The following is a 113,002-nucleotide window of genomic DNA, read 5'->3' as shown; positions in this document are numbered from 1 at the left end:
ACGACAACAACTGCGAGAACGCCGCGAGTCCGGCCGAATTGCGCACCAAGCCGCGCAATCAGACCCTCGCCGGATGCCTCGCGGACATGAAGAGCTGGCACGACGCCCACCCCGGCCACCGGCCCATCCTGCTGAAGGTGGAGCTGAAGGACGGCTTCCAGGGGAGGAACGGCCGCGGGCCCGCCGACCTCGACGCCCTCCTGAAGAGCAAGCTCGGCGACGCCGTCTACCGCCCCGGCCAGCTCACCGGAGGCCACGCCACCCTCGACGAGGCCGTACGGAGTGACGGCTGGCCCCAGCGCAGCGCCCTCGCGGGCAAGTTCATCGTCGAGCTCATCCCCGGCACCGTCGAACAGGGCAACCCGGCCGACACCCTGTGGACCGACCGCGAGTACGCCACCCATCTGCGCGACCTCGCCGCGGCCGGGCGCCTCGGTGAGGCCGCCGCCTTCCCCGCCGTCCTCGGCGCCGAGGCGGGCGATCCGCGCGGGCGGTACACGGACGCGGCGATCCGGCCCTGGTTCGTGCTGTTCGACGGCGACGCGTCCGCCTACGCGGGCGGCACCATCGACACCAAGTGGTACGCCGACCGGCGCTATCTGGTCGTCATGTCCGACGCCCACAAGGTCGCACCGGCCATCGACTCCGTGAACCCGACCGAGGCCCAGGCCCAGGGCCGCGTGGCCCTGCTCGCGCGGGGCCACGCCAGCATCGTGTCGTCGGACTGGTACCCGCTGCCCGGTGTCCTCTCGACGGTGGTCCCGCGCGGCTAGCCCGAGCCGGACCCAGGGCTAGCGCTCGATCCGTATCCACACCGGTGCGTGGTCCGAGCCCGTCGCGTTCCTGCGCTCCGCCGGGTCCCCGTCCTCCACCGACGGCAGCGCTGTCGCCGTCGAACCCGGCACGCCCGTGCCCGCCGCCGTGACCAGGCTCAGGAGGCCGCGGCTCACCAGGACGTGGTCGATCAGCTCGCGGCGCCCCGCGTGGATACGGGAGTAGCGCTGCTCGGCCGGGATGCGCGGGGCCACGTTCCACAGCCGCTGCGCGTCGCCCTTGTCCGGCTTGTCGAAGCCGGGGGTGCCGATCTCGGAGCCGGGCGGACCGAGCAGGATCTGGGTCGTCGCCGCCGACACCTCGTCGTTCAGGTCGCCGAGCACCACGACATCGTGCTGACGGCCGTCGCCCTTCAGGAGACGGCCCGCCAGGGAGCGCACCAGCGTGGCCTCCGCCGAACGCCGGTACAGCGCGTACGCCCCGAAGCGGGCCCGCTCGCCCTCGTCCCGCGGCTGGAACCGGCCACCGCCGAACGACAGCAGCTTCGACTTCAGATGGCACACCACAGCGTCGAAGAAGAAGGCGCGCGTCGACACGGTCACCGCGAGCACCCCGCGCCCCGCCCGTGCCACCGGCTTGCCCGAGTCGCTGACCTGCACCGGGCCCAGCGGCCCCGGGAAGCGGTCCTCGTCGGCAGTGACGGCCACCGGCAGCTGGCTGAGGAAGCCGACGCGGGTGCCGCGCTCGTCCGCGTGCTCCGAGAGCGTGGTGTGCCAGGTGCCCTCCAGCATCCCGGCCAGGTCGGTGAGGGCCTCCGGGTCGCCGACCTCCTGCACACCGAGCACGCTCGGGTTCAGTGCCCTGATCGTCGCCGCGAGCGAGGCCAGCTTCGCCTCGTACGCGGCCTTGTCCTTGGGCCCGAACTTGCCGCCGGGCCGGTAGAGATTCTCCAGGTTCCAAGTGGCGACGAGCATGGCGGGCTCCAACTGTTCTCGCGTGGTGGGCGGGCTGACGGGGCTGACGTCAGCGTGCTCGCGAAACCGGCGACACGACAGGCCACGGGATGCGCACTCCCCGTACCTTGAAGAGATGACGCCGCCTCCCGCGCACGGCCCCGCCGATCTCGTCATCACGGGCTGCACGGCCCTCGTCCACGAGGCGAAGGGCCAGGTCGGATTCCTCGACGACGCGGCCGTCGTCGTGCGCGACGGCCGCATCGACGCCGTCACCACCACCCCCGAGGCCGCCGGAATCCAGGCCGCCGAGCACATCGACGCCCGCGGTCAGGTGGCCCTGCCCGGCCTGATCAACTGCCATACGCACACGCCGATGGTGGCCCTGCGCGGCATCGCGGAGGACCTGCCGGCGCACGAGTGGTTCAACGACTGGATCTGGCCGATCGAGTCCAACCTGACCGAGCGCGTCGTCGGGCTCGGCGCGAGGCTCGCGTGCGCGGAGATGATCCGGGGCGGCGTGACGACCTTCGCCGACCACTACTTCGCGATGGACACCGTCGCCGACGTCGTCGCCGAGAGCGGTCTTCGCGCCAACCTCGGCGCGGCCTTCTTCTCCTCGCAGGGGCCCGAGGGCCGCGCCGCGTCCCTGGAGTTCGCGCTGAGGCAGCGCGGCGCCGCCGGCGGCCGCATCACCACCTCGCTCGCGCCACACGCCCCGTACACCGTCGACGACGCGGACCTCGCCGCGACCGCCGAACTCGCCCGCGAGCACGGCCTCATGGTCCATCTGCACGCCTCCGAGAACCGCGCCCAGACCGACAACAGCCTGGAACGCCACGGCCGCACCCCCATCGAGATCCTGCACCGCACCGGCCTGCTCGACGTCGACGTCCTCATCGCGCACGGCACCGGCATCCTCGACCGCGACCTGCCCGTGCTGCGGCAGGGCACGGGACGCATCGCCGTGGCCACAGCGCCGCGCGGCTACCTCAAGTTCGGCTGGGACACCACGCCCGTACGCGCCCTGCGCGAGCTCGGCATCCCGGTCGGCCTGGCCACCGACGGGGCCGCGTCGAACAACACCCTGGACGTCTGGGAGTCCATGACGCTCACCGCACTCGTGCAGAAGTCCACCGAGCGCGACCCGTCCTGGCTGACCGCACGCCAGGCGCTCGACCACGCCACGCTGCAGAGCGCGCGAGCCGTCGGCCTGGGCGACGAGATCGGCAGCCTCGCGGCGGGCCGCCGCGCCGACATCGTCCTCGTCGGCCTCGACGGGCCGCACACCCAGCCCGTGCACGACCTCGCGGCCACGCTCGTGCACAGCGCCCGCTCGGCGGACGTCACCACGACGATCGTCGACGGGCGGATCCTGATGCGCGACCGGCGGCTCCTGACCCTCGATGTGCCGGAAATCGTCGCGGAGTTGGGGGCCGAACTGCCCGCCCTGATCGACCGCAGCCACGGGAAGCGCATCCAGGAGTACGAGGGCTGAGCAGGAGTACGAGGGCTGAGCGCGAGGGGAGCGGTTCGGCTGCCTAGGGTGTACGCATGTCACACCCTCCGCAGCCGGATCCCGCCGACGGCCTCATGGACGACCCCTACGCCACGTACGCGCGGCTGCGCGACACCGCTCCCGTGCACCGGGTCGCGGGGCCCGACGGCAACCCGGCCTGGCTGGTCACGCGCTTCGACGACGTACGCGCCGCGCTCGCCGACCCGCGGCTCTCGCTCGACAAGAGCCATGCGCTGCCCGGCAGTTACCGGGGCTTCGCGCTGCCGCCCGCCCTGGACGCGAACCTGCTCAACATGGACCCGCCGGACCACACCCGCATCCGGCGCCTGGTGGCCAAGGCCTTCACATCCCGCCGGGTGGAGAGCCTGCGCGCGCCGATCCGGCGCGTCGCCGACGAACTCCTTGACGCCGTCGAGTCGATGGGCCGCGCCGATCTCGTCGCCGCGTACGCCGCCCCGCTCCCGATCACCGTCGTCTGCGACCTCCTCGGGGTGCCGGCCGGAGACCGCCCGGACTTCCGGTCCTGGACCGACGCCCTGGTCGCGCCCGACCCCGCGCGACCGCAGGCCGCGAAGGAGGCCGTCGTCGCGATGCTCGGCTTCTTCACGCAACTCCTCGCTCAGAAGCGCAAGGCGCCCGCCGACGACCTGCTGTCCGACCTGATCGCCGTACGGGACGAGAGCGGCACAGGCCAGGGGGAGCAGGACCGGCTGAGCGAGGACGAGCTGATGTCGCTCGCCTTCCTGATCCTCTTCACCGGATACGAGAACACCGTCCAGCTCATCGGCAACGCGGTCCTCGCCCTCCTCCGCCATCCCGACCAGCTCGCGGCCCTGCGCGCGGACCCGTCTCACATCCCGGCAGCCGTGGAGGAGTTCTTCCGCTACGACGGGCCCGCCCTGCTCGCCATCCGCCGCTTCCCCCTCGAAGACGTCACCATCGGCGGCGTCGCCATCCAGGCGGGCGAGACCGTGCTGCTGTCCCCGTCGGCCGCCAACCGCGACCCGCGCCGCTACCCCGACGCCGACCGCCTGGACATCACGCGCGACGCCACGGGCCACCTCGCCCTCGGGCACGGCATCCACCACTGCGTCGCCGCGCCCCTCGCCCGCCTGGAGACGGCCACCGCGCTCGCCGCCCTCCTCGAACGCTTCCCCCGCCTCGCACTCGGGGTGCCGCCCGAAGAGCTGCGGTGGCGTCCCTCGGTCAGGGCGCGCGGGCTGCTCGCGCTTCCGGTGACGTTCTAGCTTCCCCGGCTTCCCTCAGGATTCTTCGAACTCAGGACTCCTCGAAGTTTCTTCGCCGCGACCGATGAGTTCCGGTGAGTCCGCAGGTCACCCCTCGGAGAAGTACGGATCCGAGGGGCGGGTCCGCAGGAGGGACTGAGGGACCATGGGACTTCCCGACATCGTCACGCGCGAGGAGTGGCTCACCGCGCGCCAGGAACTGCTCGCCAAGGAGAAGGCTCAGACGCGGGCGCGTGACGCGCTCAACGCCGAGCGGCGCCGGCTTCCGATGGTCGAGATCGGCAAGGAGTACCTCTTCGACGGTTCCGACGGCAAGGCGACGCTGTTCGACCTCTTCGACGGGGACGCCCAACTGATCGTCTACCACTTCATGTTCGCGCCGGAGTGGGACGCCGGCTGCCGCAGCTGCTCGGCCTTCCTCGACCAGATCGGCCACCTGGCCCATCTGCGGGCCCGCAGCACGAACTTCATCGCCGTCTCCCGGGCGCCCTTCACCAAGATCCTGCCCTTCAAGGCGCGGATGGGCTGGACGGTGCCGTGGTACTCCTCCTGCGGCAGCGACTTCAACCGCGACTTCGACGCCACCGTCGGCGAGGGCGACGAGTCCTTCGAGCAGCCGGGCCTCAGCTGCTTCCTGCGGGACGGCGACCGCGTCTTCCACACGTACTCGACGTACGACCGCGGCACCGACTGGGTCGCCTCCTATTCGAGCCTCCTCGACCTCACCGCCCTTGGCCGGCAGGAGGAGTGGGAGGAGCCGAAGGGGCGGGCGACAGGGCTCGGGGCGCCCGCGGGCAGCAGCCGGCTGAGGTATCACGACGAGTACGAGATGTGACGAACCGACACAACCAGGTGTCAGGTCCGTCACGTTGCGAGTCCTTTCCACCTCTCGGCGCGTTCTACTCCATGAGAGTCCGTCAGGACTGCCAACGGGGGAGCAGAAGGACGATGATGAACAGCCGAGTGGTACTTGAACGCTTTCCGGCCGGTGGGCCGCGAGGATCGTGGCCCGCGGAGGAGTTCGCGCGGGCCCGCCGCATGGAGGGACAGCAGGCGGAGGTCGTGATGGACCTCGCGTCCGACGCCTTCCTCGTGATCGTGCGCGAGCCCGACGCGAGCGCCGTGATCGAGGTGACCGAGGTGGCGGCCGCCGCCTGAGACATCAGTGCTCGGCGTGCCCGTTCGGTGAGGGGATCTTCGGCGTCTTCGGCGTCTTCGGCGTCTTCGGGATCTTCGCCGTGAACTGGTCGGCCTGCAGCGCGTACAGCTCCGCGTAGACCCCGCCGGTCCGCAGGAGTTCGTCCGGTGTGCCCGACTCCACCAGGCGCCCTCCCTCCAGGACATGGACCAGGTCCGCGTGGCGCACCGACGCCAGGCGATGGGTGATGAGGATGACGGTCTGGCCCGTCCCGGCAAGGGCCCTGATCTTCTCGAAGACCTCCAGCTCGGCCCGTGCGTCCAGTGCCGCCGTCGGCTCGTCCACGATGAGGATGCTGCCGCGCCGGTACGCGGCGCGTGCGATGCCGAGCCGCTGCCACTGACCGCCCGACAGCTCGTGCCCGCCGGTGAACGCGCGGGCCAGCAACGTGTCGAGCCCGCGCGGCAGATCGGCCACGACGTCCCCGGCGCCGGCCTCATCGACCGAGGCATCGAGGCGGTCGTCCGTGAGCGGCACGGACGACCGGCCGATCGCGATGTTCACACGCGCCGTGAACGGCCACCGCTTGAAGTCCTGCGCCACCATCGCGATGCGCGCCGCCAGTTGATGCCGGTCCGCGGTCGCCGCGTCGACGTCGTCCCACAGGATCCGGCCGCCCTTCGGCGCGTACAGACCGGCGAGCAGCTTCACCAGAGTGGTCTTGCCGGAGCCGTTCTCGCCCACCAGGGCGACGATCTTCCCGGTGGGCAGGGTGAGGGAGATGTCGCTGAGCGCGTCCTTGCCCGAGGCTCCCGGATAGCGGAAGGTGACGTTCTCGAACCGTATCTCCCGTGGATCCGGCGGCAGTTCGGCCCCGCCGGCCGGGATCGCGCGCTGCGCCGCCTCCACGAAGAGCCGCTCCAGGTCGCCGACGAACAGGGCGTCCTCGTGCAGGGAGTTGATCTCCAGGACGAGCGTGTCGAGGTTGGACGCGCCGGTGCGGATCGCGATGACGGCGGTGCCCGCGACGGACAGCGCCATCGCCCCCGCGAGCAGCAGCCCGCCGAGCGTCGCGTACGTCGCCGCGGTGGCGACGCCCGTCCAGGCCGCCGCGATCAGGCCCGTACGGGCGGCGAGCCGCGCCAGGCGCGCCTGCTCCTCCTCCGCCGCCTCCGACATCGACCGGAAGTGCCGCAGCAGGAAGGGCCCCACGCCGTGCACCCGGATCTCCGGGGCCGCCCGTGCCTCCGTGAGCAGGCTGCCGATGAGGCGTCCCGCGCGGGCGTGCTGCACCCACGCGTGGAAGGAGACATAGCGGCGCCGGGCGATCGTCAGGGCGCTCCACGCGCTCGGCAGGGTCATCGTGACCAGGAGCGGAAGCAGCACCGGGTGCAGGACGGTCAGCACGCTCGCCGCCGCGATCAGCGAGATCATCGCGTTCACCACGCGCGTGGCGATGCCGATCATGCGGCGCGCGGATGCGGCTCCGTACTGCGCCGTGTCGAGCAGCTTGTGGAACGCGTCGTCCTCGATGGCCGAGAGCTCCACCGACGCGGCCCTCTCCAAGTACTGCTCGGTGGCGACGCGCTCGACCTTCGGTTCGAGACGACCCGTCGCGTACGTCGACGCGGCGCGCAGCAGCGCGGCGACGAACAGCACGCACGCCATCGTCACCAGGGCGGGCGCCGCGCCGCGCAGCCGGTCGGCGATCGGGGCGTCGGTCATCAGGCGGCCGAGGATGCTGTTGACCGCGAGGAGGCTCACCGCCTGGGCGAGTCCGCGGCCCACCTCGGAGCCGATGACGATGCGCGCCGCCCGCCGGTCGGCCTGCCACGCGAGCCGGAAGCTGGCGGCGAGGAGTGCGGGAAGCCGCTTCAGCATGGACCGGAACCCCAGCTGGAGGAAGGCCTCCTCGTGCTGCGCCCAGCCGGTGTCGTAGCGCAGAGGTCCGCCGAAGAGCAGCGCCTCCGACTCCGAAGTCCCGCTCTGTTTCCGTGAGTTGATGTGCTCCTGGGAGTGGTTCTGTTTGTCGTTCGTCTGCTTCTCCTTCTCCGTTTGCGTACGTCCTGTGCGGGGTTGCAACCCCGGGCAACTGTTGCCGGTTCATCCAGGCCGCAGTGCCATACCCCATGCAGGCAACTCCGCAACCGCGCAGGCAAAGGAGTTCTTCCGTGACCGACACCGCACTCCTGGACGCGTACCGCACGATGCGTACGATCCGCGACTTCGAGGAGCGCCTCCACGAGGAGTTCGCGACCGGCGACATCCCCGGCTTCGTCCACCTGTACGCAGGTGAGGAGGCATCCGCCGCCGGGGTGTGCGCGCATCTCGACGACGACCGCGACGTCATCGCGTCCACGCACCGGGGCCACGGTCACTGCATCGCCAAGCACGTCGACGTGAAGTCGATGATGGCCGAGATCTACGGGCGCACGACCGGGGCGTGCCACGGCAAGGGCGGCTCCATGCACATCGCCGACCTCTCCAAGGGCATGCTCGGCGCCAACGGCATCGTCGGCGGCGGGCCGCCACTCATCTGCGGCGCCGCACTCGCCGCGAAGGTGCGCGGGGACGGCGGTGTCGGCGTGGCCTTCTTCGGTGACGGCGGCAGCAACCAGGGAACCACCCTCGAATCCCTGAACCTCGCGTCCGTCTGGCAGCTGCCCGCCGTCTTCGTCGCCGAGAACAACGGCTACGCGGAGGCCACATCGGCCGAGTGGTCCGTGGGCGGCGGCTCCATCGCGGCCCGCGCGGCGGCCTTCGGCATGCCCGGCGTCACCGTCGACGGCTTCGACTTCTTCGCGGTGCACGACGCGGCGGGCGAGGCGGTCGAGCGGGCACGCTCCGGTGGCGGCCCCACCCTCATCGAGGTCCAACTCACCCGCTACTACGGCCACTTCGAGGGCGACCAGCAGAAGTACCGGGCGGACGAGGTGCGCCACGCCCGCGCCGAACTCGACTGCATCACCCGCTTCCGGAAGCGGGTCTCCGGCGTACTCACGGAGGCCCAGCTCGACGCGATCGACACCGAGGTCGCCCAGTTGATCGACGAGGCCGTCTCGGAGGCGCGGGCTGCGCCCCTGCCCACCGGCGCGGATCTGGAGACCGACGTCTACATCTCGTACCTCTGAGGGGAGCGGGCCGTGACACGCAGCATCAGTTATCGCGAGGCGCTGGGCGAAGCACTGGCGCAGGAGATGGAGCGCGACCCCTCGGTCATCGTCATGGGCGAGGACAACGCGGGCGGTGCGGGAGCACCCGGCGAATCCGACGCCTGGGGCGGGGTGTTGGGCGTGACGAAGGGGCTGTATCCGCGCTTCCCCGGGCGGGTCCTCGACACCCCGATCTCGGAGTCGGCGTTCATCGGCGCGGCGATCGGCGCCGCGACGCGCGGCCTGCGGCCCGTCGCCGAGCTCATGTTCATCGACTTCATGGGCGTGTGCTTCGACCAGATCTTCAACCAGGCGGCGAAGTTCCGGTACATGTTCGGCGGCAAGGCCGTCACTCCCGTCGTCATCCGCACCATGTACGGGGCCGGCCTTCGGGCGGCTGCGCAGCACTCGCAGGCCATGTACCCGGCGTTCACGGCCGTGCCGGGCCTGAAGGTCGTCCTGCCCTCATCCCCGTACGACGCGAAAGGGCTGATGATCCAGGCGATCAGGGACGACGACCCGGTGATCTTCTGCGAGCACAAGGCGATGTACGACGTGGTGGGCGACGTCCCCGCCGAGAGCTACACGATCCCCTTCGGCGAGGCGGACATCGTGCGCGAGGGCGAGGACGTGACGATCGTGGCCCTCGGCCGCATGGTGCGCGTCGCCTCCGAAGCGGCCGACGACCTGGCAACGACCGGGATGAGCTGCGAGGTCATCGACCCCCGCACCACGAGCCCGCTGGACGCCGACACGATCATCGAGAGCGTCACGGCCACCGGACGCCTCGTCGTGGTCGACGAGGCCGGACCGCGCTGCGGGATGGCGGCAGACATCTCGGCGCTCGTGGCGCGCGAGGCGTTCGGGGCGCTGCGCGCACCGATCGAGACGGTGACCGCGCCGCACACACCAGTGCCGTTCAGCCCGACGCTCGAAGACCTCTATGTGCCGGACGCCGCGCGGGTCGCCGCCGCGGTCAAGGCAGTCGTCAACTGGAAGCCGTGAGGACGCCGAGGATGCCTTTCATCGAGCGGGTCACCATGCCCAAGTGGGGCCTGTCCATGAAGACCGGAAAGATCACCGAGTGGATCGCGCGGGAGGGCGACGAGGTCGAGGAGGGCGACGATCTGGCCGAGATCGACACCGACAAGATCGCGGGCACGCTGGAGGCGCCACGCGGCGGCGTCCTGCGGCGGATCGTGGCGGACGCGGGCGGTGAGGCACCCGTCGGCTGCGTCATCGCGGTCATCGCGGGCCATGACGTACCGGAGGACGAGATCGAGCGGGTGTCCGCCGAGGCACGCGAGCAACTGGCGCGCGGGGTACCGGCCGAGGACGAGGGCAGCCTGGTGAGCGGTGTCGCGGAGGTGGAGGGCAGGGCGGTGGCGTACGCGACGTCGGGCGGCGGCGCGGAGGAGATCGTGCTGGTCCACGGGTACGGCGGCGACAAGAACTCCTGGCTCTTCGTGCAGGAGCCGCTCGCGGCACGCCATACGGTGTACGCGCTCGACCTGCCGGGCCACGGGGAGTCCACCAAGGACGTGGGGGACGGCAGCCTGGCCTCGCTGGCCGCGGTCGTCACGGACTTCCTCGACGCGCTCGGCATCGAACGGGCGCATCTGGTGGGGCACTCGCTGGGCGGTGCGGTGGTCACGGCGGTGGCGGCGGGGGCACCGGGCCGGGTCCGCTCCCTGACGCTGATCGCGCCCGCCGGATACGGACCCGATGTGGACGCCTCCTACCTGCGCGGTTTCGCGGAGGCGGGGACGCGGCGCGAACTCCGCCCGCACCTGGGCAAGTTGTTCGCCGACGAGGGCCTCGTGACGCGGCAGCTGGTGGACGACCTCCTGAAGTACAAGCGCCTGGACGGCGTGGACGCGGCGCTCCGCACGATCCTGCCGACGCTCGTGGCTCCGGACGCCGGGACGCCGCTCGACGTGAGTTCCCTGCTGCCGGCGGGCGTGCGGACGGTCGCAGTGTGGGGCGGGGCGGATCAGGTGATCCCGGCGACCAACGCGGCGTCCCTGGAGGGGAGGGCCACCGTCCGCGTCATCGAGGGGGTGGGCCACATGGCGCAGATGGAGGCGCCGGGCGAGGTGGTCGCGGCGGTGGAGGCGGCGGTGGCGGGGTGAGCATCAGCCCGTCCGGCGTTTGAGGACAGAACCGCCGGAGGCTACGCCCGCACGGCCCGAGACCACGCAGGCGTGGCGCCGGTGGCCCTGCACCAAGCCAGGTACAGAGGAATCGGCGGCGTATAGGGGACCTCGCCCCCCGATGGGCTGTGGATCAGCGAGGGCGCGCGCCGAGCCCCCGGCACCACGGCCCCCGCGGCGTAATACGCGGGGGACGGCCACTCGAGCGCCACATCGGAGTCGGCCGGCACGATCCACCACCACCGCCCCGCATCCACGTCCTCGTACACACACCCCACCCGAGGCAGCCGCGCCATCAGCCGGGGCCCGAACCGCGCGGGCACCGAGACCGCGTCGCACCCCAGAGGCTGCGACATCCCGGCCGGGACGGCGAGCCGCGTCGGCGGCGGTGGGGAGGCAGCGGCGGTCCGCCTCCGTTCGAGGCGGACCAGCGTGTCCAGATCCAACCGCCGCCGCACCGTCACCGCGCTCACACGCCCCCTGTCCACGTCGTCCTCACGCCCGCACCCTCAGTCACGCACCCTCAGTCACGTCACGCCCGCAGTCACGTCATGCCCGCAGTTCCGCCCACACGGTGAGGCCGGCCCCGAGGCCCTCGTCCCGCACACCCCACGCGCTGCTCACCGCCCCGACGAGAAGCAATCCCCTCCCGTGCTCCTCATCGGCGTCGGGCCCTTCCTGTGCCGGGCGCGGGACACCCGATCCGTATCCGTCGTCACGCACAGCTATGCGCAGGGTCCCGGGCTTCGTACAGAGCTCGCAGACGATCCGGTGGCTCGCGGTGTGCACGATCGCGTTCGTGACCAGCTCGGACACCACGAGGGCCGCGGCGTCGCGGGCTTCCTCGCCTATGTCCCAGCCCAGGAGCTGGGCGTTCGCAAGCCGTCTGGCCTGTGAGGCGGAGCCCGGCCGTGGCACCAGCGCGAAGCTGACGCAGAGCTCGGAGCCGCCATCGGCCCACGCGTCGGCAGTAATGCCAACAGGGGCCTCGGCGGCAGCTGTGTGTAACGGCGCGGGCGGAGTCACGCCATCCACTATCGCCCCGCCGGGAACACCTTGGCAAGACCCACTCTGAAAAGTGCACAGTGGCGTGTTCCTTCGAGACGGCACATGGCACACTGCTCGCAACGGCTCCAGGTGCGGAGTGAATTGGCATGACATGGAGTACGTGGAGGTAGGACGTGAGCGAACCGCGGTCCGCGCCGACCGTCGGCCAGGTCGTCCTAGGCCGTCGCTTGCAGGACCTGCGTGAGCGCGCAGGCCTCAAGCGGGAGGAGGCCGCGCGGATTCTCCGCGTGGCCCCCGCCACGGTCCGCCGCATGGAGATGGCCGAGGTCGCGCTCAAGATCCCGTATCTCCAGCTCCTCCTGAAGTCCTACGGCGTCGCCGACGACGAGGCCGACGCCTTCGTGACGCTCGCCGAGGAGGCGAACAAGCCGGGCTGGTGGCAGCGGTTCCACGACATCCTGCCGGGCTGGTTCAGCATGTACGTCAGCCTGGAGGGGGCAGCCAGCCTCATCAGGTCCTACGAACCGCACTTCGTGCCAGGTCTGCTGCAGACCGAGGAGTACGCGCGAGGTGTGATGCGCTCGGGGGCGATCGGCCAGACCCGCCCCGAGGACATCGAGCGGTACGTGGCGCTGCGCATGGAGCGCCAGTCACTGCTCGACCGCGAGGACGCGCCACGGGTCTGGATCGTGATGGACGAGACCGCCCTGCGCAGGCCGGTGGGCGGCTCCGATGTGATGCGCGAGCAGATCGACAAGCTGCTCGAAGCCGTCGAACTTCCTCATGTGACGCTGCAGATCGCGCCGTTCGCGGCGGGTCCGCACCCGGGCACGTACGGACCGTTCGTGCTCTTCCGCTTCGCCATGGCGGAGTTGCCGGACATGGTCTACAGCGAGTACCTGACCGGCGCCGTCTATCTGGACGCGCGCACCGAGGTGGCGACCCACCTCGAGGTCATGGACCGCATGGCGGCGCAGGCCGCGACGGCACATCGCACAAAGGAGATCCTGCGGGATCTCCGCAAGGAGCTGTGAATGGATCGACACCGAGCCGGAACGCGACCCGGGTCCAAGCCCGGAGCCGGGTCCCGCCCCGAGTCCCGGGACGACTCCCGGATCTACAACGGCATGCCCGCCCGTGAGCTCGGCAGCGAGGGCTGGCACAAGCCGTGGAGCGGCGGCAACGGCGGCAACTGCCTGGAGGCCATGAAGCTGGCCGACGGCAGGGTGGCGGTCCGCCAGTCGGCAGATCCGGACGGCCCGGCCCTGATCTACACGCACGGCGAGATCGACGCGTTCATCCAGGGGGCGAAGGCGGGGGAGGCCGACTTCCTCCTGTCGTGAGCCTTCTCGGGCTCCTCGTGAGCCTGCCGTGAGCCGTCGCCCGCGTCCGGGGGCGGCTCACAGCCACGACCACATCCTGCGCGGGGCGCCCACCAGACGGCTGACCGCGACGACGGGCAGCGGCGGCTGCTGCGCTCAGACGCTCGGCACGCAGATCGAAGACGGTGGCGAAGCCGAGACGGACCAGGCTGCGGTACCCCTCGGGCGAGGGCGCGGCGCCCCGCCACACACGCCCCGTGTGCCTCGGCGAGCGCGGACAGTGCCGCTCCCGCCGCCGTGGCCGTGGCCGTGCGAGCGGAGGCCTCCGTTGGCGGGCTCACACGGCCATCGGCCGGTCGTACGGGCCGATCGGTGCCGTCAGTTGCGTCGCGCCGGTCAGCCACCGGTCCACCGCGGCGGCGGTCGCGCGGCCCTCAGCGATGGCCCATACGACCAGCGACTGGCCGCGTGCCGCGTCGCCGGTCACGAAGACCCCTGGCACGTTGGTCGCGAAGTCCGCGTCGCGGGCGAGGGTGCCGCGGTCCTCGACGTCCAGGCCGAGCTGGTCGATCAGGCCGCCCTCGGTCCGCTCGGGCCCGGTGAAGCCGAGCGCGAGCAGCACCAGATCGGCGGGTAGTTCACGGGTGGTGCCGGGGCGTGGGCGGCGGTCCGCGTCGACCTCGGTCAGGTGCAGGGCGCGTACCCGGCCCGCCGCGTCGCCCGTGAAGCGGAGAGTGGACGCGGCGAACAGCCGCGCGTCGGCGTCCGCCGCGGGGGCGGTGCGCAGCTCGCCCGCCTCTTCGTGCGCGACGGAGACGCGATAGACCTTCGGGTACGTCGGCCAGGGCTCGGCCAGTTCGTCGCGTACGTCACCGGGCCGCTCGTAGATGTCCAACTGCGTGACGGACGCGGTCCCTTCACGCACCGCCGTGCCCAGGCAGTCCGCACCGGTGTCCCCGCCGCCGACGATCACGACGTGCTTGGCGGCGGCGGAGAGAGGGGAGGTGTCGAAGTCCCCCTCGCATGCGCGGTTGGCGAGCGGGAGGTACTCCATGGCTTGATGGATTCCGCTCAACTCCCGCCCCGGTACGTCAAGTTCACGCCAGGCGGTGGCGCCGGTGGCGAGTACCACCGCGTCGTGCCTGTTCCGCAGCTCCGCGGCGCCGATGTCCCGCCCGATCGCGACGGACGTACGGAAGACCGTGCCCTCGTCCCGCATCTGCGCGAGCCGCCGCTCCACGTGGTGCTTCTCCATCTTGAACGCGGGGATTCCGTACCGCAGGAGCCCGCCCGCGCGGTCGTCGCGCTCGTACACGACGACGGTGTGCCCCGCGCGGGTCAGCTGCTGTGCGGCGGCGAGTCCGGCAGGCCCTGACCCGACGACGGCGACCGTCCTGCCGGAGTGCCGGTCCGGGGCGCGCGGCGGGTTGAGACCGTCCGCCCAGGAGCGGTCGGCGATGGCCGCCTCGACGTTCTTGATGGTCACCGCGGGCTGGTTGATCGCGAGAACGCAGCCCGCCTCACAGGGTGCGGGGCAGAGGCGGCCCGTGAACTCGGGGAAGTTGTTCGTGGCGTGCAGCCGGTCCGCCGCGGCACGCCAGTCGGCGCGCGACACGAGGTCGTTCCACTCCGGGATCAGATTGCCCAGCGGGCAGGCGTCGTGGCAGAAGGGGATGCCGCAGTCCATGCAGCGGTCGGCCTGCCGCTCGACGATGGGCAGCAGCGCGCCGGGGACGTACACCTCGTCCCAGTCCTTGACCCGCTCGCCGACGGGTCGGCGCGGCCATTCCTGGCGGGTGGTGGTGAGGAAGCCTCTGGGGTCGGCCATGGCCGTCTCCCTCGCGTGCCTTCTCGCGTGCGTTCTCGCGTGGTTTCGCAGGCTTTCGGCCACTGTACGACGGGTGGGCGGACGAGGCACGCTCGTGGGCCGGGGGGCTGGGCCAGGGCTGGATCAGGACTACGTCATGGCTACGTCAGGGCGAGGATGAAGGACGCCGAGGCGGCCAGTGAGGCTCCGACGCGGATGTGGTTCCACATGGTCCATTCGCGGACGTACGTGCGCCAGCGGTCCGCGTTCTCCGGTGCCTGCGCGTCGAGCTTGGCGAGGGCGTCGTTGCGGGGGACGTTCGCGGCGATGGTCACCCCGAACGAGCCGAACAGATACAGCGCGCTGCCAAGGAGCAGCTCTACGGTGCCGTCGTCGGGCCAGAGCACGAAGGTGACGACGGCGACGACCGCGCTGAGGCCGGCGGCGCCCATGAACACGGTCATGAACCCGGCGGTGACCGCCTTGACGTTGATCGACTGCATGGCTGCGATGCCTTGCGCGGGGGGCAGCGCGGCAAGGCCCTGCATCACGAACGTCGAGAACGCGACGAACGCTCCGGCGACCATGCCGCAGGCGAGTGTGGCAAGGACGACGAGCACGAAGTACGGTCCCTCGATCATGGCAACTCCCGCATTGGGTAAGGCAGCCGTCAGGTGAGCGAGCCGCTGTGATCCTCCATGGCGCGGCCCCACACCACAAGTGAATTGCCCTTGCCGGGTGGGGCGCCATGCGTGGGGCGCGCGGGGGCATACGCGGGCGTCTGGCGTGCTGTGTCCGTCTGGGGTGGGGTGTTCGCTGCCTGCCGTCGCTGGTTGCTCCTGTCCCGCCGCTTCGCGGCGGATCGTCCCCGCCCACTCACCCGATTGCGCTGCGGGGTAATCGGGTGGGTGGGCGGGAAAAATCCGCCGCGAAGCGGCGGGACAGGAGCAACGCAACGCAAGGCGAGCAAGCCGATTCCGCAGGCCGCAGGCCAGGCGGGGCCCGGGCGGTGAGGCTCAGACCGCCAGAACCTCCCCCCGGCCGGGGCCCTGCCAGGCCTGAAGCACCGCCTCCACCGCCGGGGCGATCCGGCGGCGCGCCTCGCCCCGGGGGACGCCGCTCATGAGGAGACGGTCGTACGGCGTCTCCGTGTGCCGGACGGCCGCCACCACCGCAGCCGTCACCGCGGAGGAGGACAGCGCCCGCCCCGCCGAGCTCCGGCCCACCCGCCCACTGCCCCGCACGGACGCGTGCGCGGCGATCGCCCGGGACCGCTCCTCGGGGCACCCCGGGAAGAGCCGCCGTATCTCGTCCGCGAAGGCCGCGGTGAAGCGGACGTCCTCCATGGCCCGGCGCACCGCGTCCCGCGCCCTGCGGCGCGCCCGCGCCTCCGCGTCCGCGAGGCACTGCTCCTCGGCCCGTGCCAGCGCCGCCTCCTCGACGAGGACGCCCTGTCGTTCGTACCGGCCCTGGCGCCGGTTGAGGCGGACGACCACTGCCGAGAGCCCGCTCCCCTCGCGGGCCCGACGCGTCAGCGCGGTGTCGCCGCGTGGCAGGAAGACGAGATGCCCCAGGTCGGCGCAGTCCAGGCAGCGCGGCTCGGCGTCCTCGACGACCAGGAGGGTGAGCGGTCCGCCGCGGCACTCCGCGCAGTGGCGGCGTTTGAGGGGCTGGATGGCGAGAAGTGCTTTCCGGGCGAGGGGACTTGGTGCCATGAGGAATTCATTCCCCCGGGCGGCGGGCGCGTACCGCCGCGCGGGAGGGGGAGGGGGGCAGGAGCGCCCGGCGATACGGCGGGTGGAGAACCCGGCACCGTGGCGGGAGGAGCCCGGCATCATGGGACGGGTGCGACTCGAAGCGATCACCTGGGACCGGCTCACGGACACCCTCGCCGACCGGCTGCTCGACCTGAAACCGGCCGACGCGAGCCTCTGGCCTCGCATCGCCTTCGACGGGGCCCCGGCGGGCAGGCCCGGCGAGCTGGCCCGGAGCGTGGCCGACGCGCTGCGGGTGCGCGGGCGTTCCGCGCTCGTCGTCGGCACGGAAGGCTTCCTGCGCCCCGCCTCGCTGCGCCTCGAGTACGGGCGCGAGGACGTGGAGTCGTACTACAGCGGCTGGTTCGACACCGGCGCGCTCTGGCGCGAGGTTTTCGGGCCGTTGGATCCGGGCGGCACGGGACGGGTGCTGCCCGACCTGTGGGACCCGCAAGCGGACCGCGCGACGCGCAGCCCGTACGTCCAACTACAGCCCGGAGCAATGCTATTGCTGCACGGACCGCTGCTGCTCGGCCACTGGTTCCCCTTCGATCTGACGGTCCACACGAGCCTCTCGCCGGGCGCCCTGCGGCGGCGTACGGCGGAGAGCGAGCGGTGGACCCTGCCCGCCTTCGAGCGGTACGAGGCGGAGACGGACCCCGGTGCGGTGGCGGACGTAGTCGTACGCGCGGACGACCCGCGGCACCCGGCGTGGAGCGGCTGACGGCCGAGGCGCCTCGCGCGACGAAGACCCGACGAAGACCCGAAGAGGATGGTGAAGCAATGCTGAACCAAACCCCTTTTATATGCACGTGCATGTAGTTAGAGTCTGGGGCATGGCAACGACAGCGCTCCACTTCAGCGAATCGGTCCGCACCCTCCTCGACGGCAAGAACTTCGCCAGCGTCGCGACCCTCGGCCCCGGCGGGGCACCGCAGAACTCGGTGGTGTGGATCAAACGGGACGGCGACACCGTGCTGTTCTCCTCCACGGCGCGTCGGCAGAAGGTCCGCAACCTCGAACGCGACCCGCGCATCAGCATCTCGGTCTTCGACCTGGCCAACCCGTACACGTCGACCGAGATCCGCGGTGTCGCCGAGATCCTCCCGGACCCGGAGAAGAGCCTTCCGCACGAGCTCTCGCACAAGTACCTGGGCATCGACCCGCCCGGCGAGAAGGACGAGGAGGTCCGGGTGATCATCAGGGTGGTCCCGGAGAAGATCGTCGGCTTCTCCGCCTGAGGGCCGGAAGCCGCCGGGCAGCGCCGGACGGCGCCCGAGGTCGAGGCCCTGTCCCGTCAGGGGCGCACGCCTTCGGAATGCGGACCTCCGGGGGCCCGGCGAGAATGAGGGGCGCCGGGACTAGCGGTGCCTCCGCGCCGCGCCGGCCGTCCGGCACCGGGAGGTACCTCATGACCACCGCCGGAGACATCATGCACCGCGGCGCCCAGTGGATCCCCGCACACGAGACCCTGGACCGCGCAGCACAACTGATGCGTCAGCTCGACGTGGGAGCGTTGCCCATCAGCGACGAGAACGAGCGGCTCTGCGGCATCCTCACAGACCGCGACATCGTGGTCGGCTGCGTGGCGATGGGGCACGACCCGTCCCGGGTGACCGCGGGCGACATGGCCAAGGGCACGCCGCGCTGGATCGACTCGGGCGCGGAGCTCGACGAGGTGCTCCAGGAGATGAAGGGGAGCCAGATCCGCAGGCTCCCGGTCATCGAGAACAAGCGCCTCGTCGGCATGATCAGCGAGGCCGACCTCGCCACGCACCTCGACGACAGCCAGCTCGCGAGCTGGGTCGAGAGTGTCTACGCGAAGAGCTGATCCTGGAGCCTAGAGCCAGCCGTTGCGCCGGAAGCCGCGGTAGAGGGCGAAACAGGTGGTGACGATCACGCCGACCACCAGTCCATAGCCGTACTTCCAGTGCAGTTCGGGCATGTGGTCGAAGTTCATCCCGTACAAACCGCAGACCATCGTCGGTACGGCGATCACTGCGGCCCAGGCGGTGATCTTCCGCATGTCCTCGTTCTGCGCGACCGTCACCTGGGCGAGATGGGCCTGGAGGATGGAGTTCAGGAGCTCGTCGAAGGCGGCGATCTGCTCCGTGACCCGCTTGAGGTGGTCGTCGACGTCCCGGAAATAGGCCTGTATCTCCGGGGCGATCACCCGCATGGGCTGGGTGGAGAGGGTCTGCAGGGGGCGGCCGAGCGGCACCACGGCCCGCTTCAGTTCGAGGAGTTCGCGCTTGAGCTGGTAGATCCGGCCGGGGTCGGCGCGCTCTCCCTCCTTGGAGAACACGTCCATCTCCACCTGGTCTATGTCGGCCTGCACCGCGTCCGTCACGACGAGATAGTCGTCCACGACGTGGTCGGCCAGTGCGTGCAGGACCGCCGCGGGGCCCTGCGCGAGCTGCTCGGGCGCCGATTCGAGCTCCTCGCGCAGCGGACCGAGCGAACCGTGGCGGCCGTGCCGCACGGTGATCACGAACTCCTTGCCGACGAAGACCATGAGCTCGCCGGTGTCCACGACCTCGCTGGTCGCGGTGAGTTCGGCATGCTCCACGTAGCAAACGGTCTTGAACACGGCGAACAGCGTCTCGTCGTACCGCTCCACCTTCGGCCGCTGGTGGGCGTGGACCGCGTCCTCCACGGCGAGCGGGTGCAGGTCGAAGAGCTCGGCGATGCCCGCGAACTCCTCCTCCGTGGGCTCATGCAACCCGAGCCAGACGAACCCGTCACCGCTCTTGCGGACGCGCTCGACCTCCTCGACGAGGTCGCGGCCGTCCTCCTGGCGCACGCCGTTCCGGTACGTCACGCACTTCACCACCGCCGAGCCCAGGGGGGAGCGGGCGGGGTGGCTCAGGTCGACGCGCTTGTGCTTGCGCACGAACCGGGCGACCCGCGCGACTTTCCGCAGGCCGCCTACCTTGCGGAGGTTCCCTACCTTTCGCAGGTTGCCTGCCATCGACATGCGTGGCTCCTCGTTCTGGTGACTTGACGTGCCAGTGTGCCAGTACGTCCCGACCGTGCGGCCGGAGCCTGGGGGAACGGAATACTCCGCTCCGAGCATTCGGAGCCGCCTCCCGAGAGCGAGCCGGACAATCGCGATAATCAACGCATGACGCTCATCGACGGCTATCTGACCGGCAATCGGAATCGGCACGCCGAGGGGGCGGGTGCGGGTCAGCGCTCCGAAGCCTTCTCCGCGCTCTTCGACCCCACGACCTTCCGGCACATCGAGCGGCTCGGCATCGGGCCGGGGTGGCGCTGCTGGGAGGTCGGTGCGGGCGGCACGTCCGTCGTCTCCTGGCTCGCGAAGCGCGTCGGCCCCACGGGGCGGGTCCTCGCGACCGACGCGGACATCTCCTGGCATACGTCGGCCGCTCGGACGCCGGTCGAGGTACGGATCCACGACGTGGGGTCGGAGGGGCCGCCCGGCGGGGGCTTCGACCTTGTCCACGCGCGGCTCGTCCTCGCCCGGGTGCCGGACCGGGAGCTGGCTCTGCGCTCGATGATCCGGGCCCTGCGGCCCGGAGGCCGTCTGCTGATCGAGGAGGCGGACCCGGCCCTTCAGCCGCTGGCGTGTCCGGACGAGCACGGGCCGGCGCAGCAGCTGGCGAACCGTCTTCGGCACGCGCTGCTCACCCAGCGCGGGGCCGACCTCGCGTACGGCCGCGGGCTGCCCCGCCTGCTTCGCGCGGCGGGACTGCGGCAGGTGGAGGCCGACGCGTACTTCCCTCTGACCTCGCCCGCCTGCGCGGCCCTGGAAACGGCCACGATCCAGCAGTCCCGTGCGGCTCTGACGTCCGCGGGCCTGGTCACGGACGCGGACATCGCCGACCACCTGTCGAACATCGCCTCCGAGCCAATGGACCTCGCAACGCCCCCTTTGATCTCAGCCTGGGGCCGCAAGGCCTAGCAACACACCCCCCCGCATCCGCCCCCAAACGAACAAGCTTTCCCACCCACCCACCCGATTACCCGGCAGCGACCATCGATCATCTGCAGTCGGCAGCGAGACGCGAGGGGACGTGCCGGTATGTCTGCCCGGAGCACGGCTCCCGAAGGCTCCGGCGCCGAAGCAACCCAACGGCCACCGGACGATAGCGAGGACGGACATACCGGCGCGGCCCCGCACCCACACACGGACGGCCCCGCACCGCACACGCACCCGCAGTCGGCAGCGAGACGCGAGGGAACGTATCCGCATGTCCCGCCCGGCGGCGGACCGCCGCGGCCCCGCACCCACACACGGACCGCCCCCGCAGCACGCCCCGCCCCACTCCGCCCCACCCCTAACCCGGCCTCCCTCCCACCCGTTCGACCGCCCTGGCCCCCGCCCGGCACCCCTCCGCCGAAGCCTCGCAGAGCCCCGCTCCGGACAGGCGTGACGCAAGGAACGCCCCCGTGAACGCGTCGCCCGCCCCCGTAGAGTCCCGCGCAGCGGCAGGCAGCGCGGGGACCTCGCCCCGTACCTCACCGTCATGCGCGACCAACGCCCCCGCAGCGCCCCGCTTGACCACCACCACCGGGAACCGCCGGCTCAACTTCGCGGCAGCCTCCGCCAAGCCACCCGCATCCCCCACCTCACCGTCCCCCCAAGGCGCCCCCGCCAGCAACCGCACCTCCCCCTCACTCGGCAACAACACATCCACCCCCTCCACCGCCGCCAAGAACCGCTCGACACCCAGCACCGCCAGGAAGCCCGCCGACGCCGGGTCCACACTCACCGGCACTCCACGCGCGCGTGCCGCCGCCAGTGCCTTCTCGGCCACCGCCCTGCTCTGCCTCGCGAAGAACAAGTACCCCGACAGGTGCAGCCACCCCACCCCGTCCAGAAGCGTCGGCGACCAGTCCGCGCCCGACAGACGCAGGGACGCTCCGCTGTCCGTCAGGAACGTCCGTTCGGCACCGGCCCCGGCACCCCCGTCGACCAGGCAGATCACGGTCCCCGTAGGCACCTCGGAGTCGACGACAAGTCGGGGTCGCACCCCCGCACGCGTGAGCGCCTCCTCGTGCCACGCCGCCGATTCCGCGCCGACCCGCCCCAGGAACCGCACATCGCGGCAGCCCCAAGAAGCCGCCCAGCACGCCACGTTGGCGCCCGCACCACCCGGAACCGTACGGATCGCCGCCGCCGTGTCCGTGCCCGAAGCGAGCGGCGCACCGTGCCGCGCGACTATGTCCGTGACGACGTCACCGACGACCAGCAGCGCCCCGCCCCGCCCCGACGTCACCGCCCCACCCAGGCCGCCGCGATCCGCCCCGCGAGCCGTACATTGCCCCGCACCGCCGCGAGATTGGCGCTCAGTGATGCGCCGTCGGTGCGCCGCACCAACTGGTCCAGGAGGAACGGCGTGACCGCCTGCCCGGTGATGCCACGCTCGGCGCACTCCTCCAACGCCTCGGCGAGCACGCGCGCGTGGAGCGCGGGATCGAGTTGCTCGGACTCCGGCACGGGGTTCGCCACGAGCAGCGCGGACTCCGGGCCGCCGACAGTGTCCTGGGCCCGCATCACCGCCGCGACCTCCGCAGGCGTACGCAGGGTCCAGTCCACCGGATGCCCGGAGTCGGTGAGGTAGAAGCCGGGGAAGCGATCCGTCCCGTACCCCGCCACCGCCACGCCCAGCGTCTCCAGGCGCTGCAGCGTCGCCGCCACGTCCAGGATCGACTTCACCCCCGCGCAGACCACCGTGATGCGCGTCCGGGCGAGAAGCCCCAGGTCGGCGGACTCGTCCTGGGTCACCGCCCACTCCCGGTGCACCCCACCGAGCCCGCCCGTGGCGAACACCCGTACGCCCGCCCGCGCGGCGAGCAGCGCCGTCGCGGACACCGTCGTCGCCCCGCTCGCGCCCGCCGCGACCGCGAGCGCCAGGTCGCGGTGGCCCAGCTTGCGGATGCCGTCCTCGTTCGCAACCCGTTCCAACTGCTGCTTGTCCAGGCCGATATGAGGGTGCCCGTCCAGGACGGCGACCGTCGCGGGGACAGCACCCTCCTCACGTACGACCTCTTCGAGTTCGCGCGCGACCTGGAGATTGCGGGGGCGCGGCAGCCCGTGCGCGATGATCGTGGACTCCAGGGCGACGACGGGCCGCCGGTTCGCCACAGCCGCCCGTACCTCGTCGGACACCACCAAATCGGACACCAAGTCGGACACCACCAACACGGGCCTGCCTCCTGCCGTCGGGTCTCCCCTCATCCCTGGCGGTCGGCGCGCCCCGTCAAACCCTTGCGGCTCCGGGGACGGAACAGCAGCCTGAGGGCATGACGGACAACACGACACGTCTCGACCACGTCGTCCTGTGGGTGCGCGACCCCGCGGCGGCAGTCGACTTCTACAAGAAAGTGCTGGGTCTCGAACCCCTGCGCGTCGCCGAGTTCTCGGAGGGCAAGGCCGCGTTCCCCTCCGTCCGGCTCAACGAAGAGACCATCTTCGACCTCGCCCCGCTCACGCTCGCCGAGCGCATGAGCGTCGTGCCCGGCGCCGACAAGAGCGCGGGCCACCCGGTCAACCACGTCTGTCTCGCCCTGGCGGAGACCGATTTCGAGGCGCTGCGTGCCCGTCTGGAGGAACACGGGACGCCTGTGTCGGACATCTCGCACAACGCCTTCGGTGCCCGTGGCATGGCCCGCCGCGGCTTCTACTTCCGCGACCCGGACGGGAACATCTTCGAAGCGCGGCACTACGGAGAGGACGGATAGTACGGAGAGGGCTAGTACGGAGAGGGCTGACCCGTTCCCGACCCGTCCGAAGGGCCCCGCTAAGGTGACCGGCCATGACCACGAATGATCAAGCCGTTGCGTCCTTTGCCGTGCACATTCCGGATGTCGACCTGGAGGCAGAGCCCCTCGACCCCGAGCAGATCGTCTCCGGCACCCCGGAGGTCACCGGCAAGGTCCTGTGGGAGTCGGCCGACGGCAAGCAGCTGCGCGGCATCTGGCAGATCACGCCCGGCGTGGTCACCGACACCGAGGCGAACGAGCTCTTCGTGGTCGTCAGTGGCCGCGCCACCATCGAGGTCGAGGGCGGCGACGTGATCGAGATCGGCCCCGGCGACGCGGCCGTCCTGCGCGAGGGCGACCGTACGACGTGGACCGTGCACGAGACGCTGCGCAAGGCGTACCACATCACGCTGCCCTGACCACCGGGCCCACGGACCGCCGGGCCCGAAGTCACGCCTTCTTGACCGCCCGGCGCAGCGCGAGCGCCGCCATCGGCAGCAGTACGCAGACGCCGATGAGGTTGAGCCAGCCGTAGCTCGCCTGCGCGACGATCAGGCCGGCCGCCGCGCCGCCGATGCCCGCCGCCGTGTTCATGGTCAGGTCCGAGAGGCCCTGCACGGCGGCCCGGGCGGGCTGCGGCACCGAGTCGGTGAGCAGCGCGGAGCCCGAGACCAGGCCCGCGGACCAGCCGAGCCCGAGGACGAAGAGACCGGCGGCGGTCTGGCCGTGGCTGGGGCCCGCCGTGCCGGCAAGGAGCGCGGCGCAGCACAGCAGCCCGACCGCGAGGCCGATCACGGAGAGCCGCCCGAACCGGTCGGAGAGCCAGCCCATCAGCGGCGAGAGCGCGTACATGCCCGCGATGTGGCCGCTGATGACCAGGCCGACCAGTTGCAGACTCGCCCCGTGGTGCCCCAGGTCGACCGGGGTCATGACCATGATCGAGACCATCACCGTGTGCGAAGCGGCCACCGTCACCAGAGCGAGCCTGGCCATCGGCGACGCGGCCACCGCGGCGACACCGGCCCGCAGCGAGCGGCTCTGCGCGGACTGGTTCTCCTGCGGGGCGAGCGCGCGGGCGGTGAGGAGCGGGTCGGGTCTCAGCAGCACCGCCACCACCAGGCCGGCGACGGCGAAGATCCCGGCGGCGAAGAGGAAGGGGCCCGCCGACTCGGGTATGGAGGTGCCGGAGAAGGCGCGGCTCGTGGGCGCGGCGATGTTCGGGCCGAGGACCGAGCCGATCGTGGTGGCCCAGATGACGAGGGAGATGGCGCGGCCGCGCCGGTCGGGCTCGGCGAGGTCGGCCGCCGCGAAGCGGGCCTGCAGATTGGCCGACGACCCCGCCCCGAAGCCGGCCATGCCGAGCAGCAGCAGGGGGAAGCTCTCGATGACGGCGGCGAGGACCACGAGCCCTGCTCCCAGCGCGCCGATCAGATACGCGAGGACGAGGCCTGGCCGCCGTCCCCGCGAGGTCATCAGGGCGGCGAGCGGCAGCGAGAGCAGAGCCGTGCCGGCGACGGACGCGGTGGGCGCGAGGCCGGACAGCGCCTCCGTCCCGCTCACCTCGGTCGCGAGCATCGGGGCCAGGGCGATGCCGATCGGTACCCCGAGCCCGCCCAGTATCTGACTGGAGACCAGCACCGCCGTAGTACGGCGGCGCAGCGCGGGCAGTGCTTCTGGCGCGGGTATGTCAGGAGCGTCGAGGGTCGAAGTCACTGACGCAGTGTGCCAGGACGTTCGTGCCCGGGAAACGCAGATTTCACAGCTCGCCGGGGGAGGGGTGTCAGAACAGCGGCTCCGGCAGCACCCCTTCCAGGGCGAGGAGCTGCCGCTTGGTCTCGACACCGCCGCCGAAACCGCCGATGCCGCCGTCGCTCTCGACCACCCGGTGGCAGGGCACCACGACCGGCAGCGGATTGGCACCCATCGCCATGCCGACCGCCTGAGCCGCGCCCGGCTGGCCGACTCGGCGGGCCAGGTCTCCGTACCCCACGACAGCGCCGTACGGAACGGTGGTCAGCTCGTGCAGGACCTGACGGTTGAACCCGGAGATCAGCGACCAGTCGAGCGGCAGCTCGAAGTCGTGCCGCTCGCCCGCGAAGTAGGCCGTGAGCTGGCGTATGGACTCGGCGAGGAGCGGGGATCCGGGCGCCTCGACCGGCTCGGCCCCCAACCGGGAGCCGAGCCGCTCGAGCGCCTTGTCGCGCACGGCATCCGTGGCGTGGAAGACGACGCTGACCAGACCCTCGTCGGTCGCGGCGAGCAGCAGTGGACCGATGTCGCTCGCGACGACGGCCCACACCACCTGCCGCGAGTCGTTCAGACCCGGCCGGTCCTGCTCGTGCTGCCCGTTGGCGTTCATGTGGACCACCGTACGACCGGGCACTGACAACGCCGCCCACAGGCAGAGCGGCGTCAGCCGGAGATGGCCTTGCGCACGACATCGGGCGTGTTCGTGATGATGCCGTCCACCCCGAAGCCCGCCACGCGCTGCGCGGCCGCCGCGTCGTTCACGGTCCAGGTGAAGATCTCCAGGTGCTTGCGGTGCGGCCCCTTGAGCGCGTGGATCGCGGCGACGTACTCACGGGAGATGGAACCGTGCGTCGAGTTGATCTGGTCGGAGAACTGCGCGTACTTGGGCAGATCCGCGACCGCGGGCGTGCCGAGGAAGCCGGTCTTGATGTCGGGCCGCAGCTTGTGGACCGTCTTCACGCTGTCCGCGCTGAAGCTCTGGATGACGAGCTTGCTCTTGACGTGGTGCTTGTCCAGCCAGCCCGTCTTGCGCAGGATGTCGAGGCCCTGCTTCTCGATGCCCGGGTACAGCTCGGGCTTCTTGAACTCGAAGACGAGCTTCTGGTGGTTGCGGGAGACCCGGTTCATGTACTGCTTCAGCGTCGGCACCCGCTGTCCCGCGTACTTGGGGCTGAACCAGCTGCCCGCGTCCAGCTTGGCGATCTCCGCCGCGGTGAAGTCCTTGACCTTCCACGGCGCGCGGTCGGGGAAGAGCTGCTCGACGTTCGTCGTCCGCTTCAGGGTGTCGTCGTGCATGATCACGAGCTCGCCGTCCTTGGTGCGCTGGACGTCGTTCTCGACCCAGCGGAACCCCATGTCAGCAGCCTTGTCGATGGCTGCGAAAGTGTTCTCGGGCGCGTAGGCGGAAGCGCCCCGGTGCGCGACGACGAGCGGTCTGTCGTGCGAGGCGGACGTCTGCGTGGACGTGCGCGTGGACGTCGGCGCCGACTTCTGGTCGGCGGCGTGAGCGGTGGCGGAGGGGAGAACTAGTGCACCGGCTCCAAGAAGAGCGGCGGTGGTGGCAGCGGCAACGCGTGCGTACAACGGTGACTCCTCGCGATGTGCGGGCACGGACCGGATGAGAGTGACAGTCCACGGCCAACGCGAGACAGGTGCAGGATGGCCACAGGCTGAACGGAGACAGCCGGGTTTCTTTCCCGGAGAATCGTTCGCAAGTTCCGGAGTGAGCTTTACTCTCTGCGTCAGCTCATGGCCTGTCAGTGGACGGTCGGCTGGGGCCACTTGGGGGCAATCCCGGGCATTTGGACACAACAGGCGGAAGGGCTACCGCGCATGCAGGGGACTGTCGACGGTTTCAGCTATGGACTTGTCACGCCGGTAGCGGCGTACCTCATGGCGTGTCTCGGCGGAGCGCTCGGCCTGCGCTGCACCACCAGGTCGCTCCTCGTCGCGCACTCCTGGCGGCCCGGCTGGCTCGCACTCGGGTCGGCGGCGATCGGGTCCGGCATATGGACCATGCACTTCATCGCGATGATGGGCTTCACCGTCGAGGAAGCCCCGATCCACTACGACAAGGCGCTGACCTTCGCGAGCCTCGCCGTCGCCATCGTCATGGTCGGCATCGGGATCTTCATCGTGGGATACCGCGGCGCTACGGGGACGGCGCTGTTCACCGGGGGAACGATCACCGGTCTGGGCGTCGCCTCGATGCACTATCTGGGAATGGCCGGTATGCGTCTGCGCGGGACGCTGGAGTACAACACCCTCACCGTCTCCGCGTCCGTCGTGATCGCCGTCGTCGCCGCCACCGCTGCCCTATGGGCGGCCGCACAGGTCAGGGGCTTCCTCTGGAGCCTGGGCGCGAGCCTCGTCATGGGGCTCGCCGTCAGCGGGATGCACTACACCGGGATGGCCGCCCTCAGGGTCCATCTGCACGGCTCGACCGGAACGCCGACCGGAGGAGAGTCGCCCGCCGAGCTGCTCGCGCCCATGATGATCGGCCCGCTCGCCTTCCTGCTCCTCGCGGGCGTGATCGTGATGTTCGACCCGCTGATGGTGATGGGCAAGGCCGACCTCCAGAGCGCCGCACAGAGGCAGCGCGCCCCTTACCCCGTGCCTCGCTCGGGCGACCGGCACGACCCGCGGGCCGGCCGCAGGCCCCCGCAGCGACCCGGCCCGAGGACCCCGCAGAGCTGGTGATCCGACCCCGTTGTCAGTGGGGGGTCGTACGGTGGGTTCCATGCGGCCCGTATCCAAGATCGAACGCACGGTGGCACCTTTCGAGGTCGTCAGTAACTACACGCCAAGCGGCGACCAGCCGGCGGCCATCGCCGACCTGGAGCGGCGCATCAATGCAGGTGAGAAGGACGTCGTCCTGCTCGGCGCGACCGGCACCGGCAAGTCGGCCACCACCGCGTGGATGATCGAGAAGCTCCAGCGCCCCACCCTCGTGATGGCGCCGAACAAGACGCTGGCCGCCCAGCTGGCCAACGAATTCCGAGAGCTCCTCCCGAACAACGCGGTGGAGTACTTCGTCTCGTACTACGACTACTACCAGCCCGAGGCGTACGTCCCGCAGTCGGACACGTACATCGAAAAGGACTCCTCGATCAACGAGGAAGTCGAGCGCCTGCGCCACTCCGCGACGAACTCGCTGCTCACCCGGCGTGACACGATCGTGGTCGCCTCCGTCTCCTGCATCTACGGCCTCGGCACCCCGCAGGAGTACGTCGACCGGATGGTGCCGCTCAAGGTCGGCGACGAGATCGACCGCGACCAGCTCCTGCGCCGCTTCGTCGAAATCCAGTACACACGGAACGACGTGGCCTTCGCCCGCGGCACCTTCCGGGTCCGCGGCGACACCATCGAGATCTTCCCGGTCTATGAAGAGCTGGCCGTCCGCATCGAGATGTTCGGCGACGAGATCGAGGCGCTCTCCACGCTGCACCCCCTCACCGGCGAGGTCATCAGCGACGACGACCACCTGTACGTCTTCCCGGCCTCGCACTACGTGGCAGGACCCGAGCGCCTGGAGAAGGCCGTCACCGGCATCGAGAAGGAGCTCGCCGAGCGCCTCACCGAGCTGGAGAAGCAGGGCAAGATGCTGGAGGCCCAGCGCCTTCGCATGCGCACGACGTACGACCTGGAGATGCTCCGCCAGATCGGCTCCTGCTCCGGCGTCGAGAACTACTCGATGCACTTCGACGACCGCGAGCCCGGCACCGCCCCGAACACCCTCCTCGACTACTTCCCCGAGGACTTCCTCCTCGTCATCGACGAGTCGCACGTCACGGTCCCGCAGATCGGCGCGATGTACGAGGGGGACGCCTCCCGCAAGCGCACCCTGGTGGACCACGGCTTCCGGCTGCCGTCCGCCCTGGACAACCGCCCGCTGAAGTGGGAGGAGTTCCTCGGCCGCATCGGCCAGACCGTCTACCTCTCGGCGACCCCGGGGAAGTACGAACTCTCGCGAGGCGACGGCTTCGTCGAGCAGATCATCCGCCCCACCGGCCTCATCGACCCCGAGGTCGTGGTCAAGCCCACCGAAGGGCAGATCGACGACCTGGTGCACGAGATCCGCACGCGCACCGAGAAGGACGAGCGCGTCCTGGTCACCACGCTCACCAAGAAGATGGCCGAGGACCTCACCGACTACTTCCTCGAGCTGGGCATCCAGGTCCGCTATCTGCACAGCGACGTCGACACCCTGCGCCGCGTCGAGCTCCTGCGCGAGCTGCGCGCCGGTGAGTACGACGTCCTGGTCGGCATCAACCTCCTGCGGGAAGGACTCGACCTGCCCGAGGTCTCCCTGGTGTCGATCCTCGACGCCGACAAGCAGGGCTTCCTGCGCTCCGGCACCTCCCTGATCCAGACCATCGGCCGCGCGGCGCGAAACGTCTCCGGTCAGGTCCATATGTACGCGGACAAGGTCACCCCCGCGATGGAGCAGGCCATCGACGAGACGAACCGCCGCCGCGAGAAGCAGATCGCGTACAACAAGGAGAAGGGGATCGACCCGCAGCCGCTGCGCAAGAAGATCAACGACATCGTGTCGGCGATCGCGCGCGAGGAGGTCGACACGGAGCAGCTGCTCGGCACGGACTACCGCAAGGCGAAGGAAGCCAAGGCTCCGGTGCCCGCGCTCGGCGGGAAGGCGGAGAAGGCGGGCAAGGCGGCCAAGGGCGCCAAGGGCAAGGCTGCCGAGAAGGTGCCCACCGACCGTCCCGCTGCCGAACTGGCCGAGCAGATCGAGGAGATGACCGCGCGGATGCGTGCGGCCGCCGCGGACCTCCAGTTCGAGATCGCCGCACGGCTGCGTGACGAGGTGTCAGAGATGAAGAAGGAGCTCAGGCAGATGCGGGAGGCGGGGCAGGCGTAGGCGTACTGCCTGGTGTGTTGCAACACCGACACAAAGTGCTGCCCGCAGTGCGGCACTGTCAGTGCCTCTGCATAGGGTGCTGGGCAACCGCACAGACCGGCGGTTGCCCAAGCAGTTCGAGAGGGGACAGCGCGTGACGGTCAACATGACCAAGGGTCAGGCCATCAACCTGCAGAAGGACGACGGGGGCGCCCTGTCCGCCGTGCGCATGGGGCTCGGCTGGCAAGCGGCCCCGAGGCGGGGTCTGTTCGGCACGCGCACGCGTGAGGTCGACCTGGACGCGTCGGCGGTCCTGTTCGCCGACAAGCAGCCGGTGGACGTCGTGTTCTTCCGCCACCTCGTCAGTGACGACGGTTCCGTGCGCCACACCGGTGACAACCTCGTCGGCGGTGTCGGCCAGGGCGGGGACGACGAGGCGATCCTCGTCGACCTGCAGCGGATCCCGGTCCACATCGACCAGATCGTCTTCACGGTGAACTCCTTCACGGGCCAGACGTTCCAGGAAGTGCAGAACGCGTTCTGCAGGCTTGTCGACGAGACCAACGGCCAGGAGCTCGCCCGGTACACACTCGACGGCGGCGGCCAGTACACCGCGCAGATCATGGCGAAGGTCCACCGCGCGGGCACGGGCTGGCAGATGACGGCCATCGGCAATCCCGCCAACGGCCGCACGTTCCAGGACCTGATGCCGTCGATCCTGCCGCACCTGTAAGCACGCGGCACGACGGGCGACACCACACGCGGCACGGCGCGCGGCACCCATGAGTGACACGCGGCACCCATAAGTACAGAGGGCACGAGGGGGACGAAGGCGATGACGGCCGAGCTGGTCCGGGGGCAGAACCACCCGCTTCCCGGGACCCGTCTGGAGATCCGGGTCTCGGTCGGCAAGCCGATCGTTGCGGGGGTCACGCTCAGCGACGACCAGGGCAAGGTCCGCGGCACGGACTGGGTGGCCCATCCCGGGTCGCCCACGCTGCCGGGTCTCGAAGTGCCCCGGCAGGCGGCTGCCGACCACCGCCTCGCGGTGGACCTCGGCGCCGTGCCGGAAGCGGTCCACCGGGTCAACGTCCTCCTCGCGCTGCCCGTCGGCGTCGGGGGACCGGTCAGCTTCGGTTCCCTCGCCGCCCCCTTCGTCGCCGTCACCGCGCTCGACGGCTCCGAGGTCGCCAGCTACACCATCACCGACCTGGACGCCGAGTCCGCCGTCGTCGCCCTGGAGCTCTACCGCAGGCAGGACGCCTGGAAGGTGCGCGCGGTCGGCCAGGGGTACGCGGGCGGCCTCGCCGACATGCTCACCGACCAGGGCCTGCCGCAGGCGCACGACCTCGCGGGCTCGATCAACGAAGCGGTGGCCCAGGGCCTGGCCCGCTCGGTGGCCGTGCCACCGCCCCGCCCCTCGGACGAGGCCCGCGTGCGGACGACGGGACAGACCGCGGCCCCCGGCCAGGGAGCACCGGGCCCGGACAGCACCGCCGCCCCCCAGCCCGCCCCGGCGACGCACCAGCCGGGAGACGCGAGCCCCGGCACGGGCGGCCCCGTCAACTACACCCACCCCAGCCGCCAGACCAGCGCGCCGCCGCCGCCCCCGCCGGCCGCGGCCCCGGCAGAACCGGGCAGGACCGCCCAGCCCGTGGCAGGCGACGCCACCGGCTGGTCCATGGAGGAGCGCCTCTACAACCAGGTGTGGGGCATGTTCGAGGACCTGGCCCGCACGGCAGCCGCGTACCGAAGCGCCGTCGACTTCGCCGAGTCGCGCATGGACCAGGAGCTCGACAAGGTCCTCTCCGACCCGCGCAGCCGCATCGGCAACACCGGGGACGTCGCGCGTGAGGCCGCCCGCGCCAAGCACGGCCTCCTCGTCGACCAGGCAAGGGCCGCCCTCGACCGCGACCTGGGCCAGCTCGCCGCCGAGTCCGAGGTCGTCGAGCCCGCCCTGCCCCTGGCGTACGCCGGCTGGGACAGCCCGGTCTGGCACGCCTACCGCGCCCCGATGGAGATCCCCATGGCGCTGCGCCTGGGCGATCTCCATCTTCCCGAGCGCCCCGACCTGCACATCCCGATGCTGGTCAGGCTGCCCCTGGAGCGCGGTCTGTGGATCGACAGCGGCCGCTCGTCGGGCACGGACTCCGTGGTCGACACGGACCAGCTGCGCCGCCTCGCCATGGACAGCGCGGTCGCACACGCCGCACGGCTGCTCGCGGTCTACCCCGTGGGCGAGTTCACGGTGCACGTCATCGACGCGGCGGGCTCCGCGGCCGGCGCGCTCACCCCGCTCACGGCGGCCGGAGTGCTCGCCGAGCCACCGGCCACCGGCGCGGCAGGAGTCTCCGCCGTACTCGCCAAGCTGACCCAGCGTGTGGACCTGGTGCAGATGGCGATCCGCGCGGGCGCCGCCGACGCGCTGCCGCCGGACCTGGACACCGCCGAGCAGCTCCTGATCGTCAACGACTTCCCGCACGGCTTCGACGACCGCGCCGTGACCCAGCTCCGCTACCTCGCGGACGAGGGCCCCGCGGTCGGTGTGCACCTGATGATGGTCGCCGACCGCGAGGACGCCGCCGAGTACGGCCCGTTGCTCGACCCGCTCTGGCGCGCGCTCCTGCGCCTGACCCCGGTGGCCGACGACCACCTCGCCGACCCCTGGGTCGGTCATGCGTGGACGTACGAGCCGCCGATGGCGCCGCCCGGCAGCCGGGTGCTTGAGCAGGTCCTGAACCAGGTCGCGCACGCCCGCCGCACGGGCGGCCGCTGACCCCTCCCGACCTGCACTTTTGGCTCTTGTTTGCCATCCCCTTTACTAAGTCTTGGTGTTTCGCGTACTCTTCTTGCAGCGGAGGGGAGTACTCCCGAACGCGACGTGCCCGTCAATACGGACCGCCATCGGTCCCGGGGCGTCGGCCCGCGGGGCGGTGAGCCGCCTCGGGTGGAAGAGACCTCCGGCAGCGACGACGCTGATCAGTAGCCGTACGACGCCGGAGGCGCAGTGGACGTTTCAATGACCCTTTGGGTGCTGACCATTCTTGGTCTGGTTGCCCTGATCGCGGTCGACTTCTTCATCGGCCGCAAGCCGCACGACGTATCGATCAAGGAAGCCGGAATCTGGACGGTCGTCTGGATCGTGCTGGCCGCGCTCTTCGGAGTGGGTCTGCTGATCTGGGGCGGCGGCCAGGCGGGCGGCGAGTTCTTCGCGGGATTCATCACCGAGAAGTCACTCAGTGTCGACAACCTCTTCGTCTTCATCCTGATCATGGCGAAGTTCTCGGTGCCCAGTCATCTCCAGCAGCGAGTGCTGCTGTTCGGTGTGCTGATAGCGCTCGTCCTGCGAGCGATCTTCATCGCCGCCGGCGCAGCGGTCATCGCCAACTTCTCCTGGGTCTTCTACATCTTCGGCGCGTTCCTGATCTACACCGCCTGGAAGCTCATCCAGGAGGCACGCTCCGGCGATGACGAAGAGGAATGGGAGGAGAACCGCCTCCTGAAGGCCGCCGAGAAGAAGTTCGGCGTCGCCGACCAGTACCACGGCACCAAGCTCTTCATCCAGAAGAACGGCAAGAAGATCATGACGCCCCTCATGATCGTCATGCTCGCCATCGGTACCACCGACCTGCTCTTCGCGATGGACTCGATCCCCGCGATCTTCGGCCTCACCCAGGACCCGTACATCGTCTTCACGGCGAACGCCTTCGCCTTGATGGGTCTGCGCCAGCTGTACTTCCTCATCGGCGGACTGCTCAAGAAGCTGGTCCACCTCAGCTACGGCCTCTCGGTCATCCTGGGCTTCATCGGCGTCAAGCTGGTCCTGCACGCCCTGCACGAGAACGGCGTGCACGTCCCCGAGATCTCCATCCCGGTCTCGCTCGGCGTCATCTGCGGTGTCCTGGTCATCACGACGATCACCAGCCTCATCGCCTCCAAGAAGCAGGCGGAGAAGGACGCGGCCGAGGGCACGGCCGACGAGAAGGACAGCATCGAGGCCTGACGGCGTCGGATGTAGGAGTCACACCACTGGGAGTGGCCCGCGGCGGATCGCCGCGGGCCACTCCCAGTCGCGTGCCCGGTGAGCGCGAGGCAGCATCGAAGGCATGATCACTCGGCTCCGGGCACTCGTCACCCAGTGGACCGCGGCCGTGCCGGTCCTCGCCGTCGTCCTGCTCGCCTTCACCTGGGGACGCGATCTGCCGGGCGTGGGCGTGGTGGTGGTGACGCTCGTGCTCTCCGGTGCCGTACTCGCCGCCGTGCACCACGCCGAGGTGATCGCGCACCGGGTCGGTGAACCCTTCGGCTCGCTCGTCCTCGCGGTCGCCGTGACGATCATCGAGGTCGCGCTGATCGTCACACTCATGGCCGACGGCGGCGACAAGAGTTCCACGCTGGCCCGCGACACCGTGTTCGCCGCCGTGATGATCACCTGCAACGGCATCATCGGCCTGTGTCTGCTGGTGGGCGCCCTCCGCCACCGCGTCGTCGTCTTCCAGTCCGAGGGCACCGGCGCCGCCCTCGCGACCGTCGCCACGCTCGCCACCCTCAGCCTGGTCCTGCCGACCTTCACCACGACCAAGCAGGGCCCGGAGTTCTCCACGGCGCAGCTCGTCTTCGCCGCCCTCGCCTCGCTCGTCCTGTACGGCCTGTTCGTGACCACGCAGACCGTGCGCCACCGCGAGTACTTCCTGCCGATCACCCGCAAGGGCGAGGTGATCGACTCCGAGGACGCAGGCGGGCCCTCCAGCCGCACCGCCGTGATCAGCCTGGCCCTGCTCGCGCTCGCCCTGATCGGCGTGGTCGGCCTCGCCAAGGGGGTCTCGCCGACCATCGAGTCCGGTGTGGAGAGCGCCGGCATGCCGCACGCCGTGGTCGGCGTGATCATCGCGTTGCTCGTGCTGCTCCCGGAGACCATCGCGGCCGTGCGCGCCACCCGCCGCGACCGGGTGCAGACCAGCCTCAACCTCGCCCTCGGGTCCGCGATGGCCAGCATCGGCCTGACCATCCCGGCCGTCGCGGTCGCCTCCGTCTGGCTCTCCGGGCCGCTGGTGCTCGGACTCGGCCCGACCCACATGGTGCTGCTGGCGCTCACCGTGATCGTCGGCACGCTCACGGTGGTGCCTGGGCGCGCGACGCTGCTGCAAGGCGGCGTCCATCTGGTGCTGTTCGCGGCGTACTTGGAGCTCGCGGTCACGCCGTGACGAGTGCGGTGACGACGTACGTTCACGCCGTGGCGGGGGCGGGTTCCGGGACAGGGCGCGTCTCGGGCAGCAGGGCGAAGCAGCCGAGGCTCAGCAGGGCGACGGCCGTCAGATACGCCGCGACGCCCCAGGGCGTGCCCTCGCCGTGCGCCACCGCCGTCGCCACGATCGGGGTGAGCGCGCCCCCGAGGACCCCGCCCAGGTTGTAGCCCACCGCGGCGCCCGTGCAGCGCACCCGCGGCTCGTACAGCTCGGGCAGGTACGCGGCGATCACGGCGAACATCGTGATGAACGCGAGCATCGCCACCAGGAAGCCGAGGAACATCAGCAGTGGCTCGCCGGTCGCGAGCAGCGCGATCATCGGGAACATCCAGAGCGCGGTGAGCGCGCATCCCAGCAGACACAGGGGCTTCCGTCCGTACCGGTCACCGAGCATCGCGGCCACGGGCGTCAGCGCGCCCTTCACCACGACCGCCGCCATGATGCAGGCGAGCATGACCGTACGGCTCACGTCGAGCCGCTCCACCGCGTAGGCGAGGGACCATGTCGTCACGGCGTAGAACACGGCGTACCCGACGGCGAGCGCGCCCGCCGTGAGCAGTACGAGCCGCCAGTGGTCGCGCACCACTTCGGCGAGCGGCACGCGCGCGTGCTCCCGCAGTTCCAGGAAGCTCGGGCTCTCCGCGAGGGACGTACGCAGCGCGAGCCCGGCCGCCGCGAGCACGCCCGCGGCCCAGAACGGCACGCGCCATCCCCAGGAGGCGAACTGCGCATCGGTGAGGGTCGCCGAGAGCGCCAGCATGATCCCGTTGGCGAGCAGAAACCCGAGCGGCGGCCCCATCTGCGGAAAGCTCGACCACAGCCCCCGCCGCTCGGCCGGCGCGTGCTCGGCGGTCAGGAGCACCGCCCCGCCCCACTCCCCGCCGAGCCCGAGCCCTTGGAGGAACCGCAGCACAAGGAGCAGCACCGGAGCGGCGGTCCCGATCGAGTCGTACGTGGGCACACAGCCGACGGCGACCGTGGCGAGGCCCGTCAGGAGCAGCGAGCCGACGAGCACGGGCCGCCGCCCGCGCCGGTCACCGATGTGCCCGAAGAGGACGGACCCGAGGGGCCGCGCCACAAAGCCCACTCCGAATGTCGCGAAGGCGGCGAGAGTTCCCGCCAGCGGGGAGAAAGTGGGGAAGAACAGGGGGCCGAGGACGAGGGCCGCGGCCGTCCCGTAGATGAAGAAGTCGTAGAACTCGATGGCGGTCCCGGCGAGCGAGGCGGCCGCGAGCCGTGGCAGAGAGGGAGTCCTGGCAGGAGAGTGGATCTTGCGCATGCCGCGTCAACTACCCACTGTGACGGCCGGTTACGGGGGCGTGCGGAGGCGCGGAGAGATCCCTCAGTACGCTGACGGCATGACGCGCACTCTTGCCAACGCCCCGATCATGATCTTGAACGGCCCCAATCTGAACCTGCTCGGTCAGCGCCAGCCCGAGATCTACGGCTCCGACACCCTCGCCGACGTCGAGGCGCTGTGCGCCAAGGCGGCGGCAGCGCACGGCGGCACGGTGGATCTCCGGCAGAGCAACCACGAGGGTCAGTTGGTGGACTGGATCCACGAGGCACGCGAGCACCACGCGGGCATCGTCATCAACCCGGCCGCCTACTCGCACACGTCAGTCGCGATTCTGGACGCGCTCAACACCTGTGACGGAATGCCGGTGTTGGAGGTCCACATCTCCAACATCCATCAGCGGGAGGCGTTCCGGCACCATTCGTACGTCTCCCAGCGCGCCGACGGCGTCATCGCGGGGTGCGGTGTGCAGGGGTACGTGTTCGCGGTGGAGCGGGTGGCGGCGCTGGTCGGCGGGGCCTAGCCCGTTTCGCCGTACGCGGCTCACCAGCCCCGCTGACGCCATTCCGGCAGGTGCGGGCGCTCGGTGCCCAGCGTCGTGTCGTTCCCGTGGCCGGGGTAGACCCAGGTCTCGTCGGGCAGCGTCCCGAAGATCTTCGTCTCGACGTCGTGCAGCAGGCTCGCGAAGGCCTGTGGGTCCTGGTGCGTGTTGCCGATGCCGCCCGGGAAGAGGCAGTCGCCGGTGAAGACGTGCGGGTGGCCGTGCGGGTCGTCGTACACGAGGGCGATCGAGCCCGGCGTGTGGCCCACCAGATGGCGCGCGGTGAGCGAGACCCGGCCGACCTGGACGGTGTCGCCGTCCACGAGCGGGACGTCCGTGGGCACCGGGATGCCCACGGCGTCCTCGCGGCCCGCGAAGGTCCGGGCGCCGGTCGCCGCGACGACCTCGGCCAGTGCCTGCCAGTGGTCGCCGTGCTGATGGGTGGTGACGACGGACGCGATGCCGTCGTCACCGATCAGCGTGAGCAGCGTCGAGGAGTCGTTCGCCGCGTCGATCAGGAGTTGCTCGTCCGTGGCCCGGCAGCGCAGCAGATAGGCGTTGTTGTCCATCGGGCCGACCGCGACCTTCGAGATCATCAGATCCTGCAGCTCGTGCACATCCGCACCGCCGCCGACCTTCACTGCTCCGCTGTACGTCATGTTCCTCAGCCTATAGCGGCGGCAGGGAGGGCAGGAGACCGCCTTCGGCCGTCAACGCGGAGCCGTCACGACGGCCGGAGAGCCAGCCGAGCAGGTCGGACGCGGGACCGGAAACAGTGACCTCGGGTTCGCCGTCCCGGCCGGTGCTCCACGCGTGCGTGCCGTCCGTCACCCGCGTCGGCGGCACATCGGGGTTCCCGGAGAAGCGAGCCGTCAGGAACGCGATCTCCCGCTGCACGAATTCCTCCGGCAGGTCTTCGAGCTCGTACCCGATACCCAGGTCCACGTGGTGCAGCTCGACCTCGATCCATCGCCGGAAGGGCACGTTCGACGCCGAGTCCGTGACGCCGTTGCGCATCGTGATGGTGCGGGACCAGTCCGCGGGGATCTCGGCCTGGGCCTCGAAGCGGTTCGCGGACTCGCGTACGTCGACGAGCTGCTCGGTCAGCGGCCGGGGCGCGTCCCGCTCGATGTCGCTGTCCCGTGCGTCGCCGCTGATGTACATGGGCCGCCCGGCGAGGACGTTGACGAGCGCGTCCGCGTTCCGGGCGAGGTGGGCGAGGACGTGACCGCGGGTCCAGCCCGGCAGCCGTGACGGCTCGGCAGTCGAATCGTTGTTCAATTTCGCGGCTGCGGTGAGCAGCCGGTCGGTCGCGTCACGTACAGACGCCAGGTCGCGCACATGATCAATCATGCGCCCGACGATAGTCGCGCCACACGTTCGGGTGAAGGTGTCAGAGCGGGGCCGCAAATCGAATGCACGTGCTATATGGTCGGACGCGGCATCGGGCATTCTTGGTAGTCCGGGTTTGTTATCACCCAGGGCATCCGTCCCGGCGTTGTCAGTGGCTCGCCCTAGTCTGTGAATGACGGGGGTCCCGCCCCTGTCACTTCTCTCAAGAAAGGTGCGGACCGGCGTGGCCGACCGTCTCATCGTCCGTGGCGCGCGCGAGCACAATCTCAAGAACGTCTCGCTCGACCTCCCGCGCGACTCCCTCATCGTCTTCACCGGGCTCTCCGGGTCGGGCAAGTCCTCGCTCGCGTTCGACACGATCTTCGCCGAGGGCCAGCGGCGGTACGTGGAGTCGCTTTCCTCGTACGCCCGGCAGTTCCTCGGCCAGATGGACAAGCCGGACGTCGACTTCATCGAGGGCCTCTCGCCCGCGGTCTCCATCGACCAGAAGTCGACCTCGCGCAACCCGCGCTCCACGGTCGGCACCATCACCGAGGTCTACGACTACCTCCGCCTGCTCTTCGCGCGCATCGGCAAGCCGCACTGTCCCGAGTGCGGCCGCCCCATCTCCCGGCAGTCGCCGCAGGCCATCGTCGACAAGGTCCTGGAGCTGCCGGAGGGCAGCCGCTTCCAGGTCCTCTCGCCGCTGGTGCGCGAGCGCAAGGGCGAGTTCGTCGACCTCTTCGCCGACCTCCAGACCAAGGGCTACAGCCGCGCGCGGGTCGACGGCGAGACGATCCAGCTCTCCGAGCCGCCCACGCTGAAGAAGCAGGAGAAGCACACCATCGAGGTGGTCATCGACCGCCTCACGGTGAAGGACTCCGCCAAGCGCCGCCTGACCGACTCCGTGGAGACCGCGCTCGGCCTCGCCGGAGGCATGGTCGTGCTCGACTTCGTCGACCTCCCCGAGGACGACCCGGAGCGCGAGCGCATGTACTCGGAGCACCTGTACTGCCCGTACGACGACCTGTCCTTCGAGGAGCTCGAGCCCCGCTCCTTCTCCTTCAACTCGCCCTTCGGCGCCTGCCCGGACTGCACGGGCATCGGCACGCGCATGGAGGTCGACCCCGAGCTGATCGTCCCGGACGAGGAGAAGTCGCTCGACGAGGGCGCGATCCACCCCTGGTCGCACGGTCACACCAAGGAGTACTTCGGACGGCTCGTCGGCGCGCTCGCCGACGCCCTCGGCTTCTCCACGGACATGCCCTGGGCGGGCCTCCCGCAGCGCGCCAAGAAGGCCCTCCTGAACGGCCACAAGACGCAGATCGAGGTGCGCTACCGCAACCGGTACGGCCGCGAGCGGGTCTACACCACCGCCTTCGAAGGCGCCGTCCCCTTCGTCAAGCGCCGCCACAGCGAGGCCGAGAGCGACGCCAGCCGCGAGCGCTTCGAGGGCTACATGCGCGAGGTGCCCTGCCCCACCTGTGAGGGCACGCGCCTCAAGCCGATCGTCCTGGCCGTCTCGGTCATGGGGAAGTCCATCGCCGAGGTCTCGGCGATGTCCATCAGCGACTGCGCGGACTTCCTCGCCGAGCTGAAGCTGGGCGCCCGCGACAAGAAGATCGCCGAGCGCGTCCTGAAGGAGGTCAACGAACGGCTGCGGTTCCTGGTCGACGTCGGCCTGGACTATCTCTCCCTGAACCGCGCGGCGGGCACCCTCTCCGGAGGCGAGGCCCAGCGCATCCGTCTGGCCACGCAGATCGGCTCGGGCCTCGTCGGCGTCCTCTACGTACTGGACGAGCCGTCCATCGGTCTGCACCAGCGCGACAACCACCGCCTGATCGAGACCCTCGTGCGCCTGCGCGACATGGGCAACACGCTCATCGTCGTCGAGCACGACGAGGACACCATCAAGGTCGCCGACTGGGTCGTCGACATCGGCCCCGGCGCGGGCGAGCACGGCGGCAAGGTCGTGCACAGCGGCTCCATGAAGGAGCTGCTCGCCAACCCGGACTCGGTGACCGGACAGTATCTGTCGGGCAAGAAGTCCATCCCGGTGCCGGACATTCGCCGCCCGGCGGACCCCTCCCGTCAGCTGACCGTGCACGGCGCCCGGGAGAACAACCTCCAGGACATCGACGTCTCCTTCCCGCTCGGCGTCCTCACCGCCGTCACGGGTGTCTCGGGCTCCGGCAAGTCGACGCTCGTGAACGACATCCTCTACACGCACCTGGCGCGCGAGCTGAACGGCGCCCGGTCCGTCCCCGGACGGCACACGCGCGTGGACGGCGACGACCTCGTCGACAAGGTCGTGCACGTCGACCAGTCGCCCATCGGCCGCACACCGCGGTCGAACCCCGCGACGTACACCGGAGTCTTCGACCACGTCCGCAGGCTGTTCGCGGAGACGATGGAGGCGAAGGTCCGGGGCTATCTCCCCGGCCGCTTCTCCTTCAACGTCAAGGGCGGCCGCTGCGAGAACTGCTCCGGTGACGGCACGATCAAGATCGAGATGAACTTCCTCCCGGATGTGTACGTCCCCTGCGAGGTCTGCCACGGGGCGCGCTACAACCGCGAGACGCTGGACGTCCACTACAAGGGCAAGTCCATCGCCGAGGTCCTGGACATGCCGATCGAGGAAGCGCTCGACTTCTTCGAGGCGGTGCCGGCCATCTCCCGCCACCTGCGCACGCTCAACGACGTGGGTCTGGGGTACGTCCGGCTCGGTCAGTCCGCGCCGACCCTCTCCGGTGGCGAGGCCCAGCGCGTGAAGCTGGCCTCCGAGCTCCAGAAGCGCTCGACGGGCCGGACCGTCTACGTCCTGGACGAGCCGACCACCGGTCTGCACTTCGAGGACATCAGCAAGCTGATCACTGTCCTGTCCGGCCTGGTCGACAAGGGCAACACGGTCATCGTCATCGAGCACAACCTCGACGTCATCAAGACCGCGGACTGGGTCGTCGACATGGGCCCCGAGGGCGGCAACGGCGGCGGTCTCGTCGTCGCCGAGGGCACGCCCGAGGAGGTCGCCGGGGTCCCGACGAGCCACACGGGCAAGTTCCTGCGGGACATCCTGGTGGCGGACCGGATCAGTGACGGGTCCTCGCAGGGGCGTAAGCGGACCGTTGCCTCGGCCTCGGCGGTGAAGAAGACGGCCTCTGCCAAGACCACGGCGAAGACCGCTGCGGCCAAGTCGGCCCCTGCCAAGAAGGCTGTCGCCAAGAAGGCTGCTCCGACGAAGGCTGCTGCGAAGAAGGCCGCTCCGAAGAAGGCCGCTGCGAAGAAGGCGACCAAGGCTCGCAAGGCCTGATGTGAATGCGCGACCGGACGCGTGCGCCTGCGGGTGCGTCGCGGCCGGTCGCGCAGTTCCCCGCGCCCCTTAAGGGGCGCCTCTTGCCCGGCGGTCCGTTCTCATGCTCGCCTTGGCCGCATGACCGTACGTTCTGAACGCCAAGGCCCCGTCACCACCATCGTGTTGTCGCGTCCCGACGTACGCAACGCCGTCGACGGGCCCACCGCCCACGCCCTCGCCGACGCGTTCCGTGCCTTCGACGCGGATCCTGACGCGTCCGTCGCCGTGTTGTGGGGCGAAGGCGGCACCTTCTGTGCCGGTGCCGACCTCAAGGCCATCGGGACACCGGCCGGGAACGAGGTGACCGAGAAGGGCGACGGGCCCATGGGTCCGACCCGCATGCGTCTTTCCAAGCCGGTCATCGCGGCGATCTCCGGACATGCCGTCGCCGGAGGCCTGGAACTCGCGCTCTGGTGCGATCTGCGGGTCGCCGACGATGACGCCGTACTGGGAGTCTTCTGCCGCCGTTGGGGCGTTCCGCTCATCGACGGCGGGACCGTGCGGCTGCCACGGCTCATCGGTGAGAGCCGGGCCATGGACCTGGTGCTCACCGGCCGCCCCGTCCCCGCGGCGGAGGCGCTCGCGATGGGACTGGTCAACCGGACCGTACCGCCGGGCACCTCCCGCGCCGCGGCCGAACGCCTCGCCGCGGAGATCGCCGCGTTCCCCCAGACCTGCCTCCGCAACGACCGGCTGTCCGTCCAGGAACAGGGCGGCCTGACCGAGGAGGAGGCGATGGCGGGCGAACTGCGCCACGGCCTGCGGTCCCTCGCCGATGCGGCGGACGGCGCGGCCCGGTTCGCCGCCGGGGCGGGACGGCACGGGGCGTTCACGGACGACTGAGACGCCGCCTCACTCCTGCGGTGCGGCGGACCCGGCAGGCTCCAGGAACTGCATGTCCAGCTGGATCTTCACCACGTCGCCGAGCATCCCGGCGCCGAAGTCGAGGCCGTAGTCGCTGCGCTTGATCTCGCCTGTCGCCTCGAAGCCCGCATGGCGCTGGGCGTCGCCCGGGAAGGCTTGGAGCCCGCCGAACTCGACGGCGAGGGTGATGGGTTTCGTGACGTCCCCGATGGTCAGTTCGCCCTCCAGGGTCCACTCGTCCTCCTTGCCGATGACCCGCGTCGAGCGGAACGTCATCGTGGGGCGGCGCTCCACGTCGAGGAGGTCCGGCGCGCGGACGTGGGCGTCGCGGTCCTTGTTGCCGGTGTCGATCGAGGCCAGGGCGATGGTCGCCGTCACCGATGAGGTCTCGGCGCTCTCGCCCACGACCAGTCCGGCCGTCACCTCCGTGAACCGCCCCCGCACCTTCGAGATCCCGAGATGGCGGATGGTGAAGTTGACGGCGGAGTGGAACGGGTCGATCTCCCAGCTCCCGGTGGGGAGGGGAAGCGCGGTCGCGGCGTGAACAGTACTCGTGTCGGAAGTCATGCCGTCCACGATGCGAGGCCGCCCGCACCCGAGGAAGGCCGAGCCGAGACGGGTAGTGACAGGGCCACGATCCGGCCCCACGACGGCTGGTACGTTCGGCCGGTGAGCGACAACGAGCTCGGCACCTTCCTGCGCACCTGCCGCGAAGCGGTCACGCCCGCCGAGGTGGGGCTCCCCACCGGCCCCCGGCGCCGCACGCCCGGCCTGCGCCGCTCCGAGGTCGCCACGCTCGCCGGCGTCAGCGTCGAGTACCTCGCCCGCCTCGAACAGGGCCGCGACCGCCACCCGTCCCCGCAGGTGATGGGCGCGCTCGCCGACGCGCTGCGGCTCTCCATGGAGGAACGCCTCCACCTGCGCCGCCTGGAGAAGGCGACGACCGGCGACCCCTGCTGCCCGACACCGAGCGTGCCGTCCCGGTCGGTGCGCCCCACCGTGCGGACGCTCATCGAACGCCTGGAGCCCACCCCCGCCGTCCTGTTCAACCGGCTCAGCGATGTCCTCGCGTACACCTCGGGCTATGAGCGGATCATGCGGCCCATCGGGCTCCTCGATGACGAGCGGCCCAATCTCATCCGGTTCCTGTTCACCGACGAGCGGGCCCGCGCCGCCTACCCCGAGTGGGACCAGGTCGCCGACGAACTGGTCGCCTCGCTCCGCGCCGAGTCCATGCTCGCCGACCCCCATGCCGTGGGATTCGCCGACGAGTTGACCGTCATGGCCGGTGCGCCCTTCGCCGACCGGATGTCGGTCGTGCCGCGGCTGCCCCGGCACAGCGGCGTCGCGAGCCTGACGCATCCGGAGGCCGGGGCGGTGCGGCTGTCGTACGAGACGCTGACGCTGCCCGACACCGATGGCCAGCGCCTGGTCGTCCACCTGCCGGCCGACGAGGCCTCAACGGCCGCGCTCGACCGCCTCAACGGCCGCAGGCCGGGCGGGTTGCGCGCGGTGACGGGCTGACCGCCAAGTCCGCATGCGGGCCCGTCTCACCCCAGCTCCTTCGCGTACGGAGGCTCAGCGCCCGCGCGGGACACGGTGACGGCGGCCGCGCGTGCCGCGAAGCGCAGGACCTCGCCCCAGCTGTCAGCTCCGAGGCCGGACAGAGACTCCGCGGACAGCGCGTCCCGGGCGGAAAGTCCGTGCAGCAGTGCCGCGTTGACCGTGTCGCCCGCTCCGATGGTGTCCACCACGTCGACCCGCTCGCCCGGCACGGACCACTCCCCGCCGTCGCGCGTGAAGACGGTGAGACCCTCGCCGCCCCGCGTCACCACCACCGCGCCGGGCCCGGACGCGAGCCACTCGCGCGGCGTGCCGCCGAGCCAACTCGCGTCTTCCTGCGACAACTTGAGCAGGGAGACCGACGGCAGCCAGCTCTTGAACCGGGCCCGGTAGGCGTCCGCGTCCGGGATCAGGCCCGCCCGGATGTTGGGGTCGAGCGCCGTGAAGACGCCCCGCGCCGCCTCCCGGCGCATCAGCTCCTCGTACGCGCTCGCGCCCGGTTCGAGGACGAGCGAGCACGTGCCGAACGACACCGCGCGTACGTCGTCGGGCAGCCTCTCCGGGGCCGTGAAGAGCCGGTCCGCCGTGCCCTCGACGTAGAAGGAGTAACCGGCGGAGCCGTCCGCGCCGATCGAGGCGACCGCGAGCGTCGTCGGCTCGGGACCCCGCTGGACGTACGCCACCTCGACACCCGCGGCCCGCAACCCGTCGACCAGCGCCTCGCCGAACGCGTCAGCCGAGATCCGCGAACAGAAGGCCACGGGGGAGCCGAGACGGCCGAGGGCCACCGCGGTGTTGTACGGACCGCCGCCGAGCCGCGGGGCGAGCGCGGGCAGCCCGGCATCACCACTGCCAAAGGCACCGGCGGTCTCCTGCGGGACCAGGTCGATCAGGGCCTCTCCGGCGACGACTATCACGGGTGGTTCCTCTCGGTTCTGCGGTGGTGTGTCTCCCCGGTTTCCGCCACAGGCTAGGCCTTCCCGGCGGACCCGGCCCGACACGGGCGGCACTCGGGCACGGCCGCGCCCAACGCGGGCAAGGGGCGCCCCACCGGTATGGTCTGATCCGTCACTGAAGCGACCGACCTGTGGAGATTCCATGCCCGGCACGCCGCCCCCCGCCCGCCGTACCGTGCTGCGCGCCGCCGCCCTCGTCCCGGCCGCCGGCCTGGGGCTCACGGCCTGCTCCTCCGGAGGTGGTGACGGCGGCGGCAACCGTTCGGCGCCGACCGCGCCCGTGGACCTCGGGAAGTCCGACGACGTGGAGGTCGGCGCGTCGAAGCTCTACACGGGCGAGAACGTCGTCGTGAGCCGCATCTCGGACGACGAGTACAAGGCGTTCAGCTCGATCTGCACGCACGAGAAATGCCCCATCAACAAGCTCGAGGGGCACAAGCTCACCTGCCAGTGCCACGGCAGCCAGTTCGACGCGACGAACGGCAAGGTGCTGCACGCCCCCGCCGTCAGGCCGCTGGAGGAGCTGCCGGTGAAGGTGGAGGACGGCAAGATCGTCGCGGGCTGAGGGACGGTGCGGCCGTTCAGCCGCCGGCCGCGTTCACTCCCAGTCCCACGCGATCCCCAGGATCCCGGCCCGCACCTGCGGCTCCACGAGGTGCACCGACCGATGGCTGCCGCTCAGCGTCAGCTCCTGGCGTCCTCCGCGCGGCGCGGCGGCCGAACGCTGGCTGAAGCGGTGACAGCGCACGGGAAGGGCCCCCTCGTCGAAGCGCACCTGGAGCGCGTACTGCCCGCCCGCGAAGCTGAAGCCACGGAAGTACTCGGTGGCCGTCCCCGCCGTGCCGTCCTCGAAGCCGTAGCGGAACAGATGCGTGTCGCCCGCGCGCAGACGCGCGTCGAAGAGCAGCTCGGCGACGAGCACCCCCGTCTCGTGGTGCCACCGAACCCGTCCCGTGCGGCAGTTCTCCAGGGCGTGGACGCCGACGCGTTCCGGTACGCAGCCGGGGTCGCCGTGGTAGATCGCGAGGTAGCGGTCCACGGCGTCCCGGTGGGCGCGCACCACGTGCTGCGAGTCGCGGCCGAGCAGCTCGCGGCGACCGCCTATCCGCACCCGCTCGTAGTGGCCGATGGTGTGCAGACCGCCGTCGAGCGGCGACCCGAGCTCGGCGATCAGCTCCTGGAGCACGTCGGAGGCGTCGAGCAGGGAGCGGTAGGAGCGGGCGGCGGGGCGTTCGCAGTCGGGGTGGTCGGAGCGCTTGGCGAGGAGCCGGATCAGTGACTCCTCGGGGAGTTCGAGGATCTCCTCCAGGGCGCGCACGGCACGGAGCGACTCGGTGCGCTGGGGGCGCCGGGCGCCCTGTTGCCAGTAACTCAGGCTCGTCACCCCGACGTTGACGCCTTGCCGCGCGAGATGATGCCGTACGCGTTGCAGGGGAAGGCGCCGTGCGGCGATCGCGGCCCGCAGCGCCACGTGGAAAGGGCCGGTGCGCAGGGCGGCCTCCAGGTCCGCAGGCGCGCCGTCCGCGAGCTGTGTGCCGTGCCGCATCGCAAGACCCTTCTGTGAACATTCACATCGGCCGGCCGGGCGTACGCGCCGGTCGGAGCGGGCCACCAGGTGGGCGTACGAGGGGTGTTCACATACGTACGCCGACGTTCACGGCCCAAGTAATCCCGCATTGAACCGTGTTGACCTGCACCCGACAACACTCGATGCTCAATCGCAGCGTCCGGACGCGCTCCTCCACCACCCCACCCCCCGCTCGGGAGGAACGCGATGCGCCATAGAACCAGCAGGTACAGCGGACGCAGACGGTTGTCCGCGCTCGTCCTCGTGGCGGCGGCCCTGGTCGCCGCGCCGGCGGCCACGGCCACCGCCGCCCCCGACGACCCGTCCGTTCTCGCCGCCAAGCGCCTGAACATCACGATGCAGGCCCAGCAGAAGACCAACTGGTGCTGGGCCGCGGCCGGGAACACGATCGCCGCCTTCTACGGCAAGAAGTACAGCCAGAACCAGTTCTGCAACGCCGCCTTCGGGCGCAGCCAGAACACCGAGTGCCCCAACAACCAGGCCACGCTGGGCAACGTGCAGAACGGTCTGGAGTGGGCGGGCATCAACCCCGGTTCGTACGTCAACGGCTGGCTGCGCTACCCGACCGTGCAGGCCGAGATCAACGCGGGCCGGCCGGTCGAGACCCGCATCCTGTGGTCGAACGGCGGCGGTCACATGCACGTCCTCTACGGGTACGACGACGCGAGCAGCTGGGTCTACTGGGGCGACCCGTGGCCCTCGAGCAACCGCTACAACTGGGCCTCGCACAGCTGGTACGTCAACAACAACACCTTCTCCTGGACCCACTCGCTGTACCGGATCGGGGCGTGAGCGCGATGAGCCGTCACCTTCCACGTCACCTGCTGAGGGCCACGCTCGCCGGCTCGGCGGCCACCCTGCTGCTCGGCCTCGCGGCGCCGCAGGCCACCGCGGACTCCGGTCCTTCGGACGTCTCCACCTCCTCCCGTGAGGCGGCCCACGACGCCGCGAGCGCGCCCAAGACCCTCGAGACGCTCTCCCGCTTCTTCGCGCGGGAAGGGGCCGTCAGCACGGCCGCGGCGGATCCGCGCGTGCAGGGCGGCGACGCCGTGCCCGTGCGCTATCTCTCCCCGGAGTTCGTCGCCGGGAAGAAGGGGGCGCCGGTCGCCCGCGTGGAGTTCCTGGCCAGCAAGGCGGTCTCGTCCGACGGGCAGGAAGCCTCCCTGTGGACGGTGAAGCAGGGCAGCTCCTGGCAGGTCGTGAACATCGCCACCGGGGACGACGAGACGCACTACGCGCGCGTGGGCGCCGACAAGCTCCCCGGAGGCACCGTTTTCCACGAGCCGCAGATCAATGCCTGGTACGTGCAGGGGCCGGGGCGGGTGCTGCCGCTGGACGCGGACGCGGTGCGTGCCGTGGGCGCGGGCGGGGTCTCGGTCGCCGCCTATCAGAAGCGCGTGCACGCTGCGTACGCCGACAAGCTGCCGGGGTCTGCGTACGCGAAGTCCGGCGAGGCGGGGGGCTTCGCCCCGAAGGAGCGGACCGCGAAGCCCCCGGCGGCTCCGGCTCCGGCTCCGGCTCGGGCCGCGGCTTCGGCTGAGGGACCCGTCACGGTGGCCTTCTCCGTGGCCGGAGCGGGAGCCCTGGCCGCCCTCGGCCTCTCCGTGGCGGCCGTCCTGCGCCGTCGCACCCGGCAGCACGGCTGACCGGCCCCCGGCCTCCGGCCGGGAGCTCCCCCCACCCACCCGCCCTTCAGGGCGGGTGGGCTCAAGGGTTGGGGAAGGCGGCGGGCTGTCGGCTGGGACGGCGGAGGTCCGGGGCGGCGGGGTCCGGGCGTGGCGCGGACGTCCCCTCCGACCGGGAAGCGGCGGCTCAGGCGGGCGGGGTCCGGGCGGGGCGCGGATACCCCCTCCAAGCCCTGACTGTCAGCCCCCGCCAGTAGGGTGTGGAGCATGGCAGACCCCTCCAGCTACCGCCCCAAGCCGGGACAGATCCCCGACTCGCCGGGGGTCTATCGGTTCCGTGACGAGCACCGCCGGGTGATCTACGTGGGCAAGGCGAAAAGCCTGCGCCAGCGCCTGGCCAGCTACTTCCAGGACCTGACGAACCTGCACCCGCGCACCGCCACGATGGTGACGACGGCCGCCTCCGTCGAGTGGACCGTGGTCTCCACCGAGGTCGAGGCGCTGCAGCTGGAGTACTCCTGGATCAAGGAGTTCGACCCCCGGTTCAACGTCAAGTACCGCGACGACAAGAGCTATCCGTACCTCGCGGTGACGATGAACGAGGAATTCCCGCGGGTTCAGGTGATGCGCGGCCACAAGAAGAAAGGCGTCCGCTACTTCGGGCCCTACGGCCACGCGTGGGCGATCCGCGACACCGTCGACCTCCTCCTGCGCGTCTTCCCCGTCCGCACCTGCTCGGCCGGAGTCTTCAAGAACGCCGAGCGCACGGGCCGCCCCTGCCTCCTCGGCTACATCGGCAAGTGCGCCGCGCCCTGCGTGGAGCGGGTCTCCCCGGAGGAGCACCGCGAACTCGCCGAGGACTTCTGCGAGTTCATGACCGGGCGTACGGGGGCGTACATCCGCCGGATCGAGCGGCAGATGGCGGAGGCCGCCGAGGACATGGAGTACGAGAAGGCGGCCCGCCTCCGCGACGACATCGGGGCCCTCAAGAAGGCCATGGAGAAGAGCGCCGTCGTCCTCGCCGACGCCACGGACGCCGACCTCATCGCCCTCGCGGAGGACGAGCTGGAGGCGGCCGTCCAGATCTTCCACGTACGCGGTGGCCGCGTGCGCGGTCAGCGCGGCTGGGTCACCGACAAGGTCGAGGCGGTCACCAGCGGCGACCTCGTCGAGCACGCCCTCCAGCAGCTGTACGGGGAGGAGAGCGGTGATTCCGTACCGAAGGAAGTCCTCGTTCCCGCGCTGCCCGACCCCATAGAGCCCGTCCAGCAGTGGCTCACCGAGCGCCGCGGTTCGAACGTCTCGCTGCGCATCCCGCAGCGCGGCGACAAGAAGGCGCTGATGGAGACCGTGGCGCGCAACGCACAGCAGTCGCTCATGCTGCACAAGACCAAGCGCGCCTCCGACCTGACCACCCGCTCCCGCGCCCTGGAGGAGATCGCCGAGGCGCTCGAACTGGACAGCGCCCCGCTGCGCATCGAGTGCTACGACATCTCGCATCTGCAGGGTGACGACGTCGTGGCGTCGATGGTCGTCTTCGAGGACGGCCTCGCCCGCAAGAGCGAGTACAGGCGCTTCCAGATCAAAAGCTTCGAGGGCCAGGACGACGTCCGCTCCATGCACGAGGTGCTCTCGCGCCGCTTCAAGCGCTACCTCGCCGACAAGGAGAAGACGGGGGAGTGGGACGCCGACGGCGAGCAGGAGAGCCTGACCGAGGAGGACGGCCGCCCCAAGCGCTTCGCCTACCCGCCCCAGCTCGTCGTCGTCGACGGAGGCCAGCCGCAGGTCGCGGCCGCCCAGCGGGCTCTGGACGAGCTCGGCATCGACGACATCGCGGTGTGCGGCCTCGCCAAGCGCCTGGAAGAGGTCTGGGTTCCGGGCGACGACGACCCGGTGATCCTGCCGCGCACCAGCGAAGGGCTGTACCTTCTCCAGCGGGTACGCGACGAGGCGCACCGCTTCGCGATCACCTATCAGCGCGCCAAGCGGGCCAAGCGCTTCAAAGCCGGACCGCTGGACGCCGTGCCGGGCCTCGGCGACACACGCAAGCAGACGCTGATCAAGCACTTCGGTTCGGTGAAAAGGCTGCGATCCGCGACAATTGATCAGATCTGCGAGGTTCCGGGCATAGGTCGCAAGACGGCCGAGGTGATCGTCGCGGCCCTGGCCGGAGCGACTCCCGCGGGGCCTGCCGTGAATACGGCGACCGGAGAGATCATTGAAGAAGAGGAGCCCGCGAGCGCGGGAGCCTCGGACGATGGCGAGGAGCCCGTGTCCGCGGGCGCCTCAGAATCAGAAGAAGAACGACGGGGGCAGGAGACATGACCGAGCACGATGAAGGCGGCGAGCAAGTGAGTACGGGCACGACCATCACCCCAGGTGAGGCCGCTGAGGTGGTCCCCGAGCTGGTGATCATCTCCGGCATGTCGGGAGCCGGACGCAGCACCGCGGCGAAGTGTCTTGAGGACCTCGGCTGGTTCGTCGTCGACAACCTCCCGCCCGCGCTGATCCCCACCATGGTGGAGCTCGGCGCCCGCTCGCAGGGGAACGTCGCCCGCATCGCGGTCGTCGTCGACGTACGAGGCCGCCGCTTCTTCGACAATCTGCGCCAGTCCCTCGCGGACCTGGAGGCCAAGAACGTCACCCGGCGCATCGTCTTCCTGGAGTCCTCGGACGACGCCCTGGTGCGCCGCTTCGAGTCGGTCCGCCGTCCGCACCCGCTGCAGGGCGACGGCCGCATCGTCGACGGCATCGCGGCCGAGCGCGAGCTCCTGCGCGAGCTGCGCGGCGACGCCGACCTGGTGATCGACACCTCCAGCCTGAACGTGCACGAGCTGCGGGCCAAGATGGACGCCCAGTTCGCGGGCGACGAGGAGCCCGAGCTGCGGGCCACGGTCATGTCGTTCGGCTACAAGTACGGCCTGCCGGTCGACGCCGACCTCGTCGTGGACTGCCGCTTCCTGCCCAATCCGCACTGGGTGCCGGAGCTGCGGCCCTTCACGGGGCTCAATGAGGAGGTCTCCGGTTACGTCTTCAACCAGCCGGGCGCCAAGGAGTTCCTCGACCGGTATGCCGAGCTGCTTCAGCTGATCGCCGCGGGATACCGCCGCGAGGGCAAGCGTTACGTGACGATCGCGGTCGGCTGTACGGGCGGCAAGCACCGCTCCGTGGCCATGTCGGAGAAGCTCGCAGCGCGCCTCGTGTCCGAGGGCGTCGAGACCGTCCTCGTCCATCGGGACATGGGGCGAGAGTGAAGTCTTCCCTGCGGCTGAACCGTCTGGGCCGCAAGCGGAGCGCTCAGCCCAAGGTGGTGGCGCTCGGCGGCGGGATGGGCCTGTCCGCCTCGCTCGCCGGGCTGCGCCGCATCACCGGTGACCTCACCGCCGTGGTCACCGTCGCCGACGACGGCGGCTCCAGCGGGCGGCTCCGCGACGAACTGGGCGTCCTGCCGCCGGGCGACCTGCGCAAGGCGCTCGCCGCGCTGTGCGGGGACGACGACTGGGGTCAGACCTGGGCCCGCGTCATCCAGCACCGCTTCCAGTCCAAGGGCGAACTGCACGAGCACGCGGTCGGCAATCTGCTGATCGTCGCCCTGTGGGAGCAGCTCGGCGACCACGTCCAGGCTCTGGACCTGGTCGGGAAGCTGCTCGGCGCGCACGGCCGCGTGCTGCCCATGTCCGCGGTACCGCTTGAGCTCCAGGCCCTGGTCAAGGGGCACGACCCGCAGCGCCCGGACGAGGTCGACACGGTGCGCGGGCAGGCCACGGTGGCGCTCACCCCGGGTGAGGTGCAGTCCGTGCACCTCGTCCCGCACGACCCGCCGGCCGTCCCCGAAGCGGTCGCCGCCGTGCTCGACGCGGACTGGGTGGTGCTCGGCCCCGGCTCCTGGTTCTCCTCGGTGATCCCCCATCTGCTGGTGCCCGAGCTGCTCGACGCGCTCATCGAGACGAAGGCCCGCAGGGTGCTCTCGCTCAACCTCGCGCCGCAACCCGGTGAAACCGATGGGTTCTCTCCGCAGCGTCATTTGGAGGTTTTGGCCCGACACGCCCCTAAACTCGCCCTGGACGTGGTGCTGGCCGACGACGCCGCCGTGCCCGACCGTGAGTCACTCACCGATGCCGCCAAGCGGCTCGGCGCCACGGTCGAGCTGGCGCCGGTGGCCAGGCACGATGGCACTCCGAGGCACGATCCGGAGCTCCTGGCCACCGCGTACGACCGTATTTTTCGGATGCATGGAAGGATCGGCCCATGGCGATGACGGCAGCGGTGAAGGACGAGATCTCCCGGCTTCCCGTCACCCGGACCTGCTGCAGAAAGGCAGAGGTCTCGGCCATCCTGCGGTTCGCGGGCGGCCTTCACCTGGTGAGCGGCCGCATCGTGATCGAGGCGGAGCTGGACACGGCGATGGCCGCGCGGCGGCTGAAGCGGGACATTCTTGAGATCTTCGGGCACAGCTCGGAGCTGATCGTGATGGCCCCCGGCGGGCTGCGGCGCGGCTCGCGTTACGTCGTACGGGTGGTCGCGGGCGGCGATCAGCTGGCCCGCCAGACGGGCCTCGTGGACGGCCGTGGGCGCCCCATCAGGGGCCTGCCGCCACAGGTGGTCTCGGGGGCCACCTGTGACGCCGAGGCCGCGTGGCGCGGGGCGTTCCTCGCGCACGGCTCGCTGACCGAGCCGGGCCGCTCCTCGTCCCTTGAGGTCACCTGCCCGGGCCCGGAGGCCGCGCTCGCCCTGGTCGGCGCCGCGCGCAGGCTGCAGATCGCCGCCAAGGCCCGTGAGGTGCGCGGAGTGGACCGCGTCGTCGTCCGGGACGGTGACGCGATCGGCGCCCTGCTCACCCGGCTCGGCGCCCATGAGTCGGTGCTCGCCTGGGAGGAGCGGCGGATGCGCCGCGAGGTGCGCGCCACCGCCAACCGCCTGGCCAACTTCGACGACGCCAATCTGCGCCGCTCGGCCCGCGCGGCCGTCGCCGCGGGCGCCCGTGTGCAGCGCGCCCTGGAGATCCTCGGCGACGAGGTCCCCGAACACCTCGCGGCGGCCGGACGGCTGCGCATGGAGCACAAGCAGGCTTCCCTGGAGGAGCTGGGCGCGCTCGCCGACCCGGCGCTGACGAAGGACGCGGTCGCGGGCCGTATCCGCCGGCTGCTCGCCATGGCGGACAAGCGGGCCCAGGACCTGGGGATTCCGGGTACGGAGTCCAACTTGAGCGAGGAGCTCGCCGACAACATGGCGGTCTGACCGCTGCCGTACGTGACGTAAGCCGCCGGAGCCGTGAGGCACCGGCGGCTTTTCAGCGCCTCCGTACGCCATCCCGCACAGCACCCCTCACGCCATATTGACATGATCATGAAGTGTCACGAGCCTGGCGTTCGCGCACAAATGTGCCGGACAACCGCAAGGGGGGCTCATGAGACGAAGAGCGAGATCCAAAAGATCCAGAGCTGGTTTCAGGTCCGTCGTCGCCGCGGGCGCGCTGCTCGTCGGCGGCCTCGTCGCCGTGCCGCACGCCCAGGCCGACAGCGGCGCGAAGGCCCCGGCCGCCGATGACCCGGCGGCCGTGAAGGTCTACGAGGCCGAGATCACCGAGAAGCAGATCCCGATCCTCGTCAAGGCCGGCCAGGACGCCCACGAGTTCGCGGGGCAGACCCGCGAGCGCGGCACCGCCCGCGTCGAGGTCTACCTGACCGAGGCGCAGGCCAAGGGCGTCGAGAGCGAGGGCGTCGAACTGACCGAGCAGAAGGTCTCGGCCAGTACGCAGCAGAAGCTCAAGGCCGCGGGGGACGGCGTGTTCCGGCCGTACAGCGGCAAGGGCGGCCTCAAGGAGGAGATCGTCAAGACCGGTCAGGCCCATCCGGGCCTCACCAAGGTCGTCTCCATCGGCAAGTCGCTCGGGGGCCAGGACATCCTCGCCCTGAAGCTCTCCAAGGGCGCGAGCAAGTCCAAGGACGGCTCCAAGCCCTCCACGCTCTACCTGTCCAACCAGCACGCGCGCGAGTGGATCACCCCCGAGATGACCCGCCGCCTGATGCACCACTACCTGGACAACTACGGCAAGGACAAGCAGATCACCAAGCTCGTGGACTCCACGGAGCTGTGGTTCGTGATCTCCGCCAACCCCGACGGCTACGACTTCACGCACGCGGCCGACGGCGAACGCCAGTGGCGCAAGAACCTCCGCGACATCGACGGCGACGGCAAGATCGCGGCGGGCGACGGCGTCGACCTCAACCGCAACTTCGCCTACAAGTGGGGCTACGACAACGAGGGTTCGTCCCCGGCGCCCTCCTCGGAGACCTACCGCGGCACGGGCCCCCTGTCCGAGCCCGAGACCAAGGCACTCGACCGCTTCCAAAAGCGCATCGGCTTCGAGTACGGCATCAACTACCACTCGGCGGCCGAACTGATCCTCTACGGAGTGGGCTGGCAGGTCGCCACGCCCACCCCCGACGACGTGCTCTACAAGGCGCTCGCGGGCACCCCGGAGAAGCCCGCGATCCCCGGCTACCACCCGCAGGTCGCCTCGGAGCTCTACACCACCAACGGCGAGTCGGACGGCCACGCGGCCAACATCAACGGCATGTCGATGTTCACCCCGGAGATGTCCACCTGCCAGACCGTCTCCAACATCGACCCGAACGACCCCTGGAAGCCCGAGGACTGCGCCTCCATCTTCACCTTCCCGGACGACGAGAAGCTGATCCAGGACGAGTTCGCCAAGAACGTCCCGTACGCGCTCGCCGTGGCCGAGACCGCACTCCACCCCGACCAGCCGGTCTCCGTCACCGGTATCGAGGCCCCCGACTTCACGCCGGACGTCTTCAAGGACTCGTACGCACGCGGCGGTGACCAGGAAGTCGCCGTCACCGCCCGCAAGTCGGTGCGCGACAAGGAGCTCAACTACCGGATCAACGGCGGCCGTACGCAGGACGAGGACCTCAAGGCCTGGAAGGGCGGCGAGACGTACGGCGGTGAGGACAACCTCCACTTCGACCAGTACCGCGCCGAGGTCGAGGACGCGCGCGCGGGCGACAAGGTCGAGGTGTGGTTCACCGGCCGCACCAAGAAGGGCCGCTCGGAGAGCCCGCACTTCACGTACACCGTCACCGAACGGGCCAAGGCGAACACCCTCGTCGTCGCCGAGGAAGGCGCCCCCGCGACACAGGCCCAGAAGTACGTCGACGCCCTGAAGGCCAACGGCCGCTCCGCCGTGGTCTGGGACGTCGCCAAGCAAGGCGCCCCGCACCCGCTCGGCGTCCTGTCGCACTTCTCCGCGGTCGTGCACTACACCGGCGACCCGGTGCCGGGCGCGGCCACCCAACTCGCCATACGCGCCTACCTCAACGAGGGCGGCAAGCTGATCGAGTCCGGTGAGCGCACCGGTTCGAACGTGGACCTCGGGGACGCGCTGAGCGACGACTTCGCGCAGTACTACCTCGGCGCGTACGAACGCCTCTCCGCACCCGGCGCCACCAGCTTCGCCGGCAGCGGCGCGCTCGACGGCGTGAAGACGCCACTCGCAGCCGCCGAAGCCAACCCCCTGGACAAGGCGGGCCGTTACACCGTCACGTCCGACAGCCTGCCCGCCGACAAGTTCCCGCAGTTCAAGAGCGCGGCGGCAGGCAGCTACCCGGGGCTCGCCAACCCGTACGCCCCCTTCGAGGGCCAGGGCATGGCATCGGCGTCCCACGCCGACCAGGACTGGAAGCGGCTGACCCGCACCATCGACCTGACCGGGGTCTCGGCCGCGGACAAGCCGGAGCTGCGGTTCGCCCTCAACTGGAACCTGGAGACCGGCTACGACCACGGCGTGCTCGAGGCGCACACCACCGGCAACGACGACTGGACCACGCTCCCGGACACGAACGGGAACTCGTCCCAGACCGTGCCGACCGAGTGCGAGGCCGGATTCTTCCTCAACGGGCACCCGTTCCTGCGCCACTACCTGACGCAGTCGGCGACCGGCTGCACGGCGTCCGGCACCAGTGGGGCCTGGAACAGCTTCACCGGGTCCTCCAGCGGATGGAAGCCCGTCTCCTTCGACCTGAGCGCCTACGCGGGCAAGACGGTCGAGGTGTCGCTCAGCTCCATCACCGACCCCTCCAGCGGGGGCCGCGGACTGTTTGCCGACAACGCCCAGCTCGTGATAGGGGGCAACGCCACGCAGACCGAGGGATTCGAGGCCTCGCTGGGCACCTGGAGCGTCGCTCCGGCGCCTCCCGGAAGCCCCAACATCACGGGTGACTGGGCCCGTACGGGAGAGCTCTACAGGCCCTACGCGGCCGTCACAGCGCGTGACAGCGTGCTGCTCGGCTTCGGGTTCGAGCACGTACCCGGAAACGCCGAACGGGCCGCTCTTATGGGCGCATCCCTTGCACATCTGCGCCGCTGACGCTGCGTAATCAGGACCGTGATTCCGGTGGCTCGTACTTCCTACTGGGGGGTACGGGCCACCGTGCCGCTCGGGCCCCCTGTCGATGTCACCCAAAGGCCATCAGAGAGGTAGGGTCGGAGGCGGTCGGGGACATCCCATACAACTCGCCGGCGTCTGAAACCGGCGTACCAACGAGGAGATCGGTTCGTGACGATCCGCGTAGGCATCAACGGCTTCGGCCGCATCGGGCGCAACTACTTCCGGGCGCTGCTTGAGCAGGGTGCGGACATCGAGATCGTGGCTGTCAACGACCTGGGTGACACCGCGACTACGGCGCACCTCCTGAAGTACGACACCATCCTGGGCCGCCTCAAGGCCGAGGTGTCGCACACCGAGGACACCATCACGGTCGACGGCCACACCATCAAGGTGCTGTCCGAGCGCAACCCCGCCGACATCCCGTGGGGCAAGCTCGGCGTCGACATCGTGATCGAGTCGACCGGCATCTTCACCAAGAAGGCCGATGCCGAGAAGCACATCGCCGGTGGCGCCAAGAAGGTCCTCATCTCGGCTCCGGCCAAGGACGAGGACATCACCATCGTGATGGGCGTCAACCAGGACAAGTACGACGCGGCCAACCACCACGTCATCTCGAACGCGTCCTGCACCACCAACTGTGTGGCGCCGATGGCGAAGGTTCTCGACGAGAACTTCGGCATCGTCAAGGGCCTGATGACGACGGTCCACGCGTACACCAACGACCAGCGCATCCTGGACTTCCCGCACTCGGACCTGCGCCGCGCCCGCGCCGCAGCCGAGAACATCATTCCGACCACGACCGGTGCCGCCAAGGCGACCGCTCTGGTCCTTCCGCAGCTCAAGGGCAAGCTCGACGGCATCGCGATGCGCGTTCCGGTCCCGACCGGTTCCGCCACCGACCTCGTTGTCGACCTGCAGCGCGAGGTCACCAAGGACGAGGTCAACGCCGCGTTCAAGAAGGCCTCCGACGACGGCGCCCTCAAGGGCTTCCTCACCTACACCGAGGACCCGATCGTGTCGTCCGACATCGTCGGCGACCCGGCTTCCTGCACCTTCGACTCCTCCCTGACCATGGTCCAGGAGGGCAAGACGGTGAAGATCCTCGGCTGGTACGACAACGAGTGGGGCTACTCCAACCGCCTCGTCGACCTCACGGTCTTCGTCGGCGGCCAGCTCTGATCATCAGAGCAGGCACCTCGATGTGAGCACAGGGTCCGGACCGCGCAATACTGCGTGGTCCGGGCCTTGTTGCACGTCAGCCCTCTAAAGGAGTCCTGAGTCCAGCCATGAAGACGATCGACGAACTTCTCGCCGAAGGGGTCGAAGGCAAGCGGGTCTTCGTCCGCGCCGACCTCAATGTGCCGCTCGCCGACGGCACCATCACCGACGACGGCCGCATCCGCGCCGTCCTGCCGACCGTCACCAAGCTCGCCGAAGCGGGCGCCAAGGTGATCGTCGCCTCGCACCTCGGCCGCCCCAAGGGCGCCCCGGACCCGCAGTTCTCGCTGTCCCCCGCCGCCGAGCGCCTCGGTGAACTCCTCGGCAAGCCCGTGGCCTTCGCCCAGGACACCGTCGGCCCCGCCGCGCACGGCGCGGTCGACGGCCTGGAGTCCGGCCAGGTCGCCGTCATCGAGAACCTCCGCTTCAACGCGGGCGAGACGTCCAAGGACGACACCGAGCGCGGCGAGTTCGCCGACAAGCTCGCCGCCCTCGCGGATGTCTACGTAGGCGACGGTTTCGGGGCCGTGCACCGCAAGCACGCCTCCGTGTTCGACCTTCCGGCGCGCCTGCCGCACTACGCGGGCTACCTCATCGCCACTGAGGTCGGCGTCCTGAAGAAGCTCACCGAGGACGTCAAGCGTCCGTACGTCGTCGCGCTCGGCGGGGCCAAGGTCTCCGACAAGCTGGACGTCATCGACCAGCTGCTCGGCAAGGCCGACCGCCTCCTGATCGGCGGCGGCATGGCGTACACCTTCCTCAAGGCCCAGGGCCACGAGGTCGGCATCTCCCTCCTCCAGGAGGACCAGGTTCCGAAGGTCAAGGAGTACATCAAGCGCGCGCAGGACAACGGCGTCGAGCTGGTCCTCCCCGTCGACGTGCTGGTCTCCACCGAGTTCCCGGACCTGAAGACCAAGGCCCCGGCCAACCCCACCACGGTCGCCGCGGACGCCATCCCGGCCGACCAGGAGGGTCTCGACATCGGACCCGAGACCCGTAAGCTCTACGCCTCGAAGCTCGCCGACGCGGCCACCGTCTTCTGGAACGGCCCGATGGGCGTCTTCGAGCACCCGGACTACGCCGAGGGCACCAAGGCGGTCGCCCAGGCTCTCCTCGACTCCCCGGCCTTCACGGTCGTCGGCGGTGGCGACTCCGCCGCGGCCGTCCGGACCCTGGGCTTCGACGAGACCGCATTCGGCCACATTTCCACCGGCGGCGGCGCCTCCCTCGAATACCTCGAGGGCAAGACGCTCCCCGGCCTCGCCGCACTGGAGAACTGACACCTGATGACTACGCGTACCCCGCTGATGGCGGGCAACTGGAAGATGAACCTCAACCACCTCGAGGCCATCGCCCACGTCCAGAAGCTCGCCTTCGCCCTGGCCGACAAGGACTACGAGGCCGTCGAGGTCGCCGTCCTGCCCCCCTTCACCGACCTGCGCTCGGTGCAGACCCTGGTCGACGGCGACAAGCTCAAGATCAAGTACGGCGCCCAGGACATCTCGGCGCACGACACCGGTGCCTACACCGGCGAGATCTCGGGCCCGATGCTCTCCAAGCTGAAGTGCACGTATGTGGCCGTGGGCCACTCCGAGCGCCGTCAGTACCACGACGAGAGCGACGAGATCTGCAACGCCAAGGTGAAGGCCGCCTACCGGCACGGCCTGACCCCGATCCTCTGCATCGGCGAGGGCCTCGACATCCGTGAGGCCGGCCAGCAGATCCAGTACACCCTGGCCCAGCTCGACGGCGGCCTGAAGGACCTGCCTGCCGAGCAGGCCGAGTCCATCGTCATCGCCTACGAGCCGGTGTGGGCCATCGGCACCGGCAAGGTCGCGACCCCCGAGGACGCCCAGGAGGTCTGCGGCGCGATCCGTGGCCGCCTCGCCGAGCTGTACTCGCAGGAGCTCGCCGACAAGGTGCGCATCCAGTACGGCGGCTCCGTGAAGTCCGGCAACGTGGCCGCGATCATGGCGCAGCCCGACGTCGACGGCGCCCTCGTGGGCGGCGCGGCGCTCGACCCGGACGAGTTCGTCAAGATCGTCCGCTTCCGCGACCAGTGAGTATGCGGTAGCGCCGATACGTCGTACCCTTGCGGGGGCCGGGCGGCTTCGCATCGCGAGGCATCCGGCCCCCGTCGTCGATACAGAGCCGATTCAGATCCGAGGAAGTTGGTCCAGCCGTGGTTATGGGGTTCTCGATCGCCCTCATCGCGTTCAGCCTGCTGATGATGCTCCTTGTGCTGATGCACAAGGGCAAGGGCGGCGGTCTCTCCGACATGTTCGGTGGCGGCATGCAGTCCTCCGTCGGCGGCTCGTCGGTCGCCGAGCGCAACCTCGACCGCATCACTGTCGTGGTCGGTCTTCTCTGGTTCGCGTGCATTGTCGTGCTCGGCCTGTTGATGAAGGTGAACAACTGACCGCGAAAGCGGCTTGATTGCTACCTTGCGAAAGCTTCGCTTAAAGCCCCATGTACGGTGCGCGCCGCACGGCGCGGATTATCATGGGGCTTGCGTCTCTGGGTGGGGTGTAACTCCAAACACTGGACGCGCGTTGGGCCTTACGTAGACTGAGGCGCCCGCAGCAGCACCATCACGCAGGGAGTTACGACCGTGGCAAGTGGCAACGCGATCCGAGGAAGTCGGGTCGGGGCGGGGCCGATGGGCGAGGCCGAGCGCGGTGAGTCCGCGCCGCGACTGCGCATCTCCTTCTGGTGCTCCAACGGGCACGAGACGCAGCCCAGCTTCGCCAGCGACGCGCAGGTTCCCGATACTTGGGACTGCCCCCGCTGCGGCTTCCCAGCAGGTCAGGACCGGGACAATCCGCCGGACCCGCCCCGCACCGAGCCGTACAAAACGCACCTGGCGTATGTACGTGAGCGGCGCAGTGACGCGGACGGCGAGGCGATTCTCGCGGAGGCGCTGGCAAAACTGCGGGGCGAGATCTAGAGCGTGAGAAGGGCCGGGCATCAGTGGATGTCCGGCCGCTGTGTTTTTCATGTGGCGTTTACTGGCACGTGTGCGGACAGACAGCTTCAGAGATCTCATATCGGGCCCTGATCAATTAGGTTGGAACGTGCAGCGGGGCAAGGTACGTACACAGGTACGAGAGAAGGCTGAAGTCCGAGATGAACGCAGAAAGCCGCGCCAGGCTCAACCAGACGCCCGAATGGGCGGCGCTCAGCAAGCACCGGGAGCAGCTGGGGGAGGTGCAGCTGCGTGATCTTTTCGCCAAGGACCCGGCGCGCGGCACGCAGTACACGCTCCAGGTCGGCGACCTGCACGTCGACCACTCCAAGCACCTCGTCACGGACGAGACGCTGACGCTCCTGCGCGAGCTTGCCGCGGCCACCGATGTCTTCGGCCTGCGGGACGCCATGTTCCGCGGCGAGAAGATCAACACCACCGAGGACCGTGCCGTCCTGCACACGGCGCTGCGCGCCCCGCGGGACGCCGTGATCGAGGTCGACGGCGAGAACGTCGTGCCGGCCGTCCACGCCGTGCTCGACAAGATGGCCGCCTTCGCGGACAAGGTCCGCTCCGGCGAGTGGACCGGCCACACCGGCAAGCGCATCAAGAACATCGTGAACGTCGGCATCGGCGGCTCCGACCTCGGGCCCGCCATGGCGTACGAGGCACTGCGCTCCTTCACCGACCGCGACCTCACCGTGCGCTTCGTGTCGAACGTCGACGGCGCCGACCTGCACGAGGCCGTGCGGGACCTGGACCCGGCCGAGACGCTGTTCATCATCGCCTCGAAGACGTTCACCACGATCGAGACGATCACGAACGCGACCTCCGCCCGCGACTGGCTCCTGACCGGCCTGCGCGCCGACCAGAGCGCCGTCGCCAAGCACTTCGTGGCCCTGTCGACGAACGGCGGGAAGGTCTCCGACTTCGGCATCGACACGGCCAACATGTTCGAGTTCTGGGACTGGGTCGGCGGCCGCTACTCGTACGACTCGGCGATCGGCCTCTCGCTGATGATCGCGATCGGCCCTGACGCCTTCCGCGAGATGCTGGCCGGCTTCCACCTCGTCGACGAGCACTTCCGCACCGCGCCCGCCGAGTCGAACGTGCCGCTGCTGCTCGGCCTGTTGGGCATCTGGTACGGAAACTTCCACGACGCCCAGTCGCACGCGGTCCTGCCGTACTCGCATTACCTCTCCAAGTTCACCGCCTACCTCCAGCAGCTGGACATGGAGTCCAACGGCAAGTCGGTGGGCCGTGACGGCGAGCCGGTCGACTGGCAGACGGGACCGGTCGTCTGGGGCACGCCCGGCACGAACGGCCAGCACGCGTACTACCAACTCATCCACCAGGGCACGAAGTTGATCCCGGCCGACTTCATCGGCTTCGCCGAGCCCGTCGCCGATCTGCTGCCAGGTCTTGTCGCCCAGCACGATCTCCTGATGGCCAACTTCTTCGCGCAGACGCAGGCGTTGGCCTTCGGCAAGACGCCCGACGAGGTGCGTGCCGAGGGCGTGCCCGAGGAGCTGGTCCCGCACAAGACGTTCAAGGGCAACCACCCGACGACGACGATCCTCGCCAAGGAGCTGACGCCGTCGGTTCTCGGTCAGCTCATCGCGCTCTACGAACACAAGGTGTTCGTGCAGGGCGCCGTGTGGAACATCGACTCGTTCGACCAGTGGGGCGTCGAGCTCGGCAAGGTACTCGCCAAGCGCATCGAGCCCGCCCTGACCGAAGGCGCGGACGTACCGGACCTCGATGGTTCGACGACGGCGCTCGTCGCCAAGTACCGGGACCTGCGCGGGCGTTGAGCCGCTGAAAGCGGTACGGCCCGGCCCGCCTCCGAGGAGGCGGGCCGGGCCGTACCGCTGTGGAGAGAACCGCTCAGGGAGAAGCCGGCGGATACAGATCGCGCGGCAGCTGCGAGGCCGCCGCGGCGTCGAGCAGCCACAGCGTCCGCGACCTGCCGTACGCGCCCGCGGCAGGCGCCTGGATCTCGCCCGCGCCCGACAGGGCGATCGCCGCGGCGTTCGCCTTGTCCTCGCCAGCCGCGAGCAGCCACACCTCACGGGCCGAGCGGATCGCCTGGAGCGTGAGCGTGATGCGGACGGGCGGGGGCTTGGGCGCGCCGTGCACGCCGACCACCGTCCGCTCGGTCTCGCGGACCGCGGGCAACTCCGGGAAGAGCGACGCGACATGGGTGTCCGGGCCGACGCCCAGCATCAGTACGTCGAACGTCGGCACCGGACCGTGGTCCTCGGGCCCCGCGGCCGCGGTGAGCTCGGCGGCGTACATCCCGGCCGCCGCGTCCACCTCGTACGCGCCGTCCGACGCGGGCATCGGATGCACCCGGGCCGGGTTGAGCGGCACCGAGTCGAGCAGTGCTTCCTTGGCCTGGGTGTAGTTGCGCTCCGGGTCGCCGTCCGGCAGGAAGCGCTCGTCGCCCCACCACAGGTCCAGGCGCGACCAGTCGATCGCGTCCTTCGCCGGGGAGGAACTGAGCGCCGCCAGAAGGCCGTTGCCGTTGCGGCCGCCGGTGAGGACCACCGACGCGTAGCCGCGGGCGGCCTGCGCGTCGACGATCTTCGTGATGAGGCGGGCCGCTGCGGCCTGCGCCATCAGCTCCTTGTCACGGTGCACCACCAGCTGCGGGGCCGCGCTCATTTCGTCGCCGCCTTCTTGGCCGGGGCCTTCTTCGCGGGAGCGGTCTTCTTCGCCGCCTCCGCGGGCTCCTCCACCGCCGGAACGGTGGTCTCCTCGCCGTACTCGCCCAGGCGGTCCACGCCGAACCTCAGCGCGGACGCGTAGGTGTCGTCCGGGTCGAGACGCCGCAGCTCCTCGGCGATCAGCTCGGCCGTCTCGCGGCGCTTGAGCGCCACCGCACGGTCGGGCTGCCCCTGCATGGAGAGCGTCGCGAGCGAGCCGTCGGCGCGGCCGAGCACGATGGGACCGCAGTCGGTGTCCATGCGCACGCCGGTCAGGCCGGGGCCCGAGGAGAGCGAGCGCTTCACGGGGACGTCGAGCCGGTCCGCGAGCCACATGGCGAGCAGCTCGCAGCTCGGGTTGAACTCCTCGCCCTCCACCTCGACCGCCGTCACCTTGCAGGTGATCTGGTCGAGCGCCGCCGCGAGCATCGAGCGCCACGGGGTGATCCGGGTCCAGGCCAGGTCCGTGTCACCGGGGCTGTAGGCGTCGGCGCGCGCGGTCAGCTCGTGGATCGGCTGCTCGGCGGCGTACGTGTCCGTGACGCGGCGCTGGGCGAGCGCGCCAAGGGGGTCCTTGGCCGGGTTGAGCGGCGCGTTGACCGGCCACCACACGACCACGGGGGCGTCGGGAAGCAGCAGCGGCAGGACGACCGACTGGGCGTGGTTGATGACCTCGCCGTACAGCCTCAGGATCACCGTCTCGCCGGTGCCCGCGTCCGCGCCGACCCGTACCTCGGCGTCGAGGCGCGAGGTGGTGCGGTCGCGGGGCGAGCGCGCGGCGCGCTTGATGACGACCAGGGTGCGCGAGGGGTGTTCGCGGGACGCTTCGTTGGCGGCCTTCAGGGCGTCGTAGGCGTTCTCCTCGTCGGTGACGATGACGAGGGTGAGCACCATGCCGACGGCTGGGGTGCCGATGGCCCTGCGGCCCTTCACGAGCGCTTTGTTGATCTTGCTGGACGTGGTGTCCGTCAGGTCGATCCTCATGGGCGACGCCAGCTCCGTCCGTCTCGTGCGAGCATTTCGTCCGCCTCGGACGGGCCCCAGGTCCCGGACGAATACTGCGCGGGCTTGCCGTGCTTGTCCCAGTACTCCTCGATCGGGTCGAGGATGTTCCAGGAGAGCTCGACCTCCTCCGTGCGCGGGAAGAGGTTGGCGTCGCCGAGCAGGACGTCCAGGATCAGGCGCTCGTACGCCTCCGGGCTGGACTCGGTGAAGGACTCGCCGTACGCGAAGTCCATCGACACGTCGCGGATCTCCATCGAGGTGCCTGGCACCTTCGAGCCGAACCGGACCGTGATGCCCTCGTCGGGCTGAACGCGGATGACGATCGCGTTCTGACCCAGTTCCTCCGTCGCCGTGTGGTCGAAGGGGGAGTGGGGCGCGCGCTGGAAGACGACCGCGATCTCCGTGACGCGGCGGCCCAGGCGCTTGCCCGTACGAAGGTAGAAGGGGACGCCCGCCCAGCGGCGGTTGTCCACCTCCAGCTTGATGGCCGCGTAGGTGTCGGTCTTCGACTTGGGGTCGATGCCGTCTTCCTGGAGGTAGCCGACGGCCTTCTCGCCGCCCTGCCACCCCGCGGCGTACTGACCGCGGACCGTGCTGGAGCCGAGGTCCTTGGGCAGCCGCACGGCGCCGAGGACCTTCGCCTTCTCGGCGACAAGCGCGTTCGCGTCGAAGGAGGCGGGCTCCTCCATCGCGGTCAGCGCCATCAGCTGGAGCAGGTGGTTCTGGATGACGTCACGGGCGGCGCCGATGCCGTCGTAGTAGCCGGCGCGGCCGCCGATGCCGATGTCCTCGGCCATCGTGATCTGGATGTGGTCCACGTACGACCGGTTCCAGATCGGCTCGAACATCTGGTTGGCGAAGCGGAGCGCCAGGATGTTCTGGACGGTCTCCTTGCCGAGGTAGTGGTCGATCCGGAACACCTGGTCCGGGGCGAACACCTCGTGCACGATCGAGTTGAGTTCCTTGGCCGACGCCAGGTCGTGCCCGAAGGGCTTCTCGATGACGCCGCGGCGCCAGGCCCCCTCGGGGGCGTCCGCGAGCCCGTGCTTCTTGAGCTGCTGGACGACCTGCGGGAAGAACTTCGGGGGCACCGACAGGTAGAAGGCGAAGTTGCCGCCCGTGCCCTGCGCCTTGTCGAGGTCCTGCATGGTGGCCTTGAGCTGCTCGAAGGCGTCGTCGTCGTCGAAGTTGCCCTGGACGAAGCGCATCCCCTGGATGAGCTGCTGCCAGACCTCCTCGCGGAACGGCGTACGCGAGTGCTCCTTGACCGCGTCATGGACGACCTGGGCGAAGTCCTCGTCCTCCCAGTCGCGGCGCGCGAAGCCGATGAGCGAGAAGCCCGGCGGCAGCAGGCCTCGGTTGGCGAGGTCATAGACAGCGGGCATCAGCTTTTTACGGGACAAATCGCCCGTGACGCCAAAGATGACCAGGCCCGACGGCCCCGCGATACGCGGGAGCCGTCGGTCTGCGGCGTCACGCAGCGGATTGCTGCTTGACAAGATGGTCAGCCCTCCGAAGGGGTGAGGCGCTTGAGCTCCGCCTCGGTGGACTTGAGCAGGTCGTTCCAGGACGCCGCGAACTTCTCGACGCCTTCGACCTCGAGCAGCTGCACCACGTCGTCGTAGCTGATGCCGAGCTTCTCGACGGCCTCGATCTCGCCACGCGCGGTGTCGTAGGTACCGGCGACGGTGTTGCCGGTGATCTGACCGTGGTCGGCGGTGGCCTCCAGGGTCGCCTCCGGCATCGTGTTCACCGTGTTCGGCGCGACCAGGTCGTCGACGTACAGGGTGTCCTTGTACGCCGGGTCCTTGACGCCGGTCGAGGCCCACAGCGGACGCTGCTTGTTGGCCTGCGCCTTGTCGAGCGCGGCCCAGCGGTCGGACGAGAAGACGTCTTCGTACGCCTCGTACGCCAGGCGGGCGTTGGCGAGCGCGGCCTTGCCCTTGACGGCCTTGGCCTCGTCGGTGCCGAGGGTGTCGAGGCGCTTGTCGATCTCGGTGTCCACGCGGGACACGAAGAAGGACGCCACCGAGTGGATCTTGGAGAGGTCCAGGCCGGCGGCCTTCGCCTTCTCCAGGCCCGCCAGGTACGCGTCCATGACCTCGCGGTAGCGCTCGAGGGAGAAGATCAGCGTCACGTTCACGCTGATGCCCTTGCCGATGACCTCGGTGATCGCGGGCAGGCCCGCCTTCGTCGCCGGGATCTTGATGAGCGTGTTCGGGCGGTCCACCAGCCAGGCGAGCTGCTTGGCCTCGGCGACCGTCGCCTCGGTGTTGTGCGCCAGGCGCGGGTCGACCTCGATCGACACACGGCCGTCCTGGCCGCCCGTCGCGTCGAAGACCGGGCGCAGGATGTCGGCGGCGTCACGGACGTCCGCCGTCGTGATCATGCGGATGGCCTCTTCGACGGTGACCTTGCGGGCGGCGAGGTCGGCGAGCTGCTGCTCGTAACCGTCACCGCTGCTGATCGCCTTCTGGAAGATCGACGGGTTCGTGGTGACACCCACCACGTGGCTCTGGTCGATCAGTTCGGCGAGGTTGCCGGACGTGATCCGCTTGCGCGACAGGTCGTCCAGCCAGATCGCGACGCCTTCGTCGGAGAGGCGCTTGAGTGCGTCTGTCATGGGGATTACATCTCCTACTTCGTCGTATATCGGCGTCAGCGCTGGGCGGCGTCGATCGATTCCCGCGCGGCGGAGGCCACCGCGTCGGCAGTGAACCCGAACTCACGGAACAGCACCTTGCCGTCCGCGGAAGCACCGAAGTGCTCCAGCGAAACGATGCGTCCCGCGTCACCCACGAAGCGGTGCCAGGTCAGGCCGATGCCCGCCTCGACCGCCACGCGCGCCTTCACGGACGGCGGCAGAACGCTGTCGCGGTACCCCTGGTCCTGCGCCTCGAACCATTCGACGCACGGCATCGAGACGACGCGCGTCGGAACGCCCGCGGCCTGGAGCTGCTCGCGCGCCTCGACGGCGAGCTGCACCTCGGAGCCGGTGCCGATGAGGACGACCTCGGGAGCTGTGCTCTGCCCAGAGGGCCCTTCGGCTTCGAACAGGACGTAGCCACCCTTGACCGCGCCCTCGGTGACCTCGCGGTCGTACGTCGGCACGCCCTGACGGGTCAGCGCGAGGCCGTGCGGGGCGCCCTTGCCGAACTCCTTGGTGTAGCGCTTGAGGATCTCGCGCCAGACGACCGCGGTCTCGTTCGCGTCCGCCGGGCGGACCACGTTCAGGCCCGGGATGGCGCGCAGCGAGGCCAGGTGCTCGACCGGCTGGTGCGTCGGGCCGTCCTCGCCGAGACCGATGGAGTCGTGCGTCCACACGTACGTCACCGGGAGGTGCATCAGGGCGGAGAGACGGACGGCGTTGCGCATGTAGTCGGAGAACACCAGGAAGGTGCCGCCGAAGATGCGGGTGTTGCCGTGCAGCGCGATGCCGTTCATCTCCGCGGCCATGGAGTGCTCGCGGATGCCGAAGTGGATCGTGCGGCCGTACGGGTCGGCCTCCGGCAGCGGGTTGCCCACGGGGAGGAACGACGACGTCTTGTCGATCGTGGTGTTGTTCGAGCCCGCGAGGTCGGCGGAGCCGCCCCACAGCTCGGGGATCACCGCGCCGAGCGCCTGGAGGACCTTGCCGGACGCGGCACGCGTCGCGACACCCTTGCCCGCCTCGAAGACCGGGAGCTTCTCCTCCCAGCCCTGCGGGAGCTCGCCCGCGGCGACGCGGTCGAACTCGGCGGCGCGCTCGGGCTGGGCGGTGCGCCAGGCGGCGAAGCCCTTCTCCCACTCGGCCTTGGCGTCACGGCCGCGGTCGAGCGCCTCGCGGGCGTGCGCGAGGACCTCGTCGGCGACCTCGAAGCTCTGCTCCGGGTCGAAGCCGAGGACACGCTTGGTGGCCGCGACCTCTTCGTCGCCGAGCGCCGAGCCGTGCGCGGCCTCGGTGTTCTGCGCGTTCGGCGCGGGCCAGGCGATGATCGAGCGCATCGCGATGAAGGAGGGGCGCTCCGTCTCCGCCTTGGCGGCCAGGATCGCCTTGTAGAGGGCGGCCGGGTCGAGGTCGCCGTTCTCCTTGGGCTCCACGCGCTGGACGTGCCAGCCGTAGGCCTCGTACCGCTTCATGGTGTCTTCGGAGACCGCGGTCTCGGTGTCGCCCTCGATGGAGATGTGGTTGTCGTCCCACAGCAGTACGAGGTTGCCGAGCTTCTGGTGCCCCGCCAGCGAGGACGCCTCGCCGGAGATGCCCTCCTGGAGACAGCCGTCACCGGCGATCGCGAAGATGTGGTGGTCGAACGGCGACTCGCCGGCAGCGGTCTCCGGGTCGAACAGGCCACGCTCGTAACGGGCGGCCATCGCCATGCCCACGGCGTTCGCGACGCCCTGGCCGAGGGGGCCCGTCGTCGTCTCCACGCCCGTGGTGTGCCCGTACTCCGGGTGGCCGGGGGTCTTGGAACCCCAGGTGCGGAAGGCCTTCAGGTCATCGAGCTCCAGGCCGAAGCCGGCCAGGTAGAGCTGGATGTAGAGGGTCAGGGACGAGTGGCCCGCGGAAAGAACGAACCGGTCACGCCCGGTCCAGTCGGCGTCCGCGGGGTCGTGCCGCATCACCTTCTGGAAGAGGGTGTACGCGGCAGGCGCGAGGCTCATGGCCGTACCCGGATGGCCGTTGCCGACCTTCTGTACGGAGTCCATGGCCAGGACGCGGGCAGTATCAACAGCCCGCTGGTCCAGTTCGGTCCACTCGAGGTCTGTGGTGGTCGGCTTGGTGCTCACCCTGAGTCAGGGCTCCTCTCCACATGTCGAATGCCGGCGATGTAGATCCCACCGGCCGATGTCGAGCCTACCGCTGTAAAGACGTGCATTTTTTCGAGTCATTCCAGACTGCCGGGGTGCGCCGGTATCCGCCTCCCGAAAGGGATCCACGGTGTTCACCATGTGATCTGGAAGCCGCTCATCTGGACTCTCAGAACGAGTGCCGCGCCGCTCATCTGAACGGATGTCGGGCCGTGTTTCGGGCGGCCCAACACGCCGCTCAACACGACCCCACCCCCGCGAAGGGCGAGGTATGGGCAACGTCTACAGTGGCGTGGTACGCGCGAGCCTTTACCGGATCTTCATGTCTGAACGTCCGACGCGGCTTGCTGGGAAGTCTCTGTCAGGGGTGTGCGTGACGGCCGTTGAATCCCGTCCAGCGGGAGCAATTGGGACGAGCTCTAGCCCAAGCCACCGGCCGCTCGGGGCCCGTGTCATGGCGTTCGTGGCGCTGACCAAGCCGCGAATCATCGAGCTCCTCCTGATCACCACCGTTCCGGTGATGTTCCTCGCCGAACAGGGGGTGCCAGACCTCTGGCTGGTCTTCGTGACCTGCCTCGGCGGCTACCTGTCGGCGGGGGGCGCCAACGCGCTCAACATGTACATCGACCGTGACATCGACGCCCTGATGGACCGTACGTCCCAGCGGCCCCTGGTCACGGGAATGGTCAGCCCGCGCGAGTGCCTCGTGTTCGGCATCGCGCTCGCGGTCGCCTCCACGCTGCTGTTCGGCCTCGCCGTCAACTGGCTGTCCGCCTGGCTCGCCCTGGGGGCCCTGCTCTTCTACGTGGTCATCTACACGATGATCCTGAAGCGCCGCACCTCGCAGAACATCGTCTGGGGCGGCATCGCGGGCTGCATGCCCGTCCTCATCGGCTGGTCCGCGGTCACGAACTCCCTGTCGTGGGCGCCGGTCATCCTCTTCCTCGTCATGTTCTTCTGGACGCCGCCGCACTACTGGCCGCTGTCCATGAAGGTCAAGGACGACTACGCGCGCGTGGGCGTGCCGATGCTGCCGGTCGTCGCGTCGAACAAAGTGGTCGCGCGTCAGATCGTTCTCTACAGCTGGGTGATGGTCGCCGTCTCGCTGCTGCTGCAGCCCCTTGGCTACACCGGCTGGTTCTACACCGCGGTGGCCTTCGTGACCGGTGGCTGGTGGCTGTGGGAGGCGCACGGTCTGCAGAACCGCGCCAAGGCGGAGGCCACGGGCGGCAAGCTCAAGGAGATGCGGCTCTTCCACTGGTCGATCACCTACGTCTCGCTGCTGTTCGTGGCGGTCGCGGTGGACCCCTTCCTTCGCTGAGTCTCAGGACTTCGCCGACGGGCGGGGCGCGTGGTGTCGAACACCACGCGCCCCGCCCGTCGCCAGTTGATCTACCCGTCGGTAGCATCCTGGCTATGGCAGACACGGCAGAGACGCAGCAGGTTGAGGACAGCAAGCAGGCCGCCCGCGCGGAGAAGAAGGCGGCCAAGCTGGCCAAGCAGATCGGTTCCTTCGCCCAGGCGCACGGCGGTGCCGAGGGGCAGGTCGCGTACATCGGGCACGAGGGCACCCGCATCGTCCTGGTCGGCGAGGACGGCGGCTGGGGCGACCTGGTGGCGCCCACCTACGCCATCGCGCAGAGCGCCGTCGAGAAGGCCGGGATCGCCGTCCACGAGGACTTCGACGGTGACTTCGCGGCCAAGGTGAAGACCGGCCCGTACGAGTGGTCGCGCATGGCGGGCATTCAGCTCGGCGGTCCGAGCAACGGCTGAGCGTCCCGCACGTCCCGCTGGGGACGGACTGGCCGAAAGCAACACCTGACGCCCGGGTCACCCGTTAGGACCGTAGGAGCACGGTCCGCCTACTGGGAGCCCGGATGATCGAAACGCCGTCCCTGGTGGACCAGTACTGCCACGGTGTGCTGCGTACGGAGCTGGGCCTCGGCACCTTCGAGGCCCACCTCGGCCGTGGCGAGGGCCCGCCCGCGCCCGGCACCACCTTCTTCGACACCCAGACCGGCTTCGCCGTACGCCGCTGGTGCCCGCCGCTGCTCGGCCTCGAACCGCACTGCCCGCCCGCCCGCTACCTCGCCCGGCGTCGCGACCTGGGCGTCCTGGAGTCGGGGCGGCGGCTGCTCCGGGGGAGCGGCATCACGACCTACCTCGTGGACACGGGGCTGCCCGGCGATCTGACGGGGCCCGGCGAGATGGCGTCCACCGGCGACGCCGACGCCCACGAGATCGTCCGCCTGGAATTACTGGCCGAACAGGTGGCCGACACCTCGGGCACCGTCGACTCGTTCCTCGCCAATCTCGCCGAGTCCGTGCACGCCGCCGCCGCGCACGCCGTCGCCTTCACCTCCGTCGCGGGCGTCCGGCGCAGTCTCGCCCTGGCCCCCGAACCGCCGGGACCCGGCGAGGTGCGGGGAGCGGCGGGCCGCTGGCTCGCCGGGCGGCAGGTGGGCGGGGCGCTCCAGGACCCCGTCCTGCTCAGGCATCTGCTGTGGATCGCCGTCGCGTCGGGGCGTCCGCTGCAACTGCGCGCGGGGGCGGGGGACCCTGAGTCGTACTTCGGCGGCTTCGCGCGGGCGACGGCGGGGCTCGGCACCGATCTGGTCCTGCTGCACGGCTATCCGTACCACCGCAATGCCGCGGACCTCGCGGGCGTCTTCCCGCACGTGTACGCCGATCTGGGTCCCGCCCTGGTGCGCACGGGGGCCCGCGCGGCCGCCGTGCTCGCCGAGATCCTGGAGCTCGCACCCTTCGGCAAGCTGCTGTTCTCCAGCGGCGCGCACGGGCTCCCCGAGCTGCATGTGGTGGGCGCGCGGCTCTTCGGGGAGGCGCTGGGGCGCGTGCTCGGCGGGTGGGTCGCGGAGGGGGCGTGGTCGCTGCCGGACGCGCAGCGGGTTGCGGGACTCATCGCGGCGGGCAACGCCCGGCGCGTGTACGGCCTTTCGGAGAGCTGACGGCTCAGACGGCCGACAGCTGGGAGTCGCCCGTCTGGGCCGGCACATCGGCGGTGGTGTACGGCCGTTCGCGCAGCGAGAGCAGCACGCGCATCACGCCGATCCACACCACGCACGAGCCGAACATGTGCAGGCCGACCAGGACCTCGGGCAGGTCCGTGAAGTACTGGACATAGCCGATCGCACCCTGGGCGAGCAGGATCAGGAACAGGTCGCGGGTGCGGTGCAGCGGGCCCTTGGGGGCGTCGACGGCCTTGAGGACGAACCACAGGGCGAACGTCAGCGTCACCACGATCCAGGCGAGCACGGCGTGCAGCTTGCTGACGGTCTCCCAGTCGAAGCCCATCCGCGGCACCTCGCTGGAGTCACCGGCGTGCGGCCCGGAGCCCGTCACGACCGTGCCGACCGCGATGAGCAGCACGGACGCCGCGACCAGGAACCACACGAGCTGCGCCACGGCCTTGCCGACCAGCGGGCGTACGTCGCCGTCGCCCTCGCGGGTGCGCTGCCACATCGTGACGGCGACCGCGATCAGGGCGGTGGAGAGCAGGAAGTGCGCCGCGACCGTCCACGGGTTCAGGCCGACGAGGACCACGATGCCGCCGAGCACGGCGTTGCCCATGACCAGCCAGAACTGCGTCCAGCCGAGCCGCGTCAGGCTGCGCCGCATCGGCTTCTGCGAGCGCGCCGTGATGATCGCCCAGCCGACGGCCGCGCACAGCACGTACGTCAGCATGCGGTTGCCGAACTCGATGTATCCGTGGAAACCCATCTCGTGGGTGGCCGTCAGGGACTCGTCGGTGCACTTGGGCCAGGTCGGGCAGCCGAGGCCCGAGCCGGTCAGGCGGACGGCGCCGCCGGTGACCACGATGCACACCGTCATCGCGAGCGAGATGAGAGCCGCGTGCCGGACGGTCCGCTGCTGCGGGGTCCAGCGTTCGGCGATGAAGGCGAGCGGGTTGCGCACGGCTTGAGCGGCGTCGGCTCGGGTCACGTTTGGCACGGGCCCATCGTAGGGGGCCGCTTGTGCACGGCTTCACGAGGGGGACGTATCCGGTGCTTCTGTGACGCGGCTTACGCCCGGCCGTGCTCGCTGGCCTACTCCCAGCGGAAGAACTTGCCCGCCGCCCCGAGCCCCAGCGCCGCCCAGACCGCCAGGATCCCGAGGTTCCCCCACGGCATCCCCGCCCCGTCCTGGAGCACGTCCCGCAGGCCGTCGGAGAGGGCCGAGATCGGCAGCAGGCCGAGCACCGACTGGGCCGCGTCCGGGAACTTGTCCAGCGGCACGACGACCCCGCCGCCCACGAGCAGCAGGAGGAAGACCAGGTTCGCGGCGGCGAGCGTCGCCTCCGCCTTGAGGGTGCCCGCCATCAGCAGGCCCAGGCCGGAGAAGGCCGCGGTCCCGAGGAGCAGGAGGAGGAGTACGGCGAAGGGGTTGCCCTGCGGTGACCAGCCGAGCGCGAAGGCGATCACCGTGAGGAGCGCGATCTGCAGGACCTCGGTGACCAGGACCGACAGGGTCTTCGCCGCCATCAGGGCCCAGCGGGGCAGCGGAGAGGCGCCGAGCCGCTTGAGCACGCCGTAGCGGCGCTCGAAGCCCGTGGCGATGGCCTGGCCGGTGAACGCCGTCGACATCACGGCGAGGGCGAGGATGCCGGGCGCGAGGAAGTCGACGGCCTTGCCGTCACCCGTGTCGACAATGTCGACCGCGCTGAAGAGCACCAGCAGGAGCGTGGGGATGACGACCGTGAGCAGCAGCTGTTCGCCGTTGCGCAGGAGCATCTTCGTCTCAAGTGCCGCCTGCGCGGCGATCATGCGGGGGAGCGGGGCGGCGCCCGGCTTCGGTGTGTACGTACCGGCGGCGCTCATCCGCGCAGCTCCTTGCCCGTGAGTTCCAGGAAGACGTCTTCCAGGGTGTGGCGTTCGACGGCGATCTTCTCCGGCATCACGCCGTGCTGCGCGCACCAGGAGGTGACCGTGGCGAGCAGCTGCGGGTCGACCGTGCCGCTCACGCGGTAGGCGCCCGGGGTGAGTTCGGCGGCCGCCGAGTCCGGCGGGAGCGCCTTGAGGAGGGAGCCGACGTCGAGGCCGGGGCGTCCGGAGAAGCGCAGGGTGTTCTCGGCGCCGCCGCGGCACAGCTCTTCCGGGGTGCCCTCGGCGATGACCTTGCCCGCGTCGATGATCGCGACCTCGTCGGCGAGCTGCTCGGCCTCGTCCATGTGGTGCGTGGTGAGGATGACGCTGACGCCGTCGGTGCGCAGATCGCGTACGAGGTCCCAGGTTGCCCGGCGTGCCTGCGGGTCCAGGCCCGCGGTCGGCTCGTCCAGGAAGACGAGTTCGGGCCGTCCGACCACGGCCATCGCGAGCGCGAGGCGCTGCTGCTGGCCGCCGGAAAGCCGCCGGTAGGTGGTGCGGCCGCAGCTCTCCAGGCCCAGGCGCTCGATCAGCGCGCCCACGTCCAGGGGGTGCGCGTGCAGCTTCGCCATGTGCGACAGCATCTCGTCGGCGCGGGCCCCGGAGTAGACGCCGCCGGACTGGAGCATCACGCCGATGCGGGGGCGCAGCGCGCCGGCCTCGCGGACCGGGTCGAGGCCGAGCACGCGGACCGTGCCCGCGTCCGGCCTGCGATAGCCCTCGCAGGTCTCGATCGTGGTGGTCTTGCCTGCGCCGTTCGGCCCGAGGACCGCGGTGACGGTGCCCGCGCGGACCCGGAGGTCGAGGCCGTCCACCGCGGTCTTCTTGCCGTACCGCTTGACCAGTCCTGTGACCTGGACGACGGACTCATTTCCCATGGCGGGAAGTCTAGAGAGGGGCGGAGGGGGCGCGGGCAGGGGGCTGTCAGCCCGCCCACTCGGCCCGTGAGCGGTGGGTGTCCAGCCACTTCTCCGCGTACGCCACCGCGTCGGCCACCGGGAAGAGCCGGGCCGTCGCCGCGCCCACCGTGCCGCGCACCACGGGGCGGTCCCGCTCGAAGTCCGAGCCGAGTTCGTCGAAGCGCTCCTCGGAGATCGAGGTCTCGCGCACCGTCGTCCAGCGGCGTCCTTCCGGGGTCATGACCGCGAAGGAGTTCTCGACCTGGGGGGCGGGGAGCCGGTACTCGGCCAGGTGGAAGGCGGTGCAGGAGCCGAAGCCCGCGCCGAGCAGCAGCACCCGGGCGCCCGATTCCTCCAGGCGGGCCAGCGGGCTGCGCTCGCCGAGGCGGCAGTCCAGCGCGTGGCCCTCCAGGAGTGCTGCCGCGCGGGGGCCGACCGCGGCGAAGGAGGTCTGCGGGTGGGCGCTGCGCAGGGCTCCGGGCCAGGTCCGTACGGCCTCGGGGATCACGCCGACGCCTCGGGTGGGGGCGGTGCGCGGGTCGTAGGCGGGGATGGAGGCGCGGATCTGGGGCCACCAGGACTCGGGCACGGGTGGGTTCTCCCACTCGGCCGGGTCGGAGTTGTCGCTGGACTGTGTAGGGACCACCAGGGTTCCCTTTTGGCCCAGTGCGTCCAGAAGTGCCTGGACGACGGCTACGGGGCCGCCGCTGACCCACCCCAGAGAGCTCAGCGAGGAGTGCGCGAGGAGGGTCTCGCCGGGGCTCACGCCGAGCTTCCGGAGGTCGGCCGCGAGGGACGCCCGCGTACACAAAGGCCCGGTCGGAGGGGGTGTCGACATGGTCAGGGAGTCTCCTCGCCCAGGTCTTCACGCGCCACCGATTTGATCGATCAGTGATCATTTCCGCAGGTCAGCTTAGGTATGCCTAAGTGATGTAGCGCACCGGACCGTGATCCGGACGCGGGTTGTCAGGCTCTGAGGAATTACGCAACAATGGCGTTGTGAAAAACGTTGGCGAGGCTCCGCAGGAGGAACTCGCGACCGGGGAGCGATCGACGCGCAACCGGGTCGCGCGCTCCATCCTGGACCACGGCCCCTCCACGGTGGCCGACCTCGCCGCCCGCCTCGGCCTGACCCAGGCCGCCGTGCGCCGGCACCTCGACACACTCGCCCACGAGAACGTCGTCGAGCCCCGTGAGCAGCGGATCTACGGCGCCCGCACCCGCGGCCGCCCCGCCAAGGTCTTCGCGCTCACCGACTGCGGCCGGGACGCCTTCGACCAGTCGTACGACAAGCTCGCCGCCGACGCCCTGCGCTGGATCAGCGAGCGGCACGGCGAAGGAGCGGTCGTCGACTTCGCCCGCGACCGGATGGCCGCCCAGGCCGTGGCGTACCGCAAGGCGATCGACGCGGCGCCCCCCGAGCAGCGCACCGAGGCTCTCGCGAAGGCGTTGACCGCCGACGGGTACGCTGCTACGGCTCGCAGCGCGCCGGTAGGCGAACAGCTGTGCCAGCATCACTGCCCGGTCGCCCACGTCGCCGAGCAGTACCCACAACTTTGCGAGGCGGAGACGGAGATCTTCTCCGCCCTCCTGGGGACGCACGTCCAGCGGCTCGCCACCATCGCCCACGGCGACGGCGTCTGCACGACGTTCATCCCCCGCAACGCCCCACAGTCTTCACAGACCACCGACAACGCATCCGCAAGCACGGCCGGGAGGAACCCCGCATGACGCTCCCCACGGAGACTGCCCACCCCGAACTCGAGGGTCTGGGCACGTACGAATACGGCTGGGCCGACTCCGACGTGGCCGGGGCCTCCGCCAAGCGCGGCATCAACGAGGACGTCGTCAAGGACATCTCGCAGAAGAAGTCCGAGCCCGAGTGGATGACGAAGCTGCGCCTCAAGGGCCTGCGGCTCTTCGACAAGAAGCCCATGCCCAACTGGGGCTCGGACCTGTCGGGCATCGACTTCGACAACATCAAGTACTTCGTGCGGTCCACGGAGAAGCAGGCGGCGTCCTGGGAGGACCTGCCCGAGGACATCAAGAACACGTACGACAAGCTCGGCATCCCCGAGGCGGAGAAGCAGCGCCTCGTCGCCGGTGTCGCGGCCCAGTACGAGTCCGAGGTCGTCTACCACCAGATCCGTGAGGACCTGGAGGAGCAGGGCGTCATCTTCATGGACACCGACACGGCGCTGAAGGAGCACCCGGAGCTCTTCAAGGAGTACTTCGGCACGGTCATCCCGGTCGGCGACAACAAGTTCGCGTCGCTGAACACCGCCGTGTGGTCCGGTGGATCCTTCATCTACGTCCCCAAGGGCGTGCAGGTCGAGATCCCCCTCCAGGCCTACTTCCGCATCAACACGGAGAACATGGGCCAGTTCGAGCGGACCCTGATCATCGTGGACGAGGACGCCTACGTTCACTACGTCGAGGGCTGCACGGCGCCGATCTACAAGTCGGACTCGCTGCACTCCGCCGTCGTCGAGATCATCGTGAAGAAGGGCGGCCGCTGCCGCTACACGACGATCCAGAACTGGTCGAACAACGTCTACAACCTGGTCACCAAGCGCGCCGTGGCGTACGAGGGCGCGACCATGGAGTGGATCGACGGCAACATCGGCTCCAAGGTGACGATGAAGTACCCCGCCGTCTACCTCATGGGCGAGCACGCCAAGGGCGAGACGCTGTCCATCGCCTTCGCGGGCGAGGGCCAGCACCAGGACGCCGGTTCCAAGATGGTCCACATGGCGCCCAACACCTCCTCCAACATCGTCTCGAAGTCCGTGGCGCGTGGCGGTGGCCGCACCTCCTACCGCGGTCTCGTCGAGATCGGCGAGGGCGCGGCCGGATCGAAGTCGAACGTCCTGTGTGACGCGCTGCTCGTCGACACGATCTCCCGCTCGGACACGTACCCGTACGTGGACGTCCGCGAGGACGACGTGTCCATGGGCCACGAGGCGACCGTCTCCAAGGTCTCCGACGACCAGCTCTTCTACCTGATGAGCCGCGGTCTGACGGAGTTCGAGGCCATGGCGATGATCGTCCGCGGCTTCGTCGAGCCGATCGCCAAGGAGCTGCCGATGGAGTACGCCCTGGAGCTGAACCGGCTGATCGAGCTGCAGATGGAGGGTTCGGTCGGTTAAGACCGGCCGCGTCCCCCGTAGCAGCGACTGACTTCTTGACCCAGAGAGAGAGCACGACGACAGCCATGGCTGAGGCTCAGAACATCCCGGTGGGGTCCACCACCGCCGGATCGATCGCGGTGGCCGCCGAGTCCACCGTCGCCACCCGCATGAGCGCTCCCCCGTCCTTCGACGTGGCGGACTTCCCGGTCCCCCACGGTCGCGAGGAGGAGTGGCGGTTCACGCCGCTCGAGCGCCTTCGCGGGCTGCACGACGGCACGGCGGTCGCCACCGGCGGCATCCGCGTCGAGGTGAGCGCCCCGGCGGGCGTGACCCAGGAGACCGTCGGCCGTGACGACGCGCGCGTGGGCAAGGCGGGCAAGCCCGTCGACCGCGTCGCCGCGCAGGCCTACAGCTCCTTCGAGAAGGCCTCGGTGGTGACCGTCCCCAAGGAGACGGTCCTGACCGAGCCGATCCGCATCGCGGTGCACGGCGAGGGCGGCATCGCCTTCGCGCACCAGGTGATCGAGCTGGGCGCGTTCGCCGAGGCCCTCGTCGTCATCGACCACACCGGTGACGCCGTGCTCGCCGCGAACGTCGACTTCATCGTCGGCGACGGCGCCAAGCTCACGGTCGTCTCCGTCCAGGACTGGGACGAGAAGACCGTCCACATCGCCCAGCACAACGCGCTGATCGGCCGGGACGCCTCCTTCAAGTCGGTCGTCGTGACCTTCGGCGGCGACGTCGTCCGCCTGCACCCCCGCGTCGAGTACGCGGGCCCGGGCGGCGAGGCCGAGCTCCTCGGCCTGTACGTCACCGACGCCGGCCAGCACCAGGAGCACCGCCTCCTGGTCGACCACAACCAGCCGCACTGCAAGTCGAACGTCGTCTACAAGGGCGCGCTCCAGGGCGACGACGCCCACGCGGTGTGGATCGGTGACGTCCTCATCGAGGCCGCGGCCGAGGGCACGGACACGTACGAGATGAACCGCAACCTGGTTCTGACCGACGGCGCCCGCGTCGACTCCGTGCCGAACCTCGAGATCGAGACCGGCGAGATCGTCGGCGCCGGACACGCGTCGGCGACCGGCCGCTTCGACGACGAGCAGCTCTTCTACCTGCAGTCGCGCGGAATCCCGGAGGGCGAGGCACGCCGCCTGGTCGTCCGCGGCTTCTTCGCCGAGCTGATCCAGCAGATCGGCCTGCCCGACGTCGAAGAGCGCCTCCTCGCCAAGATCGAAGAGGAGCTGGAGGCGTCGGCGGCATGACATTCGTACGCGCCTGTGGCCTGAGCGAGCTGTCGGAGGACACCCCGAAGCGGGTGGAACTCGACGGCACGCCGGTCTCGGTCGTCAACACCGAGGGCGAGGTGTTCGCGATCCACGACATCTGCTCGCACGCGAACGTCTCCCTCTCCGAGGGAGAGGTGGAGGACTGTCAGATCGAGTGCTGGCTGCACGGCTCCAGCTTCGACCTCCGCACCGGCAAGCCGTCCGGCCTCCCCGCGACGCGCCCCGTCCCCGTATACCCCGTAAAGATCGAAGGGGACGATGTGCTCGTCTCCCTCACCCAGGAGTCCTGAGGCACATGGCAACGCTTGAAATCCGCGACCTGCACGTCACCGTCGAGGTCGAGAACGGCACCAAGGAAATCCTCAAGGGTGTCGACCTGACCGTTAAGCAGGGCGAGACGCACGCCATCATGGGCCCGAACGGCTCCGGCAAGTCGACGCTCGCCTACTCCATCGCGGGGCACCCCAAGTACACGATCACGCAGGGCACCGTCACCCTCGACGGCGAGGACGTCCTGGAGATGTCCGTCGACGAGCGCGCCCGCGCCGGCATGTTCCTGGCCATGCAGTACCCGGTCGAGGTCCCCGGCGTCTCGGTCTCCAACTTCCTGCGTACGTCGGCGACGGCGATCCGCGGCGAGGCCCCCAAGCTGCGCACCTGGGTGAAGGAGGTCAAGTCCGCGATGGAGCAGCTCCAGATGGACCCGGCCTTCGCCGAGCGCAACGTGAACGAGGGCTTCTCCGGCGGTGAGAAGAAGCGCCACGAGATCCTCCAGATGGAGCTCCTCAAGCCGAAGATCGCGATCCTCGACGAGACGGACTCCGGCCTGGACGTCGACGCCCTGCGCCAGGTCTCGGACGGCGTCAACCGCGTCCGCGAGACCGGCGAGGTCGGCACCCTGCTGATCACGCACTACACGCGCATCCTGCGCTACATCAAGCCCGACTTCGTGCACGTCTTCGCGAACGGCCGCATCGCCGAGTCCGGCGGCGCCGAGCTCGCCGACAAGCTCGAGGCCGAGGGCTACGAGGCTTACACGAAGGGTGGCGTATCCGCGTGACAGTGGCCCACCAGGGGCTCTCCGGCCTCCTCGACACCGAGGCGATCCGCAAGGACTTCCCGATCCTGGATCGCACGATCCACGACGGCAAGAAGCTCGTCTACCTGGACAACGCGGCGACGTCCCAGACGCCGCGCCAGGTGCTCGACGTACTCAACGAGTACTACGAGAAGCACAACGCCAACGTCCACCGCGGCGTGCACGTCCTCGCGGAGGAGGCCACGGCGCTGTACGAGGGCGCCCGTGACAAGGTCGCGGCGTTCATCAACGCGCCGAGCCGCGACGAGGTGATCTTCACCAAGAACGCCTCGGAGTCGCTCAACCTCGTGGCCAACATGCTCGGCTGGGCCGACGAGCCCTACCGCGTGGACCACGAGACCGAGATCGTCATCACGGAGATGGAGCACCACTCCAACATCGTGCCGTGGCAGCTGCTCTCGCAGCGCACGGGCGCGAAGCTGAAGTGGTTCGGTCTCACGGACGACGGCCGGCTCGACCTGTCCAACATCGACGAGATCATCACGGAGAAGACGAAGATCGTCTCCTTCGTCCTGGTCTCGAACATCCTGGGCACGCACAACCCCGTCGAGGCGATCGTCCGCCGCGCGCAGGAGGTCGGCGCGCTCGTCCTCATCGACGCCTCGCAGGCCGCCCCGCACATGCCGCTGGACGTGCAGGCGCTGCAGGCCGACTTCGTGGCCTTCACCGGCCACAAGATGTGCGGCCCGACGGGCATCGGCGTCCTGTGGGGACGGCAGGAGCTGCTCGAGGACCTGCCGCCGTTCCTCGGCGGCGGCGAGATGATCGAGACCGTGTCGATGAGCTCGTCGACGTACGCTCCCGCGCCGCACAAGTTCGAGGCGGGCACGCCCCCGGTCTCCCAGGCCGTCGGCCTGGGCGCGGCCGTGGACTATCTGTCCGCGATCGACATGGACAAGATCGCCGCTCATGAGCACGCGATCACCGAGTACGCGGTCAAGCGCCTCCTGGAGGTCCCCGACCTCCGGATCATCGGCCCGGCATCGGCCGAGGACCGCGGCGCCGCGATCTCCTTCACGCTCGGCGACATCCACCCGCACGACGTGGGCCAGGTCCTGGACGAGGAAGGCATCGCGGTCCGCGTGGGTCACCACTGCGCCCGCCCGGTCTGCCTGCGTTACGGAATTCCTGCGACCACGCGAGCGTCGTTCTATCTGTACTCCACGCCCGGCGAGATCGACGCTCTCGTAGACGGCCTGGAGCACGTACGGAACTTCTTCGGCTGAGGGGCTGACCGGGAACGTGAAGCTGGATTCGATGTACCAGGAAGTCATCCTGGACCACTACAAGCACCCTCACGGGCGCGGTCTGCGCGATGGCGACGCCGAGGTGCACCACGTCAACCCGACGTGCGGCGACGAGATCACGCTGCGCGTCAAGTACGACGGGTCGACGATCGCCGACGTGTCGTACGAGGGCCAGGGCTGTTCCATCAGCCAGGCCAGCGCGTCCGTCCTGAACGACCTGCTGGTCGGCAAGGAGCTCGCCGAGGCGCAGAAGGTCCAGGAGGTCTTCCTGGAGCTGATGCAGTCCAAGGGCAAGCTGGAGCCGGACGACGCGATGGAGGAGGTCCTGGAGGACGCCGTCGCGTTCGCCGGGGTCTCGAAGTACCCGGCGCGTGTGAAATGTGCTCTGCTGAGCTGGATGGCGTGGAAGGACGCGACGGCGCAGGCACTCGGTACCGACGACGTCGCTGAGAGGAAGACCGCATGAGCGAGAACGAAACTCTGACCAAGCCGGCCTCGGAAGAAGAGGTCCGCGAGGCGCTGTACGACGTGGTCGACCCCGAGCTGGGCATCGACGTCGTCAACCTCGGCCTGATCTACGGCATCCACGTCGACGACGCGAACATCGCGACGATCGACATGACGCTCACCTCGGCGGCCTGCCCGCTGACGGACGTCATCGAGGACCAGGCGAAGTCCGCCACCGACGGCATCGTGAACGAGCTCCGGATCAACTGGGTCTGGATGCCGCCGTGGGGCCCGGACAAGATCACGGACGACGGCCGCGAGCAGCTTCGCGCGCTCGGGTTCAACGTCTGAGACACGTACCCATGGTTCGGCCCCCCGCGCTTCGGCGCGGGGGGCCGAACTGTTTTCTACGGCACGGGCTGCGGGGCCGACGAGGCTTCAGTCAGGGTGTGCGCCAGGCCCTCCTTGCGGATGCGGCGGTCTATGTAGAGCAGGGCGGTCACCAGGGGGAGGAACACCGTGGCTGCCAGCTGGGTGAGGAAGCTGCCGACCAGGCCGAGGACGGCGTACAGGCCGAACTGGGAGCGCAGCTGGTCCAGGAGGTAGGCCGAAGCGGAGTCGTCCGGGTCGACCGGGGGCGGGGTCGGCGCGGCGAACTGCAGGGGGAGTCGCAGGGCGAGGGAGACGCCCACCACGATGAGGCCCGCGAGCAGCGAGATGCCGAAGGTGCGCCACCAGGCGCCGCGCACCAGGCGCACGGAGCGCCGCAACGCCGTGAAGGGGCCCGCTGTTTCGAGGACCGCGGCCGCCGGGGCGAAGGCGAACAGGACGTACAGCCAGGCCGCGAGCGGCATCGTCACCAGGAACAGCGGGAAGACCAGGCCGATGGGGATGATCGACTGGGTCATCATCAGGAAGAGGATGGAGAAGAGGACCAGCGCGAAAGCGGCCACCGGCAGCATCAGGATGAGCGAGAGCAGCAAGGTCACGGCCAGCACGGACGGCGTCCGCGACCACGCTCTGCGCCAGACCGCGCCGAACGTCGCCGGGCGGCCGAGGACCGCCTCGTGCAGCGTGGCGGCGCACGAGGCCTGGATGAACGAGTTGACGACCAGCGTGGCGAGCATGAACAGCAGCCACGCCAGGCCGAACGCGACGAGGATCGGCCTGCCGTCGTCCCAGGAGAAGTCCGCGCCCGGGTCGTACATGGCGCTGACGTGCTCCTGGGTCGCGACGTAGGCGAGCCCGAGACCGGCCACGAGACCGACGGCGAGCAGGCCGTAGGCCGCGGCGGCGGTGCCGAAAAGCGGCTTGGCGTAGTGCCGCATCGTCGCGAACGCGCCGCCGATGATGTGGTTGGCGCCGAGCGGCGCGAGGGGGACGACGCCGGGCTTGGGCGGCGGGGGCGGCGGCGCCCAGCCCCAGCCCGGCGGCACGCCGTACGGACCCGGCGGATACGGCCCTGGATGCGGCCCTGGATGTGGCCCTGGATACGGCCCCTGTGGTCCCCACCCCGATGTGTCTGACATCGCTCTTGTGCTCCGTAGCTCCGTGCGGTGTTCCGCGTGTGCTCGCTGTGGCCCCCCACAGTGATCGCGTCACCTTAACCGGTTTCCCCTCCGGCGTTGCGTACGCCCGTACACAACGTTATGTACACTCGTACGCATGGGATACGGACTGCTGGCCGCGGCGATCGCGGCGGAGGTGGCCGGGACGACGGCCATGAAGTACAGCGAAGGGTTCAGCAAGCTCTGGCCCTCGCTGATCACCGTCGTGGGATATGTGATCGCCTTCACGCTGCTCGCGCAGACACTGAAGACGCTGTCCGTCGGCACCGCCTACGCGATCTGGGCGGGGATCGGGACCGCCGCGGTCGCCGCCATCGGGATGCTGTTCCTGGGGGAGTCGACCAGCCTGGTCAAGGTCGCGGGGATCGGCCTCGTGATCGCCGGTGTCGTCGTGCTCAACCTCGGCGGTGCGCACTGATGGCCCGCCGGTACGACCCCGAGCGGCGCCAGCGGATCATCGACGCCGCGATCCGGGTGGTGGCGGACAAGGGGATAGGCGGGCTCAGCCATCGCTCGGTCGCCGCGGAGGCCGATGTGCCGCTCGGTTCGACCACGTACCACTTCAAGACACTCGACGAGCTGATGGTGGCCGCGCTGCGGCAGGCCAACGAGGGCTTCGCCAAGGTCGTCGCCGCGCGCGGTGCGTTCGATGACCCGCGGGCCGATCTCGCCGACGATCTTGCCGCCATGCTCGGGGAGTGGTTCGCGGGCGACCGCACCGAGCTTGAGCTGGAGTACGAGCTCTATCTGGCCGCCCTGCGCAAGCCCGCGCTGCGCCCCGTCGCCGCCGAGTGCGGCGACGGGTTCGCCGAGGTACTGCGGCGGCGCACCGACCCCGTCACCGCGCAGGCGCTCGTCGCGCTCGTGGACGGCATCTCTCTGCAGGTGCTGCTCACTGGCGCGCGGTACGACGAGGCGTACGCCCGCGAGGTGTTCAACCGGCTCCTGCCGGCGAAGGGGGCGGACGGTACCGCGCGGGAGCCCGGACCCTGAGACCGGTTCGCCCGGGTGGTGTGCCGCCGGTTAGGTTTTCCCCATGACCGACACGAACGCTTCCCGCACCACCGGCGCCGTCGCCGCAGGCCTCGCCACCGTCACCGCCGACGGCACCGTCCTCGACACCTGGTTCCCCGCGCCCGAGCTCGTCGCCGAAGCGGGCCCCGCAGGCACCGAGCGGCTCACCGCCGAGCGCGCCGTGCAGCTGCTCGGCGAGGGCGCGGCCAAGGCCATCGGCCAGGACGCCCGCCGTGGCGTGGAGACCATCGCCGTACGTACGGTCATCGCGTCCCTCGACGAGAAGCCGGTGGACGCCCACGACGTCTACCTGCGCCTGCACCTGCTCTCGCACCGCCTGGTCAAGCCGCACGGCGTGAACCTCGACGGCCAGTTCGCCTTCCTGGCCAACGTCGCCTGGACCTCGCTCGGCCCGGTCGCCGTCGACGACGTCGAGAAGGTCAGGCTCAACGCCCGCGCCGAGGGCCTGCACCTCGCCGTGACCTCCGTCGACAAGTTCCCGCGCATGACGGACTACGTCGCCCCGAAGGGCGTCCGCATCGCCGACGCCGACCGCGTGCGGCTCGGCGCGCACCTCGCCGAGGGCACGACCGTCATGCACGAGGGCTTCGTGAACTTCAACGCGGGCACGCTCGGCACCTCCATGGTCGAGGGCCGCATCTCCGCCGGTGTCGTCGTCGGTGACGGCTCCGACATCGGCGGCGGCGCCTCCACGATGGGCACCCTCTCCGGCGGCGGCAACGTCCGTATCGTCATCGGCGAGCGCTGCCTGATCGGCGCCGAGGCGGGCGTCGGCATCGCGCTCGGCGACGAGTGCGTCGTCGAGGCCGGGCTCTACGTCACCGCCGGGTCCCGCGTGACCATGCCCGACGGGCAGATCGTCAAGGCCCGCGAGCTCTCCGGCGCCTCGAACATCCTCTTCCGCCGCAACTCGGTCACCGGCGCCGTCGAGGCCCGCCCGAACAACGCGGTGTGGGGCGGCCTGAACGACGTGCTGCACAGCCACAACTGAGCACCGCTGAAGCGACAGAGCGCCCTCCGGATCCTCCGGAGGGCGCTCTGTCGCGTGGTGAGGGCGAATCCCGCGGGCACAGGCATAGCCGGGGGCATCCGGGACCGTCTTCATGGGTGAGGGGGGCAGCAGGCCCGCCAGGGAGCGAAGGTGACGATGGATGCGCAGGCACAGGAGAGCTTCCGGGAGTTCGTGGAGACCCGGACGTCGGCGCTGCTGAAGACCGCCGTCCTGCTCAGCGGCGGCGACCGGCACGCGGCCGAGGATCTGCTGCAGAACGCGCTGGTCAAGGCCGCGGGCCGCTGGCACAGGATCGACGACCCGGAGGCGTACGTCCGGCAGATCCTCTACCGGCAGCAGGTCAGCCGCTGGCGCCTGAAGTGGCCGCGGCGCGAACTGGCCGTCGCCGAGCCGCCGGAGAGCGCCGTACGGGACGGCGCGGGCGCCGCCGAGCTGCGGATCGTGATGCGGGCCGCGCTCGCCCGGCTCACCACGCGGCAGCGCACCGTACTGGTCCTGCGCTACTTCGAGGATCTGCCGGAGGCCGACGTGGCCCGGCTCCTGGGCTGCTCCGTCGGCACCGTGCGCAGCACCACGCACCGCTCGCTGGCCAAGCTGCGCGGTCTCGCCCCCGAACTGGCGGCGCTCGACGGGCCGGACCCCGGCACGGGCCGGCAGCCGTCCCGTGACCACTCGCCCGTGTCGCCCGTTTCGCCCGTGTCGTCCGTGGAGGTACAACAGTGAAGGTCGAAGAGCTGGTCCGCGCGTCGCTCCGGGAGCAGGCGGACGACGGCGTACGGCCCCCGGCCGGTTTCGCCGACCGGGTGCTGACCGTGAGGCGGCGCCGCAGGACCCGGGCCATCGCGGGCCTCGCGGTCGCCACGGCCGCGGTGGTGGCCGCCGCGGTGGGCGTTCCCGCGCTCGATGGGGGCGGCGAGGACGTACGCCCGGCGAGCGAAAGGCAGCCCGGCGATGTCGTCGCCCACCCCGACCAGTCACCGCCCCGCGACCTGATCGCGGCGGGGAACACCGCGCTCGCCGCGTTCTACACGACCAGGACCACCGATCAGCCGGACGGCGACAAGCTCATGACCCGCACCTACGGGCTGCTCGACCAGAAGACCGGGAAGTACGAGAAGGCGCCCAAGAAGTGGGCCTGGATCGATGTCGCGCCCGGCATGCGGACCGCCGCCGTCCTGGAGGGCGAACTCCCCGCGAGGCGCATCGGCCTCCTCAACCTGATCACCGGCAAGGTGGAGCGCTGGATCCCGGTGAACCACCAGGTGGCGGGCGTCAGTTGGTCCCCGGACGGCAGCAAGCTGGTCGCCACCGCGTACAGCAAGAACCCCGACCGGCTGATCGACCTGCCCGACGACCTGCCCGACAACGACCCCCAGCCGCACGGCAGTCGCACCGGGTTCTTCGTCGTCGACGCCTCGTCGGGCGACGTCGGTGCCTTCCGTGAGCTGCCCCAGAAGACCGCGGGCGACTTCGGCTTCTTCGACGGGAACCCGCGCGAGGACCTGCGCTGGAGCCGTGACGGCAAGCTGCTCTACGTACAGCTGGCGACGGGTGCCGACGGCGAGAACCGCGCCTGGTACACCCTGAAGGGCGACAAGACGAAGGCGCCCGCGGCCGAGCGGTACGCGGGCTGGCCCGAGGCGGGCCTGTCGCCCGACGGCAAGCTGCTCGCCAGTAACGGCGACGCCAAGGGCTCACCGGTCCTCGACCCGAGGACCGGCAAGGAGATCACCACGGTGCCGGGGCAGCAGCTGCTCGCCTGGGCCGACAACAAGCGGATCATCGCCTGGGGCTGCGACCCCGAGAAGTGCGGCGGCAAGGGCGAGTTCCGCAACCAGCTCCTGCTGGTGACGGTCGGCAGCAAGAAGGTCGTGCCGCTCAGTGACTTCCGCAAGGCGTCCGATGCCTATCCGGGACGCTGGAGCCCCATGTTCGCCGCCCGCTGAGCGCTACCGGAGCGCCTCGTACGCCGCAACAAGCCCGTCGGTCGCCTCGCGGCCGGCGGGCCGCAGCGGTGCGCGGACCGGGCCGCCGGGAAGACCGAGCGCACCGAGCAGCGCCTTGGAGGTGACCGTGCCCGGAAGGCCCTTTCCCATCATCAACTCGATGAGCTCCATGGCCTGTTGCTGGAGCTGCCGTGCCCGCGCCGTGTCGCCCGCGTCGAACGCGTCGACGATGGACCGGAGTTGCCGCGGCACGACGTTGGCCACCGTGCTGATGTAGCCCGCGCCGCCCACCGCGTACAGCGCGAGGATGAACTCGTCGCAGCCCGAGTAGTACGCCAAGTCGGTCCGTGACATGACCTTCTGGGTGCCCATCAGGTCGTACGCGCAGTCCTTCACGGCGACGATCCGCGGATGCTCCGCGAGGCGCAGCATCGTCTCCGGCTCGATACGCGTCCCGGTGCGCCCCGGGATGTCGTACAGCGCGAGCGGGAGCCCCGACGCGTCGGCGACCTCCAGGAAGTGCGCCTCGACGGCGTCCTGCGGCGGCTTGCTGTAGTAGGGCGTGACCACCAACAGGGCGTCCGCGCCCGCCTTTTCGGCCTGCAGCGCCATCTCGACGGTGTGCCGGGTGGCGTAGCTTCCGACGCCCGCGACGATCGAGGCCCGGTCGCCGACGGCCTCGGCGACGGCGCGCACGAGCGCGGCCTTCTCGCTGTCTGACGTGGTGGGGGACTCGCCGGTGGTGCCGGAGAGCACGAGCCCGTCGCAGCCGTCGGCCACCAGGCGCTCGGCGAGCAGCTGGGCGCCGTCGAGGTCGAGCAGACCGTCGTCCGTGAAGGGCGTGACCATCGCGCAGAGGGCGCGGCCGAGGGGAGGAGGCGCTGATGAGGGTGAGGTCATAGAGGCAGTGTCGGGACGCCGACGCTGAAGCTCCACTTAATTCTGCTACGAGATGCGCGGAAGGAACGCTGAAAGGTGGCCGCGGGCAGGGCGGGACCTAGTGCCAACTCGCCCCCGTATGGGCCACCATGGGCCGACGGTAGTCGACGGACGGCCGCGCGGCGGCCGGCCACAGGAGGCGTCATGAGGCTGGGCAAAGCACTCGCCACAGGGATGGCCGAGGAAGACCCGCAGGAGCGGCTGCGGCGACAAGACCTTGAGCAGCGCGCGGAGCCCGAGCCCGAACCGGCGGTGACGGCCGGGGAGCCCGCGGCCGAGGTCCCTGCGGCCCGATGAGGCTGCGGCTCCCCGCGGAACGCCCGAAGGAGCCGCCGACCGGATACAAGATCGCCCGCCTCGCGCTGTCCCAGGACGGCGCGAGGGCGGGGTTCACCGGCGTCTCCCTGGGCGCGGCCCTGCCCTACGGCGCGCTCGACGAGGCCCACTGCGTCTACGGGCGGCGGCACGCGGCCCCGCACCGCCGCTGCGACTGCGGCTTCCACTGCGTCCACGAACGCGCCGCCGCGGAGGCGCTCCTGTGCACGGCCGAGCACCGCGGGGCCGCGCTCCTGGAGGTGACGGTGCTCGGCGCGTACATCCGGTTCGAACGCGGCTTCCGGTACGCGCGGCAGCGGGTGCGCGCGGTGACGGTGCGGCCCTGCGGCTGCGGGGCGCGGGCCTCGGTCCTCATGGACGCCGGGTGGGGCAGGCCCGGGTGGCGGGTGGTCGAGGGGGCGTGCGGATCCTGCGCGGGCAGGCGTACGTCGCTGCGGCTCGCGGAGTTCGCCCGCCTCGCCGGAGAGGGCCTCACCGTCACGGGGGCGCGCCCCGAGTCCGTGCCGGGGTCGCCTTCCGAGGCCATGGGGGTGCCGGAGCTGGTCGCGGAGGCGGCGCTGCTGCAGGCCAGGCTCGACCTGTTCCAGGGCGAGTTGGCGCGCCTGGCGGGGGACGAGCGGAGCTAGGGGCACGGCGGTCACCACCGCGTTGACGTGCCCTGACTCCGGGGGGAGGCTCTGGCCATGACGACGCATTCGTACGCACGCTATGTCGCGCTCGGCGACAGCCAGACGGAAGGGGTCGGCGACGGCGACGAGACCCACGGCTACCGCGGCTGGGCCGACCGGCTCGCCGAGATCCTGGCCGAGGGGAACCCGGAGTTCGGGTACGCGAACCTCGCGGTACGGGGCAGGCTGACCGCCCGCATCAAGGCGGAGCAACTGGCACCGGCCCTCGCGCTGCGCCCGGACCTGGTCACGGTCATGGCGGGCATGAACGACCTGGTGCGCCCCGGCTTCGACGCGACCCGAGTGGCACGCGACATCGAGGACATGTTCACCGAGCTGACCGCGGCGGGCGCGCGCGTGGCCACGGTGACGTTCCCGGACATCGGGCGGATCTCGCCTCTCGCGCGCAGGGCGCTGCCCCGCGTCCTCGACCTGAACGCCCGCATCCGCGCGGCGGCGGACCGCCACGGGGTCGTCGTCCTGGACACGTTCCCGCACCGGGTCACCACGGACCCCCGCCTGTGGAGCACCGACCGCCTGCACGCGAGTCCGCTGGGGCACGCCCGGATCGCCGCCGGCATGGCGGACGCGCTCGGCATCCCCGGCCACGAGGACTGGATACGGCCGCTGCTGCCCCCGCCGCCTCCGGTCTCCACGCTGCGGGCGGTGGCGGCGGAGGCGGCGTGGTTCGGGGGGTTCATGGGCCCGTGGTTGTGGCGACGCGTCAGAGGGCGCTCGTCGGGCGACGGGTGCGAGGCGAAGCGCCCGGAACTCGTCCCGGTGGCCTCTCCTGAACGGGCTTGACCACAAGTCCTGAACGAGCTTGACCTCAAGCAAACTTGAGGTCGCAGTGTGTACGTGACAGGGCGCAGCGCCCCCTCGTACACACTGAAGGAGCAGGTCATGAAGGCACACGTCGACGCCACCACCCTCCCCGACCCGGCCCGCGCGGACGGCGGGCTCGTCTTCCTCAGCACATGGAGCACGGGTACGCAGGAGCGGCAGCGGGCAACGGTCGACGCGATCGCCGAGGCCTGGGGGAGCCGTCCGTGGCCGCACGAGGGGCTGCTCTCGTACACCGTGTACGCCGGTGCGGACGGCTCGACGGTGGCGCACCGCTCGCACTGGCGGGACGACGAGGCGTACCAGGACTTCTTCGCCCACGGCAGGGACGAGCGGAACGCCGAGATCGACGAGGCCGTGCCGGGCATCGAACGCCTTGGCCTGCACAAGACGCGGCTGCGGGACGGGGTGGCGCGGGCGGCCGGCGACGACCGGGTGGCCGGGGCGATCGTGATCACCGAGGGCGAGGCGGAAGTTCCGGAGGCGGCGCCGGGCCTCATCTCCGTCCACTTCCACGCGACGACGGACGGCGAGCGGGTGATCAGTTACGCGGAGTGGGAGAGCGGGGAAGGGCTGCCCGTGGAGGGCAGGTACCACTTGGCTTATGCGATCGAACCGCGCTGATCGGGCGGGACGCACCCCTTCCCCGGCCGCACCACCGCCCTGGACGGGAAGGGGCGTCGGTGGGATGTTGAAGCGATGGGGGACGTCAGGGGGGAGTCGTCATGACCGCGGGCAAGGAGTTCGAGATCGCGCGGGAGTTTGAGGTCGACGCCTCGCCCGCCGAGGTCTGGGACGCGTTCACCACCGGCACCGGCGGCTGGCTGTGGCCCATGGCGGAGTACGAACCCCGGGAGGGCGGCGCCGCCCCCTTCGGCGGTGTCGTCACCCGCTGGGAGCCACCGCACCGCCTCACCGACCGCGTCGACGACCCCGAAGGCCTCCCGCCGGGCCAGACCCGCAACCAGCTCGACCGCACCATCGAGCCCCGCGACGGCGGCCGCCGCTCCTGGGTCCGCTACGTGCACAGCGGAATCCTCACGGCCGACTGGGACAGCCAGTACGACGGAGCCACCAAGCACACCGACTTCTACCTGCACACCCTGCGCCAGTACCTGACGTACTTCACGGGCCTCCCCGCCACCTTCACCAGCCTCGAAGGACCCGCCCCCTCCACCGCCCCGGGGGCCTTCACCCAGCTGGGCCGGCGCCTGGGCCTCCCTGACGACGCGGCGGAAGGCGCCCGCGTACGCGTGGACGCCCCCGGCGAACCCCTCGACGCGATGGTCGACTTCCGCAGCAGGCACTTCATCGGCCTGCGCACGGACACCGCGCTCTACCGCTTCTTCGGCCGCAACCACTTCGGTGCCCCGGTGAGCATCAGCATCCACGACTTCGCGCCGCAGGCGGACGCCAAGGGCACCGAAATGGCCTGGCGGGACTGGCTGCTCCGGCTCTACGCGTAGCGCGCGAGGAGCCGGACCAGAGGGCGTCCTACGGCCTGAACCGCAGCACCTGCGGATCGTGATCACTGTTCTGCTCGGCGAACTCGGCGTTGATGTGCACGCTGTCGTACGCGAAGCCGTTGCCCACTCCCGGACTCGTCAGAATCTGGTCGAGGACCTGGGAGTTCCCCTGGTAGACGTACGAGTAACGCTCCGACCGGGGAAGGGACTTCACGGCGGACTTCAGCGCGCCGCCTTCCTCCAGCGCGGCGGTCGTCGCCGAGAACTCAAAGTCGTTCACGTCCCCCACGACCACCACGTCCGCGCTCTTTTGCACCTTCCGCACGTCCCGCACGAAGGAATTCACCGCCTGCGCCTGCCGGAGCCGCTTCACCTCCGACGACCGCACCGGCGGCTGGTGCCGTGACGTGAGGCCCTCGTCGCCGCCCTTCGACCCGAAGTGGTTGGCGACCACGATCACACTGCGCCCCCGGAAGGTGAACTCTCCGGCAAGCGGCTTGCGGCTGTTCGCCCACGCGGTGTTCGCGGGGTCGATGCGCCCGGGGGAGAGCGTCAGGGCGGCGCGTCCGCCGGAGGAACGTACGACATCCGTGCCCGTCGTCGCGTCCCCGTCGCCCCGGTCCGTGAAGGAGACACGCTCGGGGTTGAAGAGGAACACATTGCGGATGTTCCCGCCCGGCTGCCCGCCGTCCTTGTTGTTCTCCGGGGCGATGGACCGCCACTCGTACCGCGGCCCGCCCGCGGCGACGATCGCGTCCGCGAACTTCTTCAGGGTCGCCTCCGCCGAGACGGTCCCGTCGTTCTTCGCGCCGTTGTCGTCCTGGATCTCCTCCAGGGTGAGGATGTCGGGTGAGGCGAGATTCGAGACGACGGCCGCGGCAAGCGCGTCGAACTTCGTCTGCGGATCACCGGGGTCGAGGTTCTCGACGTTGTACGTCGCCACAGCGAGCTCACCCTTGGCCTGGCGCCGCGTCTTCTCCCGCACCAGGCCCTTGTCCTTAACCTCGCCGAGCGTCCGCGCGACCAGCGTGTAACCGCCGAACCGGTTGAAGTCCAGGGGCCCTTCGGCGCCACCGGACAGTGCGTCGCCGACGTTCGCCTTCGGGAAGGGCCGCTCGGAGACCGGGGCCAGCTGCTGGATCTGAAGGCGTCCGGTGTTCTGGTCGTCGTAGGACTCGTACACCGTGCCGCCGCGCCGGTTCGGGTTCTCGTGCGGCTTCACGGTGACCCACAGCTCCGCGTACGGATCCGTGGCGCCGACCACGCGCGAGGTGCCGACGCGTACGTTCATGCCCTCCAGGGACTCGTACAGGTCCAGGGCGTACGAGCGGGGCTTCAGGGGCAGTGCGTTGATGCTGCCGCCGGCTGCGGGGTCGCCGGTGGGCGCGTACGCGGAAGGCACCGACTTGGCGTTCACCGTGACGGGCGCGGGCAGCGCGTTGCCGGACGACTCGACCGTGACCGTCGGCTTGGTGACCTGGGTCAGGGACTGGTTGCCGGACGACTCGCCGCCGGGCACGTACTCGCCGACGGTCCCGGAGACGCGGACCGCGTCACCGGCCTTCACGGTCAGCGCGGCCGACCCGGTGTAGACGAAGACGCCCTCGCTGGTCGCGGGGTCGGCGTCGGCCTTCGGGTCCTGGATCCAGAAGCCCTTCGAACCGTACGTACGGACGCCGGTCACGATGCCCGTCACGTCCGTGACCTGCTGACCCACGAGCGGCGAGAGGCGGGTGGTGCCCTGGATGTCGTGGACGCGCACGTCGGCGGCGGACGCGGACGAGGAGCTCACGGCGAGCAGACCGGCCGCGAGGGCGGTCGCCACGACGGTGGAGACGGCGGCGGATCTCACGGCGGGCCGGGTGGCACGGGATATGTGCGGCATCGAGGAACTCCGGATGAGGGTGAGGTCGTATGAAGCGGGTGAGAGCGCGCGGGGTGGGCCGGTGGGCGCCCGGCGCTCTACGCGCGTCAATCTCTTGTGTGCCCAGGGGAGTTGTCAAGGTTCGGCGGGTGTTCTCACCGTGTATGTCTTCTGACAGGGACATGAACCGGGCGGCATGCGTCCAAATCCGTCTAGGCTTCGACCCAGCCGATCCGTTGCATTGCCCCGGAGGAGAACCAGCCCATGTCCGTAAGTCCCGCCACCCTGCCGCCGGTGCTGCTGCACTCCGAAGCGGAACTCGCGCGGGCCGCGCTCGCCACGCCGCTGCTCTCCCGCGCCGCGCGGCTCGCCCGCTGGGCGGGTCCCGAGACGCGCGTCGGCGCGGGCGGTGAGCTCATCGAGGAGCAGCTGCCGGCCGCCGCGGCCGAGCTGGGCCTCGAAGCGGACGACCCGGACGCCGCCGCGTACGCGAGCGAGGCCTGGCGCGTGGCCGTCGACACGGGCCTGGTGGACGTCACGGACGCGGACGAGTCGGAGGGCCCTGACGGAGAGGACGCGCCGGGCACGGTGACCGCGGGCGAGGACCTCGCCGCGCTCACCTCCGGCAGCCCGCAGGACATCCTGGGCGTCTGGCTCGGCGCCCTGGACACGGTGTACTCGGACGCGACCGTGCCCGACATGGACAACCTCCTGGACGTCCTGGAGGAGAACGGCGAGATCGACTTCGAGGAGCTCGGCTGGGACCCGCAGGCGGAGGCCGACTTCCTGGACGGCGTGCTCGGCAACCTGTACCTGCTCACCGCGGGGGAGGCCGGGGCGGGCGAGGGCCCGGTGCCGCTGCCCGCGCTCGCCGCGTCGATGATCGTGCCCGACGACATGGGGGAGCCGACGGACGACATCCTGGAGCAGGTGTCGGACGCGATGATGAAGCTCGACGACCAGTTCCGGCTCTTCGAGCCGCTCGGGCTCGTCGAGTACCAGCCGGTCGACGAGGCCCTCATGGTGGACATCGACGAGGCCGAGGCGCCGCTGCCGGACGACGACGAGGACGTCACCCGGTACGGCATGGTCAAGCTGACGCCCCTCGGGGTGTACGGCATCCGGGCGCGGATGCTGGAAGCGGGGGTGGACGCCCCCGCGGTCGGCGACCTCGCGGACAAGGGCGCCGACGCGCTGCTGGAAGGGACGGCCGGTTTCCCGCAGGCCGCCGCGCAGGCCGAGATCGAGCAGTGGCTCGCCCGGCACGAACCGCTGGACGCGGCAAGGGAGTTGCTTGCTGCCGCACGGGGCGGGGACGAGGGGGCGCCGCTCAGGCGGCTCCGGTGCCAGCAGGCGCTCTCGCTGGTGGGCGGCGAGGCGGAGCCCGCGCTGCGTGAGGTGCTCGACGACGCCGAGCTCGGTGGGCTCGCCCGGGTGTGGCTCGCCGAGCACGGGGCGGCCGACGTGCCCGCGCCCTCCGAGGCGATGGTCTTCTGGCTGACCATCGACACGATCGCCGCGCAGCTCGCCGCCGAGGGCAACTCCGATGAGCTGCAGGGTCTCGTGGAGGGCCTCTCCGAGCAGCACAGCGGGTTCTTCGCCGCGGCCTGGCGGGTCGAACACCCCGCCACCGCGGACGTGTTGGAGGCGATGGGGCGGCTGCACCCCGACAAGAAGGTGGCCAAGGAAGCGCGCAAGGCGGCGTTCAAGGCCCGCTCGCAGCAAGGCATGTGACGCGTTCGGGCACCTGCCGGGCCGCCGATGCGGCCCGGCAGGTGCCCGGTTCAGCTCAGCACTCGTACTTCGTCGTGTGCTTGAACGACGATGTCGCGCCGTCGAAGCCGTACGTCCCCCGGTACGCCGGAGGGTTCTGGTACTCGCCGACGATCGTGATCGTGTTGGCGCAGGAGCCCTGACCCGTCCGCTTGGCGTCCAGGCGCATGTTGTCGCCTATGAGGCCGCCCGTGATGTCCCAGGGTGCGCCGCAGATGCCGGAGGTGATCTGGCCGCCGGTCACCACGTGCGGGTAGGTGTTGGGGTTGTACTTCACTTCGATGGCGAACGTGATCGCGCCGTTGTGCAGCTCCAGCTTGCAGGTGGTGGAGACCGCCTCGGCGGACACGTCCTGGGGCGCGGCGAATGCCTCGTCGCGCGTCTTGACCTCGGCGCCCTGCGGGTTGTGGAAGCGGTGCTCCGCGCGGGCCTGGCCCTTCTGCTTGCGTGCCTGAGTGGTCATGAAGCCCTCCTCTCGTGGTGAGGCCGGTCAGGCCAGCTGCTCGGAGATCTCCACCCGCAGCAGCGCGCGGACGTTCTCGAGGTGGTTGAGCACCGTCACGGTGGACGATCCGGCGAACAGCAGCCCCATCGCGACGTTGTCGAGCGAGGTCACCAAGGACCCCGAGTCGCCGCCCGCGGAGATGTTCGTCGTCAGGATCTGGTCCTTGAAGCGGGCCGTGCCCGCCGTGCCGTAGTTGACGTCGATGGTCGCGTCGACGGCGATGATCCGGCCGAAGGAGATGTTGGTCGTACGGCCGGTCTTCTTCACGTGGTCGCCGACCGCGACGTTCGCCTTGCGGCGCCAGGCGCGCGGCGCGCCGCTGAAGTACGTCTCGCGGGTCGCGTCCTGGAAGTCGACGGTGCCGAGCGCCGCGTCGACGACGTTGTTGTGCCGCTCCAGCGGAATCTGCGGGGCGAACTGGATCGTGATGAAGCGCTCCAGGGTCGCGATGCGGTCGGCCGGGTCCTGGCCGCCGTCGAAGACACCCGGCTGCACGATCGAGCTGCCCATCTGGGCGCGGTTGGAGTCGGCGAGCACGTGGTTGTTGGAGAGGATGTAGAACTTCGCCGGTACGCCGAGGCCGGAGGCCGGCGGGTCGACGGAGGCGCCGGGCAGGAAGTCGTAGACCACGCTGCCGAGCGTGCCTGCCGTCACGCGTACGTTGCCGACCGAGGCGCCGGCGGGGCACGGGCGCATCCGGCGCTTGAGGAGCTGCGGCTCGAACGCGCCGAGCCCGCCGAGCTCTTGAAGCTGGGGCTGCGTCAGGCCCGCGAGCTGCTCGCTCACGCTGCCGTCGGCGTCGTACGTCCCCGAGGAGCGGTCATCGGTGCGGCCGGACTTGCGCTGCTGCCGCTGCGCGGCGACATGGCCGACCGCGACGATGTCGGTGGGCGTACCGTCGTCCATCTGGCGCGGGACGACGTCCCGCTCAGGGAGCATGGACTCCGGGACCTTCTGGGTGACGAACACGATGACGGCCGGTTCGCCGGTGGGCTGTCCCTCGGTCCACTTCACGCCGTGGCCGAAGCCGACGACGTTGGCCAGCGGCGACTGGGGCCGCAGGAAGTCGGATGTCGCCTGCTGGCGGGAGCTGTCACTGAGCTGACCGCCGGTGGGTCCTCGCATCAATTCGGGCTGGCTCACGCCAGACCACCTCTTCGCCTTCATTGCAGGGTCGGAGTTCCGGTCCGTGCTCTGTCCTTGGCCTCGTCCTAGGCCTGGGCCTGGGCGTCGACGCCGCCGATCGCGAGTACGCGCACGGGGACGCCTTCGAGCACCTCCGGAACCACGTCTTCGTCACGGAGCCGGTCACGGGGAACTTTGCGGGTGACGAAGACGACGATCACGTCCGTACCCGAGTTCTCGTCCCTCCCGGTGCCGACACCGGTGACATTGGCCAGCTTCATCAGCCGGTCCTCATGGAGACTGCGTGCCTGCTGTGCGTCCACGCGGCTCGCCTCCCCTACGGGTGATGCACGTAGGTGATGTCTATTGCCGTGTGGATCGCGGGTCAAGGCGTTCTGCACGAAATCTTGGCTTTGCGTGTGATCCGCGCGTGTTGACCTTGTTTACGAAGACTCTTCCAACCAGTGGCTCACGTGCGCCGATTCCGTTTTCACGTACGCAGATGTGAAGCGCCATTGAGGTCCAGGACCGTGCCCGACGCCCACTCCGCCACCGGGGACGCGAGCCACAGCACCGCCGCCGCGATCTCCTCCGCCGTGCCCGCCCGCCCGAACGGGCTCTGCGCGCGGATCGCCGCGCCCTCCTCCCCGCTCAGCCGGTGCGCGACCCTCTCCGTCTCGAAGAAGCCGGGCGCCACCGACGCCACCGCGATCCCGTACGGCGCGAGCGACACCGCGAGGGACTGGCCGAGCGCGTGCACGGCGGCCTTGGTCGCCCCGTACGCCGGGTGGTCGGGCTCCCCGCGGAACGCGCCGCGCGAGCCGATGTTCACGATGCGGCCACCCGTGCCCTGGTCGATCATCCGGCGGGCAGCCAGGTGGCTGAGGTTCGCCGTGGCCAGGAGGTTCACCGACACGTGCCGCTGCCAGAGCGCCGCCCAGTCCTCGTACGACGTGTCGGCGAGGGGGTGCGGCAGGTTCACGGCGGCGTTGTTGACCAGGACGTCCAGGCCCCCGAGCGCGCCGGCGGCCCGTCCCGCGACGTCCGCCGCGCCCGCCGGATCCGACAGGTCCCCGCCCACCAGCGCATGGCCCTCGCCCTTGAGCGAGGCGAGCGTCGCGCGTGCCTCGTCCTCGCGCGAGCCGTAGTGCACCGCGACGCGGTCGCCGCTCGTGGCGAAGGCCTGCGCCAGGGCTCTGCCCAGGCCTCGGGAGGCCCCGCTGATCAGGACACGGCGACCGGTGGCCGGCAGGTTCATGGAAGGTAGCCCCTCGACGTCGAACAGCGTTCAACCGCTGTTTATACGCGAGCGAGAACGTGACGCCGACAGCAGCCCGGCCGAAACTGGAAGTATGCAGGCCGGGAGTCGCAGCACGTACACAGTCAGCCCGTAGCCCGCTCGTACGCGCCTCAGGAGACATCATGTCGCTCACTCGCAGGGACTTCGCCAGACGCTCCGCGGTCACCGGTGCGGGGGTCGCCCTTGCCGGCAGCGTCGGCGCGCTCGCCACCGCACCCGGCGCGCTCGCCGCCACCGAGACGGAAGGCGTCGACGCGGAGGGCGCCGACGCGACGTACGGCGCCCCCGGCTACGGCCCCCTCGTCCCCGACCCGGACGGCCTGCTCGCGCTGCCCGCCGGATTCTCGTACCGCGTCCTCACGCACAGCGGAAAGACGAAGCTGGAGACCGGCGAGTTCACGCCGTCCAACCACGACGGCACCGCCACCTTCGAGGGCCCGCGCGGCGTGACGCTGCTCGTCAACAACCACGAGCTGAGCGGCCCCCGCTCCAAGTGGAAGCACCCGGTCCCCCTCACCGAAGGCCTCGTCTACGACCCGGCCGCGTCCGGCGGCTGCACCGTCGTCGAGGTCCGCCGCGACGGACACGTCGCCGAGTGGGTCGGCATCGCGGGCACCGCCACCAACTGCGCGGGCGGCAGCACCCCCTGGGGCACCTGGCTGACCTGCGAGGAGACCGAGGACAAGGCCGGCCAGAACGGCATGACCAAGGACCACGGCTACGTCTTCGAGGTCGACCCCTACGACCGGCGTGCCAACCGGGCACCCAAGCCGATCAAGGCTCTTGGCCGCTACGCCCACGAGGCCGTCGTCGTCGACCCCAAACGCGGCCACCTCTACCTCACCGAGGACGCCGACGAGCCCAACGGCCTGATCTACCGCTGGACCCCGCCGCAGGGCTTCGAGCACGGCCGCGGCAAGCTGCGCGCCCTCGCCGACGACGCGGGCGTCCTGAAGGCGCCCAAGTGCTACGACTCCGGCGGCCGTTTCGTGGACGACCTGTCCCGCGCCACCAAGATCGGCACCGTCTACGGCGTGGACTGGGTCGAGGTGCCCGACCGCGACGCCCGCACGGTCCCGGTGCGCGAGCAGTTCGACGACGGCGACATCACGCGCGCCCGCAAGCTCGAAGGCATGTGGTGGGGCGACGGCGGCGCCTACATCGTCGCCTCGTACGCCCGCGACGAGAGCCCGGTCCAGCACGACGGCCAGGTGTGGTTCTACCACCCGGCCCGCCGCACCCTGACCCTGAAGGTCCTCCTCGGCGTCAACCCCGACCCCTCCAAGGACGGCGCCTTCGACAGCCCGGACAACATCACAGTCTCCCCCTACGGCGGCCTCGTCATCGCCGAGGACGGCAACGGCATCCAGCACCTCTTCGGGGCGACCGAGCGCGGCCGTACGTACCCGATCGCGCGCAACGAACTCAACGCGGGCACGCCCGAGAAGCCCTCCTACAGCGAATTCGCCGGCGTCACGTTCTCGCCCGACGGCAAGACGCTCTACGCCAGCATCCAGTCGCCCGGCATCTTGCTGGCGATCACCGGGCCGTGGCGGCGGCAGCGCGGCTAGGGCTTGGACGGGGGTTTCCGCGGCAGGCCCGTCAACACCCTTGCCCGCCAAGGAAATTGACATCTAACATTTCAGCGCATGGGAGCCATGCAACCGGTGCGCCGCACCCTCCTCAGGGACCAGGCGTACGCATCGATCCGTGACGCGATCGTCGGCGGTGACATCCCGCCGGGCAGCGTCGTGCGGGACGCCGACCTCGCCGCGTCGCTCGGCCTGTCCCGCGCGCCCGTCCGTGAGGCGTTCGCGCGGCTCGTCGACGAAGGCCTCCTGGAGACCAAACCGCAGAGCCACACCCGCGTGACGCCGCTGGACGCGGCCGGCGTCAGGGACGCGGCGGCCGTCGTCCGCGCCATGCACGAACTGGCCGCCCGCAGCGCGGTGCCCCGCCTGGGGCCCGCGCACCTCTACGCCATGCGGGAAGCCAACCGCCGGTTCGCGGCGGCCGTCGCGTCCGGCGACGTGGAGGAGGCCCTGCGGGCCGACGACGACCTGCACGGTGTCCTCGTCGCGGCCTGCGGCAACAGGGCGGCGGCGGCCACCATCGCCCGCTACACCCCCCTCATACGCCGCCTGGAGAGGCAGCGCTTCGGCGAGGGCGTGGCCTGCGGCTCCGCCGAACTGCACGAGCGTCTTATCGACGCGTGCGCGGACGGCGACCCGGAAGCGGCGGCGGCCGTCACCACGGAGATCTGGCGCGTCCTGGAAGAACTCGCCCACCCCTGAACCTCCCGGAGGCCCTGTGTCCGTGCCCCTCGCGCCCCTCGACTCCTACGCCCGCTACCCCCTCCTCTTCGGCCCCTCGCCCGTCCACCCCCTCGACCGGCTCAGCCACCACCTCGGCGGCGCCGCGCTCTGGGCCAAGCGGGAGGACTGCAACTCCGGCATCGCGTACGGCGGCAACAAGACCCGCAAGCTGGAGTATCTGGTCGCCGACGCCCTCGCCCAGGGCTGCGACACCCTCGTGTCGATCGGCGGCGTCCAGTCCAACCACACCCGTCAGGTCGCGGCCGTGGCCGCCCGCGCCGGGCTCAAGTGCGTGCTGGTCCAGGAGAGCTGGGTCGACTGGCCCGACTCCGTCTACGACAAGGTCGGCAACATCCTCATCAGCAGGCTCGCGGGCGCCGACGTACGCCTCGTACGCGCCGGATTCGGCATCGGCATCAAGGAGAGCTGGGAGCGGGCGGTGCGCGAGGTCGAGGAGGCGGGCGGCAGGCCTTACGCGATCCCGGCGGGCTGCTCCGAGCACCCTCTCGGCGGCCTCGGCTTCGCGCGCTGGGCGTACGAAGTGGCCGAGCAGGAGGAGGAGTTGGGGGTCTTCTTCGACACCGTCGTGGTCTGCTCGGTGACCGGGTCCACGCAGGCGGGCATGGTCGCCGGATTCGCCGCGCTCGCGGAGGAGGGCGGCCGCCCCCGTCGCGTTCTCGGCATCGACGCCTCCGCCGATCCCGGCCGCACCCGCGAGCAGATCGCCAGGATCACGCGCGGGACGGCCGAACTCATCGGAGTGCAGGCAGAGGTGAAGGACGCCGACATCGAGCTGGACGCGCGCTACCACGCGGGCACCTACGGGCTCCCGGACGAGGCGACCCTCGACGCGATGCGGCTCGCCGCCCGCACGGAGGGCATGGTGACCGACCCGGTCTACGAGGGGAAGTCGATGGCCGGGATGATCGACCTGGTGGACAGGGGAGAGATCGCACGCGACGCCACCGTCCTGTACGCCCACCTCGGCGGGCAGCCCGCCCTGAATGCCTACAGCGCCTTGTTCTGAGCGGGGCGCCTGGGGCACACATGTGCGCGCGGTGCGACGGAGTAAATACGTAACGCTACGGGGAATGGGAAATTGTGTGTCGGTTTGATGCCGATGTGAGGACCGTGTGAGCTCGGAGCATGGTGCGCCGGGGTCCGGAGGGCGCATACTCAGAACATGACGAGGCCCCCCGGTACCCGACGCCACCTGCCGAACAGCCCCTTTAACGTTCCGCCGCCGCCCGCACCGCCCATCGAGCAGTTCGCCGTGGGCGACCGGGTCTCGCACGACCAGTACGGACTCGGACGCATCGTCGGAGTCGAAGGCGAGGAAGCGGTGGTCATCGACTTCGCGGGCCGCCAGGGAAGGTTCCTGAGCCCGTACCCCAAGCTGGCCAAGCTCTGATCCCCTGATCTGCGTACGACAAAGGGGCGGCCGCCGGGAGGAGTCCTCCTGGCGGCCGCCCCTGCGCATGCCCGCCCCGGCTACAGAGCCTGCGCCGCGGGCTTCACCATTCCGCGCACGGTCCGTGACTTCACGAAGTCACCCATGGCGGTCATTTCCCACTCGCCCGTGAACTGCTTGATGAGCTTGGCCATCATGACGCCCGTCTGCGCCTCGGCGTTCGTGAGGTCGAAGCGGACGAGCTCCTCGCCCGTCGCCGCGTCGAGCAGACGGCAGTACGCCTTGGCGACCTGCGTGAACTTCTGACCCGAGAACGAGTTCACCGTGAAGACGAGACCCGTCACGTCCTGCGGCAGACGGCCCAGGTCCACGACGATCACCTCGTCGTCACCGCCGCCCTCACCCGTGAGGTTGTCGCCGGAGTGCTTGATCGCGCCGTTCACGATCGACAGCTTGCCGAAGTAGCAGCTGTCCACGTGGTTGCGCTGCGGGCCGTACGCGATGACGGAGGCGTCGAGGTCGATGTCCTTGCCGCCGTACGCGGGCTCCCAGCCCAGGCCCATCTTGACCTGCGAGAGGAACGGCTTGCCGCCCTTGACCAGGGACACGGTCTGGTTCTTCTGGAGGCTGACCCGGCCCTTGTCCAGGTTGATCTTCCCGGCACCGGGCGCGGGGGCCGCGGGCGCCGGGGGAGCGGCGGGCGCGGCCGGTGCCGCGAGGCGGGGGTCGGCGACCGGCGGGGGCGGGCCCTGGACCGGGGCGCCGGACGGCGGCGCCATCGGGGCGGCGGGTGCGGGTGCGGCGGCGGCCGGAGCGGCCGGGGCCGCGGGCTCCTCGACCGAGACCCCGAAGTCCGTCGCGATGCCGGCCAGGCCGTTCGAGTACCCCTGACCGACGGCGCGCGCCTTCCACGCGCCGTTGCGCAGATAGACCTCGACGATCACCAGGGCGGTCTCGCCGCCGAGCTGCGGGGGCGTGAACGTGGCGAGGACGGAACCGTCGTCCGCGTTGCGGATGGTGGCGGTGGGCTCGATGCCCTGGAAGGTCTGGCCCGCCGCGTCCGGGCTGGCGGTGACGACGATCTTCTCGATGCCGGCGGGCACGGCGGTGGTGTCCACCGTGATCTTGTCGGGGGTCGTACCGCCACCCGACTGGTAGGTCACACCGGGGCCCGAGGGCTGGTTGAAGAAGATGAAGTCGTCGTCGGAGCGCACCTTGCCGTCGGCGGTGAGCAGCAGGCCCGATACGTCGAGCCGCACCGGAGCGGCGACGTCCACCGCCACGCGGGGGGCGGAGAGGGGGATGTTCGAGCCGGGGGTCATAGCTGTCATGCATGGGGTAACGAACGTCCCGCCTTTGCCGTTCCCTTACCCGCGGAAGTTTCTTTCCCGCGCCCACAGAACGCCGGAGGGGCTGAAAATTCAGCCGCGGGGCAATCGGGTGGGTGGGCGGGAAATCAGCCCCTCCGGCGTTTGAGGAGCGGGGTCTGGGGCGGAGCCCCAGTTTCGGGAAGGGGCGGGACTGGGGAAAGCCCCGCAGGGAACGCCCCTACGGCACCACCACGATCTTCCGGCCCACACCGGAGGCGAACCGGTCAAGAGCCTCGGGGTACGCCGCCAGCGGCATCCGGTCGCTGATGAACACGTCCGGGTCGAGCACGCCGCAGGCGAACAGCTCCGCCGCCCGCTCATAGCTGTGCAGCACCGCCATCGAACCGGTGATGGTGATCTCCTGGTTGTAGATGCGGTACGGGTCGATGCTGACCCGTGTCGCGTAGTCGGCCACCCCGAACTGCAGGAATGTGCCGGCCTTGGCGACTCGCCCCAGACCGTCCTGGATCGCGTTCGCGTTCCCCGTGGCGTCGACCACGATGTCCCACCCTTGCGGCCGGTCGAGCTCGTCAGCGCCCGCGGCCGATCCCGAGACGCCCAACTGTCGCGCCGTGGCGAGGCGGTCCGGGTTGAGGTCCACGACGTCCACGCTCGCCGCCCCCGTCCGCTTGGCGAGCTCCAGCATCATCAGGCCCATCGTTCCGGAGCCGTAGATCAGCACGTGGGCGCCCAGCCGGGCACGGAGCACGTCGTAGCCGCGCACCGCGCAGGACAGTGGTTCGATGAGGGCCGCGTCCTGGGTGCGTACGTTCTCGGGGAGCCGGACACAGTTCGCGACGGGCGCGACCGCGTACTGGGCCGCACCGCCCGCCGTGGTGACGCCGATCGCGGCCCAGCGCTCGCAGAGGTTGTTGTGGCCGGTGCGGCAGTAGCGGCACTCGTAGCAGTAGAGCGAGGGGTCGACGGCCACCCGGTCGCCGACCGCGAGCTCCGTGACCTCGCGGCCGAGCCCCACGACCTCCCCGGCGAACTCGTGCCCCGGCACCACCGGCAGCGTGGGCGCGAACTCGCCCTGCAGGATGTGCAGATCGGTCCCGCACAGACCGCACGCGGCGACCTCGACGACGACCTCCCGCGGCCCCGGAGTGGGGTCGGGCACCTCGCCGACGACAGCCTTGCCGACGGACTCGATGATGGCGGCCTTCACTTGACGGCTCCCAACGACAGGCCCTGGACCAGCTTGTCCTGGGCGGCGAACCCCGCGGCGAGCACCGGCAGGGAGATCACGAGCGACGCGGCGCACACCTTGGCCAGGAACAGGCCCTGGCTGGTGATGAAGCCGGTCAGGAACACGGGCGCGGTCTGGGCGACGACGCCCGTGAGCACCCGCGCGAAGAGGAGTTCGTTCCAGCTGAAGATGAAGCAGATCAGGGAGGTCGCCGCGATCCCCGGCAGCGCGATGGGAGCCACCACGCGCGCGAGGATGGTGGGCAGCCGAGCCCCGTCGATCTGCGCGGCCTCGATGATCGCGACCGGCACCTCGGAGAGGAAGGAGTGCATCATCCACACCGCGATCGGCAGGTTCATCGACGTGTAGAGGATGACGAGCAGCCAGATGTTGTCGAGCATCTCGGCGTTCTTGGCGAACAGATAGATCGGCAGCAGGCCCGCCACGACGGGCAGCATCTTCGTCGACAGGAAGAAGAACAGGACGTCCGTCCACTTCTTCACCGGCCTGATGGAGAGCGCGTACGCGGCAGGCAGCGCGAGGACGAGCACAAGAAGGGTCGAGGCGACCGATGCCACCGTCGAGTTGATGAGGGCGGGCCAGGGACTCGCGCCGCCGCCCGAGCCGAAGAACTCGCGGTAGCCGTCCAGGGTGAGGGACGCGGCGAGCGAGGGCGGGTTGGTCGCGGCGTCCTCCTCCGAGTGGAAGGAGGTCAGCGTCATCCAGGCGATGGGCAGGAAGAACAGGATTCCGGCCAGCCAGGCGGCGAGGCCGAGGCCCGCCGACCCGCGGATCCGGATCCGGCTCCCGGGCTGGGTACGTGTTCGCGTCACGGCAGTGCTCATGCGCGGGACGCCTCCTCACGGAACAGGGACGAGACGACCCGCAGCGCGAAGGTCGCGATGATGATGGAACCGATGACGACGAGGACACCGGCGGCGGACGCCAGGCCGTTCTCGTGGGCCTGGTAGAAGCTCTGGTAGACGGTGTAAGGCAGGTTGGCGGTGCCCAGGCCGCCCGAGGTGATCGTGAAGACGGCGTCGAAGTTCTGCACGATGTAGATCGAGCCGAGCAGCGCACCGAGCTCCAGATAGCGGCGCAGGTGCGGCAGCGTCAGGTAGCGGAACACCTGCCAGCTGCCCGCGCCGTCCATGCGGGCCGCTTCGATGAGTTCACTGTCGCGGCTCTGCAGCCCTGCGAGCAGGATCAGCATCATGAAGGGCGTCCACTGCCAGATCAGTGATGCCTCGATGGCGATCAGCGGGGTGTTGGACACCCAGTCGGGCTGCGCCGCGCCGTCACCGCCCACCCAGTGGAGCAGGCCGTTGAAGAGGCCGTACTCGGGGTTGTAGAGCACGTGCTTCCACAGCAGCGCGGCGGCCACGGGCACCAGCAGGAACGGCGCGATGAGCAACGTACGCACCAGGCCGCGCCCCCGGAACTTCCGGTCGAGGAGCAGGGCGAGCCCGAGGCCGATGACGAGGCTCGCGAGCACGACGGTGGCCGTGAGCACGATGGTCGTCAGGACGGACTTGCGCAGGTCGGGGTCGGTGAGGACCTCGGAGTAGTTGTCGAATCCGGCGAAGCTGCGGGCGTCGGGGTAGAGGGCGTTCCAGTCGAAGAAGGAGATCACCAGCGTGGCCACGAACGGCAGTTGGGTGACGACGACCATGAAGATCAGGGCGGGCAGGAGCGGGGCCCTGGTGGCCCAGGCGCGCAGCCGTCCTCCGGGGGGCTTGGCTCCGGACACGCGTACGGTCCTGGGCGCGACGGTGGTGGTACTCGCGGTGGCGGTCATCGTCCCTCGTACTCCTCGGCGATCTTCTCGGCGAGCTTCTGTGACTTCTTGAGGGCCGATTCGACGGACTGGCGCCCGGCGATGGCCGCGCTGATCTCCTGGGAGACCTTCGTGCCGAGGTCGGTGAACTCGGGGATGCCGACGAACTGGATGCCGGGCGCGGGCCGGGGCTGCACGCCCGGGTCGCGCGGCCTCGCGCCCTCGATGGCGGCGTGGGTGACGTCCTGGAAGGCGGCGGCTTCCTCGCGGTACTCGGGGTTGGCGTACGTGGAGGCGCGCTTGCCCGCGGGGACGTTGGACCAGCCGATCTTCTCGCCGACCAGCCGCTCGTACTCCTTGCTCGACGCCCAGGAGACGAACTTCCAGGCCTTGTCCGGGTTGCGCGACGCCTTCTGCAGGCCCCAGGCCCAGGTGTAGAGCCACCCGGAGCTCTTCGTCTTCTCCACGGGCGCGGGTACGTAGCCGATCTTGCCCTTGACGGGGGACTTGGCGGATTCGAGTGAACCGGCAGCTGCTGTGGCGTCATACCACATGGCGGTCTTGCCTTGAGTCAGGTTGTTCAGGCACTCGGCATAACCGGACTGGGCGGCCCCGGACTCGCCGTGCTTGCGAACGAGGTCTACGTAGAAGCGAGTTGCCTTTTCAAACTCGGGCGAGTCGATGCGGGCCTTCCACCCCTTGTCGAACCACGTCCCTCCGAAGGTGTTCACCACGGTCGTCAGGGGCGCGATCAACTCGCCCCAGCCCGGAAGCCCGCGCAGACAGATGCCCTTCATCCCGGACTCGGCGCCGGCGCCTTCGACGTCACCCGCGAGCTTGGCCACCTGCTGCCAGGTGGGGCGCTTCGGCATGGTGAGACCGGCCTTCTTGAACACGTCCTTCCGGTACATCAGGAAGGACGACTCTCCGTAGAAGGGTTGTCCGTAGAGCTTGCCGTCGTCCCCGGTGAGGGACTGGCGCATGGACGGCAGTATGTCCTTCTCGTCGTACGCCTTGTCCTTGCGGGTGTACGAGCCGAGCTCGTGCAGCCAGTCGTTCTTGGCGTAGATCGGAATCTCGTAGTTGCTGAGCGTGGCGACGTCGTACTGGCCCGCCTGGTTGGCGAAGTCCTGGCTGATCTTGTCGCGGACGTCGTTCTCGGGCAGGACCGTGAAGTTCACCTTGATGCCCGTTTCCTTGGTGAAGTGGGCGGCGGTGAGCTTCTGCAGTTCGACCATCTGCGGGTTGTTCACCATCAGTACGTTGATGGAGTCGCCGCCTGAACCGGTCCCGCCCGCCCCGGCCCAGCAGCCGGAGAGCAGCGGGGCAAGCAGCGTCCCTGCGGCTGCCGCGGCGAGCGCGCGCGGCCTCCGTCGGCTCTGGGTTCGCATGAATGCTCCTGGACGTATGGGAACTTATGGGGTGGGTTGGGATGCGTTGAGGTGGGTGAGGGCGTGCGGGATCACAAAAGGTGCCGGGGGAGGGAGGGTGAGCGGGCGGGGGCGGGGGCGGGCGCGTCAGACGCGGATGACCTGCGGTCCCTGGAGCGAGTAGCGGTGCGCCTCGGAGGCGGGCAGCTGCGTGCTCGTGACGATCGCCTCCAGCTCGCCGACGTGCGCGAACCTGCAGAAGCTCGTCGCCCCGAACTTGGTGTGCACGCCCGCGAACACGGTGCGCCGTGAAGCGCGGATGGCCTGCGTCTTCACCTCGCTGACCGCGGGGTCGGGGGTGGTCAGGCCGTGCTCGCGGGAGATGCCGTTGGCCCCGATGTAGGCGAGGTCGATCACGAACCCGGCCAGCATGTGCGTCGTCCAGTGGTCGACGGTTGCGAGGGTGCCGGGGCGGACGCGGCCGCCGAGGAGGAGTACGGACATGTTGTCGGCCTCGGCGAGGGCGCCGGCGGTGGCCAGGGACGCGGTGACCACGGTCAGGGAGCGGCCTCTGGAGGCTTCGGGGAGAGCCTCGGCGATGAGCTGCGGGGTGAAGCCCTCGTCGACGAAGACGGTTTCGGCGTCGCCGAGGAGGTCGGCGGCGGCGGTGGCGATCCTTCGCTTCTCCGGGACGTGCATCGTGGTGCGGAAGGCGAGGGTCGTCTCGAAGCCCGCGCTCTCCACGGGGTAGGCGCCGCCGTGGGTGCGGCGGACCAGGCCGTGGTCCTCCAGGGCGCGGAGGTCGCGGCGGACGGTTTCCTTGGCGACGCCCAGCTTGGTGGCGAGTGCGGTGACGTCCACGGAGCCGGAGGTCCGTGCCGCCCGGACGATTTCCCGCTGGCGCTCTTCCGCGGTCATGGGAGCCGCCTCCTTCCCTCGCTGTGCCCTGCCCGTTCGGGCTCTGGGGGAAAGTTCTACAGCGGGGGACGGCGCGTGAACAGGCTCGGAGCGGGGGTGATGGTGCCCGTCTCTGCCCGTTTGGCGGGGCCAGGGCCTCTGGTTCGGGCTCGGGCTGTGCCCGTTCGGGGGTGGGGGGTGCCCGTTCGGTGCCCGGGTGCGGGTTCGGGGGCTTGTTTTTCCCCAACCCCGCCCCTTCCCGAAAACCCTCTCGGCGCGGGGGCCTTGGTTGCCGTCATCACCGGCTCCGCCGAGTTCGTCCTCAAACGCCGGACGGGCTGGAAGTTTCCGGTCGGGCTGGATACTTCCAGCCCGGCCGGCGTTTGAGGCCATCTTGTCGGGGTCTGGGGCGGAGCCCCAGGTAGGCCCGGGGCGCAGGCACGGTTTTCGGGAAGGGGTGGGGTTGGGGAAAGAAGCCTTTAGTACGGCCACACCGGCGGGTTGGTGCAGAAGTGGCCCCCCAGGTTCGCGTGGTCCGGGTCCCCGGGATCCAGTTCCCCCTGCTCCGCCACCAGCTTCTCCGCGTACTGCTCCGAATCATCCCGCGGCTCATAACCAAGCGCCCGCGCCGACGAAAGGTCCCACCACAGCCGCGTGTTGGCGGAAGACCCGTACACCACCGCATGCCCCACCGCGGGAGCGGTCAGCGCCGCATGGAAGAGACGGGCCCCGTCCCCGGGGCTCATCCAGACCGACAGCATCCGCACACTCGTCGGCTCCAGGAAGCACGAACCGATCCGCACCGAGACCGTCTCCAACCCGTGCTTGTCCCAGTAGAACTGGGCGAGATCCTCACCGAAGGACTTCGAAAGGCCGTAGAAGGTGTCGGGGCGGCGCGGCGCGTCCACCGCGATCAGGGGATCGTCGCCGACGGGCCGCGGCGTGAACCCCACCGCGTGGTTCGACGAGGCGAAGACGACACGGCCGACGCCCTCCTCGCGCGCCGCTTCGTAGAGGTTGTACGTCCCCTCGATGTTCGCCCGCAGGATCTTGTCGAAGGAGGACTCCAGGGAGATGCCCGCGAGATGGATGACCGCGTCGACACCCCGCACGGCCTCCCGCAGCGCCTTCTTGTCGGCGAGGTCCGCCGTGATCGCGTCCGGCTCGCCCTCGATGGGCCGCACGTCGAGCAGCCGCAGTTCGTATCCGTAGGCCGGAAGGAGCCCCCGCATCAAGGTGCCGAGGCCGCCTGCGGCGCCGGTGAGCAGGACGGTGCGGGGAGCGGGCATGAGGGGGTCTCCTCAGATCAGTGGCTGCTCAACGGCTGCTCAGCGGCTGCATTCGTGTGTACGTACAGCATTCACATCTGTAGATATCTGTGGGCACGCTAGAGATCAACGCCTCGCCGCGTCAAGTGTCTTGTGTGGACCTTGACGCTTGACCAGGGCTCGAGGGGCGGCTTAGCGTGGGTGCGTTCAGAAATATGGACGTGGATCAGAAACATGCACGCTAAGGGAGAGCCCGTGACGTCAGCACCCCTCGCCGCTCGACTCGACATCCCCAGCGGGCCGCTGTTCTTCCCGGTCACCGCCTACGGTCCTGACGGCTCCGTCGACCTCGATGTCTTCCGCGCACACGTGCGCGCGGGGATCGAGGCGGGTGCGGCGGCCGTGTTCGCCTGCTGCGGCACGGGTGAGTTCCACGCCCTGACGCCCGAGGAGTTCCGGGCGTGCGTCGGCGCCGCCGTCGAGGAGTCGGCGGGGCGGGTGCCGGTGGTCGCCGGCGCCGGGTACGGCACCGCGCTCGCCGTGCGGTACGCGAAGCTCGCCGAGGATGCGGGCGCCGACGGGCTGCTCGCCATGCCGCCCTATCTCGTCGTGGCCGAGCAGGAGGGACTGCTCCGGCACTACGCCGAACTGGCCGCGGCCACCTCGCTCGACGTCATCGTCTACCAGCGCGACAACGCCGTGTTCACCCCGGAGACGGTCGTCGAGCTCGCCCGCACCGAGGGCGTCATCGGCTTCAAGGACGGCCTCGGCGACATGGACCTGATGCAGCGCATCGTCAGTGCCGTGCGCGCGGAAGTCCCGGAGGAATTCCTCTACTTCAACGGTCTGCCCACCGCAGAGCTGACCGGGCTCGCCTACCGCGGCATCGGTGTGACGCTCTACTCGTCGGCGGTGTTCTGCTTCGCGCCCGACATCGCGCTCGCCTTCCACCGGGCCTTCAATGCCGGGACCGCCGAGGGCGACGCCACCGTGAACCGGCTCATCGACGGCTTCTACCGCCCCTTCGTGGAGCTGCGCAGCGAGGGCCGCGGATACGCCGTCTCCCTCGTCAAGGCGGGCGTACGCCTTGCGGGGCTCGATGTCGGCGGGGTGCGGACGCCGCTGCACGAACCCGCCGACGAGCACATCAAGCGCCTCGCCGAGCTGACCGAGCGCGGGCGCGCCCTGCTCCGGGAGGAGGGCGCGTGAGCCGCGTGAGCCGCGTGAGTCGTATGAGGGCCTCCGCTTTCCTCTATCCCTGGGACGTCGTCGGCGACCCCGCCGCCCCCGCCCGCGTCGCGGACCTCGGCGTCCAGCAGGTCACCCTCGCCTCCGCCTACCACTCCACGCGCGCGCTGACCCCCCGCCACCCGCGCCACCGCATCGTCACCGCCGAGCACGCGGCGGTCCTGTACGAGCCCGGCGGCCGATGGGAGGGGCGCGAGTTGCGGCCGTACGCGGCTGGAAGCTGGGCCCCGGGGGACGCCTACGGAGAGGCCGCCGACGCGCTCGCGGCCGCCGGGCTCGACGTGCACACCTGGGTGGTACTCGCCCACAACTCCCGTATGGGCGCCGACCATCCGGACACCTCCGTCGTCAACGCCTACGGAGACCGCTACCCCTGGGCGCCCTGCATCGCACAGCCCGCCACGCGCGCGTACCTCGCCGACCTCGCGGCCGAGGCCGCCGTGCGTCCCGGCGCGCGCGGCACCGAGCTGGAGTCCCTGGGCTGGTACGGCCTCGCGCATCTGCACGCCCACGACAAGACCGCGGGGGTGACGCTGGGCGAGGCGGGGCAGTACCTGATGTCGCTGTGCTTCTGCGCGGACTGCCGTGAGGGGTACGCCCGACAGGGCCTCGCCGCCGATGAGTTGGCGGCCGGAGTCCGCCGTGCCCTGGAGCCCGCGTGGCGGGGCGATGAGCCCTCCGGTGGGTGGGAGACGGTCGAGAAGCTCCTGGGTGCCGAGCCGGCCGCCGCCACGCGCGCGTGGCGCGAGGAAACCGCCCGCACGCTCCAGGAGGCGGCGATCGCGGCCGTGCGCGCCGCCGCCCCCGACGGCTTCCAAGTACTGCTGCACGCCGACCCGGTGACCTACCACTGCGGCGCCAACGCCGGAGTCGACCCGGAGCACATCCTCTCCGTGGCCGACGGCGTGGTCGTGCCCTGCACGGGCGGTGCGGACGCCCTGACGGCGTTCGCCCCGTACCGCACCGACCGCACCACCCTCGCCGCGAACTTCACGATCGTCTCCGGCATGGGCGGCAGCCCCGCCACCCTCGCCGCCGACGCCGAGCAGGCGGCCGAGCTGGGGGCTGACGAACTGCGGCTCTACCACGTGGGATTGGCGTCCGACGCGGATCTCGCGCAGGTGCGAAAGGCCCTGTCGGAGCTCAAATAGCCTCTGTCGCCCG

General features: G+C 70.3%; 110 protein-coding genes and 1 pseudogene (1 of these 111 cut by a window edge). 68 read left to right on the top strand and 43 right to left on the bottom strand.

All coding sequences use genetic code 11. The features are described from left to right. Positions 1-773, top strand: the 3' portion of a protein-coding gene (locus E5671_RS14665; protein ID WP_237330166.1) for a phosphatidylinositol-specific phospholipase C domain-containing protein. Its footprint begins 298 nt before the window's first position; 773 of the gene's 1,071 nt are visible here — the last part of the coding sequence; its start codon lies off the left edge, out of view; its stop codon occupies positions 771-773. Between the two features lie 18 nt (positions 774-791). Here the strand turns inward: E5671_RS14665 and E5671_RS14660 are convergent, their stop codons facing one another. Next, positions 792-1,748 (bottom strand): endonuclease/exonuclease/phosphatase family protein, encoded by a 957-nt coding sequence (locus E5671_RS14660; RefSeq protein WP_160504407.1) that lies wholly within the window; start codon positions 1,746-1,748, stop codon positions 792-794. Positions 1,749-1,863: 115 nt separating this feature from the next. Here E5671_RS14660 and E5671_RS14655 point away from each other — a divergent pair, with 115 nt between their 5' ends. The 4 genes from E5671_RS14655 to E5671_RS14640 all read left to right on the top strand — a co-directional run bounded on the left by E5671_RS14655 (position 1,864) and on the right by E5671_RS14640 (position 5,651). After that, the gene (locus E5671_RS14655; RefSeq protein ID WP_160504406.1) at positions 1,864-3,225 is read left to right on the top strand and encodes an amidohydrolase; all 1,362 of its coding nucleotides are present in this window, start codon (positions 1,864-1,866) and stop codon (positions 3,223-3,225) included. A gap of 56 nt (positions 3,226-3,281) precedes the next feature. Next, positions 3,282-4,493: a cytochrome P450 family protein gene (locus E5671_RS14650; protein ID WP_160504405.1), complete on the top strand. Its 1,212-nt coding sequence runs from the start codon at positions 3,282-3,284 to the stop codon at positions 4,491-4,493. A 145-nt stretch (positions 4,494-4,638) separates the two neighbouring features. Continuing rightward, on the top strand, positions 4,639-5,328 hold the full coding sequence (locus E5671_RS14645; protein WP_160504404.1) for a DUF899 domain-containing protein: 690 nt from the start codon (positions 4,639-4,641) through the stop codon (positions 5,326-5,328). Positions 5,329-5,444: 116 nt separating this feature from the next. Beyond that, positions 5,445-5,651 carry a hypothetical protein gene (locus E5671_RS14640; RefSeq protein ID WP_160504403.1) on the top strand — a complete coding sequence of 69 codons (207 nt, stop codon included), beginning with the start codon at positions 5,445-5,447 and terminating at the stop codon, positions 5,649-5,651. Positions 5,652-5,655: 4 nt separating this feature from the next. Here E5671_RS14640 and E5671_RS14635 read toward each other — a convergent pair whose 3' ends face one another. Beyond that, entirely contained in the window at positions 5,656-7,635 is a 1,980-nt protein-coding gene (locus E5671_RS14635; protein ID WP_160510193.1) for an ATP-binding cassette domain-containing protein, read from the bottom strand. A 167-nt stretch (positions 7,636-7,802) separates the two neighbouring features. On the opposite strand from E5671_RS14635, the gene E5671_RS14630 reads away from it, so the two are divergent. From E5671_RS14630 to E5671_RS14620, 3 genes are read left to right on the top strand one after another with little or no spacing between them, the layout of a single operon-like run. After that, positions 7,803-8,762 carry a thiamine pyrophosphate-dependent dehydrogenase E1 component subunit alpha gene (locus E5671_RS14630; RefSeq protein ID WP_336605758.1) on the top strand — a complete coding sequence of 320 codons (960 nt, stop codon included), beginning with the start codon at positions 7,803-7,805 and terminating at the stop codon, positions 8,760-8,762. A 12-nt stretch (positions 8,763-8,774) separates the two neighbouring features. Continuing rightward, on the top strand, positions 8,775-9,788 hold the full coding sequence (locus tag E5671_RS14625; protein ID WP_160504401.1) for a pyruvate dehydrogenase complex E1 component subunit beta: 1,014 nt from the start codon (positions 8,775-8,777) through the stop codon (positions 9,786-9,788). 11 nt (positions 9,789-9,799) lie between these two features. Then, the gene (locus tag E5671_RS14620) at positions 9,800-10,915 is read left to right on the top strand and encodes an acetoin dehydrogenase dihydrolipoyllysine-residue acetyltransferase subunit (RefSeq protein WP_160504400.1); all 1,116 of its coding nucleotides are present in this window, start codon (positions 9,800-9,802) and stop codon (positions 10,913-10,915) included. Positions 10,916-10,956: 41 nt separating this feature from the next. Here E5671_RS14620 and E5671_RS14615 read toward each other — a convergent pair whose 3' ends face one another. Then, positions 10,957-11,376: a hypothetical protein gene (locus E5671_RS14615; RefSeq protein WP_160510192.1), complete on the bottom strand. Its 420-nt coding sequence runs from the start codon at positions 11,374-11,376 to the stop codon at positions 10,957-10,959. A gap of 109 nt (positions 11,377-11,485) precedes the next feature. Beyond that, a complete protein-coding gene (locus E5671_RS14610) occupies positions 11,486-11,962 on the bottom strand; it encodes an ATP-binding protein (protein WP_336605757.1) in 477 nt (158 codons plus the stop codon). 155 nt (positions 11,963-12,117) lie between these two features. Between E5671_RS14610 and E5671_RS14605 the strand changes: the two genes are divergently transcribed. Together E5671_RS14605 and E5671_RS14600 are read left to right on the top strand one after the other, a co-directional pair. Beyond that, entirely contained in the window at positions 12,118-12,978 is an 861-nt protein-coding gene (locus E5671_RS14605; RefSeq protein WP_160504398.1) for a Scr1 family TA system antitoxin-like transcriptional regulator, read from the top strand. Positions 12,979-13,071: 93 nt separating this feature from the next. Further along, positions 13,072-13,287 carry a DUF397 domain-containing protein gene (locus E5671_RS14600; RefSeq protein ID WP_160510191.1) on the top strand — a complete coding sequence of 72 codons (216 nt, stop codon included), beginning with the start codon at positions 13,072-13,074 and terminating at the stop codon, positions 13,285-13,287. Here the strand turns inward: E5671_RS14600 and E5671_RS47755 are convergent. From E5671_RS47755 to E5671_RS14585, 4 genes are all read right to left on the bottom strand, one after another. Then, complete coding sequence (locus E5671_RS47755) at positions 13,241-13,516, bottom strand: hypothetical protein (RefSeq protein ID WP_443032618.1); 276 nt, start codon at positions 13,514-13,516, stop codon at positions 13,241-13,243. The two genes, E5671_RS14600 and E5671_RS47755, sit on opposite strands and share 47 nt — an antisense overlap. 87 nt (positions 13,517-13,603) lie before the next feature. Further along, positions 13,604-15,094, bottom strand: a complete 1,491-nt coding sequence (locus tag E5671_RS14595) for a glutamate synthase subunit beta (protein WP_160504397.1) — start codon at positions 15,092-15,094, stop codon at positions 13,604-13,606. Between the two features lie 140 nt (positions 15,095-15,234). Next, a complete protein-coding gene (locus E5671_RS14590) occupies positions 15,235-15,714 on the bottom strand; it encodes an anthrone oxygenase family protein (protein WP_160504396.1) in 480 nt (159 codons plus the stop codon). A 375-nt stretch (positions 15,715-16,089) separates the two neighbouring features. Further along, positions 16,090-16,788: a DUF2293 domain-containing protein gene (locus tag E5671_RS14585; protein WP_160504395.1), complete on the bottom strand. Its 699-nt coding sequence runs from the start codon at positions 16,786-16,788 to the stop codon at positions 16,090-16,092. Between the two features lie 121 nt (positions 16,789-16,909). Here E5671_RS14585 and E5671_RS14580 point away from each other — a divergent pair, with 121 nt between their 5' ends. The 3 genes from E5671_RS14580 (at position 16,910) to E5671_RS14570 (ending at position 18,658) form a co-directional block, all read left to right on the top strand. Further along, positions 16,910-17,551 (top strand): uridine kinase, encoded by a 642-nt coding sequence (locus tag E5671_RS14580; protein WP_160504394.1) that lies wholly within the window; start codon positions 16,910-16,912, stop codon positions 17,549-17,551. Between the two features lie 112 nt (positions 17,552-17,663). Beyond that, a complete protein-coding gene (locus tag E5671_RS14575; RefSeq protein WP_160504393.1) occupies positions 17,664-18,068 on the top strand; it encodes a PPOX class F420-dependent oxidoreductase in 405 nt (134 codons plus the stop codon). A 170-nt stretch (positions 18,069-18,238) separates the two neighbouring features. Continuing rightward, positions 18,239-18,658, top strand: a complete 420-nt coding sequence (locus tag E5671_RS14570; protein ID WP_160504392.1) for a CBS domain-containing protein — start codon at positions 18,239-18,241, stop codon at positions 18,656-18,658. 9 nt (positions 18,659-18,667) lie between these two features. On the opposite strand, the gene E5671_RS14565 is transcribed toward E5671_RS14570, so the two are convergent. Continuing rightward, a complete protein-coding gene (locus E5671_RS14565) occupies positions 18,668-19,804 on the bottom strand; it encodes a magnesium and cobalt transport protein CorA (RefSeq protein ID WP_160504391.1) in 1,137 nt (378 codons plus the stop codon). A gap of 147 nt (positions 19,805-19,951) precedes the next feature. Here E5671_RS14565 and E5671_RS14560 point away from each other — a divergent pair, with 147 nt between their 5' ends. Next, positions 19,952-20,752: a methyltransferase domain-containing protein gene (locus tag E5671_RS14560; RefSeq protein ID WP_160504390.1), complete on the top strand. Its 801-nt coding sequence runs from the start codon at positions 19,952-19,954 to the stop codon at positions 20,750-20,752. 376 nt (positions 20,753-21,128) lie between these two features. Here E5671_RS14560 and E5671_RS14555 read toward each other — a convergent pair whose 3' ends face one another. Beyond that, positions 21,129-22,070, bottom strand: coding sequence for a carbohydrate kinase family protein (locus E5671_RS14555; RefSeq protein WP_336605756.1), 942 nt, complete (start codon positions 22,068-22,070; stop codon positions 21,129-21,131). After that, on the bottom strand, positions 22,067-22,990 hold the full coding sequence (locus E5671_RS14550) for a pseudouridine-5'-phosphate glycosidase (RefSeq protein WP_336606051.1): 924 nt from the start codon (positions 22,988-22,990) through the stop codon (positions 22,067-22,069). Before E5671_RS14550 ends, E5671_RS14555 begins: the two co-directional genes overlap by 4 nt. Before the next feature lie 107 nt (positions 22,991-23,097). Between E5671_RS14550 and E5671_RS14545 the strand changes: the two genes are divergently transcribed. Further along, positions 23,098-23,535: a VOC family protein gene (locus E5671_RS14545; RefSeq protein ID WP_160504388.1), complete on the top strand. Its 438-nt coding sequence runs from the start codon at positions 23,098-23,100 to the stop codon at positions 23,533-23,535. Between the two features lie 74 nt (positions 23,536-23,609). Continuing rightward, positions 23,610-23,975: a cupin domain-containing protein gene (locus tag E5671_RS14540; RefSeq protein ID WP_160504387.1), complete on the top strand. Its 366-nt coding sequence runs from the start codon at positions 23,610-23,612 to the stop codon at positions 23,973-23,975. 31 nt (positions 23,976-24,006) lie between these two features. Here the strand turns inward: E5671_RS14540 and E5671_RS14535 are convergent, their stop codons facing one another. The 3 genes from E5671_RS14535 to E5671_RS14525 all read right to left on the bottom strand — a co-directional run bounded on the left by E5671_RS14535 (position 24,007) and on the right by E5671_RS14525 (position 26,889). After that, a complete protein-coding gene (locus E5671_RS14535; RefSeq protein WP_160504386.1) occupies positions 24,007-25,269 on the bottom strand; it encodes an MFS transporter in 1,263 nt (420 codons plus the stop codon). A 67-nt stretch (positions 25,270-25,336) separates the two neighbouring features. Further along, the gene (locus tag E5671_RS14530; RefSeq protein ID WP_160504385.1) at positions 25,337-25,915 is read right to left on the bottom strand and encodes a methylated-DNA--[protein]-cysteine S-methyltransferase; all 579 of its coding nucleotides are present in this window, start codon (positions 25,913-25,915) and stop codon (positions 25,337-25,339) included. 53 nt (positions 25,916-25,968) lie between these two features. Next, on the bottom strand, positions 25,969-26,889 hold the full coding sequence (locus E5671_RS14525) for a glycerophosphodiester phosphodiesterase (protein ID WP_160504384.1): 921 nt from the start codon (positions 26,887-26,889) through the stop codon (positions 25,969-25,971). Between the two features lie 249 nt (positions 26,890-27,138). Here E5671_RS14525 and E5671_RS14520 point away from each other — a divergent pair, with 249 nt between their 5' ends. From E5671_RS14520 to E5671_RS14495, 6 genes are all read left to right on the top strand, one after another. Next, positions 27,139-28,005 (top strand): MHYT domain-containing protein, encoded by an 867-nt coding sequence (locus E5671_RS14520; RefSeq protein WP_160504383.1) that lies wholly within the window; start codon positions 27,139-27,141, stop codon positions 28,003-28,005. Between the two features lie 40 nt (positions 28,006-28,045). Further along, positions 28,046-30,184, top strand: a complete 2,139-nt coding sequence (uvrB, locus tag E5671_RS14515) for an excinuclease ABC subunit UvrB (protein ID WP_160504382.1) — start codon at positions 28,046-28,048, stop codon at positions 30,182-30,184. A 133-nt stretch (positions 30,185-30,317) separates the two neighbouring features. Beyond that, the gene (locus E5671_RS14510; RefSeq protein WP_160504381.1) at positions 30,318-30,896 is read left to right on the top strand and encodes a TerD family protein; all 579 of its coding nucleotides are present in this window, start codon (positions 30,318-30,320) and stop codon (positions 30,894-30,896) included. Positions 30,897-30,998: 102 nt separating this feature from the next. Beyond that, the gene (locus tag E5671_RS14505) at positions 30,999-32,939 is read left to right on the top strand and encodes a TerD family protein (protein ID WP_160504380.1); all 1,941 of its coding nucleotides are present in this window, start codon (positions 30,999-31,001) and stop codon (positions 32,937-32,939) included. A gap of 231 nt (positions 32,940-33,170) precedes the next feature. After that, entirely contained in the window at positions 33,171-34,166 is a 996-nt protein-coding gene (locus E5671_RS14500; RefSeq protein ID WP_443032617.1) for a TerC family protein, read from the top strand. Positions 34,167-34,269: 103 nt separating this feature from the next. Beyond that, entirely contained in the window at positions 34,270-35,367 is a 1,098-nt protein-coding gene (locus E5671_RS14495; protein ID WP_160504378.1) for a calcium:proton antiporter, read from the top strand. Between the two features lie 22 nt (positions 35,368-35,389). Here the strand turns inward: E5671_RS14495 and E5671_RS14490 are convergent, their stop codons facing one another. Then, the gene (locus tag E5671_RS14490) at positions 35,390-36,688 is read right to left on the bottom strand and encodes an MFS transporter (protein ID WP_202121123.1); all 1,299 of its coding nucleotides are present in this window, start codon (positions 36,686-36,688) and stop codon (positions 35,390-35,392) included. A 79-nt stretch (positions 36,689-36,767) separates the two neighbouring features. On the opposite strand from E5671_RS14490, the gene aroQ reads away from it, so the two are divergent. Next, positions 36,768-37,229: a type II 3-dehydroquinate dehydratase gene (aroQ, locus tag E5671_RS14485; protein ID WP_160504377.1), complete on the top strand. Its 462-nt coding sequence runs from the start codon at positions 36,768-36,770 to the stop codon at positions 37,227-37,229. A 20-nt stretch (positions 37,230-37,249) separates the two neighbouring features. Here aroQ and E5671_RS14480 read toward each other — a convergent pair whose 3' ends face one another. Further along, entirely contained in the window at positions 37,250-37,906 is a 657-nt protein-coding gene (locus E5671_RS14480) for an MBL fold metallo-hydrolase (protein ID WP_160504376.1), read from the bottom strand. Positions 37,907-37,916: 10 nt separating this feature from the next. After that, positions 37,917-38,600: a maleylpyruvate isomerase family mycothiol-dependent enzyme gene (locus E5671_RS14475; protein WP_160504375.1), complete on the bottom strand. Its 684-nt coding sequence runs from the start codon at positions 38,598-38,600 to the stop codon at positions 37,917-37,919. Positions 38,601-38,823: 223 nt separating this feature from the next. Here E5671_RS14475 and uvrA point away from each other — a divergent pair, with 223 nt between their 5' ends. Continuing rightward, positions 38,824-41,889 (top strand): excinuclease ABC subunit UvrA, encoded by a 3,066-nt coding sequence (gene uvrA / locus E5671_RS14470; RefSeq protein ID WP_160504374.1) that lies wholly within the window; start codon positions 38,824-38,826, stop codon positions 41,887-41,889. Between the two features lie 120 nt (positions 41,890-42,009). Beyond that, positions 42,010-42,774 (top strand): crotonase/enoyl-CoA hydratase family protein, encoded by a 765-nt coding sequence (locus E5671_RS14465; RefSeq protein WP_160504373.1) that lies wholly within the window; start codon positions 42,010-42,012, stop codon positions 42,772-42,774. Positions 42,775-42,783: 9 nt separating this feature from the next. Here the strand turns inward: E5671_RS14465 and E5671_RS14460 are convergent, their stop codons facing one another. Beyond that, a complete protein-coding gene (locus E5671_RS14460) occupies positions 42,784-43,362 on the bottom strand; it encodes a YceI family protein (protein WP_160504372.1) in 579 nt (192 codons plus the stop codon). A 102-nt stretch (positions 43,363-43,464) separates the two neighbouring features. On the opposite strand from E5671_RS14460, the gene E5671_RS14455 reads away from it, so the two are divergent. Further along, positions 43,465-44,319, top strand: coding sequence for an MmyB family transcriptional regulator (locus E5671_RS14455; RefSeq protein WP_160504371.1), 855 nt, complete (start codon positions 43,465-43,467; stop codon positions 44,317-44,319). Between the two features lie 26 nt (positions 44,320-44,345). On the opposite strand, the gene E5671_RS14450 is transcribed toward E5671_RS14455, so the two are convergent. Then, positions 44,346-45,275, bottom strand: coding sequence for a PfkB family carbohydrate kinase (locus E5671_RS14450; protein WP_160504370.1), 930 nt, complete (start codon positions 45,273-45,275; stop codon positions 44,346-44,348). Between the two features lie 181 nt (positions 45,276-45,456). Here E5671_RS14450 and E5671_RS14445 point away from each other — a divergent pair, with 181 nt between their 5' ends. Continuing rightward, positions 45,457-45,879 carry a Rieske (2Fe-2S) protein gene (locus tag E5671_RS14445; RefSeq protein ID WP_160504369.1) on the top strand — a complete coding sequence of 141 codons (423 nt, stop codon included), beginning with the start codon at positions 45,457-45,459 and terminating at the stop codon, positions 45,877-45,879. 33 nt (positions 45,880-45,912) lie between these two features. Here the strand turns inward: E5671_RS14445 and E5671_RS14440 are convergent, their stop codons facing one another. Further along, positions 45,913-46,860: a hypothetical protein gene (locus E5671_RS14440; protein WP_160504368.1), complete on the bottom strand. Its 948-nt coding sequence runs from the start codon at positions 46,858-46,860 to the stop codon at positions 45,913-45,915. A gap of 228 nt (positions 46,861-47,088) precedes the next feature. Between E5671_RS14440 and E5671_RS14435 the strand changes: the two genes are divergently transcribed. The 13 genes from E5671_RS14435 to pgi all read left to right on the top strand — a co-directional run bounded on the left by E5671_RS14435 (position 47,089) and on the right by pgi (position 62,934). Then, complete coding sequence (locus E5671_RS14435; protein WP_160504367.1) at positions 47,089-47,694, top strand: papain-like cysteine protease family protein; 606 nt, start codon at positions 47,089-47,091, stop codon at positions 47,692-47,694. A gap of 5 nt (positions 47,695-47,699) precedes the next feature. Further along, complete coding sequence (locus tag E5671_RS14430) at positions 47,700-48,548, top strand: hypothetical protein (RefSeq protein ID WP_160504366.1); 849 nt, start codon at positions 47,700-47,702, stop codon at positions 48,546-48,548. A 246-nt stretch (positions 48,549-48,794) separates the two neighbouring features. Continuing rightward, the gene (gene uvrC / locus E5671_RS14425) at positions 48,795-50,852 is read left to right on the top strand and encodes an excinuclease ABC subunit UvrC (protein WP_160504365.1); all 2,058 of its coding nucleotides are present in this window, start codon (positions 48,795-48,797) and stop codon (positions 50,850-50,852) included. Then, complete coding sequence (gene rapZ / locus E5671_RS14420) at positions 50,849-51,781, top strand: RNase adapter RapZ (RefSeq protein ID WP_160504364.1); 933 nt, start codon at positions 50,849-50,851, stop codon at positions 51,779-51,781. The genes uvrC and rapZ overlap by 4 nt, the downstream gene beginning before the upstream one ends. After that, positions 51,778-52,785, top strand: a complete 1,008-nt coding sequence (locus E5671_RS14415) for a gluconeogenesis factor YvcK family protein (RefSeq protein ID WP_336605755.1) — start codon at positions 51,778-51,780, stop codon at positions 52,783-52,785. Before rapZ ends, E5671_RS14415 begins: the two co-directional genes overlap by 4 nt. Then, positions 52,776-53,765: a DNA-binding protein WhiA gene (gene whiA, locus E5671_RS14410; protein WP_160504363.1), complete on the top strand. Its 990-nt coding sequence runs from the start codon at positions 52,776-52,778 to the stop codon at positions 53,763-53,765. Before E5671_RS14415 ends, whiA begins: the two co-directional genes overlap by 10 nt. 169 nt (positions 53,766-53,934) lie before the next feature. Further along, positions 53,935-56,916, top strand: coding sequence for a M14 family metallopeptidase (locus tag E5671_RS14405; protein WP_160504362.1), 2,982 nt, complete (start codon positions 53,935-53,937; stop codon positions 56,914-56,916). Between the two features lie 189 nt (positions 56,917-57,105). Continuing rightward, positions 57,106-58,116 (top strand): type I glyceraldehyde-3-phosphate dehydrogenase, encoded by a 1,011-nt coding sequence (gap, locus tag E5671_RS14400; RefSeq protein ID WP_160504361.1) that lies wholly within the window; start codon positions 57,106-57,108, stop codon positions 58,114-58,116. 107 nt (positions 58,117-58,223) lie between these two features. Continuing rightward, on the top strand, positions 58,224-59,435 hold the full coding sequence (locus tag E5671_RS46255) for a phosphoglycerate kinase (RefSeq protein WP_160504360.1): 1,212 nt from the start codon (positions 58,224-58,226) through the stop codon (positions 59,433-59,435). 6 nt (positions 59,436-59,441) lie between these two features. After that, complete coding sequence (gene tpiA, locus E5671_RS46250; RefSeq protein WP_160504359.1) at positions 59,442-60,218, top strand: triose-phosphate isomerase; 777 nt, start codon at positions 59,442-59,444, stop codon at positions 60,216-60,218. A 125-nt stretch (positions 60,219-60,343) separates the two neighbouring features. Then, the gene (gene secG / locus E5671_RS14385) at positions 60,344-60,574 is read left to right on the top strand and encodes a preprotein translocase subunit SecG (protein WP_160504358.1); all 231 of its coding nucleotides are present in this window, start codon (positions 60,344-60,346) and stop codon (positions 60,572-60,574) included. A gap of 192 nt (positions 60,575-60,766) precedes the next feature. After that, positions 60,767-61,102 (top strand): RNA polymerase-binding protein RbpA, encoded by a 336-nt coding sequence (locus tag E5671_RS14380; protein WP_003957010.1) that lies wholly within the window; start codon positions 60,767-60,769, stop codon positions 61,100-61,102. Positions 61,103-61,281: 179 nt separating this feature from the next. Further along, positions 61,282-62,934, top strand: coding sequence for a glucose-6-phosphate isomerase (gene pgi, locus E5671_RS14375; protein WP_160504357.1), 1,653 nt, complete (start codon positions 61,282-61,284; stop codon positions 62,932-62,934). Between the two features lie 73 nt (positions 62,935-63,007). Here pgi and pgl read toward each other — a convergent pair whose 3' ends face one another. Genes pgl through tkt form a run of 5 tightly spaced genes read right to left on the bottom strand, consistent with a single transcriptional unit; the run spans position 63,008 to position 69,600 of the window. Further along, positions 63,008-63,787: a 6-phosphogluconolactonase gene (gene pgl / locus E5671_RS14370; RefSeq protein WP_160504356.1), complete on the bottom strand. Its 780-nt coding sequence runs from the start codon at positions 63,785-63,787 to the stop codon at positions 63,008-63,010. After that, positions 63,784-64,812, bottom strand: coding sequence for a glucose-6-phosphate dehydrogenase assembly protein OpcA (opcA, locus tag E5671_RS14365; RefSeq protein WP_160504355.1), 1,029 nt, complete (start codon positions 64,810-64,812; stop codon positions 63,784-63,786). Before opcA ends, pgl begins: the two co-directional genes overlap by 4 nt. Next, entirely contained in the window at positions 64,809-66,332 is a 1,524-nt protein-coding gene (zwf, locus tag E5671_RS14360) for a glucose-6-phosphate dehydrogenase (RefSeq protein WP_443032614.1), read from the bottom strand. Before zwf ends, opcA begins: the two co-directional genes overlap by 4 nt. A 5-nt stretch (positions 66,333-66,337) precedes the next feature. Then, a complete protein-coding gene (tal, locus tag E5671_RS14355) occupies positions 66,338-67,456 on the bottom strand; it encodes a transaldolase (RefSeq protein WP_160504354.1) in 1,119 nt (372 codons plus the stop codon). A gap of 35 nt (positions 67,457-67,491) precedes the next feature. Then, on the bottom strand, positions 67,492-69,600 hold the full coding sequence (tkt, locus tag E5671_RS14350) for a transketolase (RefSeq protein ID WP_160504353.1): 2,109 nt from the start codon (positions 69,598-69,600) through the stop codon (positions 67,492-67,494). Positions 69,601-69,988: 388 nt separating this feature from the next. Between tkt and E5671_RS14345 the strand changes: the two genes are divergently transcribed. The 3 genes from E5671_RS14345 to E5671_RS14335 all read left to right on the top strand — a co-directional run bounded on the left by E5671_RS14345 (position 69,989) and on the right by E5671_RS14335 (position 72,587). Next, complete coding sequence (locus tag E5671_RS14345; RefSeq protein ID WP_160510186.1) at positions 69,989-70,942, top strand: heme o synthase; 954 nt, start codon at positions 69,989-69,991, stop codon at positions 70,940-70,942. Between the two features lie 95 nt (positions 70,943-71,037). Next, entirely contained in the window at positions 71,038-71,394 is a 357-nt protein-coding gene (locus tag E5671_RS14340) for a hypothetical protein (RefSeq protein ID WP_160504352.1), read from the top strand. Positions 71,395-71,498: 104 nt separating this feature from the next. Next, positions 71,499-72,587 carry an amidohydrolase gene (locus E5671_RS14335; protein ID WP_160504351.1) on the top strand — a complete coding sequence of 363 codons (1,089 nt, stop codon included), beginning with the start codon at positions 71,499-71,501 and terminating at the stop codon, positions 72,585-72,587. A gap of 4 nt (positions 72,588-72,591) precedes the next feature. On the opposite strand, the gene E5671_RS14330 is transcribed toward E5671_RS14335, so the two are convergent. From E5671_RS14330 to E5671_RS14315, 4 genes are all read right to left on the bottom strand, one after another. Beyond that, positions 72,592-73,581, bottom strand: a complete 990-nt coding sequence (locus tag E5671_RS14330; RefSeq protein WP_160510185.1) for a COX15/CtaA family protein — start codon at positions 73,579-73,581, stop codon at positions 72,592-72,594. 104 nt (positions 73,582-73,685) lie between these two features. Next, positions 73,686-74,456: an ABC transporter permease gene (locus E5671_RS14325; RefSeq protein ID WP_160504350.1), complete on the bottom strand. Its 771-nt coding sequence runs from the start codon at positions 74,454-74,456 to the stop codon at positions 73,686-73,688. Continuing rightward, a complete protein-coding gene (locus tag E5671_RS14320; RefSeq protein WP_160504349.1) occupies positions 74,453-75,379 on the bottom strand; it encodes an ABC transporter ATP-binding protein in 927 nt (308 codons plus the stop codon). Before E5671_RS14320 ends, E5671_RS14325 begins: the two co-directional genes overlap by 4 nt. Before the next feature lie 46 nt (positions 75,380-75,425). After that, positions 75,426-76,238, bottom strand: coding sequence for an aminoglycoside N(3)-acetyltransferase (locus E5671_RS14315; RefSeq protein ID WP_160504348.1), 813 nt, complete (start codon positions 76,236-76,238; stop codon positions 75,426-75,428). 161 nt (positions 76,239-76,399) lie between these two features. On the opposite strand from E5671_RS14315, the gene E5671_RS14310 reads away from it, so the two are divergent. From E5671_RS14310 to E5671_RS14275, 8 genes are all read left to right on the top strand, one after another. Next, positions 76,400-77,131 carry an ArsR family transcriptional regulator gene (locus E5671_RS14310; protein ID WP_160504347.1) on the top strand — a complete coding sequence of 244 codons (732 nt, stop codon included), beginning with the start codon at positions 76,400-76,402 and terminating at the stop codon, positions 77,129-77,131. Then, on the top strand, positions 77,128-78,549 hold the full coding sequence (gene sufB, locus E5671_RS14305) for a Fe-S cluster assembly protein SufB (RefSeq protein ID WP_160504346.1): 1,422 nt from the start codon (positions 77,128-77,130) through the stop codon (positions 78,547-78,549). The genes E5671_RS14310 and sufB overlap by 4 nt, the downstream gene beginning before the upstream one ends. A gap of 65 nt (positions 78,550-78,614) precedes the next feature. Next, positions 78,615-79,796 (top strand): Fe-S cluster assembly protein SufD, encoded by a 1,182-nt coding sequence (sufD, locus tag E5671_RS14300; protein ID WP_160504345.1) that lies wholly within the window; start codon positions 78,615-78,617, stop codon positions 79,794-79,796. Next, complete coding sequence (locus tag E5671_RS14295) at positions 79,793-80,110, top strand: bifunctional 3-phenylpropionate/cinnamic acid dioxygenase ferredoxin subunit (RefSeq protein ID WP_160504344.1); 318 nt, start codon at positions 79,793-79,795, stop codon at positions 80,108-80,110. The genes sufD and E5671_RS14295 overlap by 4 nt, the downstream gene beginning before the upstream one ends. Positions 80,111-80,115: 5 nt before the next feature. Further along, the gene (gene sufC, locus E5671_RS14290; protein ID WP_160504343.1) at positions 80,116-80,880 is read left to right on the top strand and encodes a Fe-S cluster assembly ATPase SufC; all 765 of its coding nucleotides are present in this window, start codon (positions 80,116-80,118) and stop codon (positions 80,878-80,880) included. Further along, positions 80,877-82,145 (top strand): SufS family cysteine desulfurase, encoded by a 1,269-nt coding sequence (locus E5671_RS14285; RefSeq protein WP_160504342.1) that lies wholly within the window; start codon positions 80,877-80,879, stop codon positions 82,143-82,145. The genes sufC and E5671_RS14285 overlap by 4 nt, the downstream gene beginning before the upstream one ends. A 16-nt stretch (positions 82,146-82,161) precedes the next feature. Continuing rightward, the gene (gene sufU / locus E5671_RS14280; protein ID WP_160504341.1) at positions 82,162-82,632 is read left to right on the top strand and encodes a Fe-S cluster assembly sulfur transfer protein SufU; all 471 of its coding nucleotides are present in this window, start codon (positions 82,162-82,164) and stop codon (positions 82,630-82,632) included. Further along, positions 82,629-82,964 (top strand): metal-sulfur cluster assembly factor, encoded by a 336-nt coding sequence (locus tag E5671_RS14275; RefSeq protein WP_160504340.1) that lies wholly within the window; start codon positions 82,629-82,631, stop codon positions 82,962-82,964. The genes sufU and E5671_RS14275 overlap by 4 nt, the downstream gene beginning before the upstream one ends. Before the next feature lie 56 nt (positions 82,965-83,020). On the opposite strand, the gene E5671_RS14270 is transcribed toward E5671_RS14275, so the two are convergent. Continuing rightward, positions 83,021-84,049 carry a DUF7847 domain-containing protein gene (locus E5671_RS14270; RefSeq protein ID WP_160504339.1) on the bottom strand — a complete coding sequence of 343 codons (1,029 nt, stop codon included), beginning with the start codon at positions 84,047-84,049 and terminating at the stop codon, positions 83,021-83,023. Positions 84,050-84,266: 217 nt separating this feature from the next. Between E5671_RS14270 and E5671_RS14265 the strand changes: the two are divergent. The 5 genes and pseudogenes from E5671_RS14265 to E5671_RS14245 form a co-directional block, all read left to right on the top strand. Then, positions 84,267-84,599 (top strand): annotated as a pseudogene (locus E5671_RS14265) (DMT family transporter); the annotation flags it as partial. Continuing rightward, positions 84,599-85,174: a TetR/AcrR family transcriptional regulator gene (locus tag E5671_RS14260; protein ID WP_160504337.1), complete on the top strand. Its 576-nt coding sequence runs from the start codon at positions 84,599-84,601 to the stop codon at positions 85,172-85,174. The pseudogene E5671_RS14265 and the gene E5671_RS14260, both read left to right, overlap by 1 nt. Before the next feature lie 43 nt (positions 85,175-85,217). Continuing rightward, positions 85,218-86,207: a 2,3,4,5-tetrahydropyridine-2,6-dicarboxylate N-succinyltransferase gene (gene dapD / locus E5671_RS14255; RefSeq protein ID WP_160504336.1), complete on the top strand. Its 990-nt coding sequence runs from the start codon at positions 85,218-85,220 to the stop codon at positions 86,205-86,207. Positions 86,208-86,363: 156 nt separating this feature from the next. Then, positions 86,364-86,951 carry a SigE family RNA polymerase sigma factor gene (locus E5671_RS14250; RefSeq protein WP_160510184.1) on the top strand — a complete coding sequence of 196 codons (588 nt, stop codon included), beginning with the start codon at positions 86,364-86,366 and terminating at the stop codon, positions 86,949-86,951. Further along, on the top strand, positions 86,948-88,174 hold the full coding sequence (locus tag E5671_RS14245) for a WD40 repeat domain-containing protein (protein WP_160504335.1): 1,227 nt from the start codon (positions 86,948-86,950) through the stop codon (positions 88,172-88,174). The genes E5671_RS14250 and E5671_RS14245 overlap by 4 nt, the downstream gene beginning before the upstream one ends. A gap of 3 nt (positions 88,175-88,177) precedes the next feature. On the opposite strand, the gene dapA is transcribed toward E5671_RS14245, so the two are convergent. Continuing rightward, the gene (gene dapA / locus E5671_RS14240) at positions 88,178-89,074 is read right to left on the bottom strand and encodes a 4-hydroxy-tetrahydrodipicolinate synthase (RefSeq protein WP_160504334.1); all 897 of its coding nucleotides are present in this window, start codon (positions 89,072-89,074) and stop codon (positions 88,178-88,180) included. Positions 89,075-89,257: 183 nt separating this feature from the next. On the opposite strand from dapA, the gene E5671_RS14235 reads away from it, so the two are divergent. The 5 genes from E5671_RS14235 (at position 89,258) to E5671_RS14215 (ending at position 92,426) form a co-directional block, all read left to right on the top strand. After that, positions 89,258-89,410: a hypothetical protein gene (locus E5671_RS14235; RefSeq protein WP_160504333.1), complete on the top strand. Its 153-nt coding sequence runs from the start codon at positions 89,258-89,260 to the stop codon at positions 89,408-89,410. Next, on the top strand, positions 89,407-90,075 hold the full coding sequence (locus E5671_RS14230; RefSeq protein WP_160504332.1) for a hypothetical protein: 669 nt from the start codon (positions 89,407-89,409) through the stop codon (positions 90,073-90,075). Before E5671_RS14235 ends, E5671_RS14230 begins: the two co-directional genes overlap by 4 nt. A 57-nt stretch (positions 90,076-90,132) precedes the next feature. After that, the gene (locus E5671_RS14225) at positions 90,133-90,921 is read left to right on the top strand and encodes an SGNH/GDSL hydrolase family protein (RefSeq protein ID WP_160504331.1); all 789 of its coding nucleotides are present in this window, start codon (positions 90,133-90,135) and stop codon (positions 90,919-90,921) included. A 99-nt stretch (positions 90,922-91,020) separates the two neighbouring features. Continuing rightward, on the top strand, positions 91,021-91,584 hold the full coding sequence (locus tag E5671_RS14220; RefSeq protein ID WP_160504330.1) for an antibiotic biosynthesis monooxygenase: 564 nt from the start codon (positions 91,021-91,023) through the stop codon (positions 91,582-91,584). 101 nt (positions 91,585-91,685) lie between these two features. Further along, positions 91,686-92,426: an SRPBCC family protein gene (locus tag E5671_RS14215; protein ID WP_160504329.1), complete on the top strand. Its 741-nt coding sequence runs from the start codon at positions 91,686-91,688 to the stop codon at positions 92,424-92,426. 28 nt (positions 92,427-92,454) lie between these two features. Here E5671_RS14215 and E5671_RS14210 read toward each other — a convergent pair whose 3' ends face one another. Next, complete coding sequence (locus E5671_RS14210) at positions 92,455-94,311, bottom strand: endonuclease/exonuclease/phosphatase family protein (protein WP_160504328.1); 1,857 nt, start codon at positions 94,309-94,311, stop codon at positions 92,455-92,457. A gap of 243 nt (positions 94,312-94,554) precedes the next feature. Here E5671_RS14210 and E5671_RS14205 point away from each other — a divergent pair, with 243 nt between their 5' ends. Beyond that, positions 94,555-96,024: a hypothetical protein gene (locus tag E5671_RS14205; RefSeq protein WP_160504327.1), complete on the top strand. Its 1,470-nt coding sequence runs from the start codon at positions 94,555-94,557 to the stop codon at positions 96,022-96,024. 55 nt (positions 96,025-96,079) lie between these two features. Here E5671_RS14205 and E5671_RS14200 read toward each other — a convergent pair whose 3' ends face one another. From E5671_RS14200 to E5671_RS14185, 4 genes are all read right to left on the bottom strand, one after another. After that, complete coding sequence (locus tag E5671_RS14200; RefSeq protein WP_160504326.1) at positions 96,080-96,526, bottom strand: hypothetical protein; 447 nt, start codon at positions 96,524-96,526, stop codon at positions 96,080-96,082. Between the two features lie 27 nt (positions 96,527-96,553). Further along, the gene (locus tag E5671_RS14195; protein ID WP_336605754.1) at positions 96,554-97,711 is read right to left on the bottom strand and encodes a hypothetical protein; all 1,158 of its coding nucleotides are present in this window, start codon (positions 97,709-97,711) and stop codon (positions 96,554-96,556) included. Between the two features lie 68 nt (positions 97,712-97,779). Continuing rightward, positions 97,780-98,016, bottom strand: a complete 237-nt coding sequence (locus tag E5671_RS14190) for a hypothetical protein (RefSeq protein WP_336605753.1) — start codon at positions 98,014-98,016, stop codon at positions 97,780-97,782. Between the two features lie 167 nt (positions 98,017-98,183). Beyond that, positions 98,184-98,951 carry an SDR family NAD(P)-dependent oxidoreductase gene (locus E5671_RS14185; protein ID WP_160504325.1) on the bottom strand — a complete coding sequence of 256 codons (768 nt, stop codon included), beginning with the start codon at positions 98,949-98,951 and terminating at the stop codon, positions 98,184-98,186. A gap of 164 nt (positions 98,952-99,115) precedes the next feature. On the opposite strand from E5671_RS14185, the gene E5671_RS14180 reads away from it, so the two are divergent. The 4 genes from E5671_RS14180 to E5671_RS14165 all read left to right on the top strand — a co-directional run bounded on the left by E5671_RS14180 (position 99,116) and on the right by E5671_RS14165 (position 102,719). Then, entirely contained in the window at positions 99,116-100,564 is a 1,449-nt protein-coding gene (locus tag E5671_RS14180; protein WP_160504324.1) for an alkaline phosphatase PhoX, read from the top strand. 78 nt (positions 100,565-100,642) lie between these two features. After that, a complete protein-coding gene (locus E5671_RS14175) occupies positions 100,643-101,287 on the top strand; it encodes a GntR family transcriptional regulator (protein WP_160504323.1) in 645 nt (214 codons plus the stop codon). 22 nt (positions 101,288-101,309) lie between these two features. Then, a complete protein-coding gene (locus E5671_RS14170) occupies positions 101,310-102,335 on the top strand; it encodes a 1-aminocyclopropane-1-carboxylate deaminase (protein WP_160510181.1) in 1,026 nt (341 codons plus the stop codon). 156 nt (positions 102,336-102,491) lie between these two features. Then, entirely contained in the window at positions 102,492-102,719 is a 228-nt protein-coding gene (locus E5671_RS14165; RefSeq protein ID WP_135329399.1) for a CarD family transcriptional regulator, read from the top strand. 80 nt (positions 102,720-102,799) lie between these two features. Here E5671_RS14165 and E5671_RS14160 read toward each other — a convergent pair whose 3' ends face one another. The 7 genes from E5671_RS14160 to E5671_RS14130 all read right to left on the bottom strand — a co-directional run bounded on the left by E5671_RS14160 (position 102,800) and on the right by E5671_RS14130 (position 110,611). Continuing rightward, positions 102,800-104,041, bottom strand: coding sequence for a TerD family protein (locus tag E5671_RS14160; protein WP_202121911.1), 1,242 nt, complete (start codon positions 104,039-104,041; stop codon positions 102,800-102,802). A 226-nt stretch (positions 104,042-104,267) separates the two neighbouring features. Further along, the gene (locus tag E5671_RS14155; protein WP_160504321.1) at positions 104,268-105,257 is read right to left on the bottom strand and encodes an alcohol dehydrogenase catalytic domain-containing protein; all 990 of its coding nucleotides are present in this window, start codon (positions 105,255-105,257) and stop codon (positions 104,268-104,270) included. Then, a complete protein-coding gene (locus tag E5671_RS14150; RefSeq protein WP_160504320.1) occupies positions 105,254-106,123 on the bottom strand; it encodes a carbohydrate ABC transporter permease in 870 nt (289 codons plus the stop codon). The genes E5671_RS14155 and E5671_RS14150 overlap by 4 nt, the downstream gene beginning before the upstream one ends. Further along, a complete protein-coding gene (locus tag E5671_RS14145) occupies positions 106,120-107,076 on the bottom strand; it encodes a carbohydrate ABC transporter permease (RefSeq protein ID WP_160504319.1) in 957 nt (318 codons plus the stop codon). Before E5671_RS14145 ends, E5671_RS14150 begins: the two co-directional genes overlap by 4 nt. After that, positions 107,073-108,446 carry an ABC transporter substrate-binding protein gene (locus E5671_RS14140; protein ID WP_160504318.1) on the bottom strand — a complete coding sequence of 458 codons (1,374 nt, stop codon included), beginning with the start codon at positions 108,444-108,446 and terminating at the stop codon, positions 107,073-107,075. Before E5671_RS14140 ends, E5671_RS14145 begins: the two co-directional genes overlap by 4 nt. A gap of 126 nt (positions 108,447-108,572) precedes the next feature. After that, a complete protein-coding gene (locus E5671_RS14135) occupies positions 108,573-109,343 on the bottom strand; it encodes a DeoR/GlpR family DNA-binding transcription regulator (protein ID WP_160504317.1) in 771 nt (256 codons plus the stop codon). 458 nt (positions 109,344-109,801) lie between these two features. After that, positions 109,802-110,611: an NAD-dependent epimerase/dehydratase family protein gene (locus E5671_RS14130; protein WP_160504316.1), complete on the bottom strand. Its 810-nt coding sequence runs from the start codon at positions 110,609-110,611 to the stop codon at positions 109,802-109,804. A gap of 234 nt (positions 110,612-110,845) precedes the next feature. Between E5671_RS14130 and E5671_RS14125 the strand changes: the two genes are divergently transcribed. Both E5671_RS14125 and E5671_RS14120 read left to right on the top strand, forming a co-directional pair. Next, entirely contained in the window at positions 110,846-111,799 is a 954-nt protein-coding gene (locus tag E5671_RS14125; protein WP_160504315.1) for a 5-dehydro-4-deoxyglucarate dehydratase, read from the top strand. Positions 111,800-111,822: 23 nt separating this feature from the next. After that, on the top strand, positions 111,823-112,989 hold the full coding sequence (locus E5671_RS14120; protein ID WP_160510180.1) for a hypothetical protein: 1,167 nt from the start codon (positions 111,823-111,825) through the stop codon (positions 112,987-112,989). The last annotated feature ends 13 nt before the right edge of the window (positions 112,990-113,002 follow it).

Origin of the sequence: Streptomyces sp. BA2 (assembly GCF_009769735.1) — a bacterium.
In the GTDB taxonomy this organism is placed as follows: Bacteria; Actinomycetota; Actinomycetes; order Streptomycetales; family Streptomycetaceae; genus Streptomyces.
This window is presented reverse-complemented; position numbering and strand designations above follow the sequence as displayed.

Excerpts from the sequence above, each read along its gene's own strand:
- E5671_RS14660 (WP_160504407.1), bottom strand. The coding sequence starts at position 1,748 with ATGCTCGTCGCCACTTGGAACCTGGAGAATCTCTACCGGCCCGGCGGC.
- E5671_RS14655 (WP_160504406.1), top strand. The coding sequence starts at position 1,864 with ATGACGCCGCCTCCCGCGCACGGCCCCGCCGATCTCGTCATCACGGGC.
- E5671_RS14650 (WP_160504405.1), top strand. The coding sequence starts at position 3,282 with ATGTCACACCCTCCGCAGCCGGATCCCGCCGACGGCCTCATGGACGAC.
- E5671_RS14645 (WP_160504404.1), top strand. The coding sequence starts at position 4,639 with ATGGGACTTCCCGACATCGTCACGCGCGAGGAGTGGCTCACCGCGCGC.
- E5671_RS14640 (WP_160504403.1), top strand. The coding sequence starts at position 5,445 with ATGAACAGCCGAGTGGTACTTGAACGCTTTCCGGCCGGTGGGCCGCGA.
- E5671_RS14620 (WP_160504400.1), top strand. The coding sequence starts at position 9,800 with ATGCCTTTCATCGAGCGGGTCACCATGCCCAAGTGGGGCCTGTCCATG.
- E5671_RS14600 (WP_160510191.1), top strand. The coding sequence starts at position 13,072 with ATGCCCGCCCGTGAGCTCGGCAGCGAGGGCTGGCACAAGCCGTGGAGC.
- E5671_RS14595 (WP_160504397.1), bottom strand. The coding sequence starts at position 15,094 with ATGGCCGACCCCAGAGGCTTCCTCACCACCACCCGCCAGGAATGGCCG.
- E5671_RS14590 (WP_160504396.1), bottom strand. The coding sequence starts at position 15,714 with ATGATCGAGGGACCGTACTTCGTGCTCGTCGTCCTTGCCACACTCGCC.
- E5671_RS14585 (WP_160504395.1), bottom strand. The coding sequence starts at position 16,788 with ATGGCACCAAGTCCCCTCGCCCGGAAAGCACTTCTCGCCATCCAGCCC.
- E5671_RS14580 (WP_160504394.1), top strand. The coding sequence starts at position 16,910 with ATGGGACGGGTGCGACTCGAAGCGATCACCTGGGACCGGCTCACGGAC.
- E5671_RS14575 (WP_160504393.1), top strand. The coding sequence starts at position 17,664 with ATGGCAACGACAGCGCTCCACTTCAGCGAATCGGTCCGCACCCTCCTC.
- E5671_RS14570 (WP_160504392.1), top strand. The coding sequence starts at position 18,239 with ATGACCACCGCCGGAGACATCATGCACCGCGGCGCCCAGTGGATCCCC.
- E5671_RS14565 (WP_160504391.1), bottom strand. The coding sequence starts at position 19,804 with ATGTCGATGGCAGGCAACCTGCGAAAGGTAGGGAACCTCCGCAAGGTA.
- E5671_RS14560 (WP_160504390.1), top strand. The coding sequence starts at position 19,952 with ATGACGCTCATCGACGGCTATCTGACCGGCAATCGGAATCGGCACGCC.
- E5671_RS14545 (WP_160504388.1), top strand. The coding sequence starts at position 23,098 with ATGACGGACAACACGACACGTCTCGACCACGTCGTCCTGTGGGTGCGC.
- E5671_RS14540 (WP_160504387.1), top strand. The coding sequence starts at position 23,610 with ATGACCACGAATGATCAAGCCGTTGCGTCCTTTGCCGTGCACATTCCG.
- E5671_RS14530 (WP_160504385.1), bottom strand. The coding sequence starts at position 25,915 with ATGAACGCCAACGGGCAGCACGAGCAGGACCGGCCGGGTCTGAACGAC.
- E5671_RS14520 (WP_160504383.1), top strand. The coding sequence starts at position 27,139 with ATGCAGGGGACTGTCGACGGTTTCAGCTATGGACTTGTCACGCCGGTA.
- uvrB (WP_160504382.1), top strand. The coding sequence starts at position 28,046 with ATGCGGCCCGTATCCAAGATCGAACGCACGGTGGCACCTTTCGAGGTC.
- E5671_RS14505 (WP_160504380.1), top strand. The coding sequence starts at position 30,999 with ATGACGGCCGAGCTGGTCCGGGGGCAGAACCACCCGCTTCCCGGGACC.
- E5671_RS14495 (WP_160504378.1), top strand. The coding sequence starts at position 34,270 with ATGATCACTCGGCTCCGGGCACTCGTCACCCAGTGGACCGCGGCCGTG.
- E5671_RS14490 (WP_202121123.1), bottom strand. The coding sequence starts at position 36,688 with ATGCGCAAGATCCACTCTCCTGCCAGGACTCCCTCTCTGCCACGGCTC.
- aroQ (WP_160504377.1), top strand. The coding sequence starts at position 36,768 with ATGACGCGCACTCTTGCCAACGCCCCGATCATGATCTTGAACGGCCCC.
- E5671_RS14480 (WP_160504376.1), bottom strand. The coding sequence starts at position 37,906 with ATGACGTACAGCGGAGCAGTGAAGGTCGGCGGCGGTGCGGATGTGCAC.
- E5671_RS14475 (WP_160504375.1), bottom strand. The coding sequence starts at position 38,600 with ATGATTGATCATGTGCGCGACCTGGCGTCTGTACGTGACGCGACCGAC.
- E5671_RS14465 (WP_160504373.1), top strand. The coding sequence starts at position 42,010 with ATGACCGTACGTTCTGAACGCCAAGGCCCCGTCACCACCATCGTGTTG.
- E5671_RS14460 (WP_160504372.1), bottom strand. The coding sequence starts at position 43,362 with ATGACTTCCGACACGAGTACTGTTCACGCCGCGACCGCGCTTCCCCTC.
- E5671_RS14445 (WP_160504369.1), top strand. The coding sequence starts at position 45,457 with ATGCCCGGCACGCCGCCCCCCGCCCGCCGTACCGTGCTGCGCGCCGCC.
- E5671_RS14440 (WP_160504368.1), bottom strand. The coding sequence starts at position 46,860 with ATGCGGCACGGCACACAGCTCGCGGACGGCGCGCCTGCGGACCTGGAG.
- E5671_RS14435 (WP_160504367.1), top strand. The coding sequence starts at position 47,089 with ATGCGCCATAGAACCAGCAGGTACAGCGGACGCAGACGGTTGTCCGCG.
- E5671_RS14430 (WP_160504366.1), top strand. The coding sequence starts at position 47,700 with ATGAGCCGTCACCTTCCACGTCACCTGCTGAGGGCCACGCTCGCCGGC.
- uvrC (WP_160504365.1), top strand. The coding sequence starts at position 48,795 with ATGGCAGACCCCTCCAGCTACCGCCCCAAGCCGGGACAGATCCCCGAC.
- rapZ (WP_160504364.1), top strand. The coding sequence starts at position 50,849 with ATGACCGAGCACGATGAAGGCGGCGAGCAAGTGAGTACGGGCACGACC.
- whiA (WP_160504363.1), top strand. The coding sequence starts at position 52,776 with ATGGCGATGACGGCAGCGGTGAAGGACGAGATCTCCCGGCTTCCCGTC.
- E5671_RS14405 (WP_160504362.1), top strand. The coding sequence starts at position 53,935 with ATGAGACGAAGAGCGAGATCCAAAAGATCCAGAGCTGGTTTCAGGTCC.
- E5671_RS46255 (WP_160504360.1), top strand. The coding sequence starts at position 58,224 with ATGAAGACGATCGACGAACTTCTCGCCGAAGGGGTCGAAGGCAAGCGG.
- tpiA (WP_160504359.1), top strand. The coding sequence starts at position 59,442 with ATGACTACGCGTACCCCGCTGATGGCGGGCAACTGGAAGATGAACCTC.
- secG (WP_160504358.1), top strand. The coding sequence starts at position 60,344 with ATGGGGTTCTCGATCGCCCTCATCGCGTTCAGCCTGCTGATGATGCTC.
- pgi (WP_160504357.1), top strand. The coding sequence starts at position 61,282 with ATGAACGCAGAAAGCCGCGCCAGGCTCAACCAGACGCCCGAATGGGCG.
- pgl (WP_160504356.1), bottom strand. The coding sequence starts at position 63,787 with ATGAGCGCGGCCCCGCAGCTGGTGGTGCACCGTGACAAGGAGCTGATG.
- opcA (WP_160504355.1), bottom strand. The coding sequence starts at position 64,812 with ATGAGGATCGACCTGACGGACACCACGTCCAGCAAGATCAACAAAGCG.
- tal (WP_160504354.1), bottom strand. The coding sequence starts at position 67,456 with ATGACAGACGCACTCAAGCGCCTCTCCGACGAAGGCGTCGCGATCTGG.
- E5671_RS14340 (WP_160504352.1), top strand. The coding sequence starts at position 71,038 with ATGGCAGACACGGCAGAGACGCAGCAGGTTGAGGACAGCAAGCAGGCC.
- E5671_RS14335 (WP_160504351.1), top strand. The coding sequence starts at position 71,499 with ATGATCGAAACGCCGTCCCTGGTGGACCAGTACTGCCACGGTGTGCTG.
- E5671_RS14325 (WP_160504350.1), bottom strand. The coding sequence starts at position 74,456 with ATGAGCGCCGCCGGTACGTACACACCGAAGCCGGGCGCCGCCCCGCTC.
- E5671_RS14320 (WP_160504349.1), bottom strand. The coding sequence starts at position 75,379 with ATGGGAAATGAGTCCGTCGTCCAGGTCACAGGACTGGTCAAGCGGTAC.
- E5671_RS14315 (WP_160504348.1), bottom strand. The coding sequence starts at position 76,238 with ATGTCGACACCCCCTCCGACCGGGCCTTTGTGTACGCGGGCGTCCCTC.
- sufB (WP_160504346.1), top strand. The coding sequence starts at position 77,128 with ATGACGCTCCCCACGGAGACTGCCCACCCCGAACTCGAGGGTCTGGGC.
- sufD (WP_160504345.1), top strand. The coding sequence starts at position 78,615 with ATGGCTGAGGCTCAGAACATCCCGGTGGGGTCCACCACCGCCGGATCG.
- E5671_RS14295 (WP_160504344.1), top strand. The coding sequence starts at position 79,793 with ATGACATTCGTACGCGCCTGTGGCCTGAGCGAGCTGTCGGAGGACACC.
- sufC (WP_160504343.1), top strand. The coding sequence starts at position 80,116 with ATGGCAACGCTTGAAATCCGCGACCTGCACGTCACCGTCGAGGTCGAG.
- E5671_RS14275 (WP_160504340.1), top strand. The coding sequence starts at position 82,629 with ATGAGCGAGAACGAAACTCTGACCAAGCCGGCCTCGGAAGAAGAGGTC.
- E5671_RS14260 (WP_160504337.1), top strand. The coding sequence starts at position 84,599 with ATGGCCCGCCGGTACGACCCCGAGCGGCGCCAGCGGATCATCGACGCC.
- dapD (WP_160504336.1), top strand. The coding sequence starts at position 85,218 with ATGACCGACACGAACGCTTCCCGCACCACCGGCGCCGTCGCCGCAGGC.
- E5671_RS14250 (WP_160510184.1), top strand. The coding sequence starts at position 86,364 with ATGGATGCGCAGGCACAGGAGAGCTTCCGGGAGTTCGTGGAGACCCGG.
- dapA (WP_160504334.1), bottom strand. The coding sequence starts at position 89,074 with ATGACCTCACCCTCATCAGCGCCTCCTCCCCTCGGCCGCGCCCTCTGC.
- E5671_RS14235 (WP_160504333.1), top strand. The coding sequence starts at position 89,258 with ATGAGGCTGGGCAAAGCACTCGCCACAGGGATGGCCGAGGAAGACCCG.
- E5671_RS14230 (WP_160504332.1), top strand. The coding sequence starts at position 89,407 with ATGAGGCTGCGGCTCCCCGCGGAACGCCCGAAGGAGCCGCCGACCGGA.
- E5671_RS14225 (WP_160504331.1), top strand. The coding sequence starts at position 90,133 with ATGACGACGCATTCGTACGCACGCTATGTCGCGCTCGGCGACAGCCAG.
- E5671_RS14220 (WP_160504330.1), top strand. The coding sequence starts at position 91,021 with ATGAAGGCACACGTCGACGCCACCACCCTCCCCGACCCGGCCCGCGCG.
- E5671_RS14215 (WP_160504329.1), top strand. The coding sequence starts at position 91,686 with ATGACCGCGGGCAAGGAGTTCGAGATCGCGCGGGAGTTTGAGGTCGAC.
- E5671_RS14210 (WP_160504328.1), bottom strand. The coding sequence starts at position 94,311 with ATGCCGCACATATCCCGTGCCACCCGGCCCGCCGTGAGATCCGCCGCC.
- E5671_RS14205 (WP_160504327.1), top strand. The coding sequence starts at position 94,555 with ATGTCCGTAAGTCCCGCCACCCTGCCGCCGGTGCTGCTGCACTCCGAA.
- E5671_RS14200 (WP_160504326.1), bottom strand. The coding sequence starts at position 96,526 with ATGACCACTCAGGCACGCAAGCAGAAGGGCCAGGCCCGCGCGGAGCAC.
- E5671_RS14185 (WP_160504325.1), bottom strand. The coding sequence starts at position 98,951 with ATGAACCTGCCGGCCACCGGTCGCCGTGTCCTGATCAGCGGGGCCTCC.
- E5671_RS14180 (WP_160504324.1), top strand. The coding sequence starts at position 99,116 with ATGTCGCTCACTCGCAGGGACTTCGCCAGACGCTCCGCGGTCACCGGT.
- E5671_RS14175 (WP_160504323.1), top strand. The coding sequence starts at position 100,643 with ATGGGAGCCATGCAACCGGTGCGCCGCACCCTCCTCAGGGACCAGGCG.
- E5671_RS14165 (WP_135329399.1), top strand. The coding sequence starts at position 102,492 with ATGACGAGGCCCCCCGGTACCCGACGCCACCTGCCGAACAGCCCCTTT.
- E5671_RS14160 (WP_202121911.1), bottom strand. The coding sequence starts at position 104,041 with ATGACCCCCGGCTCGAACATCCCCCTCTCCGCCCCCCGCGTGGCGGTG.
- E5671_RS14150 (WP_160504320.1), bottom strand. The coding sequence starts at position 106,123 with ATGAGCACTGCCGTGACGCGAACACGTACCCAGCCCGGGAGCCGGATC.
- E5671_RS14145 (WP_160504319.1), bottom strand. The coding sequence starts at position 107,076 with ATGACCGCCACCGCGAGTACCACCACCGTCGCGCCCAGGACCGTACGC.
- E5671_RS14140 (WP_160504318.1), bottom strand. The coding sequence starts at position 108,446 with ATGCGAACCCAGAGCCGACGGAGGCCGCGCGCGCTCGCCGCGGCAGCC.
- E5671_RS14135 (WP_160504317.1), bottom strand. The coding sequence starts at position 109,343 with ATGACCGCGGAAGAGCGCCAGCGGGAAATCGTCCGGGCGGCACGGACC.
- E5671_RS14130 (WP_160504316.1), bottom strand. The coding sequence starts at position 110,611 with ATGCCCGCTCCCCGCACCGTCCTGCTCACCGGCGCCGCAGGCGGCCTC.
- E5671_RS14120 (WP_160510180.1), top strand. The coding sequence starts at position 111,823 with ATGAGGGCCTCCGCTTTCCTCTATCCCTGGGACGTCGTCGGCGACCCC.